Here is a 112797-nt window from a genome sequence, read left to right on the forward strand (position 1 = left end):
CCCGCGACAACACGGTCGCCTTCGCGCGGCTGCGATTGCAGCTGCCACAGAGCCCGATCCGGCATCACTTCGTCAAAAAGGTCAGGCACTACCCGGATGGAACCCTGGCGATCTTTCACGGGCCGCGCCGCATCGCTCGCTACAGCTCTGACGGCGCCGCAATCGAAGACACTTGCCCCATCAGGCAAGCCGCGTGAACCGCTTCGACGCCAAAACAGAAGCGGACAGATCATGTGCTACCAAACCGGACAACTTGATTAGCTACCGACAGAGGAAGTCGACAGAGGTGTCGACAGGGGAAGTCGACGCCATGCGCGTTTGCGTGCCGGGCCGATATCGGCGATGCCGCCAGCCCGAGATCGGACGGCTGCAATATTAGGCTTTGCTTGCTATAGTCACATGTCGGCGCCGCGCTGAGGTCGGCCCGGATGGAGACCATGACCATGACAGACGATCGCCAGGAGCGCATTCGCAGCCGCGCACATCATATCTGGCAGGAAGAAGGGCAACCGGCCGGACAGCATGAGCGCCATTGGCAACAGGCGACGGCCGACATCGACCAGGAGGATGCAGGGTCATCCGCGGTGAAGAAGCCAGCAAGAAAGGCGGCCGTCGCCGGCAAGGCAAAAACCGCGCCCAAAGAGGCCAAGACCGCCGCCAAGCCCGGCAAGCCAAAAAAGGCGGCTAAATAAGACCTGGCCATAGTGGAGCCGATGGCTCGTCGCTGGCCCTGCCGCAAGGTCAGGCGCTAAGGTTTCACGCGGCCGCCGCAACCGTCCGACCCAGCCCGCCATGCAGGTCGAGGCAGCGGGCGAACCACTGCGCCACGACATCGTGGTCGTCGAGCAATGGGTAGGGCGAGGCGATGCGTGCCCATTGCAGCGCGCCGAACACGATATAGTCGGCAAACAGGGGCGAATCTCCGCCTATGAATGGCTGATAGGCGAGCATCGAGCGCAGCGGCTCCAGGGAAGCCCTGAAATTGCCAAGCCCGGCATCCCGCGCGGCCATCACCTCTTCCAGGCTCTTGCCCAGGCGCTGCTCCCGGCTCTGGCGGAAATAGGCGGCGTTCTCCGTATCCTGCATGGCATAAAGGTCCATGATCGCGGCGGTGGTCACATAGGGATGGATGGTCAGTTGCGACCAGCGCTCGATGAAGCGCGCCATGGCCTTGCCGCCTTCGCCGCCAAACAGCGACGGCCGGTCCGGATAGGTTTCGTCGAGATAAAGCGCGATGGCGAAGGAATCCGCGACGACCGTCTCGCCGTCGCGGATCACCGGCACGAGTTTCGATGCGCCGCCCTCGACGCGGGGCACTTCGAGAAAACGCGTCGGCACCGCGCTGATCTCCAGCCCCTTATGCGCCAGCGCCATCGTCGCCTTCCAGCAATGCGGGCTGAACGGGCGGGTGGCGTCGCGTCCGACGAGATCATAAAGCAGAATGGTCATTGGCGGCGGCTTCCTTGCGGTTTAGGTATCCCGCAACGCCTCGACACAGGCCGGCGGGAGAAAAGATGAAACGGCACTTCATGATGTTTGCGGCCTATAATCAATGGGCCAATGGCCGCATCTACGATGCCGCCGCCGATCTCGACGAAGAGGAATTCAATCGCGACGTCGGCGCTTTCTTCGGCTCGATGAAGGGCACGCTCAACCATCTCCTGGCCGCCGATCGCATCTGGATGAAGCGCTTTACCGGCGAGGGCGATGCGCCGACGGCGCTGGACGCCATACTGTACCAGGCGTTGCCGGGCCTGCGCATGGCGCGCGAGGCGGAGGACCGGCGGATCGTCGACTGGGTTGGCGGTTTGAGCGACAAGGCGCTGTCGGGCCGCTTTATATACATGACGGTATCGGACATGCGCACCGTCTCGCAACGGCTGGCTCCGGCGCTCGACCACGTCTTCAACCACCAGACCCACCACCGCGGCCAGGCCCATATGATCCTGACGGTTCTGGGCCGCCCTTCCGTGCAGCTCGATCTGGCGCATTTCCAGCGCACCGAGGAAGGGCGCGCATACGCCTGATTTCGGCCGCCGGCTGCGATAGAGCAGTTTTCACCGTTTCACGGAAACTGCGAACTGAGGGCCGAAAGACGTTGGAGCGCGTTATGACCGACGGCGCGTGTTTTACAGATATTGGCCTTCCAACCGGGCCGCCCAAGTCTGCCGACCCGAAAAATTAGCTTTTCTAGTTTGCACGGAGCCGATTTCCCTAAAAAATATTTGACTGCAAGTCTTGATTCGTTTTGAGATTTGCTGGTCCGTTTGGGGGACGCGGTTAAATAAATGCATCGACGAAATTCTTCTCTGGGGTAGATGATTTTGTCGCAAATAGGGTGAAAGATTTGTCAAATATCGAGGATAAGACCGTTATCGAGCTGACCGCTGACATTGTCTCGGCCTATGTCGGCAACAACCCGCTGCCGGTTTCCGGCCTGCCTGACCTGATTGCCAGCGTCAGTGCCTCGGTGCGAAAGCTCGGAGGTGCCGTTGTCGCGGAAAGTCCAAGCCTGGTTCCTGCGGTGAACCCGAAGAAGTCGGTTTTTCCCGACTACATCGTCTGCCTGGAAGACGGCAAGAAGTTCAAGTCGCTCAAGCGGCACCTCAGGACGGACTATGGGCTGAGCCCGGATGAGTATCGCACCAAATGGGGCCTGCCGCCCGACTATCCGATGGTCGCTCCGAACTACTCAGCGACACGGTCAGCGCTGGCGAAGTCGACGGGACTTGGCCGCAAGCCGGCAGCGCCGGCCCCCGTGGCCAAGGCGACAAAGCGCGGCAAAGCCAGCGCCTGAGCGCGGCCGACCGCGGCCGGAAGCCTCTGAGCTGCGATGTTGACGGCGCCATTGCGCGCGCCGTTTTCACGCCTTGCGTGGCCAACCGGCCCGCAAGGTCTTGCGAAGCGCCGGTCTCCCGTGCAAAAGCGCGGCCATGCTTATCATCAACGACCTCTCGCTGCGCATGGCGGGGCGCTTGCTTCTCGACCATGCCTCGCTGACCTTGCCGGCCGGCACCAAGGCCGGACTTGTCGGCCGCAACGGTACCGGCAAGACCACGCTGTTCAAGGCCATAACAGGCGATTTCCCTTCCGAGACGGGCTCGATCAGCCTGCCGAAGAACACGCGGATCGGCCAGGTGGCGCAAGAAGCGCCCGGAACCGAGGAGCCGCTGATCGAGATCGTGCTCAAAGCCGACCTCGAGCGCACGGCGCTGCTCGAGGAGGAAAAGACGGCGACCGATCCGCACCGTATTGCCGACATCCATATGCGGCTGGCCGATATCGACGCGCATTCGGCCGAGTCGCGCGCCGCCACCATCCTGGCCGGTCTCGGCTTCGACGACGCCGCGCAGCGCCGCCCGGCCTCCTCGTTTTCCGGCGGCTGGCGCATGCGCGTGGCACTCGCTGCCGTGCTGTTTTCCGAACCCGATCTTCTGCTGCTCGACGAGCCGACCAATTATCTCGATCTCGAAGGCACGCTGTGGCTCGAGAACTATGTTTCCAAATATCCGCACACGGTGCTGCTGATCTCGCACGATCGCGACCTGCTTAACCGCGCCGTCAATTCGATCGTCCATCTCGACCAGAAGAAGCTGACCTTCTGGCGCGGCGGCTACGATCAGTTCGAACGCCAGTACACCGAGCAGAAAGAACAGCAGGAAAAGGGCCGTATCAAGCAGGAAGCCGCCCGCAAGCATATGGAATCCTTCGTCGAGCGTTTTCGCGCAAAGGCATCCAAGGCAAGACAGGCTCAGTCCCGCATCAAGGCGCTTGAAAAGATGAAGCCGATCACGGCCATCGTGAACGACACGGTGCGGCCATTTTCTTTCCCGGAGCCGGTGAAGACGGTGGCCTCGCCAATCGTCGCGCTGAACAATGTCAATGTCGGCTATACCCCCGGTGAGCCGATTCTGAAGAAAATGACCTTGCGCATCGATGCCGACGACCGAATCGCGCTGCTTGGCGCGAATGGCAACGGCAAATCGACCTTCGCCAAGCTTCTGTCCGGTCGCCTGAAGCAGGAGACCGGCACCATGACCGTGGCGCCCGGGCTGAAGGTGGCGATCTTTGCACAGCACCAGCTCGACGATCTCAGGCCTGAGGAAAACGCCTACGAGCATGTTCGCAGGCTGATGCCCGAAGCGCCGGAATCGAAAGTGCGCGGCCGTGTCGCCCAGTTTGGGCTCACCACCGAAAAGATGAACACGGCGGCGAAAGACCTGTCCGGCGGCGAGAAGGCGCGGCTGTTGATGGGGCTGTCGGCCTTCGAGGGGCCGAACCTGTTCATCCTTGACGAGCCGACCAATCATCTCGACATCGACAGCCGCGAATCCTTGATCCATGCGCTGAACGAGTTCCCCGGCGCCGTCATCCTAATCTCGCACGACCGCCATCTCCTGGAAGCGACGGCGGACCGGCTGTGGCTGGTCAAGGATGGCGCGGTCAATCCCTATGACGGCGACCTCGAAGATTACAAGACGCTGGTCACCGGCGTGTCCGGCGACCGGCGCGAGCGGCGCGAGGCGGAAAAAGCCTCGAAGGCCGACCGCCGCCGCGAGGCGGCCCAGCGCCGCGCCGCCTTTGAGCCGCTGGCCAAGGAAATTCGCGCCACCGAAGCGCTGATGGACCGCATCCGCAAGCGCATCGACGGCATCGAGGACGAACTGGCCAACCCAGCAATCTACGAAAAGGATCCCTCGACGGCGACAAGGCTGGCCAAGGAGCGATCGCAACTCGCCCAGACGCTCGCCGGCCACGAGGAAAAATGGCTGACCATGTCGGCCGAGTATGAGGAAGGCACGGCGGAGTAGTTACCCTCCCCCTTGTGGGGAGGGTCGATCCGCGAAGCGGAGCGGGGTGGGGGTCTGCGCCACAACCCACCCCGGCGCTACGCGCCGACCCTCTCCTTCAAGGGGACGGTCAGATCTGGCCCTACACGCCTTGCCCGAAACCCGCTAAACAAATCCCATGAACCAGCACGCCAGCCTTCGCATCGGCCATTCGGCCTGTCCGCATGATTGCCCGTCGACCTGCGCGCTCGAGGTCGAGTTGCTTGACGGCAACCGCATCGGCCGCGTCCATGGTGCCAAGTCCAACAGCTATACGGCCGGCGTCGTCTGCGCCAAGGTTGCTCGTTACGCCGACCGCGTCCACCATCCCGACCGCTTGCTGAAGCCGCTGGTGCGCAAAGGCGCCAAGGGCGAGGGCGCCTGGCAGGAAATAAGTTGGGAGGCGGCGCTGGACCTCGTCGCCGAAAAGTTCATCGCGGCCGAGGAAAAATACGGCTCGGAGACGGTCTGGCCCTATTTCTATGCCGGCACGATGGGGCTGGTGCAGCGCGACGGCATCGAGCGGCTGCGGCATGCGAAGAGATATTCGGGCTTCTTCGGCTCGATCTGCACCAACCTGGCCTGGACCGGCTGGATGATGGGGGCGGGCGCGCTGCGCGGTCCCGACCCGCGCGAAATGGCCAAGTCCGATTGCGTGGTGATCTGGGGCACCAATGCCGTGGTGACCCAAGTCAACGTCATGACCCACGCCATCAAGGCGCGCAAGGAGCGCGGTGCCAGGATCGTGGTCATCGACGTCTATGAGAACGCCACGATGAAGCAGGCCGACATGGGCCTTGTCCTGAAGCCTGGCACCGATGGCGCGCTGGCTTGCGCGGTCATGCATGTGCTGTTCAGGGAAGGCTTGGCCGACCGCGCCTATCTCGAGAAATACACCGATGACCCGAAAGGTCTGGAAGCGCATCTGCGCACGCGCTCACCCGAATGGGCGGCCGCGATCACTGGACTGACTGTGGCCGAGATCGAGAACTTTGCCCGTCTCGTCGGCATGACCAGGAAAACCTATTTCCGCCTCGGCTACGGCTTTGCCCGCCAGCGCAATGGCGCGGTCAACATGCATGCCGCCTCCTGCATCGCCGCGGTCACTGGCGCCTGGCAATATGAGGGTGGCGGCGCCTTCCACTCCAATTCCGGCATCTTCAAGCTCAACCAAGAGGTGCTGGAGGGCACGCGCATGCGCGATCCCTCGATCCGCTATCTCGATCATTCGCGCATCGGCCCGGTGCTGACGGGGGCGCCGGATGCGCTCTATGGCGGGCCGCCGGTGACGGCGCTGCTCATCCAGAACACCAACCCGGCCAATGTCGCGCCCGAGCAGCGACTGGTGAAGCAGGGTTTCTTGCGTGAGGATCTGTTCACCTGCGTGCACGAGCAGTTCATGACCGACACGGCCAAGCTCGCCGACGTCGTGCTGCCGGCAACGATGTTCGTCGAGCATGACGACATCTACAAGGGCGGCGGCAACCAGCACATCACGCTCGGCCCGAAGCTGATCGAGCCGCCGGAAGGGCCGCGCACCAACCATTTCGTCATCGAGCAATTGGCTGAGCGCCTCGGAGTCGCCGACAGGCCGGGCTTCGGCCTCACCGAACAGCAGCATATCGACATCATCCTGGGCAAGCGCGGGTTGGGCAGCTTTGCCAGCCTGAAGGAGCAGAAATGGGTCGACCTGCAGCCGGATTTCGAAACCGCGCATTTCACCAAGGGCTTCGGCCATGCGGACGGCAAATTCCGCTTCCGCGCCGATTGGACCGGACAAGCCGCCCCCAATAGGCCGCCGAAAAGCATGGGCCTGTTCGGCCCGGTGGAGCAGTTGCCGCAATTTCCTGATCATGTCGACCTGATCGAGGTTGCCGACGAGGCGCATCCGTTCCGGCTGGCTACGTCGCCGGCACGCAACTTCCTCAACTCGACCTTTTCCGAAACGCCGGTGTCGAAGGCCAAGGAAGGCCGGCCGGAATTGCTCTTGCATCCCGACGATGCCGCCGCACACGGTTTGGCAGAGGGCGATCGTGTCGAACTCGGCAATGCGCGCGGCGAGGTGGTGCTGCATGCGAGGCTGTTCGACGGCATCAACCGCGGCGTGGTGATCGCCGAAGGCATCTGGCCGAACAGCGCGCATGAGCGCGGCGAGGGCATCAACGTGCTGACTGGCGCCGACGCGCCCGCACCCTATGGCGGCGCGGCATTCCACGACAACAAGGTGTGGCTGCGCAAGGCAAGCTGAGCGGCCTCAGCTCATACCGGCAGGGTTTCGGCCGTCCTTTTTCTGTTCTGCCGGAGACGAATGTCGTCGGCGATCGCCTGGGCTTCGATTCCGATTTCGCGCAGCAGGCCGGTGACCGAATTGTGGAAGCCGACGAGATAAAGACCGAGTTCCGAAGCGCGCGCATTGACGCCGCTGGCGCCAGGCTCGACGCCGGGCTGGAGGAATTTGGCATAGGCTGGGCGGTAGCCGGTGGCGAAGATGATCGCGTCGAAGTCGCTGTGACGACCATCGACGAAACGGGCGCCGCCCTCTGATATCTCGGCAATGTCGGGCGCGACCTTGATCGCGCCTTCGCGGATCTTGCCGATGGTGCCGACATCGATCACCGGGATGCGCGACGCCAGGGATATCTGCTCCAGCAATCCCTGCTTGGGCCGTTTGAGCCCATATTTCTCCAGCCTGCCCAACACCAGATCGAGGATGATAGGGAATACGGCGTCATTGACGCGTCGCGGCCCCAGGCGCGTCGCCATGCTGACGACCTGGATGGGCACCCCGAGCAGTTCGCGCGGCACGATATGGACGCCGCCGCGCACGGAGATCGTCGGATGCGCGCCGCCTTCCGCCAGGTCGAGCGCGATCTCGGCGCCGGTGTTGCCCATGCCGATGACCAGCACCGACTGGCCGGCAAACGGCGTGTTGTTGCGGTAATCCGCGCTGTGCAGACTTTTGCCCTTGAAACTGCCGGCGCCGGCGAATGCCGGCATCAGCGGCTCGGCATTGTATCCCGAGGCAATCACCACATGGGAAGCGCGCACGGTGCCTGATGTCGCTTCGACGCCCCAGCTTCTGCCCTGTCGGCCGATCGCCCGCACCGCTTCTCCAAAGCGGGGCCGCAGATCGAAGCGTTGCGCATAGGCATCGAGGTATTCGACGAACAGATCACGTGGCACATAGCGCGGATAATGCCTGGGGAAGGGCACGAAGGGCAGGGATGAATAGCGCTTGGTCGTGTGCAGGTGGACGCGCTCGTAGTGGCGCCGCCAGGCGGGAGCGGGCTGCTGCTCTTTTTCAAGCAAGATGAAGTCGACCCCGGCCTGCCGCAGGCACGCGGCAACGGCCAGGCCCGCCGGCCCGGCACCGATAATCGCAACCGGGGTGGTGTCGTGCAAGCGCGCCTCCCGCCGCTAATTCGCGATGCGGAGAATGGCGAAAGCATGCCAGACATGCAACCTGATCGCTCATCCCGGCAGCGGCACCGTCAGGCCGACCTTGACGCGGTCCATGGCCACGAAGGTGCGGAATTTGCGGACATTGTTGCTGTTGAAGAACAGGCGCCGCGTCAGCGCCTCATAGGCGCTCATGTCGGCCACCGTGATGGCCAGGATGAAGTCGGCCTCGCCTGTCACATAGTAGCACTGCTGGACTTCCGGCGCCGCCAGGAATTGCCGCTTGGCCGCGTCGATCAGTTCGGTGCGTTCGCTTTCGAGTTCGACCTCGACGAAGATGGTGATGGGCTGGCCGACCGCCGCCGGTTCGATGACCGCGACATTGGCCGCGATGACGCCGGTCTGTTGCATGCGCTTGATACGGCGCTGCACCGCCGGCGCCGACAGGTTCACGGCCTCGCCGATCAGTCGCTGCGGCGTCGTGTTGTCCTTCTGCAGCACGGCGAGAATGGCGAGGTCGAAACTGTCGAGCGAGGCTGGCAAAGCGGGCAATGGCATGTCCTGAAGAAACAAACTTGCATTTCGGCACCTTGAATACAGCGCTTTTTGCGCCTGCCTTGCAATATAGTCTCGTCGTCAGCCAAGGAGGCCTTGATGTTCCTGCTCAACCGCAATGCCTTGCACGGCAGCCCACTCGATCCGGTCGACGCCGAAACGCTCGGGGTTGCGGGGGCCGACGCGGCCGAGCGTTTCCTGTCCCATCGCGACAATCATCAGGAGACGCCGCTGCATGCGCTGCCGGCGCTGGCCTCCGAACTGGGCATTGGCGCCATCCACCTCAAGGATGAGGGTTTTCGCCTCGGCCTCGGTAGCTTCAAGGCGCTTGGGGGCGCTTATGCCGTCGTTCATCTGGTGCTGGAGGAAGCCGGCCGCCGGCTTGGCAGGCCGCTCGGCATCGCCGATCTCGATCAGCCCGATGTCAGGGCGGTCGCCGCTACCATGACGATGGCTTGCGCGACCGACGGCAATCACGGCCGCTCGGTGGCACAGGGCGCGCGGCTTGTCGGCGCGAGGGCGGCGATCTTCGTCCATGCCGGCGTCAGCGACGAGCGCATCACGGCTATCGCCCGCTACGGCGCCGAGATGATCCGCGTCGACGGCAACTACGATGATTCGGTCAGGCAAGCCGCACGCGTCGCGGCGGACAAGGGCTGGACCGTCGTGTCCGATACGTCGTGGCCGGGCTATGAGCGCATTCCAGGCCTCGTCATGCAAGGCTACACCGCGATCATGCGCGAGGCGCTGCGCCAGCTCGGCGAACCGCCCACCCACGTCTTCGTCCAGGCCGGGGTCGGCGGCATTGCCGCTGCCGTGGCTGGCCATCTCGCCATCGTGCTCGGTGATGCCAGGCCGGTCTTCACCGTGGTCGAGCCCGCACGTGCCGCTTGTATCTTGGGCGCCGCCAGGGCTGGCCATCCTGTCAAGATCGCGCATGGCGAAGCGACTGTCATGGCGATGCTCGAATGCTACGAGGCGTCGCCTGTCGCCTGGCGCGTGCTGGCGCGTGCCGCCGATGCCTTCATGACCGTCGACGAGGAGGATGCGGTCGCTGTGATGCGGAGGCTTGCGCGGCCGGCCGGCGGCGATCCGGCCATCGTTGCCGGCGAAAGCGGCGGGGTCGGCCTGGCCGGACTGATCCGGGCGCTGGCCGACAACAAGGCCGAACTCGGCCTCGACCGGCTCTCGCGGGTGCTGGTCGTCAACACCGAAGGCGCAACCGATCCCAGGCGTTATGCCGAACTCGTCGGCGTGGCCGCCGCGGACGTGCTTGCGGGCAAGGTACTTTCTGGAGCAACGCCATGATCTCGGTCGACGCGCGGCGGCTGCTTGGCCGTATTCGGGACCTCGGCGCCATCGGCCGCGACGGCGAGGGCCGGCTGGTGCGGCTTGCCGCCTCGGACGCCGACCGGCAGGGCCGCGACCGCTTCGTCGGCTGGTTGCGCGAGGCGGGGCTCGAAGTCGCCATCGACCGCATGGGCAATATCTTCGGCATCTGGCGGACGCCTGGGAATGCCGGGCAGGCGCCGATCCTGATAGGCTCGCATATCGATACGGTCATAGATGCCGGCATTTATGACGGCTGCTACGGCGTGCTGGCTGGGCTGGAGGCAATCGAGACACTGAAGGCGTCAGGCTTTGTCCTGTCGCGCCCGTTGGCCGTCGCCGCCTTCACCAATGAGGAAGGCGTGCGCTATTCCCCCGACATGATGGGCTCGCTGGTTCATGCCGGCGGTGTTGCGATCGACGAGGCGCTGGCGGCCGTGGGGACCGACGGCAGCGTGCTCGGGCAGGAACTGGCGCGCATCGGCTATGCCGGCGACGAGCAGCCGGGCTTCCTCAAGCCGCATACCTATCTCGAACTGCATATCGAGCAGGGCCCGGTGCTGGAGCGCGAAGGCGTGCCGATCGGCGCGGTGGAAAACCTGCAAGGCATCTCCTGGCAGCGCATCACCATCGACGGGGTCGCCAACCATGCCGGCACCACGCCGATGTCGATGCGCAGCGACGCCGGCCATGCGGCCGCCCGTGTCGTCGCCTTCCTGCACGATCGTGCCAAGGCTTCGAACACGCCGACCGTCGCCACCGTCGGCACGATGCGTTTCGAGCCCAACGCCATCAACGTCATTCCCTCGCGAGCGGTCTTCACCATCGACCTGCGCGATCCTTTCGAGCACCGGTTGCAGGCGGAGGAAGCAGCACTCGCCGCTCACCTCGAAGAACTCGCCGCCGCCGAAGGCGTGACGATCTCGGTCGAGCGGCTGGCGCGCTTCGAGCCGGTGATCTTCGACAGCCGCATCGTGGAGCTGATCGAGGCCGCTGCCATCAGTCGCGGGCTGGTTTCGAAGCGCATGACGTCCGGCGCCGGCCATGATGCGCAGATGATGGCGCGTATCGCACCTGCCGCGATGATCTTCGTGCCGAGCGCCGGCGGCATCAGCCATAATCCGCGCGAATACACCGAGGATACCGAGCTCGTCGCCGGCGCCAACATTCTGCTCGATGTCGTCACCCGACTTGCAACCTAGTTTGAGAGGGGCGGAGAAATGGCCAAAATCGATCTCGATGCCTTGAAGCAGGAGATGACCGGCTGGCGGCGCGATCTGCATGCCCATCCGGAATTCGGGTTCGAGGAAAAGCGCACCGCGGCCTTCGTCGCTGCCAAACTGCGCGAATTCGGCCTCGACGATGTGACCGAGGGCGTCGGCGGCACCGGCGTCGTCGGCACGCTGAAGCGCGGCAGCGGCAACAGGGCGATCGCGCTCAGGGCCGATATGGATGCCCTGCGCATCACCGAGCAATCGGCTGTGGCCTATGGCTCGCAAAATCCCGGAATCATGCACGCCTGCGGCCATGACGGCCACACCACCATGCTGCTCGGCGCGGCGAAGCTGCTGGCCGGGGAGGGCGGGTTCAACGGCACGGTGCGCTTCATCTTTCAGCCGGCCGAGGAGTGGGGCAGGGGCGCGCTGGCCATGCTCGACGATGGGTTGATGCGCCGCTTTCCCTTCGATGAGATTTTCGGCCTGCACAATCTGCCCGGATTGCCGATTGGCCATTTCGAAACCCGCCCCGGCCCGATGATGTCGGCCGAGGATATCTTCGAGATCGTTCTGAGAGGCCTCGGCGGCCACGCTGCCGGGCCGCAGGACGGCCGGGAGACACTGGTCGCCGCTTGCGCGCTGGTCACCAATCTGCAAACCATCGTCTCGCGCCGGCTGAGCCCGGCCGACATATCGGTGGTCTCGGTAACCGAGCTGATCACCGACGGCACCCGCAACGCGCTGCCCGGCCTTGCCCGTATCCTGGGAGACGCCCGCAGCTTTCGCCCCGAGGTCAGCGCCGAGATCGAGAAGCAGATGCGCACCATCGCCGCCGGCACCGCCGCCGCCTACAACGTCACCGCCGAGGTCGCCTACAGCAGGGAATTCGTGCCGCTGCACAACGACGCCGAATTGGTCGACGAGGCCTTTGCAGCCGCCGGAAACGTGTTCGCGCCCGAAGGCGTCGCCGTCGCCCGCGAGCCGATGACCGGCTCTGAGGATTTTGCCCGTTTCCTCGCTCACGTGCCCGGTTGCTTCGTCTTCCTCGGCAATGGCGACACGGCGCCGCTGCACAATCCGAGCTACGACTTCAACGATGACGGCCTGCTGTTCGGCACGAATTTCCATGCCGCGGTCGTCAGACGGCGATTGGGAGCATGAACGGCGCGGTCGTTCCGGAATTTGGCGGGAAGCCAAAGGGGTGGAATCCCCATGACGCTACGGCAAGACTCAGCTAACATCCATATTGCGGCGGACCTGATATCCGCCTGGCCGGCGCTATCAGGCACCTCCCAAGCGGCGCCGGCCGTCCTTTCCAGGCTGTGCTTTGTGCTGTCCCGCCGTGGTCCGCGGCGTTGCTGCACGCATGTCAACTCATTTGCCGGTCTTATCGGCTACAGGATTGCCGTCGGCGTGCGGGTTTTCCGCTGCCGGAGCCTTGGTTGGCGGGACGTTGTTGTCGCAGGCCGACACGGCCAGAACGATCAGCAGAAGGCCTAGGGAGAGCTTCTTCATCGCTACCTCCTCTCGTCTGACAACGAGACGACTTCCGTTTGGTTGCGACGATCAAGCCGAGGAACAAAAGCTCATGTCTCCGGTTGGATCAGGCAAAGGAGGACTGCTGGATGATCCGTCTGCTCTTGGCCTGCACCATCGCCTTCGTCACTTACCGCCTCGCGCGCAAGCTGATCGAGGACGTACCCGACACCGTAGATCCCCTGTTGCTGCCAGTCCCGAAGAATGATCGGGAGACATTGCGCAGGCAGTCGGCAGCGATGGGTGTCGATCCGGAACGCTGACCTGTCGACCCTGAGCTCGCCGCGCCGCTTCCTTGTTGCGAACAAAGCGGAAACGATGCTTGATGGGCGATGAACCTTGCCGCTCATGATTCGACATTTCGGGAACCGACCGACCAGCCTGCTTATCTCGCAAGGCTGAACGATGCCCAACGCCAGGCTGTCGAGCATGGCGACGGCAGGATCGCCGGACCGCTGCTGGTCATTGCCGGCGCCGGCTCGGGCAAGACCAACACGCTGGCGCATCGCGTAGCCCATCTCATCGTCAAGGGCGCTGATCCGCGCCGCATCCTGCTGATGACGTTTTCACGCCGCGCCGCCTCCGAAATGGCCCGGCGCGTCGAGCGCATCGCCGGCGAGGTGCTCGGCCGTGACGCCTCGATCGTCACTGACGCGCTGACCTGGGCCGGCACCTTCCATGGCATCGGTGCACGGCTGCTGCGCGATTACGCGCAGGAGATCGGCCTCGATCCGGCGTTCACCATCCACGATCGCGAGGATTCGGCCGACCTGATGAACCTGGTGCGCCACGAACTCGGCTTCTCGAAGACGGAAGCGCGCTTTCCCACCAAGGGCACCTGCCTTGCCATCTATTCGCGCGCCGTCAACGCGCAGGCGCCGCTCGGCGAGGTGCTGGGCTCCGCCTTTCCATGGTGCGCCGGATGGGCCGAACAGCTGAAGCAGCTGTTCGCCGGCTATGTCGAGGCCAAGCAGGCGCAGAACGTGCTCGATTACGATGACCTGCTGCTCTACTGGGCACAGATGACCGCGGAACCGGAAATTGCGACGCATCTGGGCGGGCGTTTCGACCATGTGCTGGTCGACGAATACCAGGATACCAACCGGCTGCAGGCCTCGATCCTCATGGCGCTCAAACCCGATGGCGCCGGGCTGACGGTGGTCGGCGACGATGCGCAATCGATCTATTCGTTCCGCGCCGCCGAGGTGCGCAATATCCTGGACTTCCCAAACCAATTCGCGCAGGCCGCCGATGTGGTGATGCTGGAGCGCAACTACCGCTCGACCGAAACCATTTTGGCCGCCGCCAATGCGGTGATCGGCGAGGCCTCGGAACGCTTCACCAAAAACCTGTGGTCGGAACGCAAATCCGCCGCCAAGCCGAGGCTGGTGACTGTACGCGACGAGGTCGAACAGGCCAATTTCGTCTGCGAGGCCATCCTGGCCGAGCGCGAGGCCGGCACGGCACTGAAATCGCAGGCGGTGCTGTTTCGCGCCTCGCACCACAGCGGGCCTCTGGAAATCGAGCTGACGCGGCGCAACATTCCCTTCGTCAAGTTCGGTGGGCTGAAATTCCTCGATGCCGCTCACGTCAAGGATGTGCTGGCGGTGCTGCGCTTTGCCGAAAACCCGCGCGACCGCGTCGCCGGATTTCGCGTGCTGCAGCTTTTGCCGGGCATCGGCCCCTCGGCCGCGGCGCAAGTCGTGGAGACGATGACATCGGCGCTGGACGAGGCGATGGGCCTTGCCGGCTGGCGGCCGCCGCAGCGCGCGGCGGATGACTGGCCGGGCTTCGTCTCGCTCTACTCCGGCCTGCGTGCCGGCGCCAAATGGCCGGCCGATCTCGAACAGGTCAGGCTCTGGTACGAGCCGCATCTCGAGCGCATCCACGAGGACGCAACCACGCGCCGGGCCGACCTTCTGCAGCTCGAGCAGATCGGATCCGGCTACGCTTCGCGCGAACGGTTCCTGACCGAGCTGACGCTCGATCCGCCGGACGCGACCAGCGACCAGGCCGGGCCGCCGCACCGCGACGAGGATTATTTGATCCTGTCGACCATCCACTCGGCCAAGGGCCAGGAGTGGAAGAACGTGTTTGTGCTCAACACCGTCGATGGCTGCATTCCGGCCGATCTCGGCGTTGGTACCAGGGAAGATATCGAGGAGGAGCGCCGGCTGCTTTACGTGGCGATGACAAGGGCCAAGGACAGCCTCAACCTGGTCATGCCGCAGCGCTTCTTTGCGCATGGCCAGGCGGCGCGCGGCGACCGCCATGTCTATGCCTCGCGCACGCGCTTCATCCCGGCCTCCCTCCTTGCGGCATTCGAACAGACGGTATGGCCGGCAGCGCAAGCAGCGCCGGGCAGGGCGCCCCGGCCGGAGATACGCGTCGACATTGGCGCGCGCATGCGCGGCATGTGGAAATAGTCGCGGCGATGGCGCCAGTCAGGATCGCAATTGCCGGTGCGCTCGGCCGCATGGGGCGCCAGATGGCGGACGCCGTGCAGGCCGACTCGCGGCTGGCGCTTACTGCCCGCTTTCATCGACCGGGCGTCGTCGGCGATGGCCTGGTCAGTCGCGACGAGGCGCTCGACCTGGCCGATGTGGTCGTCGATTTCACCACGCCGGCGGCATCGGCCGATCTGGCGAGAGCCTGCGCCGGCCGTCGCGGGCCTGCCATGGTCATTGGCTCGACCGGTTTCGATGACGCTGAATTGGCAGCCATCGCCGATGCCGCGAAAACCGTTGTCATCGTACGCTCCGGGAGCTTTTCGCTTGGGCTCAACATGCTGGTCGGATTGGTCGAGCAGGCGGCGAGAGCGCTCGGTCCCGCGGACTGGGATGCAGAGATTTTAGAGGCGCATCACCGCCACAAGATCGATGCGCCATCGGGCACCGCCCTGATGCTCGGCCAAGCCATTGCCGACGGACGCGGCGTCGAACTCAATGCGATGGCGAGGCGTGTTCGCGACGGTGTCACCGGTGCGCGGCCTGCCGGCGAGATCGGCTTCGCGATGCTGCGCGGCGGCAGTATCGTCGGCGAGCACAGCGTCAGCTTCTGCACCGGGGGCGAGATCGTCACCCTGTCGCATGCGGCCGAGGACCGCGTCATGTTTGCCCGCGGCGCCATCGCCGCAGCCCTCTGGGTGACCGGGCGACCGCCCGGTCAATACGGTATGCGCGACGTCCTTGGCTTTGGCGCTTCTTGACGGGCCAGAACCCGCCGCTTTCCATTTCTCCAGTCGTCAAAATGACTGAAAGCTTGAGCCTGCCGGGACCGGAGGCGAAGCCTCCGCGTGGAGAATGCGGCGCGCCTCTTGGCGCGTCCTTCAGCCCGTTTGCAAGCGACAATGTCGACCCAGCCGCAAGCAAACGCCCAGATGCGGCCACTCGCGCGGGCCTTACGTAGATAAAACCGAACCGTTCGGTTCGATTTATGTTGACGGACCGTACATCAAACGGTGAACGTACGCTCTGCGCAAACGGGTGGGCTCAATGGAGTTTTCTCAATAAGCCATTGGTTCAACAAGATAAAATTGTGGCAGCCAGCGATGTCGTTTCAATTTCAAGGGTCGTCCCACAGCTTTTCCGGCACATTTTCGTGACTGGAAACGACAACACCGCAGACCCATCTCGGGGTGGTCCGAGCGACGCGAAATCCTCCCAAGGGCACGCCACTAGACGGACAGAACAAACATACTGGAGTAACCAAAATGACCAAGATCGCTCTTACCGCCGCCGCCATCCTCGTTGCCACGGGCACCGCTTTCGCCGGCAGCGACAATTATGGTTCGGCCAACGCCAATCAGCCCGCCGCCGCTGTCGACCATTCCGTCACCGCTTCGACCTCGAAGACGAACGGAACCGTCCAGGCCCCGGCTTCGCAGGGCGCCGACCGCAACCTTTTCGGCCGCTAATCGCGAGTGCCGACATCAACCACCTTGAACTCAGGAGTAAAGAAATGACCAAGATCGCTCTTACCGCCGCCGCCATTCTCATTGCCACGGGCAGCGCCTTTGCCGGCAGCGACAATTATGGTTCCAACAATGTCAACCAGCCGGTTGCCAACCAGTCGACCTCCAACATCGACACCACGCATACCGGCTCGATCACCAAGTCCATAAAGGCGCAGGGCGACGCGAACGCCAACGTGCCGGCTCAGTCTGGCCAGGGCATCTGGGGCCGTTGATTCTGTAAGTCTTCGACCACAAAGAGCGGTGGGCCTGGCCCGCCGCTCTTGTTTTTTGCGCATGACCAATCCTCCAAGCTCGGCAGAAAACAATCCGAGCCCAGGAATAAAACAGGAGTGCCTGGGGTCTTGTCCTTAGCGGAACCGTCCTCCCAAGACGCCGCCTAACGGATGAATCCAGGAGATTGAAATGAACAAGATCGCCCTCGCCACCGCCGCCATCCTCGTTGCGACCGGCAGCGCCTTTGCCGGCAGCGACCATTATGGCTCCGACAATGCCAACCAGCCCGTCGCCCCGATGGCGGGCGTGGACCACCTTGTCACCGGCGCGCTCAAGGATACGGGCATGGCCGGCCACGAGACAGGCGATGCCAAGACGAAGCCCACTACCGACTGGCCCGAACCCGGCCAAGGCATCTGGGGCAATTAACGTCCCGGACACGCAGTGGCCTTGGCTGCCAGCTTACCCCCGGATTTCTAGCGCAGATCCTTCAGACGCAGGCAATGCGTCAGCCGCGCGGACGACAGGTTGGACCAGTCGCCCTGGAAAACGAGGCGCGCAAAGGCTGCCGTTGGAAATTTTCCTTCGAGCCTCCTGCGCGCCTTGGCCTCTGACCCTGGCCCGGCAAGCTGTTTCGCCAGATATTGCAGACCGGGATTGTGGCCGACCACCAGCAAGCTGTCGTTCGACGGATCGGCTTGACGAATCTGGCTCAGAATATCCGTCGCCGAGGCTTCATAAAGCGCCTCGGAGAACGCGACTCGTGGATGCGCTGGCAACTCCGCGTCCACCAGCCGCCAGGTCTCGCGGGTGCGCAGCGCCGGCGATACCAGCGCCTGGTCCGGCAGCCACCCGCGCGTCGCGAGTTCGCGCCCTATCAATTGGGCCGCCTTCAATCCGCGTTCGGCGAGCGGCCGGTCGAAATCGGGGAGGTTGGGATCGTCCCAACTCGACTTGGCGTGGCGCAGCACAAACAACTGTTTCACGATACTCCCGGTCGAATGGCGGATGCAGATGGAGGCAGGACAGCTGCTGGTTCAGGCAATTTGCTTTTCGGCGGCCTCGCGCAAGACTTCTTCTCCCCACTGGTTCAGGCTCTTGCCTGCGACTTCCGCTGCCATTGCGACTTTTGAATGAACCGAGGGGTCAACGCGCAACATGAGATTGCCGGAATAAGGTCTTTGCGGCGACTTACCGATTTTCGCGCAAGTTTCGACATAGTCGTCCACGGCTTCATGGAAGGCGGCTTTTAGCCCCGCGACAGTTTCTGAATGGAAGGATACGCCGTCTCGAATACCGGCAATACGGCCGAAGAAAATCTCGTCATCGTCATCATAATCAACACGGGCCGAATAGCCCTTGTAGGTCATCGCATTCATGGCTTCACTCCGATCCTCAACAAGAATTGGCGAGCATCCCGTACTTGATATCGCTTTGCTTCCTTTGAAGGGTGTGGCCGGTGGAACGTCTCGACTTCGCTCTTAAAGACAAAACGCACGCGTGAGCCGCTTCCTTCGATCACCTGGCAACCAACGGCGACCAGCAAGGTTTCGACGGCAATCCATTCGATACTGCCCGAAACTGGATCGGTGAATATCGCTTTGAGCACGCGCCTATGCTTGCTGTTCATGCAAGCATGAGATAGGCGGGTGCGCCAAAGTTTGCAATCAAATTATGACTGCAAAAATGCCTACGGCGTGATCCGCGCCAATTGCTCGAAATCGATTTCCTCGCGCAGCGGGCTCGGTGCAATGATCATCGAGGTTGCATTGTCGGCATCGTCGGCGAAGCGGGCAAACACGGTGCGGCCCTTTTCCATCCGGGCCTTGCCCTCGGCGACCAGCCCCAGCGCCAGCGGATAGAGCTGGTGTTCCACCTTCAGCACTCGTGCGGCAAGTGTGTCGGCATTGTCGCCGACCATTACCGGCACCGCCGCCTGTGCGATGATCGGGCCGTCATCCATCTCGGACGTGACGAAATGCACCGTGCAGCCATGGATACGCATACCCGCCACCAGCGCGCGCGCATGCGTATCGAGCCCCTTGAAGGCCGGCAGCAGAGCGGGGTGGATGTTGATCATACGACCCTGCCATTTCTGGACGAGGCCGGTGGTCAAAATGCGCATGTAGCCGGCCAGTGCCACGATCTCGGCATTGAAGGCCGTGAGCGCCGCATCGATCGCGGCGTCATGGGCCTGCTTGCTGGCATGGTCGGCCCGGGAAATCACCTGGGTGGCGATGCCGCGCGCCCTCGCCATGCCGAGCCCGGCGGCATCCGCCTTGTCGGAGATGACGCCGACGATTTCGGCGGGGAAAGCCGGGTCGCTGGCGGCGGCGATCAGCGCCGTCATGTTGGAACCGCGCCCCGAGATCAGAACGACAGTGCGTTTCTTCTGCGCACTCATAGACCGATCGAACCCCGATAGATGACGCCGGCGTCGCGGCGCGGCACGATCCGGCCGATCGGCGTCACCGTCTCGCCGGCTTCCTGCAAGACGGCAGCGACCTGCGCCGCCTGGCCGGACGCCACCGCCAGGATCATGCCGATGCCGCAGTTGAAGGTGCGCATCATCTCTTCGGGCGCCACACCGCCGGTTTTGGCCAGCCATGAGAACACAGGCGGCACGTCGATGGCGTCGAGATCGAGCTCGGCCGAGAACTCCTTCGGCAGAACGCGCGGAATGTTTTCGGGGAAGCCGCCGCCGGTGATATGGGCCAGCGCCTTGATGCCGTGCGTGTTGCGGATCGCCTTCAGGATCGATTTCACATAGATCCGGGTCGGCTCGAGCAGCGCCTCGGCCAATGTGGCCTCGTCATTGAAGGGAGCCGGATCGGTCCATGCCAGGCCGCTGGTCGCAACGATGCGGCGCACCAGCGAAAAGCCGTTCGAATGCAGGCCCGACGAACCCAGCCCCAGCAGCACGTCGCCCTCGACGATGTCGTCGGTGGGCAGAAGCTGGCCGCGCTCGGCCGCGCCCACGGCAAAACCGGCAAGGTCATAGTCCTTGCCGTGATACATGCCCGGCATTTCCGCCGTCTCGCCGCCGATCAGCGCGCAGCCGGCCTGCCGGCAGCCCGCGGCGATGCCGCCGACGATCGCCGCACCCTGGTCCGGATCGAGCTTGCCAGTGGCGAAATAGTCGAGGAAGAACAGCGGTTCGGCACCCTGCACGACGATGTCGTTGACGCACATGGCGACGAGGTCGATGCCGATCGTGTCGTGCTTGCCGGCGTCGATGGCGATCTTCAGCTTGGTGCCGACGCCGTCATTTGCCGCGACCAGCACCGGGTCGGTAAAGCCGGCGGCCTTGAGGTCGAACAAGCCGCCGAAACCGCCGATCTCGCCATCGGCGCCCGGCCGGCGCGTCGCCTTGACCAGCGGTTTGATCTTCTCGACCATGAGATTGCCGGCATCGATGTCGACGCCAGCCTCGGCATAGGTGAGCCCGTTCTTACGCTTGACTGTATCGCGCTTCATATCTGGCTTGTCGCTGTTTCCTTTGCGGCTCTTCGCATGAACGGTTTCGGTCCGCAAGGAAAACGGCGCTGAAACTGCCGCTCCCCACCAGGGGAAGCTCGGCAGCTTCTCTCTTGCGTCCATCCCCCATCTCCATCATCTATCGTTCAGACCGAAGCGACGGGACATGCGCTTGACCATCCCCAACCTGATCACAATCATGCGCCTTGTCCTGGTGCCTGCCGTGGTGCTGGCCATGCTCCAGGCGCGCTGGGATTGGGCCTTTGCCGGGTTCCTCGTTGCCGGCATCTCGGACGGCGTCGACGGCTTCATCGCCCGCCGGTTCAACCAGCATTCCAAGCTCGGCGCCTATCTCGATCCGGTGGCCGACAAGCTGCTCCTGGTTTCCGTGTTCGTCGTCCTGGGCTTCATCGGGCAATTGCCGCTGTGGCTGGTCGTCACCATGGTGTCGCGCGACGCGCTGATCATTTGCGCGGTGCTGTTGTCCACCGTGATGGCCCATCCCGTCGAGATGAAGCCGCTCCTCGTCTCCAAGGTCAACACCGCCATCCAGATTGTACTGGCGGCGCTGGTACTGGGTGAGCTTGCTTTTTCGATCCATCTCGATCCACTTCGTCCCGCCCTCATAATGCTGTCCGGGGTCTTGACCGTGGCTTCGGCCGCAGCCTATCTCGTGGCTTGGCTGAGGCATATGAGCGGCTATGGCGAAGGCTCCACCCCGGGCACCTGACAAAGAAGCTGCGGCGAGCGCGCCGGCGGCAGCCGGGGATGATCCATCCGCCGGATTCCGCCGGCAGATCTTCTTCTGGCTTGCCGGCGTCGCCGCGCTCGCGCTTTTCCTCTATGTTTTCAGCGCCATCCTCTTGCCCTTCGTGGCCGGCATGGTGCTCGCCTATTTCCTCGATCCCGTGGCCGACCGGCTGCAGCGACTCGGCCTCAGCCGTTTCATGGCAACGGTGGTCATCCTCATCACCTTCCTTGTCGTGCTGGTGCTGGCCTTTGTCATCCTCATCCCGGTGCTGGCGACGCAGATGGCCGATTTTGCCGGCAAATTGCCTGAGTACCTGACGCGGCTGCAGAGCCTGATCACCTCGTTCGATCCAAAATGGCTGGAACAGAAATTCGGCGTCAACGCCAATGGCCTGCGCGACGGATTGAATTCACTGCTGACATCCGGCTTCGGTCTGCTGACAACCGTGTTCACCTCGATATGGAGTTCGGGCGTGGCGCTGGTCTCGGTGATCAGCCTGTTCGTGGTGACGCCGGTGGTCGCCTTCTACATGCTGCTCGACTGGGACCGCATGGTGGCGGTGATCGACAGCTGGGTGCCGCGGGACAATGTCGCCACGGTGCGCGCCATCGCCAGGGACATCAACACGGCAACGGCCGGCTTCGTGCGGGGGCAGGGCACGCTGTGCCTGGTGCTGGGCGCCATGTATGCCACCGGCCTGACGCTGACCGGTCTCAATTTCGGCATCCTCATCGGCCTGTTCGCCGGGCTGATCTCCTTCATCCCCTATGTCGGTTCGCTGACCGGGCTGGTGCTGGCCGTCGGCGTTGCCTTCGTCCAGTTCTGGCCGGACTGGACCATGGTCGTCGCGGTCGCGGTGGTGTTCTTCATCGGCCAGTTCATCGAGGGCAATATCTTGCAGCCGCGGCTGGTCGGCAAAAGCGTCGGCTTGCATCCGGTGTGGCTGATGTTCGCACTGTTCGCCTTCGGCGCGCTGTTTGGCTTCGTCGGCCTGCTGATTGCGGTGCCTGCATCGGCCGCGGTCGCGGTGCTGGTGCGCTTTGCCATTGCGCGTTATCTGGAATCGCCGCTCTACAAGGGTCACGGCAAGGCCGTGCCGCCATTGCCGGCCGATCGTCGCAAAGGCATCAATCCATGATCCGGCCTGGCCGGGTCGCGCGGCTGAGCCTGGCATGAGCGACCAGAGGGCCGACCCGCCGCGCCAGCTGCCGCTCGATCTCGGCCATGGCACCGGCTATTCGCGAGACGAACTCGTCGTCTCCGGCACCAACAACCAGGCAGTGGCACTGGTCGACCGCTGGCCGGACTGGCCCTCGCCGGTGGTCGTGCTCGCCGGTCCGGCCGGTTCCGGCAAGACCCATCTGGCCTCGATCTGGCGGGCACGGGCGGATGCCGTTCAGGTCGACGCGCACCGCGTTGGCGACAGCATTGTAAATCTCGGTGCCCGGCCGGCGCTGATCGACGACGTCGATACCGGCACAGTCGACCAGCAGGGGCTGTTTCATCTGATCAATGCGGTACGCGGCAGCGGCTCGCATTTGCTTTTGACGGCGCGCCGCTTTCCCTCGGCCTGGGGCGTCACGCTGCCGGATCTGGCGTCGCGGCTGAAGGCTGCGGCAACCGTCGAGATCCACGAACCCGACGATCTCCTGCTGGCAGGTGTCATCACCAAGCTGTTCGCCGACCGACAGGTCGAGGTCGAGCCGCATGTCGTGCAATATCTGGTGCGCCGCATCGAGCGCTCCCTGGCGACGGCCATGCGCGTGGTGGAGCGGCTGGACCGCGCCGCGCTCGAACGCAAGACGCCGATCACCCGGGCGCTGGCGGCTGAAACCGTCAGCGCCATGGACGAGGGGCAGGGCGAGTTCGAGGTTTAGGGCGCGATTGTCGGCCGGCCAGCAAATGGTGGTTCCATGTCCCTTTAACCGTCCCATTTCGGGAAACAAAGCTGGCACCGATCTTGCGATACAAGCTTGCCGGCTGACCCCGGTCCTGATTGCGTTCCAAATCAGGTTGTAGGCTCGCCGGGAGTGGGGCGGTTGGGGTTCTCGCCCGGCGAGCTTACCTTCATGTGACTTCAGTCACCCTCACTATTGCTGCGCGTTCGGCTTGCCCGCGCAATGCCAAGCTAGGTGAGAGAAGAACGGGTATTCGTCAATTGACGGATACCCAAAATGGCGACGAGGCCACCGAGTCGCTGAAATGCCGGCGCTCGGTGAACTCCGTGGCTAAGGCGAACGAGCCATATGCCCGCTGCTTGACGTTGATCTCGTCAGTTGGCCTTCTTCGCCTTGTTCACATAGTCGTTCGTGTACGTCTGCGTGATATCGATCTTGGCGTTGGCCACATCGGGCGAACCGAGAGAGAAAACGTCGAGCACGGCCTGCGCGCCTTTTGGATCCATGAGCCCGGTGGTCGAATACATGGGGATCGCATTTTTCAACGCGGCCAGATAGGCGTCCTTGTCGCTGCCGATCAGATTGTCGGGGATCTGGGCCATGATCTCTTCGGCGCTGTGGGAGTGAATGTAATCCAGCGTGGCAAGCATGGCATTGGTCAATCCCTGCGTTGCTTGGGGATGCGCGGCCATCCATTCCGGCCGGGTGTAAAGCGCTCCGCCGGGATAGTCGCCTCCGAATACCGCCTCGGTATCCTTCTGGGTGCGCGTGTCCGCCAGGATGGTCAGGTCCTTATGCCTGGCCTGAAGCACGGTGACGGCCGGATCGAGCGTCACCACGGCGTCGATCTGCCCTTGCTCCATGGCGGCGACGGCGGTAGCGCCCAGCCCAACGCCGATCACGGCGGCGGATGTCGGGTCGATGCCGTTCTTCTGCAGAAGGAACTTCAGGAAGAAGTCGGTCGAGGAACCGGGAGCGGTCACGCCGACCTTTTTGCCAGCAAGGTCCTTCACTGACTTGATCTTGCCGGTCTGGCCCGGCGCCACCGCCAGGACCAGTCCCGGGAACTGGTCGTAAACGACGAAGGATTGCAGGCGCTGGTTCTTGGCGGCCAATTTCACCGTGTGATCGAAATAGCCGGACACCACATCCGCGCTGCCGCCCAATACTGCGGTCAGCGATTGAGAACCGCCCTTGAAATCGACGAGGTCTGCATCGATACCGGCTTTTTCGTAAGCGCCGATCTGTTTGGCGAGCACGGTCGGCATGTAGCAGAGGCATGATGCTCCGCCGATCGAAATGGTGACCTTTTCGGCGGCCCCCGCGTCTGTGGCCGCCGCGAGCAATACGACGGCGGCGGCCGCCAGTTTCGAAATGATCCTCATGATCTCCTCCTTGAGCGGAATTGGGGCCTATCGGCTGGTTTCGAGAATTCAGGCCGCCAGACAAGCAACCTTTTTTCGACCAGCGTGACGATCCAGTCGATCAAGAGCACAAAAGCGGCGAGGACGAACATTCCGGCAAAGACGCCCGCCACGTCGAACACGCCTTCGGCCTGCTGTATCAGATAGCCTAGTCCCCCGGCCGCACCGAGATATTCGCCGACCACGGCGCCGACCACGGCAAATCCGACGGAGATATGGAGCGATGAAAACACCCAGGACAATGCCGATGGCATATAGACGTGGCGCAGCAATTGCCGTTCGTTCATGCCGAGCATTCGGGCATTGGCCAGCACTGTCGTGTTCACCTCCCTCACGCCCTGGTAGACATTGAAGAAGACGATGAAGAAAACCAGCGTCACGCCCAAGGCAACCTTGGACCAGATGCCGAGGCCAAACCAAAGCGTGAAGATCGGCGCCAACACGACGCGGGGAAGCGCATTGGCCGCCTTTACATAGGGATCGAAGACGGCCGCAAGTCTTGGCTTGCGGGCAAACCAGAAGCCGATCGCGATCGCTGCCAGCGAGCCGATGGCGAAGGCCAGCATGGACTCCCACAGCGTGATCCACAGATGATGCCAGATCGTCCCGGTGGCAAACCACTTCCATATCTGGCCTGCCACCGCCAACGGGGTCGAGAAGAAGAAGGAAATATTGTTCGGATCGCCGATCAGGTGCGTCGTCGACGCTGCCTGCCAGAGCGCGATGACGATGACGGCCACGGTTAGCTGTGCGAAAAGCAGCGTCGTCCTTTTCATCGGATCGCTCCTTCTTCAATCTCGCCGTAAGCCTTGAGCACTTCCTTCTTCAGCATGTGCCAGATGTCGCGATGCAATTCCTGGAAGCGCGGTTCCAGCCTGATTTCCGAAATATCGCGTGGACGCGCCAGCGGGATTGGAAAGTCGCCGATGATGCGTGCCGAGGGACCGGCTGACATCACCACCACGCGATCAGCCAGCGCGATCGCTTCTTCGAGGTCGTGGGTGACGAACATCACCGCCTTGCGGTCGTCCGACCACAGCTTGAGCAAAAGGCCGCCCATGATCAGCCGCGTCTGTGCGTCGAGCGGTCCGAAGGGTTCGTCCATGAGGATGATCTTGGGGTCGCGGATCAGCACCTGCGCAAGAGCAACGCGCTTTTTCTGGCCGCCTGAAAGCATGTGAGGGTAGCGCTCGCAGAAAGCAGCCAGGCCGACGCGTCCGAGCCATGCTCGCGCGCGTTCCTTTGCTTCGGAAGAGGGCACGCCTGCCACTTCCAGCCCGATGGCCACATTGTCCAGAGCGGTCTTCCAGGGCATCAATGCATCCTGCTGGAAGAGGTAGCCAGCCTGTCTGTTGAGACCGCGAAGCGGGGCGCCGAACACACGGACGCTGCCTGCCGAAGGCTCGAGAAGCCCTGCGCCGGCATTCAGCAGCGTTGACTTGCCGCAGCCCGTCGGCCCAATGATCGCCACGAATTCCTGGTCGCCGACTTTCAGATCGGCGCGGGCGACCGCCTGGAAGCTACGCCCGGCCGCCAATGCGAAATCTATGGTCACTCCATCGAGATCGACCGCGATCCCGGTTCCGGCTGGCGGCTGTCTGAATTTTGTCTCCGTGCCGCCCGTGGCGGTTTCCGTCGTCATGCTGAATGCCGCCCTGCGCCGAGACGGGTGGGTGTCCAACTGTCGCTCATGGTTCCTCCGTGAGGCTTTAGCGGAGACCGTCGATGTCCGATGGGCATCTGTTGCCCCGCACCGTGTCGTGTTCCGGCTCACAATAGTCGATGCGGTGGAGCAGGCAACTTTGCCGTCCGCGGCTTTTTGTTGCGACCGTGACATGCAGCAGCAAAGACCACTGGGCGCGCGCGGAGATTGCCGACAGCCCCATTCTGCACCCGACACATTGCCATTCGCAGGCGCCAACGGCCCTCGATTGCCTGTTCTGTGAAAGGTGGTCGGAGTGGAGAGATTCGAACTCCCGACCCTCTGGTCCCAAACCAGATGCGCTACCAGGCTGCGCTACACTCCGAACGGTCTGTTGCCTATTCATTTCAGTGTTGCATGGCAAGTGCGAAAAACCGGCAAGTGCAAAAACCTTGCCGCCGTCAGCATTGCGCAGTAATGACGGGCGAAGAGGCGGCCAGGCTGCCTTGCACAGCAATGAGGTGGTCATGTCCGCGCGCATTTTCAGTCCAGCCAAAACCGCGATGCAGTCCGGCACGGCCAAGACCGGCCATTGGGTGCTGGAATTCGATCCCGAGATGCGCAAGAAAATCGACCCGCTGATGGGCTACACCACTTCCGGCGACATGAGGAGCCAGATCAAGCTGACCTTCGACACGCGTGAAGAGGCCGTGGCCTATGCCGAGAAGGAAGGGCTCGCCTACCGCGTCGAGGAGCCGAAAGAGCCCAAGCGCCGCCAGATTTCCTATGCGGAAAATTTCCGCTATGACCGCAGGACGCCCTGGACGCATTGACCGGCAAAGCCCGGGCGGGCGCCAGCGCAGACATCTTACCGGCTCCGAGCCGGCCAGCGGTCCCGTAGCTCAGCTGGATAGAGCACCGGCCTTCTAAGCCGATGGTCACAGGTTCGAATCCTGTCGGGATCGCCAATCTTTTCAATGGCTTAACCTTTAGCGCAATACCCAATTTTTAGCCCGTTTACAGAGCCGTTTACAGATTTGTTCCTCATGGGTTCTTTCCCATGCGGTCAATAACTGCATCTGAGAGACCCTGATCTGTCGCCAGATAGTGCTTTTCGAGCACCGATTTGATCTCGGCCATCGAGTGCCCGGAGATACGCGCAATGTCCTCGATGCTGGAGCCTTCTCTGGCTCGATCGCAGATGAAGGTGCCGCGCAGATCGTGATATGTGACACCTTCGATCTTGATCGCTTCGGAGCCTATTGCCTTGCCCCACGACGTCTTGAAACCATCCTTGGTCCACGGACGCCCGCGAGAGTTGAGGCAGACCCTCATCTTGTCCTTAGGCAGGGGATCCAGTAGGGCCTTGAGGCGGGCGTTGGCCAGAACCTTGAGCTTCTTCCCAGTCTTTGACTGCTGGAACATCAGATATTTGCCATCCCACTGCTTCCAGGTCATGGCAAGGATATCGCCCTGACGCTGTCCGGTGGCCAGCGCGATCTCGAAGGGCAAAAGCAGATGCGCCTCCAATTTCTCGCGCACGATTGCGATCTGTTCGGTCGACCAAAGGAATTCTTTTCTGGATCCCTCGTAGAGCCGGGTGATGCCGGTGCAGGGATTTTTGTCGATCAGCTCGTCGGCGATCGCGTAAGAGAACACCTTTGAGAGGGAAAAAAGAAGCTTGTCCGCCTTACGTGGATTGGCAGAGAAGCTGCGGTGCCACCGCCTGATTTCGGCCTTCATGCCCTTCCCTTGTGTCAGCTCGACCGGCAGTCTGGGCCACTCTTTCTGGATCAGCTTGAAGGCATAGAGGTGGTCTGTCTGGGTGGTTTCGGCAAGTGCTAGGAAATCGCGATTGCGAGCACGCTCTGGTCCGGTGAAATACTCGATCAAGGTCTCGATCGTGTCGACCTTCCTGTTCGCAGCCTTCTCTCCCGCCCTTAGTCGTACGTGCTCGGCGACGAATGCCTCGGTATGAGGTTTTGCCGTCATTTGCGGGCCGCCACGCCAAGCGTAGTGATAGACCCTGACCGAACCATCTGCCAGGCGCCGCTTGACCTTGTGGATCCCTTTAATCTTGATGATCACGAGTCCTATCCCTCCAGTTCGTTGTGCTCATCCGAAGAACCAAGGCTTCGAGGGGGCTTTCGCTGGCCCCCGTATCGCTTTAGGGGATAAATCGGAAAACTTCGTCCCCGATGCTGACGACAACGATTGCCTAGTCCTGCTCCCAGCGCGCGTGAGATTCTGGGCTCGTCTTTGGAAGATAGCAAGGGAGCGGTTCATTACGCACGCGCATTCGTCGCAGGGATGACGGCGTCCATGACGTCCTTGATGACATCCTCGCCGAAGCCGACGATGCCCATCATAACAACGGGTTAGTAGATTTCGATCCGTGGAGCACGTCCCGTCACCGCGGGTCGGATGGGGCCGCTTTTTGCAATCGCTCACCTGGACACTGCCTATTCGTTGTCAGCCCCATGCCGCCTGGCGGCAACGCGCCTTGCTGCCGACTTTCAGCGCAAGACAATGAGCGCCCCGGTTTTGGGCCGTCTGCTGACGTCCGCTATCGGTGGTATTTTGCAGGAGCTGCCGTTCCGCGCGATCCACAGTCGGTCGTTCAGCGCGGATGGAAGGTTAATGTGAAAGCGGCCGTTCGTTCAGCGTCAGTGCTCGGATCAAATTTGATCGTTGCAAGACGGTCGGCTTCCGCGAACAAGATTGCAAAGGGAGCACACCACCACATTGCGTTCCTCTAGTCTCTCCAATGTTCCTAGTGAGAATCGCCAGCGATCAGCAGTCAGGCAGAAGTGTCGCCCCGATCTCACGAGCTAAATTGTACGGTTCACGATAGGATAGTGACCGCGTTCAGCCATCCCCCATGCGCAAAGGGTCGCTCTCCACCCGCAACTCACCCGAGCTCAAAAGGCTTCGAGCGTGGCGGTATAGTTCGGATCGGCGCTACACAACTTGTTCAATTGGCGAAGCCGATCTCTAACCGTTCGTAATTGGAGTCCCGTTTTTTCGCAACTCGAACGCATGACAGAAAGTCAGGTCCATACCTTTTGCAATCCATTGTCGCCGCAACTGGATCGTTGGTGACCAGGTTACATAGATTGCGTTTATCTTGCCCCAAAAACATCAATGACCATTCTACTGCCGTCCTCTGCTATCGCACAATTGAAATTCGGGGCGCCAACCGTTGTCGACTCGCCGGAGTTGCAAGATCGTTCGGGGCTACCGGTTCTCACGCCCGACTGATCCTGGTGAGAGATCGGAATCGATAAAGACATTTTTCGCCCCGAACGGGCGAGGATCTCGCCAACGTCGTTTCCGATCACCTTCCATTGGTCTGCGTCCCACTTCTGATCGCCTATATCTGTAGCGATTCTAGCAACCGAGCGTTTGATATTCTCACTCTGAAGCTGGCTCTCGATAGGATATGCCGCTTGAATGGTTTCTCGATCTGTAAGCGATATCCGAGTTGGTTGCGAAATAAAACACCTCGACTTCCTTCCTTTCTTGAACATCCACGCTGGCAATGCATAGTGCATAATAGATTTCCGGTCGTACGGGGTTGTCCTTAATCGTGGTGACGCGACCATTTCTTTGAAATTAAATAAAATTTCGTCTTCGCTCCATCCCCATTCTTTTTCTATCTTGGGAATAGCGACGTCCCAAGCGAATTCGTCGTCACAATGGGCCTCTGGACTCTGATGCTCATGCTCCAAGCCCAACGCATGGCCTACCTCGTGAAGGATCGTTTCCTCAAGCCAAGCCTTGTTGAGTGAGCTGAATGCCGCTCCGTCGGTCTGAATGTTGAGTGAAGCTGTCTTCACGACGTCTGGAAGTAGGCTGTCCGTGCCAATGAATGACCAACTTCCCTCTTGTTTAAACGAGATTCGGATGTCTTCTTCCGAGGTACCCGTGCAAGCATTAAAGCCGGGTGGATCGCCAAAATTGATGCGGATAGACGTACCATCCAGCCATTCATTCGCAGTTTTTACAAAGAATTTCTTCAATGACTTGCCGCCATCCAGAAAGCACGCTGAAATATTATTCTTCGTATCCCATAGTTTCATGCTGTCGTAGACCCCTTTTATTTGGGGAGTAGCGTCTCCGAACGCCTCTGTTAGTCCAGCAAGTTCTGCTGCGTCTCGCCTCGTCACCGGATCCAGAGGACCTAATGTGTGTGCGAAAACGCTGCCCCAGTAACACGACAGGGTAATTGCCATCCCCACCGAGGCAACTAACCTTCTCACTGCACGGAAATCGGATGCTCTTTCCATTGCTTCCTCCCGACAGGTCCCATCAGTTATTAAACATCGCCGGTGTTGACAGCGAATTGAATGGCCTAACTAACCGCGCATTATGGGCCTGCTCGAACGCTCGGAAATGTCGGCAACTTACGCGGCAAATCGGATAAACATCGCGAGTCGCGCCTCCGCTTTTTCGAGCGAACTGGTGTTCGACCCCGCCCTCTTGCCTATTCTGACGTTCGTCTTGCTACCACGCAAGCTAACATTTGCCAGAGTCATTGTTTCGGCCCAATTGGCTATGCATCTACGCCCATAGGTGAGTAATGAGCCGTTTCGAGGTGTCAATGTGCCTACCGACGCTGAGCGCATAAGTAGTGGCCGAATTCCAGAACCGGGGCTTACCGATTCCTCGGAAGCATCGCGATGGCTCAAGTACAGAGCCTTCATCAGCTACTCCTCTTCAGATCGGGGGGCTGCAGAGAAACTGCAGAAGGCGCTGGAGTCATACAAAATTCCCAAACCGCTTCGCCGGTCTGGGAAGTATCTCAACGGACGGGTATCCCCGATCTTCAGGGACCTCTCCGACCTGAACGCGTCCACCGACCTTGGGAAAACCATCCGCGACGCACTAGACAATTCCGAATATCTAATCGTTCTGTGCAGTCCGTCGGCAGCCGCTTCGCAATGGGTGGAAAGGGAGATTTCCTTCTTTAGAGGGCTCGGCCGGCCCGGCAATATTATCGCGGTGATTGTGAGCGGTGTCCCCGCTGCCCACGATCCGTTGCATGAGCCGTTGGGCGCGTTTCCAAGGGGACTGGTCAGTCTTCGGGATGACGACGGCTCTCTCGTGGAGCCCTTGGCCGCCGACATTCGGGAACAAACCGGGGACCATCGCGGCGGTGACGGATTCAACTTGGCCAAGTTGAAGATTGTCGCGACCATGCTCGGTGTTTCGCTGGCCGAACTCACGCAGAGGCAGGCCGAAGCAGACCGGCGGCAGCGCCGCGTTGCACAGATCGTTGCTGCCGGAATGCTTTTCCTCGCCGTTCTCGCGAGCGGAGCAGCGTGGATCGCCTGGAACCAAAGCCTAAAGGCCGAACAACGTCTCCAACTCGCTGTGGAGACTGCGGCACGACAATTGGGCGCCACGGCAAAGTATCGAGACCGCTATGGCGTCCCCACGGCCGTGATCCAGGAGTTGCTGAAATCCGCCGAACGAGACTTCGCTGGGTTGATCTCCGGCGATGAGACGTCACCGATGCTTGTACTTCAACGGGCACGCCTGAATCTCGAATTCTCTGAACTGTACAATCTTGTTGGGGACGATGAGCATTCCCAGCAGAAACGGATCTCCCTCATTGCGAACTCGGCTGCAGATCTGGATTGGCTGGAACAAAGGTCTCCATCCGTCCCGGAACGGATTGGACTGGCTTCAGCCCCGGATCCAGCCGCTATCGCGATGATGCGACTGAAATTGTACGATGCTCAGGCGCAAGAGAGGAGCTACGTGGGGAAGTTCAAGGAAGCTATTGCATCGGCGCAATCGAGAATTGCGCTATCGGAACGATGGCTGTCAAAGACGGGCGAGTTGCGCTGGCAGCGGGAACTGGCTCAAGGACATTGTCGGATAGGGTCGTTCAACTACCAAAGCGGGAATCTCTCGGCGTCTGCCGCAGAGTACCAAAAATGCCTCGGGACAACGCGATCGCTGATCGAAAAGAGAAAAGATAGTTCTGATCGTGGCGACCTGATGACCGCACTTTCCGAACTGGCGACGACGCTCGTCGAAATGGACCGCCGTTCGGAGGCGCTGGTTGTGCAAAGGGAGGCAGCTGACACGGTCAAGCTCCTCGTTTCGGCGGAAAAGGGAAATACCGAATACGATCGCACAGAGCTGATCACGCTGACGAGGCTGGGAGATATGGTCCTGTCGGTAGACATGAACGTTGGCGAGTCGCTGAAGCTTTACGAAGAGGCACTGCCCATTTCCGACAAACTCACCAGATCGGATTCCTCGAGGTTGGATTGGCAGAGGGACCGCTCCATCTTGCTGGAAAGACTGGCCAGCGCACATTTGCGAGAGGCAGACGGCGCAGATGTGACGGCGTCGCTTGAAAGTTTGCATAAGTCAGACCTGAACCTCCAAGACGCGCTGCTGATCGTCAACCGGCTTTTAAACAACGACCCGCTCAACCGGGAGTGGCTGCGGGACCAAAGCGTCATCGAGGAAAGGATAGGCCAGGTAGCATTTGCTATCTTCAAGCGGGGTGGCGACACGCTGAAATTGGAGGATTCGGAGCGTTGGTACGACAAAGCGATTGGCGACCGGCGCGCTATCCTCAAGGAAGATCCTGGGAGTTCAATTTACAAACTCGACCTGGCGGTCGGCTTGATACAACTCGGCGAAGTCGCGATCCAGATGCCCGGTCGGATCGACGAGGCGGAGAACTCGCTCAAGGAAGCTTTGGACCTCCTCAAAGATTTAGTAAAGGCCAAGGACGCGTTGACGATCTGGCGCCGAGAGATAGCGAATGCGCACTATGCGCTCGCGAACCTGTACCAAAGGCGGGGTAGCGCCAGTGAGGCTCGCTCGGAGATTCAATCTGCATTGGAGGTCATTCGTGACCTGCGGAAATTGTACCCCGACCTCGCCCAGTACAAGCAGGACGAAGCTGACCTCATCGCCAAGAAAGAGGAACTCGCCAAGCTGCAGCAATGAGGCATTTCAACTGGATCGGGGACGTCAGAACGCGACCCTTAGTCCTGCGGTAACCCCGATATCGTCTATCAGATCGTTCGCCAGGAACGCGCGTCCGTCGATATAGGCAACCCCTCCGTGAAAGATTTCGGCGGCCACTCCACCACGCAACTCGAAAAAGTTCCGGTCGGGTGGATTTGTCTTGAAACTGAAAATAAAGGGGTCAGGCCGGCCGTCCTCGACGAAACTCGCCCTGATCGCGCGTTGGTCATTCGCGAATTCATGGATATAATCCAGTTGCGCGAATGGAACCACCGTCATGCCATCAAAGAGCAAGGGGGTCGACACAGCAAGGCCGATGCGTGTCTGGATGGATGTGATGTCCTGGTCTTCATAGCGAAGGCTGGCGCCTGTGGGTACCCACAAGGTTCCATGTTCTTCCGTTTCCGAATACCCATCAATGCTTTTCCAAAAGGCATCGAATGCCAGCCGGGGACCGACGATCAGCCCATTGTATTCCCAATCATATCCCGCCTTCACATCTGCGGACAATCCATAGACGTGGGGACTGCCGCTGATGATGCCAGCAGTTGTATTTTGCTGTAGAGTTGTATGTCCGGCGACGCCTACATCTATGTTGCAAAGGCTATTACTATAATTTGCACGCATTTTACTCGCGCCGAGTTCCGCCACCAGGAAACCATTTCCTCTCAACTTGGTTTGATAAAATATCGAGCCGCCGAACTCATCCGAGTCGATTGTACCGTCGCTCGGCACGCCGCAGAGATCCTTAAAATCCCCCTTAAGCACCAAGGTGGAGGGGGGATCTTCAGGGTCGTCGAGAAAGTCGGGCACTTCGATGGCTACATTTTTGGGCCCTACAATAACGCCTTGCCCAGTTGAATAGGTTCCCTTGAACCCGACGATGCCGTCATCTGAGATGTTCCATTGTGCGCCGAATTGCGCGGTGAAGATATCGATCTTCCGCGACGGCTCATAGATAGTGGATGATTGACGATAGTTCTCATATTCAAATTGACCAAACACACTGAAGCCGTCGAAGGGGATCAGCGTGTTCACATCCAGAACGCCATGGTTATTCTGGAGGCTGAAGGAGGCATTGGCGGACGGAGGTAGGCTTACTTGATAAAAGTAGTTCGAAAGCGTCTCGCTTTCACTATCCTTGCAGTCTGGATTCTTGGAGGGATCGCATGGCTCTGCCCGGCGGGGGTTGAGGTCGAATTGTGACACCGTTCTGGTTGACTGGAGCGACGACATGCCACCGCCTAAGGCCGATCCACCGGACAACTGGCTGTTCTCTGTATTGGGGGAACAATGTCGAGATAGATTCGGTCCGATTAGTCCTTGATGGCTAATAAAAACGGAGTCATCCCCCAACCTGGTCCGGTCGCCGGCGCTGCCGTTGCCCCCGAGCGGATCGACGAAACCGAAAGTCGTGAGATCCTTCTCCTCTTGGTTGGCAAATTTACAATCTGTATTTCTGCCGCCGTTCCCAAGGAGGTAGTCCAGCGCGCCGCTGTAAGTCTCGAAATTGTGCTGAATTGGCGGCTGGACGACCTGAGCACTCGCGCCGCTGGCCATCAGAAGCCATGCGCACTGGACCGCAATCGCCTGCGTAAATCGCATCAATGACTCCCCAAGTGGCTTTTTTAGCCTGACTTTAGTTTCTGCTCCTTTAGTACGCGCTTACGTGACGACAGTTGCATATTTTGAGCGGATCACAAGGTGCAACGTGTGTCCACTTTCCATTTTTAGATAAGGATGCAGAAAAACCACAGTCGTTGATCGTTCTCGTCACGTACTAGGCTCCTCTCGAAAGACACTGAATTTACTGTCAGAGGCATTGAGTTCGAAGCCGGATTGCCATGTTACTATGTGGACCAACGCATTAGCTGGGCTCAGAAAGCCTCCAACTTCGGGGGGCTTCCATCGCTCGTGGCAGACTGTCGCGACCAATTCTCCTGGATTTTCCTGAATGCATTGTTGCGGCCAAGGCGTCGAGCCGGGTCCGCTTGCGTTGTTGGCTGCGGACGTTCGGAGCGGGCGAAGGGGAGCGTTGCGAAGCCAGCAGCAGCACCTCTCCAGACAGGCAGCGCTTTGCGCAACGCTGCGCAATGTCCGAGACGGCTTCGACGCATGTTCCCTCACCAGCCGACGGCAATGGCGCCGTGGCTGGTAGCAAAGAGAGGAACTGGAAAATGATTACCACCCTTGCAAAGATCGCCTTCACCCGTACTGCGTCGGCCCTGGTCGTCGCGGCGAGCTTATTCTCCGCCGGAACGGCTTCGGCCCACCAACGCTGGGTCGACATCAGCAACGTCGGATCGAGCGAGATAGTTGGTGTTTACATCTCGAACATCGACAAGCAGAACTGGGGGCGCAACCTTCTCGGATCCTATTCCATCGACGTTGGCTACGAGATGACCGTCGATCCGCGCCGGCCGGAGGGCTACTGTCGATTCGATGTACTGATGGAGTTCGCCGACGGTTCGCAAACCATCGCTTGGGACCAGAACCTCTGCGAGCTCACCGACGTCGTCGTCAGCGAATCCGGGTACTACACGATCTGACCGGAAACCTTTGTCCTACAGGCCGTTCGGATCGAGTCCGAACGGCCGGACTGATCAGGACTATACCTTCGCGCTCCAACCCGTCGCCGGTTGACCGGCGACGGGTTTCTTGTGCGAGACCACATAAAACTACTTCGCATTCATCGTAGCGTCGATCCAATCCTTGAACGAGGAAACTCTCGCGTAGATGCCGGGAAACACCGGGTGGCCGCATTGATAGCCCCAACTGACTACGCCGAGTTCAATATAGCCTTTTCCATTGGGTGCTGCGGCGAAGAGCGGGCCTCCACTGTCGCCATAGCAGGAATCACGACCGGTGCCGGGCACGCCGGCGCAGAGTTCGGTGTCGCTTACGGCAAAGTTCGGATTTTCGAGCAGCGCGTAGTTCGCCTTGCACTTGTCGTGATCAATAATATCGATCTCAACCTGGCGTAACTCATTAGGGATCTTGACGTTCTCGGCCGACAACACTTGCCGGAGGTTTTCGGGATTGGCTTGATTGTAAAGCGCCAGGATCGTCGGATCGAGCTTGTTGTCAAAAGTAGCACCCCAGCCGGTCACCATCACCTTGGCGCTAGTCTTGTCGAGCAGTGCGTCTGTTTTCGCGTCGGCGACCCCGATGGTTTCGATATCGTTTATGGGTTCGGCGAGGCGGATCAGTGCGACATCATTCTTGGTGGGATTACGCGTGTAGTCCGGATGCACGATCAACTCCACCGCTGCCATTCTCTTTAGCTTGGCCAGTTCGGAGCTTCCGTAGCCGATAGCCAGCGTCCGCTTGCCCTTGACACAGTGCGCCGCCGTTAGCACCCAGTCAGCAGCGACGAGGGCGCCTCCGCAATAGCCGCTCCCGTCATTGACGTTATTCAGGATGCGCACCTGCCAAGGCCAGTCGCCAACCTTTGCGGTCTCACCACCCTTGATAAAGTCGTCGCTATATTTCGGGGTATCTTCCTGGCAAAGCGCCTGGCCAGCCGATACCAGCGTCAGCATGCAAATAGCAACCCATCGCGTGACGTACGCATTTTCCATGGTAGTCTAACCTCACTCCAGGGAACTCGTTCAGTCGGCCAGCACGCGACGCGCGGAACTCCAGCGCAGGCGCCCGTTCAGTGCATCCATCACATTACCAGCTTTGGCTAAAATACGATAACTTTGTCGGCATGGCGACCATCGAAGAAAAACTCGACGTACTGGAGAAGGGCATCTCCGACAATGTTGAACCACGCAGCCTTTCCAGGCTGCTGGACGATCTCGAACTGGGCTTGGCTCCTGAACCGTCGCAGGTCGTTCGTTACCTGCTTGTCCAGGCCGCAGTCCACAATCGTCTCGGCTCCGGCGAAACTGCCCTCGTATCGCTGCTCGAGGCCAGGCGTCTCGGCATAGATGATCGACTCGCTCCCTTCAGGCCGGCAATCTCGCGCCTCTTCGCTACAGTTTATTCTTGGCGCGGACGAGGCGAAATGGCGGCCTTCGAGCTGCTGCGCGCAATGGCCGAGGCGTCCGGCGACGGCGGTGAGATCGCGAGAACCTTCGCCGAAACTGGCCGGCTGAACAAGGAACTCGGACGTTTTGACGCCTCGGTGCTGCAGTTCGATGCCGCCCTGGAATCGGATCAGCTTACCGAGACGGAACGCGCTCGCGCCATGCTCGGAAAAATGCAGGTGCTGGGGGCTCTGTCGCGACATGCAGAATGTCTCGCTCTCGGCGCCGAGGCAGCGCAACTGATCGCCATGCAGAACGCTCGCCTGCGCCTCCTGCATGGGCTGGAAGTCAGCCGTTCGGCCGCGGCCTTGGGACAATTCGACCGTGCCCGCAGAGTGCTCGAAGAATCCAAACGCTTCCTGCCCGAGGAGACGTCAAGCTGGTCCTGGATCGACTGGACTGAGGCGGGCATCGACATCGAGACCCGCTCACAGACGGCGGCCGATGAGGAGAAGCTGCGGTCAATCATAGAACGCTTCAATGAGGATGGCCTCCCGATCCGTGAGGCTTCAGCCCGGCTGTTGCTAGCCGAGGCGGCGCGCCGCAACGGAAATCTTGAAACGGCCATGGAGGAGGCGAGCATAGCCCTCAGGATCGCAACTGCGCAGGGCAACAAATCGCTGACCGAGCGGGCTCGCGGCGCGATGCTGTCCTGTGACAGAGCGCGAAACTCATCCCAAACCGAAACGCTTGGGTCGCCTATACTGCCCGAGCGCTATCTCCTATGCGAAGTGCTCGGTCGTGGTGGCTACGGTGTTGTGCGCCGAGCTTATGATCTGGAAACCGGGGCGGAACGCGCCATTAAAATGGTCGACTTCTCATCGATCAGTGACGTCGAGAAACGACAAATGATGGTGCGCGATGCTCAGGCCGAAGTCGAAGCAGCACGCCGCGTCCGCCATCCCGGATTAGTCGTGATCTACAACGCCTTTATCGAGGACTCGGTCGTCGTCATCGTGCAGGATTTAGTCAGAGGCATGAACCTGAGGCCATTAATGGGCGAGAACCTTAGCCGTGTCACTGTGCTCGACCTATTCACGCGCATTGCTCACGCGCTCGCGGCTTTGCATGCGGCGGGTATCGTCCATCGCGACCTGAAGCCAGAAAACATAGTCGTCGACGAACGGGGCAACCCGGTTATCATCGATTTCGGGCTCGCCGCATTTGAAAACGATGAAAGTGTGGAAGGGCGGGCGAGGGGTACGCACTCATATACGGCGCCAGAAGTCGCTGGCGGCCGCGCTGGCGCTGCCAATCCAAAGCAGGACATCTATTCGTTCGGGGTCATGCTTGCCGAATTCCTGCCGGCACGCCCGGTGGGCGTTTTTAGCTGGTTGAGCCCGGACCCAGTCGCACGGCTAGTTCGCGGGATGACTGCAGCCGATCCGGCCCGTCGCCCCTATTCGATGCATGCCATCGCCGCGACACTAGATCGCGAACTTCGCGCAGCCTCCGCGTGATCCGCCTTGTAGAGTGTGAGCCGGTAGTCTCGGTTCTGTGCAGTATTGGAAAAGACGATCACCTTCGCCTCTTCAGTTCTATCGGCGGTAAATACAAAACCGGGCCAACGTCCGGTCTTATCGCAATCGGGGTGCCCTGGTCGCCGCAAAATCACCTGCATCGGCTCAACACCGTCGATGTAGGCAAACACCGCATAGCTCTGGCCCTCTTCGAGGTCGATCGAGGTCTGGTCGGCTGGGAGATTAGCCGATAGCGCCTTCGAGAATTTGGCATCGATCGAAAGCAGGCTGTTCAGTTTGCCGGCGGCCTCGGCTAGGAATTGGGTGGTCACATAGCTCTCATGATCGGCGAATTTCTTGGCTTCTTCGTCCCAGAATTTCTTTTCTGCCGTCATATCGAACGTACCCCCAGGGAGCATGTCGCGAACGAGGTCGGCACGCTGTGCATAGTTGACTAGCGCTGCGCTGGGATAATTCTTGTTCACACTGTCACTGCTAGCGTCGGCAATGATGCTTCCAGAACTCACGACCGCCACCACGTTCCCGTCGCGATCGACGACCGGCCCGCCGGAAGCGCCGCCTGTGATGGGGATCGAGTTATGGATGAGTTGGGCGTGCGAGATATCCGTGTCGGAGGCAAACATGAAGAAATTGGTGAGCGAACTGATCGCGCCGAAATGCAACTCCGGCGTCGGCTCGCGTTGGGCCGTTTCGTTGCCGGCGATGTCACGAAGCAAGTAGCCAGCAAATGCCACCTCGTCGCCCTCCCTGAGTTCCGTCAGCGTTGCCGGCGTGGCAAGATCGAGAACGGTGGCGGGATCGACGGGCGCGTCGAGCCGAAGCAGTGCGACGTCATACGCGCCAGGGCGCGTCGCCGCTTGGAATTCGCCGTTCAAACCGACATTGCCCAGCGCGCCGAGATGTTTCGGGAAGGCGGCGTAGGCCGGATGAGCCTGCCAACTGTTTGCACAGTAGGTCCTAGGCGTATCGCCAGGGCTGCGCACGCACAGCCTTTCGCCCGCTTTCAGTGTATCCATCAGGCGGCCAACGTGCGCGTTGGTCACCAACGTCGCCGGTTCCACTGGCCACGCTGTGGCGAATCCTTCCTCCGCTCTGCCATCGCAGACGCCGTTAGCATTCGCTTTGCATTTGATGACGATATATGCCGCCTTCTTCAGCTTATTGATCGTCGCCGCAGGAAACCGTCCGCTGACCTCGTGAGACGCGCGTTCACGTTCGGCCAGCTTGTCCTGCATCTCCGCTAGCAGACCCATCTGCTCGCGATAGTGCAGGTACTGTAAGCCATATGTCCCTACCACCGCGAGAAGCAGCGTCACGAAGCCAGCGGTCGCCCAACGCATGTGCTTGCGAGAAACCTCACGCCACCCACTAACGATCTCCTGAGTACGCGTGCGGAGGGTATCTGTCGCACTGCCGGCTGGCTGCGTAATGATATCGAAGCGTAGTCTTGGCCCGTCCCGACTCCCAAGCGTGAGCGTGTCCCCGGAACAGATCGATGTCGCCGTTTCGACAGGCCTGCCGTTAATCTCGACATATTTATGGCCCTGCCGCACGGCAATCCAGTCGCCGCTAGCCTGCCGCTCAAGAACCAGATGCGTTCTAGATACCCGCCGATCGTCAAGCGGCCATACGAAATCAGCCCATCCCACGCCGCGACCAATCTTGAGGGTATCGATGCCCGCAGGATAAATGCGCGCGGCGCCGCCCGCATCAAGCACCGTCAGGCGGAGGCCGACTTCCCGAGCCCCTGTCCAGCGGGAACGCGGCCGCTCTTTACCCGAACCGCGCAGCGACCTCATTTAAAAATGGCCCCAATCTGACCAACCTGAACACAGTTGAATCGACAAATATGCCCATTTGACGGTCGCGTCGCCGTCACGATTCCCGAACCTTGTAGATCTGCCTGGCGCCACGCAGCACCCGTTCCTGCCCGTCTTCGTTCGGCTCGACCGAAACATTGACCACCGAATAGCGGCCGGGATCCCCACCGCTCGCCACTTCGCGCATGACGAAAGCACTTGTGGCAAAGACGTTACCGATGGCGACGGCGGTTAGGTCGGCGGCGGCGTCAAGCTTCAGTATGTCGTCAAGGCTCGGCGTTCCATCCCTGCCGCGGATTGGGCCAAAATCACATATGATTCGCGCCGAAGAGTCTGCCGCGGCGGCCAACGCTGCCAGGTGCGAGGCGATGAAATGCGCCTCCTCAAATCCCGACGGCATGTAATGTCCTGCGATCCGGCGATCTTTTAGCGCCCGGATGCTAAAGCCCGTTTCGTCAAGCAGCCGTCGAATCTCGGCATTGTCCTGTTGGGAGCGCGCAAAGGCGAAAACCATCGGTGCGAAAGGGTCAGCGCCACGCGGGTCCGCGGGCGTATCCTTGCGCCGCAAACGGGCATCAATGACATCCGCGTTAAAGCCTCGCGCCACGAACTCGGCCAGCGCGTTCTTGGCACCGGCTTTGCTCACCACGGCTTGCGGATGGATAACAGCGAGCATACACGGTCGGGTCATCAAAGCGGCTGCCGCGAAAATCGTTTCACCGGCTAGATGCCTATTGGTGCTAAGATAGTGGTAATCGATCTCAGCTTTTCGTATCTCGTGTCTCCAGAGTTCCGTCACGGTAGCGGCCTGATCGAGGCAGGCAAAATATCGCGCGACCCAGTCCGTCTCAATGTCAGCGCCGTTTCCGACTGCCACCGACAGGTCACAGAAGCGGGCGACAGTGAAGGGCAATGTAACATTTAGTGGAATGCCGGCTTTTAGTACCAATTCGGCAAAGATGATATCGGCCCCGCACCCAAGCGACATATACACGGCCGGAATCTTGCGGCCCTCGAGCCATCCGCTCACTTCGATTGCCAGCAGACGCTCCGCTTCTGTCAACTCCTCCGGCGTGCCATCGCTTGACTTCATGACATGGCCGCTAAAAAAGACGGGATCTCCAATATTGAGGGTGGCGAGTTCGGCCGACGTGTCTGGCCCACCAGCAGCGGAAATCAGGGCGAGCTGGTGACGCGTTGAGGTCGTCTTGGCAAGATCAGCGTCAACGGCGGCGGCAGCAGCGATGAAATGGCCGATTGCCAACTGTCGCTCGCCGAGTACCAGACTTGCTTCGCCCAGCGACGCTAATGCCCAGTACTTTCCCCGCTCACGCGCGGCGAGCCGGCTCGCAGCGAGCGCTAAGGCCTGCCCCTCATCCTCCTGGCCGCCGAGCATGGACAAAGTCGCAGCATTCACGGCGCAATAGTGATTGGGGCTCGCCTCATGGACCTCACGATAAAGGCGCGCCGCCTCCAGTGCCTGATGACGCAGCTGCGGCGATCCCGGCTGGTGAGCACCTATCATTTCCTTACTCAACCGAGCATGCAAACCGCCAATGTCAATGGCAAGCATAGGCAGCCGCGCCGCGAGGAGGGTGTCCAACGCCTGCTCGGCGACTTCGTCGTAACCCGGGAAGTCACCGTTCCGCAGCGAGAGGGATTGCCTCCAAGCGGTCCGCAATCTGTCTTTGAGATCACCCATGGAACTCGTCCAGGCGAACATCGGCGCTGCGAGGATATCCTTCGCCTGCTTGTTTGCGCCGAGCCTCACACTTATTAGCGCAAGCTGGTAGGCGACTACCGGATTATCCGAAAAGACGCTGAGAACGTCCGCGGCGGTTTGACTTGCTTTGGCCAGCAGGCCCCGGGCGGTCTGGTCTTCAATATTTTCGATGACCGCACGCAGGTTCTGGGCGAGATTGGGTGGGCTGAGACCTGCGATCCGCTCAACACGCGCAACATCCGGAAGCGTAATTGGCACGGTGTCCAGCAGTCCGCGAGCCGACCAGTCGGAGAAACGCAGTGACAGCAGCCGACGCGAAATGCCGAGACTGTCAGCAAGATCCTGCTGGGTCAGCCGATGGTCAAATATGCCCTTATTGCCGGCGATATGTCCAAAATCATCGATCTGGGACAGAAGGCTGGCAGCGAAGCGCACCTCAGGATGCATGGCTTTGCGCTCTGCGTGAACGGATGCGATTTCGGTCAGCCGTTGGGCAGCATGCCGTATGATCCGACGACGGAAATCGGCTTCCGTTTGGGCGATGCCTGCAAGCACGGCCGCCGGAATGGCAAGCACGGCAGCATTGCGCAGGATCCGAGCCGAGCAGATGCGTGGCGGCAGCCTTTCCGAAAGCCCTCCGAGCAGGAACTCTACGTCTCCCGCGATCTCGCCTTCGGTCAACCGAAAGCCCACTGGCGATTGCGGGGTGACCGGCGCGCCAAAGCCAACTTGCAAGACCGGACCTTCGCGGCTAGAGGCTGTCGGCACAATCAGGAAAAGACCTGACGCTAGGTCGCCATACCGGAACAGATGGCCATCGACAGCCGGCTCGATCCGGTGGAACTCCGCCGCCTCAGCGATTGCCTGCCACTGAGTCCGCGCAAGCATCCGAAACACCGGAGAGCCGGCGATGATAGACAATTTGTCCACTGCCGCGTTTCCCACTTGCCGGCAGCCTAGCGCATTGAGCTTTAACTGCAATGAGCGACTATCTGTTGTGTCAAGTTGCATGGGCGAATTCAATGCGCGCATCGCGTGCTTTTGCATTGAGGATGACGAGGAGTTTGCGTTCCAGCGCCATGAATGACCATCTTTTCCTTTCCAGCCTTATGCAACCTTTCGGCGAAAGCGCCCAGATGAGTATGTCCAGAAATCGACCCTTTCGCAGTCATCAGCTCCGGTTGTAAGGCGATGTCTCGTCTGCGCGTCTCATCGGAGCGAGCAGCGAACGTCGTGTTCGGCCAGAGCGATTGTCAGTCTTCGCCGCAATGGTCAAAGCGGACGGTTACTGAATATCGCCCTATACCAGGAGCATCTGAGCGATGATGAGGCAATTGAAGCCGACCATGATAACGCCGACGATCTTGTTTCCGCTGTCGGAAATAGCCTCGGTTTAATTGTATGCGATGGTCGTACGGCACATTTAGGATCTATGAAAGCAGAGTGAGGACCAGGAACGAGAGCGTCACGCTGGTGACCGTTGGACCTTAGGTTCCCTTTCGCCGATGTTTTGAGAAGAAGTCAGAATAGCATTTAGAAAGTTGGAACCAAGGTTGGAAACGAGTTCAACTTTTCCAACTTTCGCAGTCGATCATCCCGAAGATATTTTTCGGATTTCACTGTCGTGTGACCACCTAAAAAGGGAGCAAGGATTGTTCCTTGCCCCCTTTCTTTGGATCCACTCAGCCTTCCGATGGTAGTCGGGTGCAGGATGCAGTGCGGTCAGTCCTTCGGATGCGGACGAGGGACTGACGAACGTACCGGTGAGCAGCGTGACGAGATCTATATTCGTTGATACCCTGCCGGACGTTGGCGTCCTCGTTGGCGCAGCGCAGGTCGATACGACACCAAGTAGATACATCTCATGGCACGGCTAAAATTTCGGATCGAAGCTTTACAAAATCGAACAGGTCGTTGCGGGTCACGTCTAAATCGACGTGCTGGCCACAACCTTTCCAGGCGATCCGTGATTGGCGAAGCGGTCGGTAGAATGGCGGGTTCGTTAGCCTCGAGGCTGATATTAAGCCAGATCCTGGCCCTCGGTCGACCTGCCGGTTGGTTGCCGAAGGTCAAGTAGAAAAGGGACCGGGGCTGGCAAGCAGCGGATCCGGCGTCTAAGAATTGGTAACGTCCAAGGATTCTCACGGTTGTTTATTACTCCCATTGCTTCATAGGTGATGGTCGTTGGTTGCTCTCGGCGTTTGACCGATCCGCGAGCCAAAGAAAGCGATGGGGATTAGTTGCCAATCAGATCACGGCCCTCACAGACGGACCATCGTGCTTTTTCTAGACCCGTTGAACAACGGGTGACCTCGAACCAGAACCGCAGCAGGCCACTGGGCTGTGCTGCCATGAGAGTAGTTCAAACGGCGCTGTCGTCCTGCCCAAGATCGCCAAGAGGACGACAGGCGGATCCGATTAGGCTTTAGGAGTAGTTTCGGTGGATGGATATTCCGGTTGGGCTCTGTTCGGCTGAGAATTGAAGCTAACTTCCACCGACTGTGCATCTCGTTGAAGGCGCCGAGCTGATGGCACAACTCGCCGCTGTGAGGCCTCATCGCTGATGACCAACACGGAGGCAGGCCGGATGCGCAATGCCTTACTGAACCAAGAGGGTGAGCGCCTAGGACTATACCTCGATAGCAGCAACCTCCCTGTCGGTCCAACTTGGCACCTGTGCAACGCCCACAGACGAAGGTCCGGACCGGGCCGGACGTGTCCGATTTCATCGTGCGCATAGAATCCTCGGCGGATCTCTCGACGCTGGACTATCTACGGAAAATAGAGTCCGAGAAGGGAGCTATCTACCCTCTACTGTGTCCTAAAAATCGGCGGCAATGCCTTGCTGATGTGTTTCGTTTGTTTTGGTGGCTCACGGTCTCGCCGAAAGGATGGCTCGACGCGAATAACGAACACCAGAACTGTAGCCGTGATCGTGCCTCATCTTGATCCAAGTTGCCCAAAGGCGCGAAGCGCCGGAACCATGGAGAAGAACCGAACCCTGGAACCAGGAAGAAGACGGGGGAGGGTGTGATCGTGTGGCCGGAGACACCCGGGGGGGTAGTTTGAACCAGGGAATGGCCCCCGGTGTGAATACTGCAATGAGACGTCACTATCAAAAATCCCCTACTGCAAAAAAAATATAATATTTTCCCGATAACCCGAGGCCATAATCCAGATAATGATTATCTAGATAATGCTGCTGGATAACTTTGATTATGTATCAGATAATAGCTTCGCCCGTCCGTCGTTTCCCTATCCTTATTCTTCTCCTAAGGGGAACGGCAGTTGCGGGTAAACGGAAGCTGATTGGCGTGGCGATAGGGCCGACGCGATCGATCCGTCAGCCCCTCCAGGCCGCTATCGTTGGTAGCGCGCGAGGATCTTGTAGCCGGTCTTGCGCGAGATATCGAACTCTCGGCAAAGCACGGCCATCTTCTCACCGTCCAGCAGCCGGGCGACGAACTTCAGCCGCTCTTCCATGACGTTACACTCCTTCCAAGGCACCTTGCTCTCCTTGCAAAGGGCCGAAAGTGTAACCCATCTATCCGGAATGAACTGTCACCCATCTCTCGGGAAGGGCATCAACGGCTTAGCTGCTCTGGACGTGAGAAATTTCAACGCGGGCAGGAATCCGGTCGGAACTTTTCATCCCTTCTCGTCTTCACGAATGCGCTTGCCGGCGCGACGGCGGCACGCCGCCGCCGCGGCGCCCTTTCCGTATTATTTCGTGACCTTGTCGCGCGGGAACCTTCGTAACGATCATGCGTTCGGGGCCTTGTATTCGCGGTCCCTCATAAAAGTAAGCATTCGGGCTGCGAATGGCGGGCAAAACAAGCATGGGTTGGGGAAGGAGAAAACCGCGTCATGTCGAAACGTGAAATTGGAACGTCGCCCGCCTTGGGGCGACGTATCGCCGAGCTCAAAGCCAAGATGCAAACCGCCCGGATTTCCGACCATGAGCTGAAGACCTTCCACAAGGTTGCCGCCATCATGGGAGCGGGCGAAGGCTCTCTAGGCCTGGATGCCGACGATCTGATCGCGGCATCCTTTGTTGCAGAGACGCTGGGCGAATCGGCGCCCAACGGCTGACGGCAGGACCCTCCTGTCGTAGGTCCGGATCGATGATCCGGACAAATCTTCGAGACGCAGGCCGGAGGCGGCCGCCGGTCCGGCGGCCGTAACCCTGCAACCTCTGCCGTCGAATTGGAGGGAAAGTCTTATCGTTTTGTTTGCGTTGGCGCGTCATAGTAGACGCGGCTAACGGAGTTGAAGAGATGAAGCTCGACCTGTCGCCGACGAGTTGGGGCAGGGTGATCGCCGTCACCGCCGCCGGCACGGCGTTCTTCATTGGCGTGGCGTTTTTCGTCGATTCGTTCAATTTCCCGTATCTTTCCCCCGAAGCTGTGTGGCGGGCTCAGCTGACCGACATTCTGTTGCCCCTGGTGCTGGGTGGATCGTTTCTCTTCTTCCTGATGTGGAAGATACGCCAGTTGGCCATTGCCCAGCGCGATCTCACCGTCGTTGCCGCCACCGACAGCCTGACGGCGGTGCTCAACCGCGGCGCTTTCTCCATGCTGGTCGAAGCCTATCTCGAACAGGTCCGCAAACAGGCGTCGGCCAATTCCGGTGCACTGCTGATCATCGACGCCGATCACTTCAAATCGATCAATGACCGGCTTGGGCATGACTGCGGCGACCAGGCGCTCAAACTGATCGCGCAGACGATCAAGGATCAGCTCCGCGGCACCGACATCGTCGGCCGCATCGGCGGCGAGGAATTCGGCGTGTTTCTTCCCGGTGTCGATCCCTCGCAATCCTGGCTGGTTGCCGAAAGCATCCGCCGGCGAATTCGTGAGGTGGAATTTTCGCCGGGCGGCCGGTCCTGTCCGCTTTCCGTCAGCATTGGCGGTACTGCCTTTAACGGGCCGACTACCTATGAGGAGATATTCTCGGCAGCCGACAGGCGGCTCTATGCAGCCAAATCGAATGGACGCGACCAGGTCAGTTTCGATCCGATGGTTTCTCAGCAAACGCCGCCAGCCGCGACAATCACGGTTCATTGAGGCGGATCCGGCCAGCCACCGGCGCCGGGGGCGCGTCGCTGGGGATTTCTGCAGCCATCACGCAGAAGGTATTTTCGCTTTGCGCGCCGCCCGCTAAAGGTGGTGGCCACAGCTCCGGCCGGGGCTGAATGCATCGGGCAGGGCCTTCTTCGCATGACATTGATGGGCGCGGCGGCACTGCTGATCCTGGTCCTGACCTATGCCGGCGTCGCCGTCGGCCGCATACCAGGCCTGCGCCTCGATCGGGCGGGGATCGCACTGCTCGGCGGGGCCGCGATGATCGCCATCGGGGCGATCAGCCTGGAGGATGCCTACCGCGCCATCAATTTCGACACCATCACGCTTTTGCTCGGCATGATGATCGTAGTGGCGCATCTGAAGGTCTCGGGCGCCTTTCGCGGCCTCGGTGCCATCGCGATCGAGCATGCGCATGCGCCGTTCATGCTTTTGGTTATGGTGACCCTGCTGACCGGCCTGCTGTCGGCCTTCCTGGTCAATGACGCCATCTGTCTTGTCATGGCGCCGATCGTCGTTCACGTCACCCGCGCCATCAAACGCAATCCGGTTCCTTACCTCATCGCGACCGCCACCGCGTCAAATTGCGGCAGTGTCGCCACCATCACCGGCAATCCGCAAAACATGGTCATCGGTGCGCTGTCGGGCATCTCCTATCCGGCCTTTTCAGCGGCTCTGGCTCCGGTTGCCCTGTTCGGTCTCGTCGCGGTCATCGCCATTGTTCGCGTCGTTTACCGCACCGAATTCGCGCGCAACGGCGAATTGACGCCGCAGGTCTCGCGCGGCCGCATGCATCGCCGCCAAGTGCTGAAAGCGGTGGTGGTTTGCATCGGACTGGCCGTGGCCTTCTTCGCCGGTGTGCCTGTCGCCAAGGCGGCGCTCATCGGCGGCGCCATCCTCCTGCTCACCCGCGCCATCAAACCAGAGCGCATCTATCGCGAAATCGACGGGCCATTGCTGTTCATGTTCGCCGGCCTGTTCATCGTGGTTGCCGGCGCCGAACGAACGCTGCTGACACCGGACATCGTCGCATCGGCCAAGAACGTCGGGCTGGACGACGTCTGGCGCCTGTCGGGCTTCACCGCCTTGCTCTCCAACATAATGAGCAACGTGCCGGCCGTGCTGGCGCTGCGGCCCTTCATCCCCGGCCTGGAAAACCCCGAGCGCGCCTGGCTGGTCGTCGCCATGAGCTCGACGCTGGCCGGCAATTTCACGCTCCTGGGTTCCGTCGCCAATCTGATCGTTGCCGAGCAGGCGCGCGCCGCCGGCACGTCGCTGTCGTTCGGCGCTTTCTTCAAAGTCGGCCTGCCATTGACGCTGCTGACGCTGGCGGTCGGCACGGCATGGCTGGCGCTCTGATCCCTGGCGCGACTGTTCCGTGCTCAATTGCTGCGGAGTGACGGGTGCTCCGGAGTGGCGGGTGCTCCGGAGTGGCGGGGCTTGGTATTTGCGGCCAAGTCCCGCCACCGGCCCAGATTTTCAGGGCGCCACTACCAATCGGCCTTTCATGTTGGGATGGAAGCGGCAGAAATAATCAACCGCTCCCGCCGTCTTGAGGGTCAGTTTTCCCTTCGCCTTCGGCGGGATCATCACCTCCCAGCTGCCCTTCACCGTGGCCGTGTGGGCGAATGCGTCCTTGTTCACCCACTCGATCGTGTCGCCGACCCTGGCCTCGACGCTTGCGGGCGAGAAGACGAGCTTGTCGATCGTCACCTCGATCGTCGCTGCCGGCGCCGGGCCGGCGGCAAGCACCAGCGCCAGCCAGGCAAGGAGCGGTCGGATCAGCACGGCCGCTTTCATTTCAACATGCCGGCGACATGTTCGGCATGCTGCTCATGCCCCTGGAAGATCTTGAGGCCGGTTTCGAGCAGGCTCTTCAGCTCGGCATTGCTGGCCGACGGAATGAGCAGGGTTTCGAGCGCTCCATTGACCTGCTTGTGGTAGGCCACCTCGTTTTCGACATAGGCCTTGTCGAAGGCAGCCCCTTTCAGCTTGGCGAGCTTGGCATGTTCCTCTTTCGCCGCCTTGGTCAGCGCCTGGCTGGTGGCATTGTCTTCCGGCTTCACCTTGAGCTTCTTGAGCAGGTCGAGCGCCTGCTTGTTCACCGCTTCGTGGTCGCGCTCCATGTCCTTGGCGAAATCGACGACTTCCTTGTTCTTGGATTTCTTGATTGCCTGCTTGGCCGCCTCGATGTCGATCATGTCGGCTGTGTAGGCGATGTGGGCGATCTGCGGGTCGGTCGGCTTGTCGGCAGCTTGCGCGAATGGGGCAGCGCCAAGCAGCAAGAGGGCGGCAAGCGCTGCGGTGTGTCTGATAAGCATGGCATCTCCTTCCGCCCGACAGCCTGGGCAGCGGGCTTCATCTGGGTTGACATTCATTGGATGAGGATGGCGCGGAAACGTTCCCGACAAATCGGCGAAAGATCTGGCTTTGAAGATCACCCCTCGAATCCGAGCCGCTTCATCACGGCCTGCGTCAGCCGTTCGCAGCGCCGGCCGGCGAAGGGGAAGGCGTCGAGCAGCACCGGCCCGATCTCGTCGTCCAGCGCCTTGCGCAGCAAAGCGCGGGCGCGGTGCAGTCTCGTCTTGACGGTCTCGGGCCGCACGCCGAGCAGGTCGGCGGTCTCCTCGATGCTCAGGCCCTCGATGACGCGGGCCACGAAAACCGCGCGATAGGCGTCGGGCAGGCTGTCGGTCGCCCGCTCGACAAGCCCGAGGATCTGCCGCTGCGCCATCGTCCGCTCCGGATCGTCGCTTGGGTTGAGGGGAAACCGGATGATCTGCGCTTCCGGGTTTTCAGGCATGGCCACGGTTCGCCGTCCTTTGCGAAGCCGCCCGAGCGCCTCGTTGATGACGATGCGCGACAGCCAGGTGGAAAGCGAAGCATCGCCGCGATAGGTGCCGAGATTGGTAAAGGCCCTGACATAGGCCTCCTGCACGATGTCCTCGGCCTCGCTGTCGTTGCGCACCATGCCGCGCGCCAGTCGGTAGAGCCGCTGGTTGTTCAGCTTCATGATCTTGCGAAAGGCATCGCTGTCGCGGGCAAGCGCGCGGGCTACGAGCCGGAGCTCGTCCGTCGCTGTTGATGTTGCCGTCAGCGCAGGCATGTGTCCTCCATCGATCCTTGCACGAAAGATTGGATGCAGGTTTCGAAAAAAGGTTCCCGAAAAATCACGCCAGGCGATCCGCCTGGCTGCCTATGCTAGCACTTTGGCCGGCTCCCTGCCGGTGTTTTGCATCCGCGCCGTCGCGGCCAGCAGATCGGTTTGCGTGATCAGCCCGAGGATGTGGTTTTTATCGTCGACGATGATGACGGCGTGACTGCGCCCGTCGGTCAGCACTGGCAGCAGCGCCATGGCGTTCGAGCCGGCAGTTGCGGTTGCCGCCGGCGAGATCACGGTTCCGACCGTGCCGGCCGCCAGCGTCAGTTCCCGCAAGCCCACGGTTCCGGCCAGCCTTGCCTCGGCATCCACCACCGGCAAGGTTCGTATGTTGTGGTCAAGCAGCAATTGGCGCGCAGCGGCGGCTGGCGTGTGCTCGTCCACCGAGATGACGTCGCGCGACATGATGTCTTGGCACCGCAACGTCGCATGCTCGCGCACCATGGCCTGCAATTCGACCTGCCGCAGCAGCCGGTCGAGATCGCCCCGATCGATGTCGAAGGTCTCGTCGAGCGCTCCAAGCGCGGCGTCGATGTCCTCGGAGCGAAAACCGACACGCAATTGCGCCGGCGGATCGATGGTGCCGTGACTGTTTACCGGCGCCGGGGCCGGCACGTGCGGGTAGTTGCGCCGGGCCAGCTTGTGGAAGCCGTAGCCAAGCGCCACCAGCAGCATCGAATTGACCGCCACCGGCACGAAAGGAAAAAGGAAGCCGGCGCTGATCACGGCTGGGCCGCCGAACACCGCGGTCAATGCCGCCGCACCCCCGGGTGGATGCAGGCAGCGCGTGAACGACATTGCGGCAATCGCCAGCGCTACCGCAATACCGGTGGCGAGCACCGGCTGGTGCACGAATTGCACCACGATCACGCCGACAAGCGCCGAGATCGTGTTGCCGCCGATGATCGACCAGGGCTGCGCCAGCGGGCTGGCGGGCACCGCGAACAACAGCACCGCCGATGCTCCCATTGGCGCCACCAGCAGCGGCACATGTGGCCCGCTACCCAGTGTGAGTCCGCTGATCGCGCCAGTCAGCGCAATGCCGATCATCGCACCGACGCAGGCGATGATGCGTTCGCGCAGCGTCGCGCCGGCAAGAATGGGAACAAAGAGGCGGAACGCCATGGGCAGGCTCTTGGTGCGGTGGCTGGGGAATGATTTCCGCTGCCGCAATGAAGCGGAAGCCGGCAATTTGGAAGTCAAACAAATCCGCAAAACTGCGGATGGGGAGAATAATATTGCCGACATGGCCGGACCGGGGCGCCGCGTGCGGCCCCCGTTTGCTCAATCGCGTCAAGGCCTTGTGGGCGCTGCTGGTATCGGTCCGAGAGGTCGCGTCAGGCCGCTGCGGCGGCGGTGAGCCCGCGAAGAATATCGGTCATGAGGTCCTCGACATCCTCGAGGCCGATCTGGAGACGAATCAACGGCCCTTCATAGGGGCCCTTGGCAACGACGCGGTCGCCGAGCCAGACCGGCACGGCAAGGCTCTCGTAACCGCCCCAGGAATAGCCGAGACCAAAGATCCGCAATGCGTCGAGGAACGCGTGCTGCTGTTTCTGGCCGCCGCCGGCAAGCACGATGGAGAAGATGCCGCTGGAGCCGGAAAAGTCACGCTTCCACAGCGCGTGGTCGGGATGACTGGGAAGGCCGGGGTGGAGCACGCGCGCCACGCCCTTCTGGCCCTCCAGCCATGCCGCGATGGCGAGCGCGCTGCGCTGATGGTGATCGAGGCGCACCCCCATGGTGCGCAAGCCGCGCAGCACCTGGTAGACGTCGTCGGGTCCGGCGCAGCAGCCAAGCGTGCAGAAGCTTTCATACAGCTGTTTCCAGCAGGCCTCGGTGGCCGACACCGTACCCAGCAGCACGTCCGAATGACCGGCGGGATATTTCGTCGCCGCATGGATCGAGATGTCGACGCCATGGTCGAGCGGACGGAAATAAAGCGGCGTCGCCCAGGTATTGTCCATCATGACGATGGCACCGGCGGCGTGCGCGGCCTTCGCGATGGCTGGTATGTCCTGCACCTCGAACGTGTTTGAGGCCGGCGATTCCGTGAACACCACCTTGGTGTTCGGCTTGATCAAGGCGGCGATGCCCGCGCCGATGCCGGGAGCATAATACTCGACCTCGACGCCGAGCCGCTTCAGCATCGTGTCGGCGAAGTTGCGCGTCGGATGATAGACGCTGTCGACGATCAGCAGGTGGTCGCCCGCCGAAACGAAGGCAAGCAGCGGCACCGTCACCGCCGCCAGGCCCGACGGGACCACGATCGTGCCGGCCGACCCCTCCAGCGCGTCTATGGCCTGGGCCAAGGCGTCGGTGGTCGGTGTGCCGCGCGTGCCGTAGGTGTATTTCTGGTCCCGTCCAGCCATCGAGGCGGCATTGCGGAACAGCACCGTGGAGGCGTGCACGACAGGCGGATTGACGAAGCCGAAATAGTCGTGCGGGTTGTTGCCCGAATGGGCAAGCCGCGTGTTGATGCCCATTTTGCCAGTCACCGGCTCGTTGCCGTCTTTTGCCATTCGTCGTCGCCTTTTTTGGTAAGCCGCTAGCCATAGTGCGGCGACATGGACCGCGCAACAGCCGGCTTTCGCCAGGACCCCGACTTCGAATGTGCCAATTGCCGGAGCCGCCGCAGGCCGACTGCAAGCGTAATGGCGCGGCCAGAAAGCCCGCCGCCGGCAGCGGCATGCGTCGCCTGATAGCGCAAAGCGTACCTCACCATGACCCAGATCCAGCCAGAGGGCGCAGACATCGGCACGCAACCGGCCGGCAGAGCACAGTAACGCAGAGTAATCGGGCGGATGGATTTTTTGCGGACAGAGCGCAGCCTGGCGTAGGGCGAGCTTCGCCGGCTTTATTCGCGCTTCTGACTAAATTGCGGGCGCGTTTGTCTGCTATTCAGGCAATTGCGGCAAACGATTTTCAAACCCATCTGAATTCGGTCATTTTCCTTGACCTCACAGGAATTATCGCCTTCGATGCTGTTCGTGAATGGGAGGCGGCGCGTCGACTGCGATGCGGAGTTCCGGAAATGGGCCGGAACGAAAAGCTGCGTTCACGCGGGAAAAAAAGATCAGGTTTGCCTGAAAACAGAAAAGGGTCTGTGGGTCATGAAACACATTGCAATCGGCATCCTTGGAGCCGCCGCGCTTGGAGCCGTGGCTTCAACGGCTTCAGCCACCACGCTCGACACGGTCAAGCAGAAGGGCTTCATCCAGTGCGGCGTCTCGACGGGTCTGGCCGGCTTCTCCGCGCCGGACGACAAGGGTGACTGGCAAGGCATCGATGCCGATTTCTGCCGCGCCGTGGCGGCCGCCGTCTTCGGTGACGGCTCCAAGGTCAAGTTCACGCCGCTCAGCGCCAAGGAGCGCTTCACCGCGCTGCAGTCGGGCGAGATCGACATCCTGTCGCGCAACACCACCTGGACCATTAACCGCGACACGGCACTTGGCCTGAACTTCATCGGCACCACCTACTATGACGGCCAGGGCTTCATGATCAACGCCAAGAAGCTGCCGGGCGTCAATTCGGCGCTTCAGCTGTCCGGCGCCGCCGTCTGCGTGCAGAGCGGCACCACCACCGAGCTCAACCTCGCCGACTACTTCAAGGCGAACAAGATGGAGTACAATCCGGTCGTTTTCGAGAAGCTCGAAGAGGTCAACGCAGCCTATGACGCCGGCCGCTGCGACGTCTACACCACAGACCAGTCCGGCCTTTACGGCATCCGCCTGACGCTGGGTGCGCCGGCCGATCACGTCGTGCTGCCGGAGATCATCTCCAAGGAGCCGCTCGGACCGGCAGTGCGCCAGGGCGACGACCAGTGGTACCATATCGTCAAGTGGACCTATTTCGCGCTGCTCGACGCCGAGGAACTCGGCATCACCAAGGCCAATGTCGACGAGATGAAGAACTCGGCCAGCCCTGAGATCAAGCGCGTGCTCGGCCAGGAAGCCGACACCAAGATCGGCACCGATCTCGGCGTCTCCAACGACTGGGTCGTCAACATCGTCAAGGCGGTCGGCAATTACGGCGAAATGTTCGATCGCAATGTCGGCTCGGGCAGCCCGCTGAAGATCGCCCGCGGCATCAACGCGCTGTGGACCAAGGGCGGCCTGCAATACGCTCCGCCGATCCGCTGATCGAAATGTGATCCGGAAGGCAGAACCATCTGCCTTCCGGTTTCTCTTTCACAGGGGACGGTGATATGGCATCGCAGGAAGTCCTTCGCGAGGACACAAGTCGCGGCTCCTTTATCAACGACCCGAAAGTCCGCAGTCTCTTCTTCCAGACACTGGTCGTCGTCGTTCTGTTCGGCTCTGTCTGGTGGATCGTGCAGAACGTCATCGACAATCTGCAGCGTCTTCACATCGCCTCTGGTTTCGGCTTTCTCAGGGGCCGCGCCGGATTCGACATCTCGGACACGCCGATCGCCTACACGTCGGATTCGACCTATGGTCGCGCCATCATTGTCGGCCTGATCAACACCATCATCGTCGCCGTGGCCGGCATCGTCACCGCGACCATTATCGGTTTCGTCATCGGCATCGGCCGGCTGTCGCAGAATTGGCTGATCCGCAAGATCTGCACGGTCTATGTCGAGATCTTCCGCAACATCCCGCCGCTGCTGGTCATCTTCTTCTGGTATTCGGGCGTGCTGGCCGTGTTGCCGCCGCCGCGCGAGAGCTATAACCTGCCTTTCGGTTCCTTCCTCAACCAGCGCGGTTTCTATTTCCCGCGCGCCGTCTGGGGCGAGGGCTCATGGCTGATCTTCGTGGCGCTCATCGTGGGTATCGCCATGGCCTGGTTCGTCGCCCGCAAGGCGCGCCAGCGGCAGATGGCGACGGGTCAGCAGTTTCCCGTGTTCTGGACGTCCGTCGCGCTGATCGTCGGCCTGCCGCTGCTCGCCTATGCGCTGAGCGGCTTTCCGCTGAGCTTCGATTTTCCGAAACAATCGACCTTCAACCTGACCGGCGGCTTCCAGGTCAAGCCGGAGTTCCTGTCGCTCTATCTGGCGCTGTCCTGCTACACGGCGGCCTTCATCGCCGAGATCGTGCGGGCCGGCATCAGGGGTGTCAGCAAGGGCCAGACCGAGGCCGCCGCCGCACTTGGCCTGCGCTCGGGATCGATCCTGCGGCTGGTCGTGGTGCCGCAGGCCATGCGCATCGTCATCCCGCCGTTGACCAGCCAGTATCTCAACCTGACCAAGAACTCCTCGCTGGCCATCGCCATCGGCTATCCGGACCTGACGGCGACCGCCGGCACGGTGCTCAACCAGACCGGCCAGGCGGTCGAGGGCGTGCTGATCATGATGATCGCCTATCTCATACTCAGCCTGGTGACCTCGGCCGTGATGAACGTGGTCAATGCCAGAATGGCGTTGGTGGAAAGGTAGGGCCATGCAGGAACACGACATGTCCTGGGTGCGCACCGAAATGGCCCTGGCGGAGGCGGCGCCGATCAGCGAGCGTGGCCTGTATGCCTGGGTCCGCAAGAACCTCGTCGGTTCGGTCGGCGACACCATCCTCACCATACTCGGCATCATCATCGTCGCCTGGGTCCTGCCGCAGGTCATCAACTGGGCCTTCATCAATGCCCAGTGGACCGGGCCGGACCGGACCGTCTGCGCGACCGTGGCGCAGGGCGGCATCCAGCCCGATGGCTGGAGCGGAGCCTGCTGGGCCTTCGTCAACGCCAAGTTCGGCCAGTTCATGTTCGGCACCTATCCGGTCGAGGAGCGCTGGCGGCCGATCCTGGTCGCCATGCTGTTCGCGGCGCTGCTGGTGCCGATGCTGATCCCCAGCGTGCCGCGCAAGGGCCTGAACGCCATCCTGCTTTTCCTGGTGCTGCCGATCGTCGCCTTCTTTCTTCTGGTGGGCGGCGTGTTCGGTCTGCCGCATGTCGAGACGTCGCGGTGGGGCGGACTGCTGATCACGCTCAGCCTCTCCTTCGTCGGCATCGCCGTGTCGCTGCCGCTGGGCACCGTGCTGGCGCTCGGCCGGCGCTCCAAGATGCCGATCGTCAAGATGCTGTGCATCGTCTTCATCGAAGCCGTGCGCGGCATCCCGCTGATCACAGTGCTGTTCTTCGTCAGCGTCATGCTGCCGCTTTTCCTGCCGGCCGGCGTCACCTTCGACAAATACCTGAGGGCGCTGATCGGCGTGTCGCTGTTTGCCGCCGCCTATATGGCGGAAGTGGTGCGCGGCGGCCTGCAGGCGATCCCCAAGGGCCAATACGAGGGCGCCGATTCGCTCGGCCTCGGCTATTGGCAGAAGATGGGACTGATCGTGCTGCCGCAGGCGCTGAAGCTGGTCATTCCCGGCATCGTCAACACGTTCATCGGCATGTTCAAGGACACCAGCCTGGTCCTCATCATTTCGATGTTCGACCTGCTCGGCGTCGTCAAGCAGAACTTCTCGGACGCCAACTGGGCGACGCCGCAGACCGCGAAATCCGGTCTCGTGTTCGCCGCCTTCGTGTTTTGGCTGTTCTGCTTCGGCATGTCGCGCTATTCAATGTATACGGAACGCCGGCTCGACACCGGTTACAAACGATAAAAAGGGGATTGGTTCATGGCCACCGAAAACGCCGTCAGCGCGGAAGAGATCAAGGTCAATGCCGCGAAGATGCACATCTCGACCACCGATGTCGCCATCGACATCATCGCCATGCACAAATGGTATGGCGAGTTCCATGTGCTGAAGGACATCAACCTCAAGGTGATGCGCGGCGAGCGCATCGTCATCTGCGGCCCGTCCGGCTCCGGCAAGTCCACCATGATCCGCTGCATCAACCGGCTCGAAGAACACCAGAAGGGCAAGATCTTCGTCGACGGCAAGGAATTGACCAACGATCTCAAGAAGATCGACGAGGTGCGCCGAGAGGTCGGCATGGTGTTCCAGCACTTCAACCTGTTCCCCCACCTGACCATCCTGGAGAACTGCACGCTGGCGCCGATCTGGGTCCGCAAGACCCCGAAGAAACAGGCCGAGGAGATGGCCATGCATTTCCTCAAGCGCGTCAAGATCCCCGAGCAGGCCAACAAATATCCGGGCCAGCTCTCCGGCGGTCAGCAGCAGCGCGTGGCGATCGCCCGTTCGCTGTGCATGAACCCGCGCATCATGCTGTTCGATGAGCCGACCTCGGCACTCGACCCGGAAATGATCAAGGAAGTGCTGGAGACCATGGTTAGCCTTGCCGAGGAAGGCATGACCATGCTGTGCGTCACCCACGAGATGGGCTTTGCGCGGAAAGTCGCCAACCGGGTGATCTTCATGGATCAGGGCCAGATCGTCGAGCAGAACACGCCGGCTGAGTTCTTCGATCACCCGCGCCACGAGCGCACGAAGCTGTTCCTGTCGCAGATATTGCACTGAGCGCTGCTTCGTCGAAATGGAAGGAGCCCGGCCGCGCCACGGTCGGGCTTTTTCACATTTGGCCGATCGGATCGTTTCGATTGAAACGTGATGGAATCGCAAGAACTATGCCCGGATGAGAAAACGCCTTCGTTTCCTGGCCGTGCTGGTGGCCGCGGTGGTGCTGGTCGCGGCACTCGGCACACTGGTGCCGCGACCACTCTGGCCGGCTGCCGCGGCCGGCGAGGGCGCCAGGCACATTCTGGTGCTGAGCAATCCGATCCACACCGACATCGCCATTCCCGTCGATGATGGCGTGCGCCGGCGCTTTCGCTTCCTCGCCGCTGCCGGCCAGCCTTCCGACGCGCCCGAGGTGCGCTACATCGTCTTCGGCTGGGGCGGCCGCGCCTTCTACCTGGAGACGCCGACTTGGTCGCAGCTGAAGGCGATGCCCGTATTCAAGGCCCTGACGCTTGACGCTTCAGTGATGCATGTCGAGGTCGCCGGCAATATCTCCGGACCCGATGTCGCCGGCTTCGACATCCCGGAAGACCGCTTTGCCGCGTTGCTCGACTTCATCGATGCGAGTTTTCAGCAAGGACCAGGCGGGCCGATCGTCATCGCAGGGGCCGCCTATTCCGATTTCGACCGCTTCTATGAGGCGAACGGCCATTTCAATGCGCTGGCCGGCTGCAACACCTGGACCGCGGCCGCCTTGCGAACCGCCGGCCTGCGCACCGGTTGGTGGAACCCGTTGCCGGTCTCGCTCGGGTGGTCGTTGAGGCTGTATAATTGGTAGGTCGCGCAGATAACGCCAACGCCTCGTTCGAGTTCTAGGCCCGCCACCCATAAAGCCAGTCCAAATCCGCGGCGAGCTTCTCCGGCGCCCGCATTTTCAGGAAAAGGTTGCGCGCCAACGCCACCGGACCCCAGGCATGCCAGGCAAGGCGGTTGAGGGCGCCGCGACGTGCCACTCTCACGACGCGCGGCCGGCGCAGGCCTTCCCAGATTTGAAGACTTCCGGCGAGATCGGCAGGGGAGGCGGCCATGACGTCGGCAAGCGTGGCGGCATCCTCGATGGCCATCGCGGCGCCCTGTGCCGCGAACGGCGTCATGGCATGCGCCGCGTCGCCGACCAGTGCGATGCGGCCCGACCTTACCCATGGCGGCTTCTGATCGACCGTATGGACCGGCCAGGCCGCCCAAGGGCCGGCCAACTCCGCAAGCCTTGCCAGCGCCGGCGCGGTGCGGCGCATGGCGCCGGCCAGGATTGCGGGATCGGCATGGCCGGACCAGCCTTCGGCGATACGCTCGCCCCTGGTGAAAGCGACGAGATTGATGGCGCTGCCCTTGCTGACGGGATAGGCGACCATGTGAAAGCCGGGATGCAGGAAGGTGGTGACGCAGTCCGGCGCACCGATCTCTGCAAAAGCTTGCCCGGCAGGACTGTCTGCGCTGACGGTTGCCCGCCAGGCCAGTTCGCCCGAGAAGTGGCTTTTCGCAGGGCTGGTTCTTGCTGGGTCGGCAAGTCCGCGGACCGACGACCAGACGCCATCGGCGCCGACCAGAAGGAAACCTTCCGCCGCGACGGGCCTGCCACCCACATCGGCTGCCGCGGTGATGCCTGAACTGCTGATCGTGACGCTGTCAAGGCGCGCGCCGGTGGTGAGATGAACATCGGGCATGGCAGCCACGCGCGCCATCAGCGCGTTTTGCAGGTCCGCTCGATGCGCCACGAGGTAGGGCGCACCCCAGCGCGCCTCGCCTGCTCGTCCAAGAGGCACGCGCGCCAGTTCGCCCAAGGTTGCCGCATCCTTCAGCACCACGGCTTCCGGCCTGACGGCATTGGGAAGAAGTGCGTCGAGTACGCCGAGCTCACGCAGGATGCGTGTCGCGTTGGGCGAAAGCTGGATGCCGGCGCCCGCCGCTTCGAGGCGCTGCGCCTGTTCGAAGATCCGTACGGGATAGCCGCGCTCGGCGAAAGCCAGTGCCGCGGTCAGCCCGGCAATACCCGCCCCGGCGATGATGACTTGCCGGGACTGTGCGTCTGCCATTGGCCCGGCCCGCTGGAGGTCAGGCGGCCTGATCGATGTAGAGGCAGCCGGCCGGCAGCGTTTCCATCGCCGTCAGCTTCGGCGAATAGCGGTAGAGCGTCGAGCAGTAGGGGCAGACCTTCTCATTGTCGTCGCCCATGTCGAGAAACACATGCGGATGGTCGAAAGGCGGGTTGGCGCCGGTGCACATGAATTCCTTGACTCCGATATCGATCGCCGGATGGCCCGCATCGTTCTGGAAATGGGGAATGGAACCGCCTGCCATCGTCGTCTCCTTTAGCGCAGTCTGCTCAGCGTTTGGATCATAACCGGTCTGTTTGCAAGTTCGATGAAATGAAACTGTCGCAAAAGCCTGTCAGAGGATAAGTTAAGCCGGTTAACCGGCTGGAGCATCGCAGCCAGGCGCAACAGCCTGGGCGCCGCCCGAAAAAGCGGCGAAGCAACCAGACGTGGGAAGAGCAGGAACCATGAACGAACTGAAGCCGGTCCAGAGCGAGTTCATCAATGCGGAAGCGGCAAGCCCGGAAGGCAATCCGGATCGTTTCGTCAATCGCGAGTTCTCCTGGTTGCAGTTCAACCGCCGCGTGCTCGAGGAATCGCAGAACACAAACCATCCGCTGCTGGAGAGGGTACGTTTCCTGTCGATCTCCGCGGCCAATCTCGATGAGTTTTTCATGGTGCGCGTCGCCGGCCTGGCTGGCCAGGTTCGCGAAGGCATCGTGTTGAGAAGTCCGGACGGGCGTACCCCCGAACAGCAGCTCGAACAGCTGCTGCGTGAGGTCGAACGGTTGCAGGAAGACCAGCAGAAGAGCCTTTCGGCGCTGACCGTGCTGCTCAACAAGGAAGGCATCGAGAGCATCACCCGCGACGCGCTGACCAAGGACGAGAAGGCCTGGCTGGAGGAGCACTTCCAGGACCAGGTGTTTCCTGTTCTCACGCCATTGTCGATCGACCCGGCGCACCCATTCCCGTTCATCCCCAATCTCGGCTTCTCTATGGCGCTGCAGCTTCGCCATCGCAAGAACGGCGAGGAGATGAGCGCGCTCTTGCGCCTGCCGGTGGCGCTGAAGCGCTTCATCCGCCTGCCGGACCGCAAGCACCATGTCCGCTTCATCCCGCTGGAAGAGGCGGTCGGCCTTTACATCGGCAAGTTGTTCCCGGGTTACGAGGTCAAGGGCTCCGGCACGTTCCGCATCATTCGCGACAGCGACATCGAGGTCGAGGAGGAATCGGAAGATCTCGTGCGCCTGTTCGAGACCGCGCTAAAGCGCCGCCGCCGCGGCTCCGTCATTCGCATCGAGTTCGACATGCTCATGCCGGCCGAACTGCGCGAATTCGTCGCCGGCGAACTCGGCGTTTCGTCGAGCCGCATCAGCGTCCTGACCGGCCCGCTGGCGCTCAGCCAGATTTCTGAGATCGTCGCCGTTGCCCGCGACGACCTCAAATTCACGCCCTACAATCCGCGTTTCCCCGAGCGCATCCGCGAGCATGGCGGCGATTGCTTCGCCGCTATCCGCGAGAAGGACATCATCGTCCACCACCCCTACGAATCCTTCGACGTCGTGGTGCAGTTCCTGCGCCAGGCGATGGCCGACCCGGAAGTGGTGGCGATCAAGCAGACGCTTTACCGAACCTCCAACGACAGCCCGATCGTGCGTGCGCTGGTCGACGCCGCCGAGGCCGGCAAGTCGGTGACGGCACTGGTCGAGCTCAAGGCTCGCTTCGACGAGGAGGCCAACATCCGCTGGGCGCGCGACCTCGAGCGCGCCGGCGTCCAGGTCGTGTTCGGCTTCCTCGAGCTCAAGACCCACGCCAAGATGTCGCTGGTGGTGCGGCGCGAGGACGGCAAGCTGCGCAATTATGTGCATCTGGGCACCGGCAATTACCATCCGGTGACCGCGCGCATCTACACCGACCTGTCCTTCTTCACCACCGATGCAACGATCGCACGCGATGTCGCCCAGCTTTTCAACTTCATCACCGGCTATGCCGAGCCGACCGCCGAAATGCGGCTGGCGATCTCGCCCTTCACGCTGAGGAACCGTATCCTGCAGCACATTTCCGATGAGGTCGCCCACGCACTCGAGGGACGGCCGGCACGCATCTGGATGAAGATGAACGCCCTTGTCGATCCGATCATCATCGACGCGCTCTACGACGCCAGCCGAGCGGGCGTCGAGATCGACCTCGTCGTGCGCGGCATATGCTGCCTGCGGCCGCAGGTGCCGGGCCTGTCGGAAAACATCAGGGTCAAGTCGATCGTCGGCCGTTTCCTCGAGCACAGCCGCATCTATTGCTTCGGCAATGGCCACGGCCTGCCGTCGGACGAGGCGGTGGTCTACATCTCCTCGGCCGACCTCATGCCGCGCAATCTCGACCGTCGCGTCGAGACCATGGTGCCGATCACCAACCCAACTGTGCATGAACAGGTGCTGGGCCAGATCATGCTCGGCAACATCATGGACAATCAGCAAAGTTTCGACGTATTGGCTGATGGAACCTCCCGGCGCGTCGTGCTCGAGGAGGGCGAGGAGCCGTTCAACGCACAGGAATATTTCATGACCAATCCGAGCCTGTCGGGACGGGGTGATGCGCTGAAATCGCATGCGCCGAAGCGGATCGCGCAATTCAAGCGCCGCAAGAAGAACGCCGCCGCCTGATGCTGTCCGATTCCCAGGGCCGGCTGCAGGATCGCCGACCGCTGTCCATCATCGACATCGGCTCGAATTCGATCCGCCTTGTCGTCTATGAGGGGCTGGCGCGCTCGCCGACCATGCTGTTCAACGAAAAGATGCTGGCGGGCCTCGGCCGCGGCATTGTGTCGACGGGGAAGCTCGACCCCGAGGGCGTGACACGGTCAATGGAGGAGTTCCGCCGCTTCCGCGCGCTCTCCGACCAGGCCGGCGCCGAGCACATGTACGTGCTGGCGACCGCGGCCGCCCGCGAGGCCGTCAACGGCCCCGATTTCATCCACCGCGCCGAAGACGTGCTCAAGACCGAGATCCGCGTGATCAGCGGCCGCGAGGAAGCCTACTATTCCGCGCTCGGCGTCATCTGCGGCTTTCATCCGGCCAACGGTATCGCGGGTGACCTCGGCGGCGGCAGCCTTGAACTGGTCGACGTCAATGGCGAAGCGATCGGCGACGGCATAACGTTGCCGCTGGGCGGCCTGCGCCTCCAGGATATGGCCAAGAACTCCCTCACGCAGGCAGCGAAAATCGTGCGCGACGAGCTGGGGCGGGCGAAGCTGCTGAAAGGCGGGCAAGGCAGGCCTTTCTATGCCGTCGGCGGCACCTGGCGAAATCTCGCCCGGCTGCACATGGAGATGACCAACTATCCGCTTGGCGTCATGCACCACTACGAGATCGGCGTCGAAAGTGCCGCCAATTTCCTGCGGCAAGTGGCCAAAGGCGAGATCGAGAAGATCAAAGGCATCGAGGGCGTTTCGAAGAACCGCCGCTCGCTGCTGCCTTACGGTGCCATCGTGCTGCAGGAGATCATGGCGGCGATGCAGCCGTCGAAGATCATCGTCTCGGCGCTCGGCGTGCGCGAAGGCTTCCTCTATTCCCTGCTCGACCAGGCCGAGCAGAAGGCCGATCCCCTGATCTCGGCATCGGAGGAACTCGCCCGGCTGCGCTCGCGCTCGGTCACCCATGCGCATGAACTCGTCGACTGGACGGCCAAGACCTTTGCCGCTTTCGGCATCGACGAGACCGAGGACGAGGCGCGCTACCGCCACGCCGCGGCATTGCTGGCCGACATCGGTTGGCGCGCGCATCCCGAATATCGCGGCAAGCAATCGCTCAACATCATCGCCCACGCCTCCTTTTTCGGCGTGGACCACCCTGGCCGCGCCTACCTGGCGATGGCCAACGCCTATCGGCACGACGGCATCTTCAACGAAGCCATCGCGCCCGAAATCAAGGCGCTGGCGACACCGCGCTATCTGGAGCGAGCGCGGGTGCTGGCGGCATCGATGCGCGTCGTCTACCTGCTGACCGCCTCGATGCCCGGCGTCATGCCGAGACTGAAATGGGAGCAGCGCGGCAATGGCGTGCTGGCGCTGGTCTTGCCGGCATCGCTGGCAGATCTCTATGGCGAGCGCCCGGCCGGGCGCCTGGCGCAACTGGCGCGAATTACCGGCCGCCGCCTGGTACTGGCGGTCGAAGGTGGGCCGAGCGTTTCGGTGAAATAGGTACGGCCTACCAGAGCGTGAGTTATCTGATCCACGCCGATATTGACCAACTCAATCGCGCCACTTGTTCAGCGGCTTCGTGTTTGAAGACCGGCTTCCCCCACTCCGTCTTGGCTTCGCCAAGCCACCTCTCGCCCGTCGATCGGGGGAGAGGTGTCGAGCGCAGCTCGACGGAGTGGGGGTCGACTTGACACGGGCGTTGGCTTGGCTCGGGCATTGAGAGTCCAACCCGGGGCATTTGTCTGGTTGGTTCCGGGCCTGCCCTTGGATTTAGGCGATATCAAACAGCAGCCCGCCCGTCGACCGACCAGGCGCCGGCGCCGGCCATGGCGAGCGCCAGAAAGCCGCCCGATATCGCGATGTCCTTCATCAGCATCTGCTGGTGCAAGAAGGCAAGCGTCGCATCATCGGCGCCCTGGCCGTAATGGCCGATGAAGCCGGCAACGATGCAGAAGGCGGCCAAAAGCAGAGCCACGATCCTGGTCTGGAAGCCGATGAGTATCAGCAGTCCGGCGATCAGCTCGAACAGGCCCGTGCCCCACGCGGCGAGCCCCGGGAGCGGCAGGCCAAGGCCGGCGAAATAGCCCGATGTGCCGGCAATGTCGGCGAGCGCATGGAAGCCTGACGGTACGAACAGCGCGGCAAGCAGCAGCCGCGAAGCCAGAAGCAGTGCGTTGCGAGGCATGGTCACCTCCGTTGTCGGTTGGCCGGTTTGGGCCTTTACCCACCCGGACCGATCGATCCTACCACCAATGCCCCGGCAAATCCGGGCGCTGAATTGAGGCTTCTGGACCGACAACGAAACAGTGGCGCGGAAAATTCCGCGCCACTGCTGTCAAAGACGGGGGAGGGAAGTTCAGCCGCGCTTGGCGTCGACCGAATAGGCGCCGGCGCCTGAGGAAGCCAGCACGAGGAAGCCGCCGGTGATCGCCAGGTTCTTCATGAAGTTGATCATCTGCATCTGGTCGGCCCAGCCGGTGTGGGCGACCAGGGCCGTGGCGACGGTGAAGATCGCCAGCACCCAGGCGGCAATCCGGGTCTGGAAGCCGACGAGAATGGCCAGACCGCCGAGCAGTTCGATGAGGCCGACGACGATGGCCGTCACGGTCGGCAAGGGCAGGCCGAGGCCGCCGAAATAGGCCGCGGTGCCGGAAAGGGCGCTGAGCTTGCCGAAACCGGAAAGCAGGAAAATGACCGCAAGCAGGATGCGGCCGAGCAGGATGGTGACAGAACTGTTGGACGCGGTGCCGGTGCCGGCGAAGGACGTGTTGGTGGACATGGTGGCTCTCCGAATGGGGTTGATCACCCGTCAGATAGACCATGCTGACTGTTCACCAAAGCCGCCTGTCTGGCGACACATTGTTCACAGGACATACGTTTCCGTGAACCGGTGAAAGACGGAAATTCGTGTCGCTCGATGCGGTGGCGGGAGGATATTCTCCCGCCGAAAAATGCTTTTATCCCGGATGGGTCATATCTTCGGGCCGCACGAGCCGGTCGTAGTCGGCTTCGCTGACCAACCCGGTGGCCAGCGCTTCCTCGCGCAGCGTGGTGCCGTTCTTGTGCGCGGTCTTGGCGATCTTGGCGGCGCTGTCGTAGCCGATGGTGGGCGCAAGCGCCGTCACCAGCATCAGCGAGCGGTCGAGGGCCGCCTTGATGTTGTCTTCGCGCGCCTCGATGCCGACGACGCAATTGTCGGTGAAGGAGACCGAAGCGTCGGCGAGCAACTGCACCGACTGCAGGAAGTTGTAGGCCATCAGCGGGTTATAAACGTTGAGCTCGAAATGGCCCTGGCTGCCGGCGAAGGTGAGGGCTGCATTGTTACCGAACACCTGCACGCAGACCTGGGTCATCGCTTCGCACTGCGTCGGGTTGACCTTGCCCGGCATGATCGAGGAACCCGGCTCATTTTCCGGCAACGACAATTCGCCAAGGCCGGAACGCGGGCCGGAACCGAGGAAGCGGATGTCGTTGGCGATCTTGAACAGCGCTGCGGCAGCGGCGTTGATGGCGCCATGTGAGAACACCATGGAATCATGGGCTGCCAGCGCCTCGAACTTGTTCGGGGCAGTGACGAAGGCGATGCCGGTGATGGCGGCGATGCGGTCGGCCACCCGCTCGGCGAAGCCGACGGGCGCGTTGAGGCCGGTGCCGACGGCGGTGCCGCCCTGCGCCAGTTCCTGCAGGCCGGGCAACGTCAGCTCGATGCGCTTGATCGACGAAGCGACCTGCGCGGCGTAGCCCGAGAATTCCTGGCCCAGCGTAAGCGGGGTGGCGTCCTGCGTGTGGGTGCGGCCGATCTTGATGATATGGTTGAACTCCCTGCTCTTGGCGGCGAGCGCCTTGTGCAGGTGCTTCAGCGCCGGCAACAGGTCATGCACGATGCGCTCGGCGCAGGCGATGTGCATGGCGGTCGGGTAGGTGTCGTTCGACGACTGGCTCATATTGACGTGGTCGTTCGGGTGCACCGGCTTCTTGGAGCCCATGACGCCGCCCAGCATCTCGATCGCCCGGTTGGAGATCACCTCGTTGGCGTTCATGTTGGATTGCGTACCCGAGCCGGTCTGCCAGACCACCAGCGGGAAATGGTCGTTGAGCTTGCCGTCGATGACTTCTTGAGAGGCTTCGACGATCGCCTTGCCGATCGCCGGATCGAGCCGCTTCAGCTCCATATTGGCTTCCGCCGCCGCCCGCTTGACGATGCCGAGCGCGCGCACGACGGATGCCGGCTGCTTTTCCCAACCGATCTTGAAATTGCCGAGCGAACGCTGCGCCTGCGCGCCCCAATAGCGGTCGGCGGCGACCTCGATGGCACCGAACGTATCGGTTTCGGTTCTGGTCTTGGCAGCGCTCACGGCAAGTCTCCGGTCTGTCGATTTGGGCAACGGCGTATCGCGTTGCACAAAACGCATCAAGCGGAGATTGCGGGCGGTGAAGATGCAAATCGGTTGAAGACGGAGCCAATCTCCCCGCTCGTGGGGAGATGCCCGGCAGGGCGGCGGGGGCGCGAAGGAACGCTATCTGTCGTCATTCAACTGCGTTCAGGTTAGAACAAGCGCGGAAGTGCAATCGAATGAGAGATCGGCGGGACAGCGCCCCCCTCTGGCCTGCCGGCCATCTCCCCCACGAGGGGGGAGATCGGCTGTCCACTCACTCCGCCGTATACCCGCCGTCCACCGCAAAGACGCCGCCCCGCCTCTGATCAGACGCCGTCTCCGGGCGGACTGGAGATCAGCAACAAAGCCGCGAGCGCGATGTCGCCGACAGGCGCACGGTTTCGGTTGGTCTGGCCAGGTCATGTCGGACGGCGTGCGAGAAGGCCTGCCATGCAGGCGAGGCGGCAAGCGCGGTTTCATGCTGGGCGTGCGCTTCTTCGCCATCAAAACCCATCACACTGATGAAAACATTCTCACTCGCTCGCACCGGCAGGCGTGGAAAGCTGTTTTCCGCGTGCTCCGTGACGAAAGCGGCGAGCAGCCGCGCACCGGGTGACGCCGTCATCGGCGCGACTTCGGCCTCGAAGCGGCTGGCGAACGCGGCCTCTGCGCCCGGCCGCAAATGATAAATCCGAATCACGACCATGCCTGACAGCGGCGTGCTTCTGCCTGGCTTTTCGTCGGCAGCCAAGCCCGCGCGTAATGCGCCGGAGAGATCGAAGCCAGCGCCGGGCCACGCAGGTTTGAGCAGCAGCACATCGTCGGAATCGATCATCGTGGCGTTGGCGGCATTGCGGTGCGCTGCCCATACCGGACCGTCATAGAAGGCGCTCAGGGCGCCTTTGCGCACCTCCATGTCCTCGAAGCCGCGCAGCCAGACGAACATGTCGGGGCGATCGAGATCCCGGAATTGGCCGATGATGGTCATCCCGGCCTCTTCCTGGCCTTCGATCAGCTTGCCGTCAAAGAGGTCGATAAGGGTATCGCGTTTGCCGGGTTTCAGCGTGTACTGCCGCAGTTCGACGACCGGGGAGGCGAGCGCTGCTGTCTCCGATGTGGCACTCAGGGGCAGGCTCATAAGCTCGTCTCCAAAAACAGGGTGATCATCCTGTTTTATAAAACAGACCGGTTGTCCTGTTTTGTCAATCTGCTAGCTTCTTTTTCTTCCCTCCTGGAGGGGCACGGTGGAGATTCCCGATGACAGGGCATGCCCAGAAGCGCGCCAATGATCCCGAAGGCATGCGCAACAGAGTGCTCGATGCCGCGCAGGAGTCCTTTCAGGTACGCGGCTATCACGCGTCCAGCCTCGGCGATCTGATGGCGGCGGCGGGTGTCAGCGGCGGCGCGTTGCATCATCATTTCCGGACCAAGAAAGCGTTGGCGCTGGCGGTGATCGAAGAGCGTGTGGCCGCGGCGGTCGAAGAGACATGGATGGCGCCTTTGCGGGCGGCCGCTTCGGCGCGCGAAGGCGTGCGTGCAGCCTTCGAAGCCGTGGCGGCGGAACTTGAGCAACAAGGCTTCGTGCGCGGCTGTCCCCTCAACAACCTTGCACATGAACTGTCGCTCGCCGATGCCGAATTGCGCGCCGCCCTTGCCGGCATTTTTGCCGGCTGGCGCCAGGCGATCGCCGACAAGGTCCGGGCTGATCAGCAGGCGGGCAGGGAGCAGGACACCGACCCGCAGCGTTTCGCCGCCCTGGCCGTCGCGGCCTATTCCGGCGCGATGTCGATGGCCAAGACGGCGCAGGATGCCGGCATGTTGCGCGATTGCCTGGCGGGGCTGGAGCAGAATGTCGCCCAAGCTTCGCCCATGGCCGCAACGAGGCGGCGTCGCAGGATATTGCTGCCACCGGGAAACCTTTGATGCCGAGGACGGGAACGATCCCTACAACTCAGTTCCGTTCTGGGGGAGGGCAGCCGTGGACCGGGCGCTGAACTTTACTGCTGACCGGTGTCCGTGCTGAACTTCAACCCATGATGAAGCGCTTCTCACCAAAATCGGTATCACGACGCCGTTTTCTGGCGCGGGCCGCCGGTCTTGCCACGGCCCTTGCGCTTCCACGCCCGGCGCTCGGCCAGACCGGGCAGCGCATTCAGCCTGTCGACGCCACCTTCCTGTTCATCGCCGATGTCCATGCCTGCCGCATGGCCAGCGGCTTGAGTCCCAATTGCCAGCAGGAAGGCAAGACCGACGCTGCCTTGCTGCGCAATGTGGCGGCTCTGAACGGCATTGGCGACAAGACATGGCCCGTCGAGATCGGCGGCGTCCCGACGGGCCTACGCTCCGCCGGCAGCCGAATCGGCACGCCGCTCGGCCTCGTCATCGGCGGCGACATGACCGACGATGGCGGTGGTCAGATCACCCAGCCGAGTGAAGGCACGCAATTGCTGCAATTCAGCCAGCGTTACCAGCAAGGCATGGGGCCTGACCGCGTGCATGTTCCAGTCTATGTCGGGCTCGGCAATCATGACCTCGACCAAAACGGCCCGCGGCATCACGTTGACTGGTACCGGCGCGAAATGCGCGACTATGTCGAAGTCAATCACCGTGCCGGCGTGTTCTTCAAGCCACCGGTTCCAGCCACCGACTACGATGTCGAGACCGACTGCTATGCGTGGGACTGGGGCGGGCTGCATCTCGTCCAGACCCACCGTTTCGCTGGCGACACCGGCCATGGCGCGGACAGCAGCCTGCCCTGGCTGAAGCAGGATCTGGCGACCTATGCGGCGGACGGCCGCCCGGTCATCCTGTTTCAGCATTATGGCTGGGATAATTTTTCGACTGAGCGATGGGATCCCGCCAAAAAGGCGTTCGACGACGACGGCAAGGGGCCGCCGCATTGGTGGAGCGATGCGGACCGTCAGGCACTGCTTGCGGCCCTGAAAGGCTACAACGTGATTGCCATCTTCCATGGCCATCAGCACGAGGTGCCGATGATCTATCAGCGCGACGGCCTTGATCTCTTCAAGCCAAAGGCGGCCTATATGGGCGGGTTCGCACTGGCGCGGGTCACCAATGATGGCATGGATGTCGTGCTGGGCGAAGCCAGCGACGATCACGGCGGGGTCACATTCACCAACGCCTTCAGCAAACCGTTCCAGACGTGAAAGCCCGCGGCGGCCTTTTCGTCCCGGACGCTGACTGACGTCGACCTGGCAGTGCGCTCGGGCCTCGGCCTCCGCTACGAGATGCCGCCGATGATGACCGCCGCGATGTAGGGGCCGAAAGAAAACGCCCCTCGCACCTTTTATCGTGCGGGGGGCGTCTTTGCCGTTCGCTTTTCCTTCGATTGCTCTCGTGAATTGCTGACGACAACCATGAAACGTGCTTCGACCGAAATGGCTCCCGGCGCGTCCAGATTTTTTTAGGGCCGCTTTGTTCAGTGCCCGATTGGCGTGAACCGTCGCGGCGGGTGAGCCAAGAATTGACATGGCCGTTTAAATAGCTTACAAGACCTTTGTCGATATTTGTTGACTGACTTTTGTTATCCGCGCTTTGCAGCGCGCCTTTGACGAACTTCCCACATCAAAAATCGAGACAAACGACGTTGTGCATCCGCATGACGGCGAACGAGTATTTGCCATGGAAAGGGTTCGTCATGAGCACCGGCACAGTTAAATGGTTCAACGCCACCAAAGGTTTTGGTTTTATTCAGCCTGACGACGGCTCTGCCGACGTTTTCGTCCACATCTCGGCCGTAGAGCGCGCCGGCATGCGTGACATCGTCGAGGGCCAGAAGCTCGGCTACGAGATGGTCCGCGACAACAAGTCCGGCAAGATGTCGGCCGACCAGTTGAAGGCGGCCTGAAAAAGGATTCAGCCTTCCCGGTGACCACGGATGTACTGGCACTGGTGAATGGCGAATTCGGGCGCATGGCGGCGGAAACCTGAGTTTTCGCACGCTGCGTGCCGGAGCGTCCTGTGCATCCACTGGATGCGCGACGCTCTCATGGAAGGTCAGGCGGTGCCTGGCCTTTTTCACTTTGTGGGTCTCGCCGCCGAAAATGCGCTGCGCGTCGGCCTGAACGTGCTAAGGGACGCTCCAGCAAGTTGAATCCGCCGCCCCAATGCTTTTGTGCGTGGGTCCTGACTGAAGACCGGTCTTGCCCTATCGGCACGAGACTCCTGACAGGAGAAAGATTTTGACCGCCAATTCGAAAACAGCTGCTGATCAGGCAGTGCCCTTGTTCAGCAAGACGCAAACCCAGTCGATGTCGCTCAACCGCATCATTTCCGAACGCGATGCCCTTACCCAGGCGCGTGAAGCCAAGACCGCGCGTTTGCGCGAACTGCGCCTGGAAAAAGAGGCAGATGAAATGGCTGCGGCGGCCGCACAGGCGGCGTTGCCGAAACGGGCCGGAAGACGCTGATGGCGACGAAGCGTGTGCCGGCGACACCAATCGCCGCTGATGCGACCATCGCCGATATGGTCGAAACATTGGACAAGCCAGTCGAATATGTCCGGCGTGTGCTGGAAAAACTCGAACGCTGCAAGCGCGTCCATGGCGATGCACAGGTGCGCGTCGGCGTGCGGGGCCGCGCCGAGTGCCCGAACTATTTGATCGAATATGTCCGCCAAGACGCCAAGACCCGCGAGCCGGTGACCCATCAGGACGCCGCCTACAGCGGCAGCACGCATCGCGAACTGGCGCCGCATCACATCGCGGAGGCGAGGAACTGGTCGCCTGAGGAAATGAACATAACGGCGGTTTCGGCCCTGATCGGCCGTTTGCGCAGTCCGCGCGCACCATCGCGCTTCGCCGACGAGGACTGAGATGGCCATAAAATTCTCCGCCAAGGACCAACCGCCGGCGCCCGCCGCCGCTGCAAAGCCGGTCAAGCCGGCTGCCGCGCCGAAGGCCGATGCAGCTGCCGAGGCCGCGACCGATCTATTCAAGTCGCCGGCCGAGGCGCCGTCGCGCAAGGCAGGCAAGAAGAAATAGCGCCTTGCCGCAAGACGACGACCGCAATCCTGCTGCGCAGGGGCTGTTCAACCCGGTGGCCGCAGCCAGCCTTTCATCGTCGCAACGAGGCACCGTCCCGGCATTTGATTGCCAGAGCTGCGGCGCCTGTTGCTCCTACTCGGCCGAGTGGCCGCGCTTTTCCACCGAGGACGACGCGCACCTCGACCGTATCCCGGACAAGTATGTCGCGACCGATCTGTCGGGTATGCGTTGCGAGGGCCCGCGCTGTTCGGCCCTCTGTGGCGAAGTGGGCAAGGCAACCGCTTGCGGCATCTACGAGCTGCGCCCGGATGTCTGCCGCGCCTGCATGCCCGGCGACGAGGATTGCCTGATGGCGCGTCGGGCGCACGGGCTGCCTGTCCTCTGATCTGACGGCGCCGCGGCTTGTGCGCGGGGATTTCGCTGCTACGCTGCCCGCCGGGCAGCACAGCGGAGGACCAAATCGTGAGCATCGAATTCTTGTTGACGTCGCTGATCGTGGTGGCTTCGCCCGGCACCGGCGTCCTCTACACGCTGAGCGCCGGGCTTTCCCGCGGCGCCCGCGCCTCAATCGTCGCCGCTTTCGGCTGCACGCTCGGCATCATCCCGCATATGGCTGCCGCCATCACCGGCCTCGCCGCGCTCCTGCACACCAGCGCGGTCGCCTTCGAGACGCTGAAATATCTGGGCGTCGCCTACCTCCTTTACATGGCCTGGAACACGCTGAAGGAGAGGGGTGGTCTGAACGTCGAGGACAATGTCGCGCCGCGCTCCACCGGCAAGGTGATTGCGAGAGGCATCCTCGTCAATGTGCTCAACCCGAAGCTGTCGATCTTCTTCTTTGCCTTCCTGCCGCAGTTCGTCAGCACGACCGAGCCGCACGCGCTGTCGAAGATGCTGGAACTGAGCAGCGTCTTCATGCTTTTGACCTTCGTCATCTTCGTCGGCTATGGCATCTTCGCCGCCTCGATCCGCAGCCATGTCGCGTCGCGGCCGAGGGTGCTGACCTGGATGCGCCGCACGTTCGCCGGCGCTTTCGTCATGCTCGGCGCCAAGCTTGCGCTGGCGGACAGGTAGAATTCGTTCGCCTCGCCTTGGCACGAAATCGATGCCGAACAATGAGAAGGCGAGCCTTGGCCCGCCTTCTTTTGTTCTTCAACTCCGGACTAGCCGGCAATCATTTGTTCGCGCCGCCGAGCGCCTTCAATTTTTCGCAGAACGGGGCATACGGCTTGCTCATCGCCGCATCCTGACATTCCTTCATCATCATGGCTTGGTCGTCCTTGGACATTTTTGCCCAGGCGGCTTTCATCTCGGCGTCGGATTTCATCGTCTTCATGCTCGCATCGGTGAAGAACGGTTCCATCATCTTGGGCGAGTCGAGCGCTCCGGCAAGTGCCGTGCCGCTGAGAACGGTCAACGCGAGTGCTCCAAAGCAGGCGGTTCTGATGTTCATGACATTAGTCCTCCCTATGGTCTTTCTCGATCGTCGAATGGCGGTCGGACTCTATTCCTAGCACAAACCGATGTGTATTAGGAGTAACTCATATGGTGAAGCCGGCCTATCCCTTGACGTAGCCCATCGCCTCGACGATCCGCCCGCCCTCGACGCGCATCAGATTGACGCCGCGCAGCGAATTGCCGTCCGCCATCCAGTAGCGCCAGCGGATCGTCGCCCGCTCGCCGGCGACGAAGGTCTCCTCGATGTCGAAGCGCGTGCCGGGCTGGGTCGCGATCGCCGTCCATAGCCCGACGCAGGCCGCCTTGCCGGCATGGCGCGCACCGTCCGGTGCCGGCACGGTGTTTTCAATCACGCAGTCCTCGCCCACCAACTCGGCAAGCGCCGACGGATCGTGCAACTGGAACACATCGTTGAAGCGCCGCATGATCTCGGCTGTCCGCCGCGACTCTGGATGACCGTCCATGATGCTGCTCATCTCGTACTTCTCCTGATTCATTGTTGCGCGGCGGTACCCACGAGGGTCGCCTTGAGGTTGATCTGGGCCACGCCGGCCAGCGCGCGCGAAACGAGACAGCTCGCCTTGGCGGACTGGGCAAGGCGCTCGAACTGGTCTTCGGCGAGCCCCGTGACCTCCACCGCCGTTTCAAGGTCGATGCGGGTGATGGTCGGCCCGGCCTCGGTCGCTCCGAGGTGCACCCTGGCGATGGTGCGGATGTCCCGGGGAACATGACCTCCCTGGCCAAGGATGAAGGTCAGCGCCATCGAGAAACAGCCGGCATGCGCGGCCGCGATCAGTTCTTCCGGGTTGGTGCCGGGGCCGTTCTCGAAACGCGACGGAAAGGAATAGGCGCCTTCGAACACACCGCTGCCGAGCCGCAGCCGGCCTGAACCTTCCCTCAGCGTGCCTTGCCACTCGGCCGAAGCTTCACGAATTGTCATTGCTGTTCTCCCTTCTGGTTCGATCGATATGAAAGATCAGGCTCCGTCGATGACGACCTTCCCGAAGACGTCGCCCTGCTGGAAATAGCGGTAGGCGTCGCGGGCCTCGGCGAAGGGGAAGACCTTGTCGATGACCGGTCTCAACCGGTGCGCCGAGACGGCGTTGAGCATCGTTTCGAGGTTTGCGCGGCTGCCGACGAACAGACGGCCGATTGTGACGAGGCTGCGCTGATAGACGGCGCCGGGGATCTGCACCGTTGCGCCCTTCGCATCCTGAATGGTGAGCAGCACGATGCGCCCATAAAGCGCGCTGGCGATCAGCGACTGCGCGAAGGTCGGCGGGCCGCCGGTTTCGACGGTAAGGTCGATACCGCCGGTTTCGCCACGCACCATCGCCCCCCATTCCGGCATGTCGGTCGAGGAGACGACGAGGTCGGCCCCCATCGCCCGCAGCTTGCCGACCTTCTCGGCGCGAGAGGTGACGGCGACGACGCGGCAGCCGAGCAGCTTGGCGAACTGCAACGCGAACAGCGAGACGCCGCCCGAGCCTATGACTAGAACCCATTGGCCGGGCTTGGGAATCTCCGCCCCGGTCAGTGCGTTCCAGGCTGTCAGGCCGGCGCAGCTCAGCGTTGCCGCCTCGCGCCAGTCGAGATGCTCGGGAACTCGCACCGCCCATTGCTCGTCAAGCACGGCGTACTCGCCGAGCATGCCATCCAGCGTGCAGCCGAGCTGGTCGATCAGTCCGGCATTGATGCGGCCATCGATCCAGCGGGCGAAATAGCTGCCGGTGACACGGTCGCCGACGGCAAAGCGTGTGACATCATCGCCGATGGCGACGACCTCGCCGGCGCCGTCGCTGAGCGGAACGATCCCGCGGCGCGGTGTCAGGGGGTAGGTGCCATTGAGGATCATCGTATCGCGTCGGTTGAGCGAGGTGGCGCGCACCCGCACCACGATCTCCTGGGGACTTGGCTCCGGTCGCACCTCTTCCCGCATCACCAGACATTCGGTTCCGCCCAAACCCTCAAGACGATAGCTGCGCATTTCGGCTCTCGATTATATAGACTGATCTACATATTATGTAGACCAGTTGTCATATTTCTGGCAAGGCTTATAAGGATCTCTCCTGACAGAGGTTGACATGGCGAACGATACGAGAGCCCGCATACTCGAAACGACCGGATTGCTGCTCAGGCGGCGCGGCTATCACGGCACTTCGCTCAATGACATACTGAGCGCCAGCGGCGCCCCGCGCGGCTCGCTCTATTTCCACTTTCCCGGTGGCAAGGATCAGCTGGTCGTCGAAGTGACGCGCGCCAGCGTGGCCGAGGTGACTGAGAGGCTTGGCGCCGAGCTGGCGGCGGAAAGCGATCCGGCGGTTGCCGTTCACCACATTTACCAGTCGGTCGCTCGCATGCTGGAGGACAACGAATTCTCGCTCGGCTGCCCGATCGCGCCGGTCGTGCTCGATGCGCCGAACGACGTGCCGGACTTGGAGGAAATCTGCCGCTCCGCTTTCGAGCAGTGGATCGGCCTGCTGCGCCAGGCGTTTGTCAGGGCAGGGGTGGTCGAGCGCCGCGCACGGGCGCTGGCGCTGTTGGTCGAGTCCTCGCTGGAAGGCCTGATGGTGATTGCCCGCGCCACCCGCGATCGCTCATCGATCAACGTCGTGGCCGATGAGGTGGCTACCCTGATCGAGCAGGCAGTCCTCGCCGGCAAGGCGACGCGGCAAGCGGAGAGCACTGCTGTCTGACGCTGGTTCCAACCGACTACGCTGAAGCAAGGCCTGAATGTGCAAAGAAAAGGGCGGCATCGCTGCCGCCCTTTCCACATGCATAAAGCAGATGGCTGGATTAGAAGTCCATGCCGCCCATACCGCCCATGCCGCCGCCGCCCATGCCGCCAGGCATGCCGCCGCCAGCCGACTCCTTCTTCGGAGCCTCCGCGATCATGGCTTCGGTGGTGACCAGCAGGCCGGCGACCGAGGCCGCGTCCTGGAGAGCCGTACGCACGACCTTGACCGGATCGACGATACCCATGGCGATCATGTCGCCATATTCGCCGGTCTGGGCGTTGTAGCCGAAGGTCGCGCCCTTGTTCTCGAGGATCTTGCCAGCAACGATCGATGCTTCCGCACCGGCGTTGGCAGCGATCTGACGGGCCGGAGCCTGCAGCGCGCGGCGCACGATGTTGATGCCGGCGGCCTGGTCGGAGTTGACGCCGGTGGCCTTGAGGTTGCCCGAAGCGCGCAGCAGGGCCACGCCACCGCCGGCAACGATGCCTTCTTCCACGGCCGCGCGGGTCGCGTTGAGGGCGTCATCGACGCGGTCCTTCTTTTCCTTCACTTCCACTTCGGTCGCACCGCCGACGCGGATCACGGCAACACCGCCGGCGAGCTTGGCCAGGCGTTCCTGCAGCTTCTCCTTGTCGTAGTCCGAGGTGGTCTCCTCGATCTGCTGCTTGATCTGGGCAACGCGGCCCTGGATCTCGGCCTTCTTGCCGGCGCCGTCGACGATGGTGGTGTTCTCCTTCGAGATCGACACCTTCTTGGCGCGGCCGAGCATGTTGAGGCCGACATTCTCGAGCTTGATGCCGAGGTCTTCGGAGATGACCTGGCCACCGGTGAGGATGGCGATGTCTTCCAGCATGGCCTTGCGGCGGTCACCGAAGCCCGGAGCCTTGACGGCGGCGATCTTCAGGCCACCGCGCAGCTTGTTGACGACCAGCGTGGCCAGGGCCTCGCCTTCGACGTCTTCCGAGATGATGAGCAGCGGCTTGGAGGTCTGCACGACCGCTTCCAGGACCGGCAGCATGGCCTGCAGGTTGGAGAGCTTCTTCTCGTGGAGCAGGATGTAGGCGTCCTCGAGATCGGCAACCATCTTATCGGGGTTGGTGACGAAGTAGGGCGAGAGATAGCCGCGGTCGAACTGCATGCCTTCGACGACTTCCAGCTCGGTCTCGGCGGTCTTGGCTTCCTCGACGGTGATGACGCCTTCGTTGCCGACCTTCTGCATCGCTTCCGCGATCATCTTGCCGACCGACTCGTCGCCATTGGCCGAGATGGTGCCGACCTGGGCGACTTCCTCGGAGGTCTTGATCTTCTTGGCGGCCTTGCCGAGAGCTGCGACCACTTCGGTCACGGCCAGGTCGATGCCGCGCTTCAGGTCCATCGGGTTCATGCCGGCGGCAACCGCCTTGTGGCCTTCCTGGACGATCGATTGCGCCAGAACGGTCGCGGTCGTGGTGCCGTCGCCGGCGATGTCGTTGGTCTTCGAAGCGACTTCGCGGACCATCTGCGCGCCCATGTTCTCGAACTTGTCCTCAAGTTCGATTTCCTTGGCGACGGTGACGCCGTCCTTGGTGATGCGCGGTGCGCCGAACGACTTGTCGATGACGACGTTGCGGCCCTTGGGGCCGAGCGTGACCTTCACCGCGTCGGCGAGGATGTTGACGCCGCGCAGCATGCGCTCACGGGCGTCGCGGGAGAATTTTACGTCTTTGGCAGCCATGTTCAACTCCTGGCAGGGGCTCGGATCGAGCCCGAAGATTTAAGATTCAGTTGATGGGAAGGCCGATATTCAGCCGATGATGCCCATAATGTCGGATTCCTTCATGATCAGAAGGTCTTCGCCATTGAGCTTGACTTCGGTGCCCGACCACTTGCCGAACAGGATGCGGTCGCCAGCCTTGACGTCCAGGGGCACGAGCTTGCCAGCTTCGTCGCGGGCGCCGGAGCCGACGGCGATGATCTCGCCTTCCTGCGGCTTTTCCTTCGCCGTGTCGGGGATGATGATCCCGCCGGCGGTCTTGGATTCGGATTCGACCCGGCGTACGACCACGCGGTCATGAAGCGGGCGGAACTTCGACTTTGCCATGTTTTCTTCCTCGATGAGAACGGTGAGAAACAGTTCCTCCGTCCGGCGAAGCCGGACAATCTACAAAGCCCGGCGGTACCGGACCTGTGGTTAGCACTCACCCAGGGCGAGTGCTAACGTGGCGGTGAAATAGGCTGCTGGCTGGCGAGAGTCAAGGCGCGCGCGAGCGGGCAGCGGCGCGAAATTTTGTTTTCCGCGAAAGCCCGCTCGCAGAACGTGCCAGTTGCCGCTGGCCTTTCATGCGAAATGCGCCGGTTCCTCCCGCAATCGACGGCGAAACAAGGCGCGGAGGGGTGCTCCGCCGCTACCGGTCAGAGATCCTGCCGCCCGATACTTCGATACGCAAGACGTGTCGATGTCACGGGAGAGGGGCGCGAAAGCCGCCGCCGAAAACTACAGAAACAATCTCAGCTGCGTATGGATGATGGACCTGTAGTCGTCGATCGTGCGGCGGCCTTCCTTCTCGTCCTGCGTCAGCGCTAGCCGCACGACGCCGCCGGCAAGCTGGAAGATCAGGAACACCACGCGCGCGAAGTCTTCGCGCCGGTCGGGCCGCAGCATCGGAGCGACGTGGTCGCAGAACATCTTGGCCTGGTGCCTTGTCTCAGCAATGTCGAGGTTCTGCAGCGCCTTGTCAGCCTGTATCGCGTTCTGCAGATCCTGGATGGCCGGGTCGTCGGCCACGCGCCGGTAATAGTCCTCGATCATGCGGTCCGCGGCAGCCGTCACGTCCTCAAGCCCACTTATTTCGGCGATGATCTCGCCGAAGCGTGCGCGGCTTTCCTCCGAGAAGCGCTCATAGAGCATCGCCAGGATCGCCGATTTGTTGGGGAAATAATGGTAGACGGTGGCGATCGGTCCGCCCGCCAGTGCGCCCACTTCCTTCATCGTCACCGCGTCGATGCCTTTTTCGCCGATCAGCCGCATGGTCGTCGAAAGGATCGCGTCGATGCGTTCGCGGCTCCGCTCCTGCTTGGGCCTGCGCCTCGGCGCCGTCGCCATCCGCCTTGCTTCCGCCATGCGCCCAATCTCTCGCGAGAGCTTCAAAATTCCCGGTTGACAAGAAACATGATCAAGTATCAGTTTCGTAATGCTGACAAGTTGTCAGCTTTTTTATCGCACTGCAAGGACGTTGGGAGGCGCCTCGTGACTGCGACGCAAGCCGTACAAGCGGAAAATGGCGATTGGCTGGTCGGCAACCCGACCGGCGTCGAGCTCGGCTCCGCATTATGGATCGGCTCGGTCGGGCTGCTGATCCTCGGGCTTCAGCCCGTGCTGCTTGGCGCGCTCTACACCGAGGGCCATGTCAGCGGCGATGAACTGGCGCTGGTCGCCACGGCGGAGATGATCGCGATCGCCATCGGTTCAGCCGTGGTGGCGATGCTGCTTTCCGCGCGCAACATGCGCTGGAAAAGCGCCGTCCTTTTGATCCTGCTGGCCCTGGCGAATGTATGGACCGCCCATGCCGCAAGCGCCAATGCGTTGATCGCCGCCCGCGCCATCGCCGGGCTGGCTGAAGGTGGTCTGGTCGCGATCGCCACCGAACTGATCGCCCGTTCGCGCCGGGCGGAGCGCATCGGCGGCTATTTCGTGACGCTGCAGACCCTGGCGCAATGTGCGCTCGCTCTGCTTTTGGCACTCTATGTCATTCCCAAGGCGGGGTCGTCCGGCGGCTTCATCGTGCTTGCCGTCGTCTGCGTCGTTTCGCTGGCGGCCGCTTTCACCGTACCCGGTGACTACGCCGACCTGCCGAAAGAGGAGAACCTGGCCAATGTGCTGACGGTTCCGTCGATCACCGCGCTATTGTCGGTCTTCTGCTACTTCATGTTCTTCGGCGCGATCTGGGCCTTCCTGGAACCGCTCGGTGCGCAATATGGGATTGATAGCTGGACCGTCGGTCTGATCGTCTCGGCCAGCCTGGCGACGCAGGTCCTGGGCGCGATGACGGCGACCGTGTTCGAGGCGCGCATCGATTACCGCATTGCCATTACGGCCATCGGTGCCGTCGCGCTGGTCTCCTCCCTTGTTCTTGCCAGCGCACCTGGCCTGACGACATTCTGGATCGCCGCCTTGGTCATGGGCTTCATCCTGTTGTTCATCGTACCCTATCAGATCCGGCTGGCGATCACGGCCGACGAGACGCGTACCGCCGTGCTGCTGGTGCCGGCCGCACAGCTCTTCGGCTTGGCGATCGGGCCGGTGGCGGCGTCGCTGCTCATCAATGGCAAGGATTTCCGGCCCGTGCCGGAATTCGCCGCGGCAAGCGCGTTTGCCAGCGTGGCCCTGCTTGGCCTGTTCGTGGCCACTATGCGCCGTCGGCGCGTCTGACGGGACGGCTGGATGTCGACGATCACCGCGCGGAACTGGAGCAACTGGTCGGGCTTCGTGCGCGCCGAGCCGAAGCTGATCGCCACTCCAACCGACGCCGGCGAGCTTGCCGATCTGGTGCGCACGGCACCTGGGCCGCTGCGCGTGGCGGGTGCTGGCCACTCCTTCACGCCGCTGGTGGCATCGCAAGGCTCGATCGTTTCCCTGGAGAAGATCGAGGGGCTGGTCTCGCACGATGTACAAAGCCATCGCGCGCGGGTGCGGGCAGGGACGCGGCTCGGCCCGCTGATGCACATACTGCAAGGCCTGGGCCAGGGCCTGCCCAATATGGGCGACATCGACCGTCAGGCGATCGGCGGCGCGCTGGGCACCGCCACCCATGGTTCCGGGCTGACGCTGGGCGCTTACCACACCCGGTTGGAGACGGTGCAGATCGTGGACGGGCGGGGCGAGTTGCGCGAATTCGATCGGACCCGCGACCAGGACATGATCCATGCGATGGGCGTTGCGCTCTGCGCCTTCGGCATCTTGACCGAAGTCACGCTGAACAACATCGCGACCTACCGGCTGCGCCGCCGCAAATGGGTGCTGCCGATCGCCGACATGCTGCGCGATTTCGAGACGATGATGGCCGCGCACCGGTCGGCCGAATTCTACTACATCCCGTTTTCCGGCTACGCGCAGTTCATCGCCAGCGATCTCAGCGACGCGAACCCGACCACCAGGCCTACCGAGCACGACGAGGCCGGCCTGGCGACGCTACGCAAGCTGAGCAGGGCGCTGCGCCGGCTGCCATGGCTGCGCCGCTCCTTGATCCGCGGCGCCGTGAAGAAAGTGCCGGCCGAGGATTATGTGCAGGACTGGCTCAACGTCTATGCCAGCGACCGGCAGACCAAGTTCAATGAGATGGAGTATCATCTGCCCTTCGAGGAGGGGCCGAAGGTGATCACGCAGATCATCGAGCTGACCGAGAAGCACTTTCCGGAAGTTTATTTTCCGATGGAGGTGCGCTCGGTGGCACCCGACATGTTCTGGCTTTCGCCCTTCTACAAGCGTCTGACCTGCTCGATCGCCATTCACCACGATGCCGCCAACGACCCTGAGCCCTTCATGCGGGCGGCCGAGCCGATCTTTCGCAGGCATGGCGGCCGGCCGCATTGGGGCAAGATGCACAGCCTGAAGGCGGCGGATTTCAAAAAGCTCTATCCGCGCTGGGATGATGCGATGGCTGTTCGGCGAGACATCGATCCCGAGAACCGTTTCGTCTCGCCCTACATGGCCGGCCTGTTCGGCATCGGCCAATGAGCGGCTATTTCACCACGCTGTCGGATGCGTTGAGGGCGGCCGGCGTCTTTCAGCCTTGTCTCGTGCTCGACCGCGACCGGCTGGACCGCAACATCGACCTGGTGAAGCAGAGACTGGCGCCCGGCCTTGCCGTGCGGCTGGTCGACAAGTCGCTTGCTTGCCTGCCGCTGCTTTCGCATATCGCCGGGGCGCTCGGCACCCATCGCTTCATGACGTTTCATCCGCCGATCACAAGCGCGGTGCTCGACGCTTTTCCCGATGCCGACATGCTCTACGGCAAGCCGATGCCGGTCGGCGCGGCAAAGCAGGCGATTTCAAGCAGTACCGCCGACTGGTCGCGTATCTGCTGGCTGATCGACAGCGAGGAGAGACTGGCGGAATACGGCGCTCTGGCCGCCGAACTCGACGTCGGGTTGCGCATCGCTTTCGAGGTCGATGTCGGGCTGCATCGGGGCGGGTTCGCGGAACCGCGCGCGCTGTCGAAGGCATTGAACGCGCTGCCCGCCCGGCTGCGCTGCGAAGGCGTCATGGCCTACGAGGCGCACGCGCCGCACATTCCCGGTCTGTTCGGCGGTCCCCAAAAGGCGCTGGCAGAGGCGTCGCAGCGGGCCGCGGCATTCATCGCGGCTCTCGGCGAGGACCAGCGCCGAACACTGAACATCGGCGGCTCGAAGACGGCACTGCTTCACCATGGCGGCATGGCCAACGAAGTGTCGATCGGGTCGGCCTTCGTGCTGCCCGGGGATTTCGACACGCCCGGCCTCGACGGCTTCCAGTCCGCGGCCTTCATCGCCACGCCGATCCTCAAGGTGGTCGAGCCGATGCTGCCAGGCCCGCCGGCGGTCACCCGCCTGCTGCAGACGGTCGGCCGGTTTCCGCGCAAGGGTTGCTATCTCTATGGCGGCAAATGGATGGCCGAACCGGTGTTTCCCGAAGGCATGGAGACCAATGGCCTGCTTGGCCTTTCCTCGAACCAGCAATTCATGGGCCTGCCCGGCGATGCCACCACCAGGTCAGGCGACTACGCCTTCCTGCGTCCGACGCAAAGCGAGGCGGTGCTGCAGCAGTTCGGATCGATCGCGGTTTTTTCGGGCGACAGGCTCGTGGACCGCTGGCCCGCGCTGCCAATGGGGTAGGCATGGTGCCTCGTTACGATGAGTCCAAACCAGACGCTTCGATGTAACAGACCGACCGTCAACCCAAAGCCACGATGCGCCGGCGACCAGCAGCCGCATGCTTGGAACAGTCAGCGAGCCTATCCGCCTCCAGACGGGGTCATCGTTGACCGGCCTTCTCGGCGAGATATCGAGTAGCCAACGCGATTGAATTGGGGATAGGTGTCGATCCTCTATAGTTGGCAATTTGGCGCCTGGAGATTTCCAACTGGAGCGCCATCCCCTCAAGCGAGAATTTCAGCAGATCGTCCATGATATGGCGGAATTCCCGGTTCTCCATACCAATTGAGGGCAGGGTATCGATCCATTCGGCTGTCAACTCGACTCCCCCGTCCCACTCGATTGCATTGCCGTCTTCGTTAACCCGCATGGTTCCAAACAGCTCGTCATTGTCGCGAAGCGGAATGAAGTGTCGATGGCTATTCAATACTGGATTCAGGTCAACCGTATTGGAGCGGCCGTCTCGCCAGGTGATGCGCACGCGGCGGCCATCAATCATGGTGACCGAGGCGATCCTGGGGAGCGGATTGCCGACTGTTACGATGTCGTCAACCATTGAGGCGGGTCCATTCATTGCGCAACTCCTCTTCATGCGAGTTAGCCCAAGCGATTACGGCATCGAGGTCTTTGCGATGCATTTGGCCACGCAACACGTTCCATGAGCCAATCCTGATCAGGACTTCATACTCACCCTTCAACGCGTGAAAGTGAGGCGGGTTATGGTCATCCGCAAAGACCTGAATCTTGATGCCGTCGAGAACCTTCAAAGTGGGCATGTGGCTGTTCCATCGCGCCAAATTTAATGCAGAGGGTGCACTAAATCAAGCGAAAGTGCACTGGGTGCACCCAAAGCGTCGCATTTCATCAGTTTGATCGATATTGCGCGTGACGTAAATCGACGACCCCGGCCCTGCGTTCTCGTCCGCGCGGCCGCCGTTGTAGCTACCGGATTGAGCTCGGACGGTCGCGCCGAACGGCCGGCCTTGGGTAGCGTTTCAGCGGTAGCGCGCCTGGTTCCAGCGGTGGCCAAGCAGCGACAGGATGATGATCAGCCCGTTGAAGAACTGCACATAGAAGCCGCTGAGGCCGGCAGCGACGACGCCGGTCTGGATGAACGCCACCGTCAGCGCGCCGATGGCGCCGCCAAACACGGTACCGATGCCGCCCCAGGTCGGCGTGCCGCCGACGAACACCGAAGCCAGCACCGGCAACAGATAGCCGTCGCCGGCGGTTGGCCACCAGGTGAAGTTGATCATCGTCGAGAAGGTGCCGCCGATCGCGGCCCCGATGCCGACGAAGACGAACACCTTGACCTTCACCCGCTTGACGTCGATGCCCATCTGCTGGGCGCTGTCGGGATTGTCGCCGACCACCTTCACCTGCGCGCCGAAGCGGTGGCGGTTGTAGAGCAGCGCGGCGAACACGACGAAGGCGAGCGCCCACAGGATCTGTACCGGAATCCCGTAAACTTGGCTGGAGAAGATCATATAGGTCCAGCTTTGCCCGAGCGTCGGCAGCGCGGTCGACTTGCCTTCGTTGATGATCTGGATCAGCCCGCGCAGCAGGAAGTTCATGCCGAGCGTGGCGATCAGCGACGACAGGCTGCCATAGACGACCAGCACGCCGACCAGGAAGCCGAGCAGCATGCCGGTGGCGAGTGCTGCGACGATGCCGAGGAAGGGATCGTAGCCGGCCTGAACGCCCAGCGCGAAAACCCAGGAGGCAAAACCCATCGTCGCCGGAAACGACAGGTCGATTTCGCCGGCGGTAACGACAAAGACCAGCGGCACGACCACGAACAGCGCCACCGGCAGCGTGGTCAGCACCGAGCTGTAGAGGAACCAGGTGGTGAACACCGTCGGATTGGCGATGGTGAAGGCGACCATCATCACCACGAAAACGCCGAGCGTGCCCAGCGCCGCGCGATTGTCGAGAACGAAGCCGCGCAGCAAATGATCCGACGGGTGCTTCCACGCCGCTTCGCCCATTTCGGCATGGGGCGAGGGAGCCTGGCGATTGGGCTCGGCGATGTTGCTCATGGCCTTGTGTCCTCCGCGCGCTGGGCTTCGCCCAAGCCGGGCAGTCCGCCGGGATGCGCGAGGTCTTCCATGAAATTGACGAGCGTGTCGGCCGACTTGATGTCGCGCTTGTCGGCCTGCAGCGCCACAGTGCCACGATCGAGCACGACGAAACGGTCGGCGATGTCGAAGACATGGTGGATGTTGTGGCCGATGAACAGGATCGAGCGCCCGCTCGCCCGCACCTGGCGCACGAAGTGGAAGACCTTGGCGGTTTCGGTCAGCGACAGAGCCGTTGTCGGCTCGTCGAGGATGATCAGGTCGGCCTGCTTGTAGATGGCGCGCGCGATCGCCACGCCCTGGCGCTCGCCGCCGGAAAGCTGGCCGACGACGGACTGCGGCGTGAACACTTTCGAAGTGAAGCCGATCTCGCGCATAAGCCGGCTCGCCTCCCTGATTTCGGTGCCGACTTTCAGCCAGCCGAGGAAGCCGGTGAGTTCGCGCCCCATGAAGATATTGCGCACGATGGTCTGCTGCACTGCCAGCGCACGGTCCTGGAAAACGGTCTCGATGCCGGCGTCGCGCGAGCGCGCGGCGTTCCAGCCGGTGACCGGCTTGCCGCGAACGAGGATCTCGCCACTGGTGGGCTTGACCGCGCCGGCGAGGATCTTGATCAGCGTCGACTTGCCGGCGCCATTGTCGCCGATCAGCCCGACCACCTCGCCGCGGTCGACGCTGAGATTGACCCCGCCAAGCGCATAGACCTGGCCGTAGGATTTCGTGATGTCGCGCAGTTCGATGATGCGTTCGGCCATCGGGTCCTCGCTTGCTTGTCGCATGCCGGCTCTCGCCGGCGGTCCCGCCGGCCGGGCCTGAGCCCCCGGCCGGCGGCTTGGGAGGTCAGCGCAGTGCTTGCTTGGCCAGTTCGGCGACGATCTTGTAATTCTCAGGCGTGACGAAGCCGGCGCCGGTATCGACATTCATCGGTGCCAGCCCCAGCACCACTTGCTGGCAGAGGCTGAGGATCGGCAGATAGCCCTGCATGAACGGCTGCTGGTCGGCGGTCAGTTGCACCCAGCCGCCCTTGAAGGCCTCGACGATCTGCGGGCTGGTGTCGAAGCCGAAATTGAAGATGTCGCCCGGCTTCCGGCCCGCCGCCGTCATATAGGTCTGGACGTTGCCGAGCATCTGTCCGCCGGGGTAGCCAACGGCCTTCACGCCGGGATTGTTGAGCAAGGCGGCGGTGATCACCGGGATCGCCAGATTCGGATCGGCCGCCCATTCGGTGGCGGAATTGATTTGAACGACATCGATGCCGGCCTCTTTCAAGGCGGAGACGGTCCCACGCTCGCGGGCGCCGCGGCTCTCATTCTCGAACGGGCCGATCATGATCGCCTTGTCACCGGCCTTGAGCTTGGCCAGCTTGAAGGCTTCCGCGCCGAGCGCGCGGCCCTGCTGTTCCTGCTGCGCGCCGACATAGCCCCCGCCGAAGGCCGCCACCACCGTCGGCACCGGCACGTTCTGGTACATCATCTTGATGCCGTCCTTATGCGCTTGTTCGGCCAGCGGCATGATGGCGGCGTCGCCGGGATGGCCCATCATGGCAATGCCGTTGGGCTTGACGGCGACCGCCTCGCGCAGCTGCTGGACCATTTTTTCGATGTCCCAGCCTGAGAAGATGTAATCCACTTTCGGTCCGAGATCGGCCGCAGCCTGCTTGGCGCCATTGTAGACAATGGTGCCGAAAGCGTCGCCCTCGGCGCCGCCGACGAAGAAACGGATGTGGACGTCCTTGCACCATTGCGCGTCGAGCGCCTGTGCCGGCAAGGTGGAGATGGCGGCGGCGAGCGCCGTGGCGGTCGCCACCACGGTCGTGCGCAGAAGTGTCGTTCTCTTGGCGATGCTCATGCACGTTCCTCCCTTTTGTCCTCGCGAGCGAGGGTTTCGACATCTGCTTCGGCAATCCCGTCCGGCTCCTCCCGCCGGCCAATCCTCACGTCGGGTTCGGCAGGTAGCTCAGGCCCCCTCTGCATTGCTGGAGGTATTCCAGCGCGCGGACCTGGCCTGTCATTTCAAGATCGTCGCGATAGACCGGGTCGTGCCAACCTTCGATATCGATGGCGCCCCTGTATCCGGCCAGCCGCAATTCGCTGATCACCCGCGTCCAGTCGCTGTCGCCGAAGCCGGGCGTGCGCATCTGCACGAAAGGCAGGCGGCCGAAGACGCCGTGCTCGCGAATGACATCCCAGCGCACCGTCGCGTCCTTGCCGTGGACATGGAAGATGCGATGCGCCCATTTGCGGATCTGCGGGATCGGGTCGATCAGATAGACCAACTGATGGCAGGGCTCCCATTCCAGACCCAGATTCTCATCCGGCAATTCGTTGAACATCAGTTCCCAGGCGTCCGGATTATGGGCGATGTTCCAGTCGCCGGCGGCCCAGTTGCCATCCATGGCGCAATTCTCGAAGGCGATGCGCACGCCCTTGTCGGCCGCGCGTTTGGCCAATTCGCCCCAGACTTCGCGGTAGCGCGGCAGGCTGTCGGTCAGCGGCTTGCCGCGGATGCGGCCGGTAAAACCGCTGACCAGATTGGTGCCGAACAGATGCGCGCTGTCGATCACCGTTTCCCAGGCCTTGAGCACGCCGCGGTCGGTGTCGCCGCTCTCGAGTGGATTGCCGAACACGCCGATCGAGCTGACGCTGACATCGGCATCGCCGATCGCGTCGCGGATCTCGCCGGCGAGCCGCCCCAGGTCCTTGCCGCCCAGCGTCTGCCAGAAGAAGGGCTGGACGCTCTCGAAACCGAGCGGCAGGATCTGCCTGACATAGGCGGCCGGGTCTTCGAGATTGGCCCGCACCATGGTGCCGATCCTGATGTCGAGAAGCGGGTTCGGCATGGTCATCCTTCCTGCCTGGGGATTTCGATCCGGCGCCCGGTCTCGGCGCTTTCGATCGCCGCGAAAACCATGGCCAGGCTCTTGATATTGTCGGCGCCGCGCGTCTCCGGCTCGGTGCCGGTTTCCACGGCGCGGACGAAATCTTCCATGACGCCGAGATGCCCGCCGATGCGGTCGGCAGGGTCGAGCGGCGGCACCGCTACCGGCACGACCTTGTCGAGCAGGCCTTCGCGTTCCGGCAGCACGGCTTCGGCCTTCAACTCGTCATGACCATCCCAGGTCAGGCTGCCGCGTTCGCCGACGATGCGCCAACTGCCTTCCCAACTGGTGCGGAAACCGTCGGCGCACCAACTGCCGCGATAGGTGAACATCTTGCCCTGGCCGAGCTCGAAGGTGGCGCTTGCCGACGATCCCTGCCGGTACCAGGAATTGGCCGGCTCCCATTCCCGGCAATACACTTCGGTCGGCTCGCCATCGACCATGTAGCGGGCGGCGTCGAACGTATGGATCGCCATGTCGAGCAGCAGCACGTGGCGCATGTCTTCGCGGAAACCGCCGAAATGCGGTGCCACGAAAAAATCGGCATGGATGCTGGTCGCAGCGCCGATGGCGCCGGAGCCGAGAAAGCGCCGGATGCGCCGGACGTTGGCGACGTAGCGGCGGTTCTGCACCACGGCATGGACGCGTCGGGCGCGCCGGGCAGCGTCGATGATGGCGCGCGCATTGTCCGGGCTGTCGGCCAGCGGCTTTTCCGTCAACAGGTGACAGCCATGGGCAAAGGCCGAATTCGCCACCGCGCCGCGGGCGGCGGGCACGACCACGTCGAACACCGCATCGGGTCGGGTCTGGCCCAGAATGGCGTCGAGATCGGTCCCGATCGCGACCCCTGCGAGGTCGTATTCGCGGGCCCGCTGGCGCGCCCTGTCGGCGTCGAGGTCGACGAGACCGACGATCCTGACGGCAGGGGATTGGCTGATGGCCTCGAGCCAGGTTTTGCTCATGGCTCCGCACCCGACCAGGACGACGTGCATCATCCAGCGCTCCTCCGGCCAACCCCTCCTGGCTGGCACCCACGGCAGTCCGTAAATGACTTCCGTAAACGTTTACGATGACACACCCGATGGCATATATTGTCAATCGGATTTGTACCGTCGGCTCTGAAACGCCTTGGCCGCACGACCGGCTGGTGCTAGCCAGAAGCAGGAGGGGGAGGTCTTGGCGTCCAGCATTCACGATCTTGCGCGGCACCTGAACATTTCGATCGGTACAGTCTCGCGCGCGCTTAACGGGCGCGCCGACGTGAACGCCGAGACACGCCAGCGCGTGCTCGAGGCGGCCCGGAAGCTCAATTATTCACCGAACCACTCGGGCAGGAACCTACGCCGCGGCACCACCCATGCCGTGGCTTTCATGCTGCAGCCGCATCCGGGCGACCAGCAGTATGGCGAGCCGTTCTTCATTCCGTTCCTCACCGGACTGCAAGCGACATTGGCCGAGTGCGGGCTGGACCTGATCATCGTCATGGGCGCGCCGGCGGATTATCAACAGGAGCGGCTGCGCCGCGTCGTCGAGACGCGTCGTGCCGATGCCGTCGTACTGGCCTGGACGCGGCGCGAGGACGATCGCATCGACTATCTGAGCAAGGCCGGCTTTCCCTTCGCGACGCTCGGCCGAAGCCGGTCCGGCGACGACAGCTATCCCTCTCTGGATCTGGATTTCGAGAAGGCGGGCGCCGATGCGGTCGACCGGCTGGTTGCGCGTGGCCACCGCCGCATCGCCGCCATCCGGCCGTCGCTTGACCTGAATTTCGGTTATCTGTTTCTGGAGGGTTATTGCAAGGCGCTGCGGCGGCACGGCATCGAAGTCGATCCCGGCCTGATTGTGGACGGTTTTATCAACGAAGCCGGTGGCTACGCGGTGACACCGCAAGTCATGCGGTCGAAGGATCCGCCGACCGCGATTATCTTCAACAACGACTCGATGGCGCTCGGCGGCTGCAAAGCGCTCGCCGAAATGGGGATCAAGCCCGGGCAGGATGTCGCGGTGATCGTCATCGTCGACACGCCGCTCTGCCGTTATTTCTCGCCGGCGCTGACCGGCTTTCGTCCGAGCCTTGACCCGATGGGGCGGCGGCTCGGCGAAATCCTGCTCGCCTCGCTCCCGGCTTTCGCCGGCGCGAAAGGGCCAGAGATCATTCGCGAGGTCTGGCCGCTGGAACTGGTGGCGCGCGATAGCGATTGACCACACGTTTGTATTGTTATAACAGAACATACATCGACCTTGCCTTGACGCTGCCTGCATCCTAGGCTGCGACTCGTGATGGTCCCCGCGCCGCAAGGCGAGGGGTGAAAAGGGAACATGGTGAGGCCCGATTTTCGGGTCGAAGCCATGGCTGCCCCCGCAACTGTAAGCGGCGAGCAAAATCCGAGAAGCCACTGGCCGGCAAGGCTGGGAAGGCAGGATGGCGCAACGACCCGCGAGCCAGGAGACCTGCCATCTGCATGAGTTGACCGGACGGGGTGTGCCGGGAGGAGACGCAGGTTTCGGTCTTGTCGACCGGTTCAAGCCAGCTTCCTTCCGTCGCCATTTTGAAAGTGACGGAAGTTGGACGGCTCCATCGATCGCGTACATCGCATTGCCATGCATCGCATCGTCGTGTGCACGCTTTGCCGCGATATCGCCACCGAGGTGAATTCAGGCCAGCGTCCGGCAGGACTGGCAAGCAAGACGCTGGCCCGTATTCCGGCAGGCCCTGCAAGGAATTGCCCATGACCGCGCCGCTTCTCGATGCCCGCGACCTGGCCGCAGCGGCGGATGGCCTGCATCTGGTGTATCCGGTCAGCCTTTCGGTGGCGGCGGGCGACCGTCTCGCCATCATCGGTCCCAACGGCGCCGGCAAGACGACATTGCTGCGCATGCTATCGGGCATGCTGAGGCCGAGTTCGGGCGAAGTGAAGCTAACCGGGCGCTTGCTGGACAGGATTTCGACCGCCGAGCGGGCGCTGCACATCGCCGTCGTCGGCCAGACCGATCAACCGGATCCACGGCTGGCGGTGATCGACTATGTCGAGCTCGGCCGGGTTCCGCATACCGGCCGCAGGCACAGGAGCGAGGAACGCGACATTGTCGTCGAGGCTCTGCGCCGGACCGGGCTGTTGCCGCTGCTTGGCCGCACCATCGGCTCGCTGTCGGGCGGCGAGCGCCAGCGCGCCCAGCTTGCCCGCGCCATCGCGCAGGAGCCGAAGATCCTGTTCCTCGACGAGCCGACCAACCATCTCGACCCGCGGGCGCGCAGCGAGTTGCTCGAACTGGTTGCAGGCCTCGGCATGACCGTGATCGCGGTGCTGCACGATCTGGCGCTGGTGACGCCTTTCGCCACCAGGGTCGCGGTGATGAGCCATGGCCGGTTGCATGTGCTGGCGCCGCCACGCGAAGCACTCACTCAGCAGCTGATCCGCGAGATCTTCGGTGTCGAGGTCTTTAGGTTGCGCCACCCGACGGAGGACCGCGAGCTGACGGTGTTCGAGGTTCCGAACCGTGCCGCGCCATCTTCGTGAGCGCAGATCCAATTCCCGTGCAACGAAGGAGCAACATCCGTGAAACGCCTTGCCGTATCTCTTGCCTTCTCCCTGCTGGCCTCTACGGCCTTCGCCTTTCCGGTGACGGTCGACAGCTGCGGCAAGTCGCTGACCTTCGACGCGCCTCCAAAGCGCGCTGTCATTCACGATCTCAACATGGCCGAGATGGCCTTCGCCCTGAAGCTGCAGCCGTCGATCGTCGGCCTGACCGGCATCACCGGATGGTACAAGGTCGGCCCCGAATTCAAGGCCGAGCAAGGCTCGATCCCGGAACTGGCGCCCAAATATCCGACGCTGGAAAACCTGGTCGCTGTCGAGCCCGACTTCTTCTTCGCCGGCTGGTATTACGGCATGAAGCCGGGCGGCGAGGTGACGCCCGATACGCTGGCGCCACACGGCATCAAGACCCTGGTGCTGACGGAAAGCTGCGTCCATCTCGACAAGAACCGGCCTGCCGCTTCGATGGACCTGCTCTATGGCGATGTCGAGAAGCTGGGCAAGATCTTCGGCAAGGAGGCCGAAGCGGATAAGCTCGTCTCCGGCTGGAAGGCGCAGCTCGCCGAAATCGCCGCAAAGGTCGGCGACCGCAGGGGAACGCGCGTCTTCCTCTATGATTCCGGCGAGGACAAGCCGTTCACATCAGGCAAGTTCGCCATTCCCAACGCCATGATTTCCGCGGCCGGCGGCGACAACATCATGGCCGACATGGACACCAGCTGGGGCAACACGGATTGGGAGACGGTGGCCTCGCGCAATCCGCAATTCCTCATCCTGCTCGACTATCAGGATGGCGGCGGCTACCGGAAGCTGCTCGATTTCCTGAAAGCGCATCCGGCAATGAAGGAGATAGACGCGGTCAAGAACGAACGCTTCGTGGCGCTTCGCTATGCCGAACTGACACCCGGACCGGCCAACATCGAAGCGATCGGCAAGATCGCCAGGGCGATGCATCCGGAAGCATTTTAACCGGGAAGATGACTTTGCGGCACAAGGCATTCGTATTGGCCATGATGGCGGCCGCGTCGGCTATGGCCGCGCTCGCGCTGCTATCGATCGCCTATGGTTCGACGATGATCCCGCTGGGCGACGTCGTTGCAGCACTTGGCCATGCGATCGGATTGAAGGGGCATGACGTGTCCGGCCCGGTCGGCAGGATCGTCGTCGACCTCAGATTGCCGCGCACCATCCTGGCCATCTGTCTCGGCGGCGGCCTGGGCGTGGTCGGCGCGCTGTTGCAGACGGTGACGCGCAACGATCTTGCCGATCCGTTCCTGTTCGGTCTCTCGTCGGGAGCCGCCGCCGGCGCTGTCTCCGTCATCACCGTCTTCGGCGACAGTTTCGGGATCTGGACGCTACCGATCGCCGCGTTCACCGGCGGTATTCTGGCGGCTTGCGTTGTGCTTTTGCTGGTTGCGCGGGTGAGGGGACAAGGCCCCGAACGGCTGATCCTCGCCGGACTTGCGGTCTCCTTCATGTTCACCGCATTGACCAATTACCTGGTCTTTGCCGGTGACCAGCGCGCCGCCCATTCGGTGCTGTTCTGGACGATGGGCGGGCTCGGCCTGGCGCGGTGGGACAATATCTGGCTAGGTGCGCTTGGGGCCGGCACGATTGCGGCGTACGGGCTGTGGAATCATCGCCGGCTGGACGCTTTCCTGGCCGGCGAAAATGCCGCCGAAAGTCTTGGCGTGCCGGTGGCGCGAATGCGACGGACGACGTTTCTGGTCGCCGCGTTTTCGACCGCGATCCTGGTTTCGGTCGCCGGCGTCATCGGCTTCGTCGGCCTCATGATCCCGCATCTGTCGCGGCCGCTGGCTGGTCCGCTGCATCTGCGCCTGATCGTAAGTTGCGCGCTGTTCGGGGCGGTCCTGTTGCTGGCAAGCGACCTTCTGGCACGCACATTGCTGCCGCCGCAGGAACTGCCGATCGGCATCATCACCAGCTCGCTCGGCGCCTTCTTCGTTGTCACCATGCTGATCCGTAACCGCTTGTGATGGGTGTAGCGGCAGCCGAAAATCATCGGACGCAGCCATGATTGTGCTGCACGGCTGCCATGCACGTTTGCTGGCTTCTGGAACAATGCCGGACTTGAATGATAAGCACGCTTATTATATATGCCACTCATGGTTTCCGAAGGCGTAGACAGATTGGGATTTTTGATCCACGACGTGCAGCGGCTGATGCGAAAGCGCTTCGAAGCGCGCGCCAGCGGCCTTGGCCTGTCCTCGGCGCAATGGCGCCTGATGGTTCGCGTCGCCAAGGAAGCGGGCGTTTCGCAGGCGCGGCTTGCTGAACTGCTTGAAATCGAGCCGATCAGCGTCTCGCGGCTGGTTGACCGGATGGAGGAGGGCGGCTGGATCGAGCGCCGCTCCGACGCCGCCGACCGCCGCGTGCGCATGATCTTCCCAACTCCCAAGGCAAGTGCCGCGTATGCGGAGGTCAAGAGCCTCGCCGGCGAAGTCTATGAGGAGTCGCTGACCGGCGTTTCGCCGGACGATCGCCGCGTCCTGATCAGGGCATTGGATGCGATGGCACAGAATCTCGCGGATGGCGATTCACCGTCCTGCGACAAGGTCAAGAATACGGAAGGCGCAGCAGCATGAACGCGGTAGCCAAGGTCGACGAAAACGCCGCCAAAGTGGAAATGGAAGCGCCGCAGCAGCCGGCCGCGGCCCCTGTTACAATGACACCTCCGGCAGAGCCGGCGCCGGTGCCAAAGAAGAAGCGCCGTCTCGGCCGCTTCTTGTTGATGTTCGCACTGCCGGCGGCGTTGGTCATTGGTGGCGGCTATGTCTGGGTCACTGGAGGGCGCTACCAGGAGACGGAGAACGCCAACCTGCAGCAGGCCAAGGTATCGATCGCCTCGGACACGGCGGGCCGCATCGTTCAGGTTGCGATCTCGGACAATCAGAGGGTGAAGCAAGGCGATCTTCTCTTCGCCATTGACCCCGAGCCTTACCGAATCGCACTTGCGCAGGCCGACGCGGCGGTGGCCGCCGCGCGGCTCAACGTCGAACAGCTGCGCGCCGCCTACAGCCAGGCCATGGCGCAGGAGAAATCCGCCAGCAGCGAAGTTGCCTATGCCCAGTCGCAATACGACCGTGCCGCCGATCTCGCCCAGAAAGGCATCAACGCCAAGTCTTCGCTCGATGAGGCCAGGAACGATCTCGATAAGGCAAAGCAGCAGCTTGCCGTCGCCCAACAGGGCATCGTCAGCGCCAAGGCGGCGCTGGGCGGCAATCCCGATATCGAGACCGACAAACATCCGACCGTGATGTCGGCGCTCGCAGCGCGCGACAAGGCTGCCTACGACCTGGCGCAGACCACCGTGAAGGCGCCTGCCGATGGCGTCGTCTACCAGGCCGCGTCCTTCAAGGTCGGCCAGTATGTCGGCTCCGGCACGCCGCTGTTCTCGCTGGTCGAGACCGGCGATACCTGGATCGACGCCAATTTCAAGGAAACACAGCTGACCAATATGAAGCCGGGCCAGAAGGCAGAAATCGTGGTCGACACCTATCCGGGCAGGACCTTCGAAGCGACCGTCAAGGCTATCGGCGCCGGCACCGGAGCGGACTTCTCGCTTCTGCCCGCCCAGAACGCTACCGGCAACTGGGTCAAGGTCACCCAGCGCATTCCGGTCCGCCTGGAGCTGAGCGATCCCGACGCCAAGATGATGCTGCGCACAGGCATGAGCGCGGCCGTTACCGTCGACACGGGCGTGGCGCGCGGCCTGCCTGGCATTTTCGGCCACGCCACGGCTGGCGAGGTCGCGAAGTAAATCAGCGGAAGCCCGCGGGGATCATGCGGGTGGACGCACTGAGCAGGGGGATTGGTCTGATGGGAGGAGTTAAAGGGTCAGCCTTCGGGGCAAACCGCATCGCGGCTTGATCGAAAGCTGAAATCTTCGACACGGACCCGTCGGTCCTCATGTTTCCGGGCGGCAGGCATCCGCTCAATCGAGACTTTCGGTCGATGTAACCCCCACATCGATAATCGCGTCCCACCGCGATGAGGGTCTCTCAACGGAAGGCTTTGCCGCCCGGAAACCCTGTGTACACGTTTTTGTTACCGGCTGGAAGTTCCGCATCATGAGCACGCCAGAACCTTTCAAAGAAGTGCCGCATCGTGGCCTGATCACGGTTGCGCTCATGCTGGCGACGATCATGCAGGCGCTCGACACCACGATCGCCAACGTCGCGCTGCCGACCATGACCGGCGATCTCGGCGCCTCGCCCGACAACATCAACTGGGTGCTGACCTCCTACATCGTGGCGGCGGCGATCATGACGCCGGTCACCGGCTGGCTTGCGGACCGTTTCGGCCGCAAGGAACTGTTCCTGACGGCGGTGGTCGGCTTCACCATCTTCTCGATGCTGTGCGGCCTGGCCTGGAGCCTTGAAACCATTGTGTTGTTCCGGCTCATGCAAGGCGTGTTCGGCGCCGCGATCGTGCCCCTGTCGCAGACCTTCCTGCTCGACATCAACCCGAAGGAACGCCACGGCCAGGCAATGGCCATCTGGGGCGCCGGCATCATGCTGGGGCCGATTCTGGGTCCGACGCTTGGTGGCTGGCTGACCGAGAATTTCAGCTGGCGCTGGGTGTTCTTCATCAACCTGCCGGTCGGCATCGTCGCCTTCCTTGGCATGGCCGCTTATCTGCCGGCCATTGCGCGGCGGGTGCGAAGCTTCGACTTCTTCGGCTTTGCCATGATATCGCTCGGCGTCGGCGCGCTGCAGTTGCTGCTCGATCGTGGTGGCGAGGTCGACTGGTTCTCGTCGGTCGAGATCTGGATCGAGCTTGGCCTTTCGATAACCGGCTTCTGGGTGTTCATCATCCACACGATGACCGCGGAGCATCCCTTCATCGACCCCAAGATCTTCCTCGACCGCAATTTCGTGACCGGGCTGGCGTTCATCTTCGTCATGGGCGTGCTCATCCTGGCGAGCATGTCGCTGCTGCCGCCGATGCTGTCGACCATCTTCGGCTATCCGACCATCACCATCGGCATCGTGATCGGGCCGCGCGGCGTGGGGACGATGATCTCGATGCTCGTCGTCGGCCGGCTCATGAGCAAGGTCGACGCCAGAATCCTCGTCGTCATCGGCTTCCTCCTGACCGCGCAGTCGCTCTACACGATGGCCGGCTTCTCGCCCCAGATGGACAACTGGCTGATCATCACTTCCGGCATCATCCAGGGCCTGGGAATGGGAATGGTATTCGTGCCGCTGTCGACGGTGGCCTTCGCCACGCTTGACGTGCGCTTCCGCACCGATGCCACGGCTTTGTTCAGCCTTGTGCGCAACCTCGGCTCGTCCATCGGCGTATCGGTCGTGACGGTGCTCATGGTGCGCAATACACAGATAAATCACGCCGAGCTTTCCACCTTTATCAATCCGTTCAACCCCAATCTGTGGGCGGTTTCGCCGGCGGCGGCCGGCGGCGACCAGATGGCATTGTCCCAGGTCGACAGGATGGTGAACATCCAGGCGATGATGATCTCTTACGTCAACGACTTCAAAATCCTGATGATAATGACGCTGGCCGCCATTCCGTTCGTGATCCTGCTGCGCAAGCCGAAGACGGCGCCGGCTGGCGGCGCGCCGGCGGCACATATGGATTGATATTCGCCGACGGCTGTCCGCTGCCGGCGATGCCGCTGCCGGCGATGGCTTTGCTACCTTCCGAGCACCAGGGCCCAGTAGCGGAGGCCGGGGTCGCGGCCGTCGCGGACATAGGCAAGCCCGAAACGACTGAAGTCCGGGTCGAGTATGTTGCGCCGGTGGCCGGTCGAATGCATCCAGATATCGAACAGTTTCTGCTGGTCGAAGCGGCCTTCGGCGATGTTCTCGGCCGCAGCGCCGTGCACACCATTGTCCTTCATGCGCGAGGCGAAATCCTTGCCCCAGCCGGTGGTGTGACTCATGCGCGTCCGCGACGCCATGTAGCCGGCCTGCTGCAACGCCGCCTGTTCGAGCTGGGTGTCCGCGGTCAGCGGAGTCCGCCCGGCCGCAGCGCGCAAGTTGGCCAGGGTGGCCGTGGCGGAGGAAGAGACACCTGCGCCCTCACCGGTGGGCACGGAAACGGTGGTGCAGGCGGCAAGCCCGGCAATGGCCGCAAGGCCGATCAGCAAGGAGCGCCTTGTCCGGCGCGGTTCTGGAGGGAGGTCGATGACAGTGTTCATTCCTGCCTGCATAGTCGCGATCATGGCTTTTGACGGGCAAGCCGAAAAAACTGTCGAGGAAATTGATGCCTTGGCCTTCGCTGATCGCACCGCGTAGTCTTCAAACGTTGCGTTTGGCCATCCAGCTTCGAATGGCCCATCATCCGAGAAATCCGATGCCCAAGATCGCCTGGCTTCTGCCGGGCAGCGATGACAATCCCGTGATGGCCTGTCCGGAACCATCGAATTGGCGACAGCCCCTGGCAAATCGGGTATGCTGTTACATCTACTAATGGCAGCTACGGGCGGCCATCACGGTGGTGACCGCCCCCGACAACGGGAGGAAGCTTATGGCCAGCTTTCATGTCATGGCGGACGCGCGTGGTATGCATGTGCAGCCCACGGTGCGCCACATCACCACATCGGACCTCTGGGATGCGCTGCGGCTCGGTGCCGAGGATTTCTGGGCAAAACCGTCTCACTACGTTTTCCTGTGCCTGATCTATCCCATCGTCGGCCTGATCCTGACGCAGTGGACGTCTGGCTCCAACGCCATTCAGCTCGTCTATCCCTTGATGTCGGGTTTCGCCCTTGTCGGCCCTTTCGCCGCGCTCGGCCTCTACGAGATCAGCCGCCGGCGCGAGCTCGGCATGAACACCAACTGGCGACATGCCCTCGATGTCCGCCACTCGCCGGCGGTGCCTTCGATCGCGGTCATCGGCATCATGCTGTTCGTGCTGTTCCTGTTGTGGCTGTTCACCGCGCAGTCGATCTACACCAGCCTGTTCGGCGACCAGCCGCCGGCTTCGATCGGCGCCTTTGTCCGCGACGTGCTGACGACCAGCAAGGGCTGGACGTTGATCCTTCTCGGCAACGCCGCCGGCTTCGTTTTCGCCGTGATCGTGTTGGCCACCACTGTCGTCGCCTTCCCGCTGCTGCTCGACCGTGACGTCGGCGCCGTTTCGGCCATAGAAACCTCGGCGCGGGCGGTGATGGCAAATCCGCTGCAGATGGCTCTTTGGGGCCTGACGGTCGCGGTGCTGCTGGTGATCGGTTCGATCCCGCTGTTTGCCGGGCTCGCGGTCGTTATGCCTATCCTTGGCCATGCCACCTGGCACCTCTACCGCAAGGTGGTGGAACCGGAGCGGACCCAGCAGACAAGGCGGCCGATGTAGACCAACGCCGGGACCGCCGCCCTCAGCGCTGTGCGTCGGTCGCCATCTTCAGCGCCAGCGCCGTCAGCACCCCTCCCATCATCCAGCGCTGGATGACCAGCCACAAAGGCCGCCCGGCGAGAAACGCGGCGATCGAGCCGGCCGTCACCGCGATGATGGCATTCACGGTCAGGCTGATCGAAATCTGCGTCGCGCCGAGCACAAGAAGCTGAGACAGGACATGGCCTTTGCCAATGCTGATGAATTGCGGCAGCAGCGACAAATAGAGCACCGCCACCTTCGGATTGAGCAGATTGGTCATCAGGCCCATGGCGAACAGCTTGCGCGGCCCGTCTTTCGGCAGGTCGCGCACCTGGAATGGCGAGCGTCCGCCCGGCTTCACGGCCTGCCAGGCCAGCCACAGGAGATAGAGCACGCCGGCAAAGCGCAGCGCGTCATAGGCGAAGGGTACGGCCAGCAGCAGCGCCGTGATGCCGAATGCCGCCGACAGCACATAGAAGAGAAAACCTACGGCGACCCCGCCAAGCGAGATCAGGCCGGCCTTCGGCCCTTGCGACAGGGAGCGCGAGATCAGGTAGATCATGTTTGGACCCGGCGTCAGCACCATGCCCAGGCAGACCAGCGCGAAGGCGAGGTGGTTGGCGGTATCGGGCATTGTTCGTCCCCAGGCGTGCCGCGATGGATGCGATCCAGCGTGCGGCATTATGTGCCTGTTGCGGCAGGCGCCCACAAGGGCTTGGCGGCGTCAGGCGTTGCGCCAGAGTCCAGTTAACCGACCACGCGCAGGTTCGACAATTCGTTGCCGATTTCCTTGAAATCGTTCGACAGGCTGGCGCCCGTCGCATTCCAGAACAGCTTGGCGGGTTTGCTCGGATCCGCCGAGTCCTTGCGGAAGCGCGAGTCCGACGAGCATGATTTCAGCGCATCGATGGCGTTCTTGTCGGTGGTCTTGGTCGTGGACAGGTCGAGAGCCACCGTCATCACCATGATGTCGGCCGCCTTGGCGTTGTTGCAAAGCGTCGTCATCTGCTCGTTGAGCGCGCTGGTGTAATTGCCGTTCGAATAGTCGAACTGGCCGATGGCGCTGGATGTACCCATGAACAGGCGCCCGACCGAGGTGCCGGCATAGCCGGGCTTGAGATAGCCGTAGGACGCGTAGGTCGACTTCGAATCGGCGGGGTCGGAATAACTGAGCGAGGAAGGTGTGTAATAGGTGTTGGCGCCGTCGGTCAGCACGATCACCACCTTGTCGTTGCCTTTTTCTGTTTCCGGGCGCCCCTGCGTGAACGGCTCGCCGCTCGAGACCACCCGCCAGCCCCAGCCCATGCCCTCGGGAACATTGGTGCCGCCATCCGGCTGCATCAGGTCGATCGCGGCTTTGATCGTAGCGAGCCCATCGGCGACGCTGACGTCGGTCAGCGGCGTGATCGGGTTGGTAGTGCAACTGTAGTTCGGGCCGTTGCCTGCGGGCAATACCGGTGCATCGATCGGCCGCGGCTGGAAATACTTGGTCATGTTGCGCAGCCGGGCTTGGCCGCTGCTGCTCGAAGGATCGTCGTTCCACCAGCTGTTGATGGCGCCGTAGGTCTTTGGCGCGGCTTCGTTGGGATCCTGCGTGATCTTCCAGTGATTGCCGGGTTCATCCGGGGCGAACATCGGCACGAACATCGTCGCCGGATCGCCCACGCCTATTCCGGTGTTGGCCGAGCCGCCGGACGGCGGGGCGTCGTTGACATTGTAGGGGTAGGGCCGGGCTTCGACACAGCCTTGCCAACTGGCGAATGGGCCGTAGGAATCGACATAGTCGTATGCGTCGTAACTGCGCTTGCAGGTATTGTTCCAGTTGTATTCAGCACAAACAACGTGCTTGCTGTTTTTAACACGCTCATGGCTGGTGACGACCTTCATGTCGCGGTAGAGCGAAAACCGGGTCAGCATCTGGCCTTCCTCGTCGCCCCAGCCGGTGCCGCGTTTGTACCAGATGCCGTTGGTCTGCTGGGCGTATTTGTTGGCGGCGTTCAGCGTCGACCAGTCGAAATTCTCGTTCGACACCGGTGACAGGCCCTCGGTGTCCATCCAGGATGCATTGCCGTTGCCAGGACCGACATTGACCGAGGCGGCAAAGGGTACGAGGCCGAACTGCACCGGCTTGTCGACCTGCTTGATCATCGCGGCCTGCTGGGCAAGCGTGTCGACCAACTGCTTCGCCGCGGTCTTGAGGAGATCGATGCGCTTCTGCCCCGAGCCGGTTCCGGGCGTGACCATCGATCCGGAATTGTCGAGCACCAGCGCCACTTCGAGCGTGTTCTTCAGCCGCACCTCCGAGCACGCGGTGAAGCCGATATTGGTGGCGCCGGTGCCGCCGAGCAGTATCTTCGCCGTTGGCAGGAAGTAAGGATTATAGGTCAAGGTGCCGCAAAGCTTCATTGTTCCGCCGCCAGCGGCGTTGCTGGGCAAAGTGAGGTTGAGCGTCGTGTTGGCGGCATCGACATCGTTCAGATTGGCGTTGAAGAAGTCGAGCGCATAGGCCCTCAGCTGGTCGTCGGTGGCGCCTTCCGTCAGGCGGCGTGCCGTGGCGAAGTTGGCGGCGTCGAGCGCGTTCAACACCGTCTGCTTTTCGCGGTTCATTTCCGTGAAGTCGACCGCGAGCGCCAGCCCGCCCATCAGCGGGACCATCGCGAAGGCTGTCATGAGAGCATAGTTGCCGCGCCTGTCGCGGCGGAATTGACGCCAGATTTCACGCATGTCTTGCAGCGGCCCCCGCCGGCGGATTCTCGATCGACGCCAGCTTTCCACAAAACGCTGAAGGACGGGTTTGGGAAACCGCTCGATTGCTGGCCCAGCGCTTCATCAACCGCTAACCAATCTGGAAGTTGCGGCCCCGTGCCGTCCAAACAGGCGCCCCGCCGGATGCAGGGCGTCGACGTGGAATTCGTCGGATCAGCTGACGATGCGCAGGTTGGACAGCTCGTTGCCGATCGCCTTGAAATCGTCGGACAGCGTTGCGCCCGTCGAATTCCAGAACAGCTTCATCGGCTTGCTCGGATCGGTCTTGTCCTTGCTGAAGCGGGAATCCGAAGAACAGGCCTTCAGCGCATCCATCTGCGTTTTCTCCGCTGTCTTGGTGGCGTCCAGATCAAGCGCGATGGTCATGACCATGACCCCGGCGGCCTTGGCGTTGTTACACAGGGCGGTGAAATGCTCGTTCATCGCTTTGGTGTAGTTGGCGTTGGAATAATCGTCCTTCGCGACATTGGCGCTGGTCCCCAAGAACATGCGGCCATAGCTGTAGCCGTTGCTGTAGGGGACGACGTAACCGAGAGCCGAATAGATCGCCTTGCTGCCAGCCAGGTCGTTACCGCCAGAACTCCAATTGGTTCCAGAGTAGGTCTGCGCCGTCACCGAGGTCGGCGTATAGTAGGTGTTGGCGCCGTCGGTCAGCACGATCAGTACCTTGTCGTTGCCTCTTTCCGTTTCGGGCCGGCCCTCGGTGAAGGGTGCCGTGCTGGAAAGGGTCCGCCAGCCCCAGGCCATGCCTTCCGGCACGTTGGTGGCGCCGTCGTCGGCCATGGCATCGATGGCGTTTTTGATCAAAGTTGCGCCGGCTGTCGTGGAAACATCGGTTAGTGGCGTGATTGCCGTCGTGCTGCAGCTTGTATTCGGCCCGGCGTCCATGCCGTAGGCCGGCGTGACCTTGTTCACCCAGTCGAAATATTTTGGCATGTAGCGCTGGCGTGCGGCGTCGGACGCGCCTGAACTCACTGGGGCGTCGACATCCCAATTGTTATTGGCTGGCCTTGAAGAGCTATCGACGCGGTCGGTTTCGTCGGGCGCGAACATCGGCACGAAAAGCGTTGCAGGCAGTGTTGTCGATGCAGCTGTGTCCTGGATATTGTATGGATATGGGCGCGACTCGACGCAGCCACCCCAACTCGCGACCGGCGCATAGGTGAAGGTCGCGTTCGATGCACAAGTACCGTCCCAATTCTTGAGACTGCACGCTGAAATGCGTTTCATCTGTTTGTAGATCGAGAACCGGGTCAGCGGCTGGTCTTTCTGGCTCGCGTCCCAGCCGGTGCCTTTCGCGTACCAGATGCCGGCAATCTTCTGCGCGTATTTGGTGGACGAAAAGGACGAACTCATGGTCGTCCAGTCGAAATTCTCATGATGGATAGGCGATATGCCGGTCGTGTCCATCCACGCCGCCGAAGCGTTGCCCGCACCGACATTCACCGAGGCGGCAAAGGGAACGAGGCTGAACTGGACCGGCTTGGTGACCTGTCTCATCTGCTGGGCCTGGCCGGCCAACTGGTCGACCAACTGCTTGGCGGCGCTCTTGAGAAGGTCGAACCGCACCTTGTTCGAGCCTTTGCCGAGCTCCTTCATTGAACCGGAATTATCAAGCACCAGCGACACTTCCAGCGTGTTCTTCAGGCGCACTTCGGAGCAGGTGCTGAAGCCGATATCGGTGCTGCCGGCGCTGCCGCCCAGCAGTAGTTTAGCCGTCGGCTCGAAATAGGGCTTGTAGACCAAGGTCGCGCAGAGCTTCAGCGTCCCGCCGCCTGTGTTGTTGTTGGGCAGCGTCACGGCCAGCGTGGTGTTGGCCGGATCGATATGCGCGAGATTGGCTTCGAAGAAATTCTTGGCATAGGCCACGGCGTCGGCGTCGCTCGCGCCGGCAACGATCTGCTGGGCCGTGGCGAAGCCGGCCGCGTCCAAGGCGTTCAAGGCGTTTTGCCTTTGGCCCACCATTTCCGTATAGTCGACGGCGATCGCCACGGCGCCCATCAGCGGCACCATGGCGAGCACGGTCATCAGCGCATAATTGCCACGCCGGTCGCGTCCGAATCTTCGGATCATTGTCACAGCTGCCCCGCCAAATCGATAGTCAGTGGGGACGGTGTCATAAATCGTTAAATTTCAGGTTTCTGGAATATATCCAAGGTCAGGCTGCATTTTCAAAGCTCGTTAACCAACCAGTGAACGGTGGTGGATGCCGGTACAGGCGGGCGAAAGCTGGTGACAGGCTGGGCCGGTTCGGATAATTCCAACCGGCTGCGGCGAACCGTCGGCTGCGGCACCGCAACGATCATGACTGAAGGATACGGCATGGCGGCCTCGCCTGACATCATCGGTTCGCTCGAAGACGTGTCGAAGAACTATTCGGCCATTCTCTGCGATGTCTGGGGCGTGGTGCACAATGGCGAAAGGCATTTTCCCGCGGCTGCGTCGGCGCTGGCGGCAGCACGTACGACCGGCGTTCCCGTCGTCCTGATCACCAATTCGCCGCGCCGCAGCGCCGACGTCGTGGCCCAGATGAACGTCATCGGCGTTCCCCCATCGGCCTACGACCGCGTGGTCACCTCGGGCGACGTGACCCGCGACCTGATCGTGGAAGGCCCGCGAAAGATCTTCCATGTCGGCGCCGAGCGAGACTTGACCCTCTATGACGGGCTCGACGTCGATCTCGTCGAGGAGTTCGAGGCATCCGGCGTCGTCTGCACCGGCCTGTTCGATGACGAAGTGGAGAAGCCCGAAGATTATGCGGGGCTGCTGCGGCGGCTGCGCGCCAGGAACCTGCCTTTCATCTGCGCCAATCCGGATATCATGGTCGAGCGCGGCGAACGCATCATCTGGTGCGCCGGCGCTCTGGCGCGCGACTACGCACAGCTCGGCGGCCGCACGCTGATCGCCGGAAAACCTTATGCGCCGGTCTATGATGTGGCGATGAAGGAGGTGGCGGAGATCCTTGGCCGGCCGGTCGAGCGCCGCCAGGTGCTGGCCATCGGCGACGGCATGCTGACCGATATCAAGGGCGCGGCCGACAACGGTTTCGACGTTCTCTATGTCTCAGGCGGCATTCATGCCCGCGACTATGGCGATGCATCGCAACCGGATCCCGCAAGGCTCGCCGCGTTTCTTGACAGGCACGGCTATCATCCAGTGGCCGTCATTCCCAGGCTGCGGTAGATGGCGATGGACGCTTTCCAGCACCTTTCGGCAACCGCTCCGCTGCCCGCCGATTTGCGCGGCGGCGTTGTCGCGATCGGCAATTTCGACGGTGTCCATCGCGGTCATCAGGCGGTGCTCGAACGGGCATTGGCGGAGGCGCGGCGGCGTGGCGTGCCGGCGCTGGTGCTGACTTTCGAACCGCACCCGCGAAAGATATTCAGGCCCGAGATACCGCTGTTCGTGCTGACGCCGCCGCCGATGAAGGCGCGGCTCCTGTCGCTGCTGGGCTTTGCCGCGCTCGTCGAACAGCCTTTCACGCGCGACTTCGCCTCGCTATCGGCGGAAGCCTTCGTGACCGACGTGCTCGAGAGAACGCTTGGCATCACCCATGCCGTGACCGGCTTCGATTTCCATTTCGGCAAGGACCGCCAGGGCGGGCCGGCCTATCTGATGGCGGCTGGCGAGCGCCATGGCTTCGGCGTCACGCTGGTCGATGCATTTCGGGACGAAAGCGCCGAGGTGGTTTCATCGAGCCGCATCCGCGCCTTGCTTTGCGAAGGCGCGGTGGCCGAGGCCGCCGGCCTGCTCGGCTATCGCTTCACGGTGGAGAGCGAAGTCGTGGGCGGCCAGAAACTGGGGCGAACGCTCGGCTTTCCGACCGCCAACATGAGGCTTCCCGCCGAGGCCACCCTCAGGGAAGGCATCTATGCCGTTCGCTTTCGCCGCGCCGACGGAAGGCTGCATGATGGCGTTGCCAGCTTTGGCCGCCGTCCGACCGTCGACGATGATGGCGCGCCGCTTCTGGAAACCTTCGTCTTCGATTTTTCCGGTGACCTCTATGGCGAGATCTGCCAGGTGTCGTTCTTCGGTTACCTGCGCAGCGAGTTCAAGTTCGACGGGCTTGATGCGCTGGTCGCGCAGATGAAGCGCGACGAGGCCGAGGCGAGAGCACTGCTGGCCGGCGTCAAGCCACTTTCGCAACTCGACGCGGCCATGGCTTTTTGAAGCATGGTCCGGTTTTCGGGTTAGATCATGCTCGAATCAGACGTTACTTTTTCAGCGCCAGACCGACGGCGATGAAGGTCCAGCCCTGGAAGATCAGGTCGATTGCCAGGAACAGGCCGAGCACCCATACGCTGTTGACCGGCCAGCCCATGGCTATGATCAATCCTGCGATCGCGCTGATGGCGCCGGCCGCGACGATCCAGCCCCAGCCGCGCTCAGGCCGGTGGCTGTAGCCGACCCAAGCGCGCAGCACGCCGGAAGCGACGAGCGCGACGGCCAGCAGGAAGGTCAGCACCGCCGAGGCCAGCAGCGGGTTGTCGAAGGCGAAAAAGCCCGCGACCGCGTAGAGCAATCCGCTGAGCAGCCAGTAGAAGAAGCGGCCCCACGTCTTGACCCCGAAGGCATGCATGATCTCGATGATGCCGGCCACCAGCATCAGCCACCCCACGACATAGACGGAAGCCACCGTGGCAATGAAGAGGTTGCCGAACGCAATGCCGCCGAGGATCAGCAGCAACACGCCCAGGCCAACAAACCACCCCCACTTTGCTCGCGTCTGTCCGATCGCGTTCTTCAGTGCATCGCCGTGCAAGGTCATGTCGCCACCTCCATCGAGGACCGCCAGCAGGGAATGAAGTTACCCTTGGTGCCGACCCGCGTCCAGCCGACGGCGGCCGGATGGTGAGCAATGCGAGCCGGACGTCTCGACCTTAAATCAAATTTTACCAAAGCCTCTTCAAAGCTGTGACCGAAAGACAGTCGTATCGTGTTAATGGGGTAGTCATGAGTCCGGTCGGGAAAATTTCTGCAGCCTTGGCTACCGTCATGCTGGCTACCTCGGGTGCGGCCGATGCCGGCGAGGGCGCCTTCGGCTGGCTGTCCGGCGATTGGTATCTGACGGTCGGCGCCACCGGCATGGTGGCGCCTAATTTCGAGGGCGGCAAGAAGTACCTGCTCAGCGCCTCGCCGATCATCTCCTTGGGCAAGGCTGGCCCGGCGGCCCGCTTCACCTCACGCAACGACAACATTTCGCTGGCGCTGGTCGATGACGGCGGCGTTCGCGCCGGCCTGACCGGCAAGTTCCTGTTCTCGCGCGACGATGGCGATGCCGACGAGTTGAAGGGCCTCGATCCGGTCCGCTGGGGCGGCGAGGTGGGCGGCTTCTTCGAATTCTATCCGACGGACTGGATACGTGCGCGTGCCGAGCTGCGGCACGGCATCCGCGCCCATAACGGCTTCGTCGCCGACATCGCCGCCGACGCCTTCTACGATGTGACGCCAACCGTCAGGATCTCTGGCGGGCCGCGCGTCTCGTTCGCCTCCGCCAAATATTTCGACGCCTATTACGGCGTCGACGCGCAGGAAGCCGTGGCCTCGGGGTTGAACCAGTATAATCCCGGCGGCGGCCTGAAATCGGTCGGCCTTGGCGGTGCGGTGACGTGGAAGGTGACCGACCCGATGACCGCCAGCCTGTTCGGGGAATATTCACGCCTCGAAGGCCCGGCCGCCGATTCCAGCCTGGTCAAGGAGCGCGGCGACCGCAACCAGTTCATGATCGGCGTATCGACGACCTATCGCTTCGATTTCAAGATGTAGCCGGTACCGGCCTTATTCCAGCAATCGCGTATCGATCTGATGACTTGTGGTGCCGACGATGGCGATGCCTTCGCGTTCCAGCAAGGCGGGATTGAGAATATAGTTTCTGGCGAAGGGAACGATCACGCAAGGAACTTCCATGACTGGATGGCTGGCGGCACTGACAAAATCGCTGCCAATCTCGCGTGTCTTGGCCGGATTGTCTTTCCAGCCCTCGGGCAAATCGGGGACGGCAATGGAGACGCCGTCAGGCACTTCGATTTCCAGGAGCTGGAACGTGGGCGGCAAATCTTCCACGTCGACATGAACGAGAATTTCAAGAAGCGCCGTGGCGGGATGATCCGCGCAGTACACAATGGCGGTGCCCTTGATGTTCCAACGGCCGGAGCTGAGCATGCCGCCCCGGCCGGACAGGTCGGCGAAGTTGGAGATACGCCATAGACGCATCGTCAGGCGAAAATGCCATAATCGATGCGATGCAGTTCCTCTTCCACCAGGGAAGCACCGGTTTCCGACTGCAGGAGCGTGATAGGCGCTTCGTTGAGCACCCGGCTGCGTTTGCGCAACCAACGTTGCGCTTTTTCGTGGTCTCCGAAAACACGATCCGCCATTGTGGAAATGCGCTCGATGCGCATGACGCGATCGGACTCGGCAATACTCAGTTTCTCATTGCGTTCTTTCCTGCGCGCCAAAGTGCGCCGCGATCCTACGATCTTGTAGATTTCGTCATTGCTGAACCCACGGTGGCGGAGTTCTTCCACCTTGGTGAAGCTGACCAGGAATTGCCCCGTTGCGGCATCCCGGACCAAGCCATCCTGCGCACGCTCGACCTTCTCCTTACGGGCGGCCCGTCTGGCAGCCGGCACGTGGACCTTGCGATGCGGATTGGACATGACGCGCCTCCGGTGCCATTTGCCCAAACATATATGCGCAATTGGCACAAGCGGCAAGGCGAGTGCCTTGGAGTTCGGGCTTTCCAAGCTGGCCCACCTCGTTTAAAAGCGCGGCCATGACAGTGGTCTCGCGTTCCGTCGCGATTACGATACGAATTACCAGCCCGGTGTTCCGGACGGCCTGAGAGCTGTCGGAGCCGCCGGGAATCTTGCGCGCGACCCCTCGCGCTTTTTCCAGATCATGATAGTTCAGGCCCGAGCTCCCTTGCCGCCGGGCAATCCACAATGGCAGACCAATGACCGATACAGCTGAAACGATCGACTATTCCAAGACGCTTTACCTGCCGCAGACGGATTTCCCGATGCGTGCCGGTTTGCCCGAGAAGGAGCCGGTGCTGGTCAAGCGCTGGCAGGAGATGGATCTCTACCGCAAGCTGCGCGAGGCCTCCGCCGGTCGCCCGAAATACGTGCTGCATGACGGCCCGCCTTATGCCAACGGCAACATCCATATCGGCCATGCGCTGAACAAGATCCTCAAGGACGTCATCAACCGCTCCTTCCAGATGCGCGGCCGCGACGCCAATTACGTGCCCGGCTGGGACTGCCACGGCCTGCCGATCGAATGGAAGATCGAGGAGCAGTACCGCGCCAAGGGCAAGAACAAGGATGAGGTGCCGGTCAACGAGTTCCGCAAGGAATGCCGGGATTTCGCCGCTCACTGGATCGGCGTTCAGGGGGCGGAATTCCAGCGCCTTGGCGTCATCGGCGACTTCAAGAATCCGTATACGACCATGGCCTTCCACGCCGAGGCGCGTATCGCCGGCGAACTGTTGAAATTCGCCATGTCGGGCCAGCTCTATCGCGGCTCCAAGCCGGTGATGTGGAGTGTCGTCGAGCGCACCGCGCTCGCCGAGGCCGAGATCGAATACCAGGATTATGAGTCGGATACGATCTGGGCGAAGTTCCCGGTCGCCAGTCTGGTGCGCCCCGTGGCTGACGGAGAGGCCGCACTGACCGAGGGCGCTCTCGATCTGCTGCAGGCCCACGTCGTCATCTGGACAACGACGCCTTGGACGATCCCCGGCAACCGTGCCGTCAACTATTCGCCGCGCATCGACTACGGTCTCTACGAGGTCACGGCAGCCGAGAACGCCTTCGGCCCGCAGCCGGGCGAAAAGCTGATCTTTGCCGATACGCTGGCCGAAGAGGCTTCGGTCAAGGCCAAAGTCACCTTGAATCGTCTTCGCAGCGTGTCGGCGCAAGAGCTTGGAAGTCTTACGCTTTCGCATCCCTTCAAGGGTCTTGGGGGCGGTTACGAGTTTCCGGTGCCCATGCTTGCCGGCGACCATGTCACCGATGATGCGGGCACCGGGTTCGTTCACACGGCGCCAGGCCATGGTCGCGAGGATTTCGACGCCTGGATGGAGGCGGCCCCGGATCTGCGTGCGCGCGGCGTCGACACCGCGATCCCGTTCACCGTCGACGATGCCGGCTTTTTCACCAAGGACGCGCCGGGCTTCGGTCCGGACCGTGAGGGTGGCGCGGCGCGCGTCCTTGACGACAACGGCAAGAAGGGCAATGCCAACCAAGCGGTCATCGATGAGCTGATCAAGCGCAACGCGTTGTTCGCGCGCGGTCGGCTGAAACACTCCTATCCGCATTCCTGGCGGTCGAAGAAACCGGTCATCTTCCGCAACACGCCGCAATGGTTCGTTTACATGGACAAGGACCTCGGCGACGGCACGACGCTGCGCAGCCGTGCGCTGAAGGCGATCGACGACACCCGTTTCGTGCCAGGGGCGGGGCAGAACCGCATTCGCGCCATGATCGAGGAACGGCCCGACTGGGTGCTGTCGCGCCAGCGCGCCTGGGGCGTGCCGATCGCGGTCTTCGCCGACGCCGACGGCAATGTGCTCCAGGACGAGGCGGTCAACCAGCGCATCATGGACGCTTTCGAGAAAGAAGGCGCCGATGCCTGGTTCGACGCCGGTGCCAAGGAACGTTTCCTCGGCAATCACGATGCCTCCAGATGGAAGCAGGTCACGGATATCCTCGACGTCTGGTTCGATTCAGGCTCGACCCACGTTTTCACGCTGGAGGATCGTCCCGATCTCAAATGGCCGGCCGACGTCTATCTCGAAGGCTCCGACCAGCATCGCGGCTGGTTCCACTCCTCACTGCTCGAAAGCTGCGGCACCAGGGGCAGGGCGCCCTACGATACCGTCGTCACGCATGGCTTCACCATGGACGAGGACGGCCGCAAGATGTCGAAGTCGCTCGGCAACACCGTCGTCCCGCAGGACGTGATCAAGCAGTCCGGCGCTGATATCCTGCGGCTCTGGGTGGTGACGACCGACTATTGGGAAGACCAACGGCTCGGCAAGAACGTGCTGCAGACCAACATCGACGCCTACCGCAAGCTGCGCAACACCATCCGCTGGATGCTGGGCACGCTCGCCCATGATGATGGCGAGGAGGTGCCGCTGGAAGGGATGCCGGAGCTGGAACGGCTGATGCTGCATCGCCTCGCCGAACTCGATGAGGTGGTGCGCCAGGGCTACGATGCCTTCGAGTTCAAGCGCATCACCCGTGCGCTCCTCGATTTCATGGTGGTCGAGTTGTCGGCCTTCTATTTCGATATTCGCAAGGACGCGCTCTACTGCGATGCGCCGTCGAGCGCGAAGCGCAAGGCCTCGGTGCAGGTGGTGCGCCACCTTTTCGACTGCCTGGTGAGATGGCTGGCGCCGATGCTGCCCTTCACCATGGAAGAGGCCTGGCTCGACCGCCATCCCGATGCCGTCTCGGTGCATCTCGATCAGTTCCCGGCGATCCCGGAAAACTGGAAGAACGAGGCGCTGGCGGAGAAATGGCGTAAGGTGCGGCAGGTGCGCCGCGTCGTCACCGGTGCGCTGGAAATCGCGCGTGCCCAGAAGGTGATCGGCTCGTCGCTGGAAGCGGTTCCCGTCGTCACCATCGACGATGCGGCGCTCGAGGCGGCGATATCGGATGTCGACATGGCCGAAATGGCGATCACCAGCGATCTCATCATCGCCCATGGCGAGGTGCAACAAGGCGCCTTCACGCTCGAAGACGTCAAGGGCGTCGCCGTGGTGATCGAAAAAGCCGAGGACCGCGGCCTGGTCAAATGCGCGCGGTCGTGGCGTTACACCGCCGATGTCGGGCAGGACGCTGCGTTTCCCGATGTCTCGGCGCGCGACGCCGCCGTGCTGCATGAGCTAAAGGCGCTCGGCCGGCTTTGAAGGCCAGGCATATCGGTGCACAAATGCCACGCCGGGCGGCGCAAATCCGTCCGTGCGTTGCCCTTAACGAGTGGTTGAGGTAAACACGCGAAACTCCGGAAGACAAATTGTCGCCGGATTTTCGTCGCAAGTGCTTGGACGATGGGGACCGGACTTGGGGCCGGCGGCGATCGAGAGGCTGTCTAGAGTGGGACTTTTTGGCATGACCGAGAGATTTAACGCGCGCCTCGCGCTGTTGGCGCCGCTTGTCGCATCGGGGCTCGCTCTGTCCGGCTGTGTCGGTTCTCCGACCTACGGCACGGACAAGACCGCCGGCGAACAATTGGCCGGCGATCTCACCGGCGCTTTTTCGTTCGCCCCCAAGCGCAAGGAACACATCGATTACAAGCCGCGTCCCACCCTGGTGAAGCCGGCGCCTGGTCAGAAGGAAGCGCTGCCGGCGCCACAGGATAGCATCGAGACCGCAAGCGCCGAATGGCCCGAATCGCCCGAGCAGCGCCGTGCCCGCCTGCGCGCCGACGCCACCGCACACCAGGATGATCCGTCCTACCAGTCGCAGATCGTCGACGACGTGCAGACGGATCCCGCCTCGGTGAAGAAGGCGATGGAAGAATCTGGCTCGAGTCACCCGCCGCGTTGGACGCCTGCCGATTCCGACAAGGGCCGCGCCGCCGATATCCAGCGCCGCCTTGCCGAAAGCAAGCAGGGCGATCCGAATACCCGCAAATATCTGAGCGAACCGCCCCTTGCCTATCGCGTCGCATCCGGCACGGCGCCGCAAAACGAACTCGGCGAAGACGAGTACAAAAAGGAACGCCGCCTGAAGAGAGAGGCGGAAGGCAAGAAGGGTGGCTGGTTCGACTGGCTGCCGTCCCTGTAAAAAGCGGGGCGCATTTGCTTTGCTGACGGGTATCGCATCCCGTTCAGTCGCGGCGTTCCCGAAAGAAATCCTTCAGCAGCAGGGCCGATTCGGCGTCCGCGATGCCCGCATAGATGTCGGGCGTGTGATGGCAGGTCGGCGAAGCGAAGAAGCGCACGCCGTTGACCACCGCGCCGCCCTTTTCGTCCGCGGCGCCAAAGTAGAGCCGGCGCAACCTGGCGAAGGAGATGGCGCCGGCGCACATGGCGCAAGGCTCCAGCGTCACAT

Annotated in this window: 108 protein-coding genes, 2 tRNA genes, 1 pseudogene and 1 riboswitch (1 of these 112 only partly in view); of the genes and pseudogenes, 58 read left to right on the plus strand and 53 right to left on the minus strand. The window is 62.1% G+C overall.

The genetic code is table 11. From position 1 onward, the window contains the following. A partial coding sequence (locus tag FJ951_RS28630; protein ID WP_210239745.1) for a hypothetical protein occupies positions 1-197 on the plus strand: 197 nt, incomplete at its 5' end. Positions 198-443: 246 nt separating this feature from the next. After that, a complete protein-coding gene (locus tag FJ951_RS14195; RefSeq protein ID WP_226880360.1) occupies positions 444-692 on the plus strand; it encodes a DUF2934 domain-containing protein in 249 nt (82 codons plus the stop codon). A 64-nt stretch (positions 693-756) separates the two neighbouring features. Here FJ951_RS14195 and FJ951_RS14200 read toward each other — a convergent pair whose 3' ends face one another. After that, positions 757-1449, minus strand: coding sequence for a glutathione S-transferase family protein (locus tag FJ951_RS14200; RefSeq protein ID WP_140515470.1), 693 nt, complete (start codon positions 1447-1449; stop codon positions 757-759). A gap of 65 nt (positions 1450-1514) precedes the next feature. Between FJ951_RS14200 and FJ951_RS14205 the strand changes: the two genes are divergently transcribed. The 4 genes from FJ951_RS14205 to FJ951_RS14220 all read left to right on the plus strand — a co-directional run bounded on the left by FJ951_RS14205 (position 1515) and on the right by FJ951_RS14220 (position 7077). Further along, complete coding sequence (locus tag FJ951_RS14205; protein ID WP_140494383.1) at positions 1515-2027, plus strand: DinB family protein; 513 nt, start codon at positions 1515-1517, stop codon at positions 2025-2027. A 320-nt stretch (positions 2028-2347) separates the two neighbouring features. Continuing rightward, positions 2348-2797: a MucR family transcriptional regulator gene (locus FJ951_RS14210; RefSeq protein WP_140494381.1), complete on the plus strand. Its 450-nt coding sequence runs from the start codon at positions 2348-2350 to the stop codon at positions 2795-2797. 136 nt (positions 2798-2933) lie between these two features. Further along, positions 2934-4811 (plus strand): ABC-F family ATP-binding cassette domain-containing protein, encoded by a 1878-nt coding sequence (locus tag FJ951_RS14215; protein ID WP_140494379.1) that lies wholly within the window; start codon positions 2934-2936, stop codon positions 4809-4811. A gap of 157 nt (positions 4812-4968) precedes the next feature. Beyond that, positions 4969-7077: a molybdopterin oxidoreductase family protein gene (locus FJ951_RS14220; protein WP_140515471.1), complete on the plus strand. Its 2109-nt coding sequence runs from the start codon at positions 4969-4971 to the stop codon at positions 7075-7077. Positions 7078-7088: 11 nt separating this feature from the next. Here FJ951_RS14220 and FJ951_RS14225 read toward each other — a convergent pair whose 3' ends face one another. Both FJ951_RS14225 and FJ951_RS14230 read right to left on the minus strand, forming a co-directional pair. After that, positions 7089-8231, minus strand: a complete 1143-nt coding sequence (locus tag FJ951_RS14225; RefSeq protein WP_140515472.1) for an NAD(P)/FAD-dependent oxidoreductase — start codon at positions 8229-8231, stop codon at positions 7089-7091. Between the two features lie 69 nt (positions 8232-8300). Beyond that, positions 8301-8786, minus strand: a complete 486-nt coding sequence (locus FJ951_RS14230) for an Lrp/AsnC family transcriptional regulator (RefSeq protein WP_181165174.1) — start codon at positions 8784-8786, stop codon at positions 8301-8303. Positions 8787-8882: 96 nt separating this feature from the next. Here FJ951_RS14230 and FJ951_RS14235 point away from each other — a divergent pair, with 96 nt between their 5' ends. From FJ951_RS14235 to FJ951_RS14245, 3 genes are read left to right on the plus strand one after another with little or no spacing between them, the layout of a single operon-like run. Beyond that, positions 8883-10091 (plus strand): diaminopropionate ammonia-lyase, encoded by a 1209-nt coding sequence (locus tag FJ951_RS14235; RefSeq protein WP_140515473.1) that lies wholly within the window; start codon positions 8883-8885, stop codon positions 10089-10091. After that, positions 10088-11314 (plus strand): Zn-dependent hydrolase, encoded by a 1227-nt coding sequence (locus FJ951_RS14240; protein WP_140515474.1) that lies wholly within the window; start codon positions 10088-10090, stop codon positions 11312-11314. Before FJ951_RS14235 ends, FJ951_RS14240 begins: the two co-directional genes overlap by 4 nt. 18 nt (positions 11315-11332) lie before the next feature. After that, positions 11333-12490, plus strand: coding sequence for a M20 aminoacylase family protein (locus tag FJ951_RS14245; protein ID WP_140515475.1), 1158 nt, complete (start codon positions 11333-11335; stop codon positions 12488-12490). 213 nt (positions 12491-12703) lie between these two features. On the opposite strand, the gene FJ951_RS28445 is transcribed toward FJ951_RS14245, so the two are convergent. Next, positions 12704-12844: a hypothetical protein gene (locus FJ951_RS28445; protein ID WP_181165131.1), complete on the minus strand. Its 141-nt coding sequence runs from the start codon at positions 12842-12844 to the stop codon at positions 12704-12706. Between the two features lie 110 nt (positions 12845-12954). On the opposite strand from FJ951_RS28445, the gene FJ951_RS28450 reads away from it, so the two are divergent. The 6 genes from FJ951_RS28450 to FJ951_RS14270 all read left to right on the plus strand — a co-directional run bounded on the left by FJ951_RS28450 (position 12955) and on the right by FJ951_RS14270 (position 17483). After that, positions 12955-13128, plus strand: a complete 174-nt coding sequence (locus FJ951_RS28450) for a hypothetical protein (RefSeq protein ID WP_181165130.1) — start codon at positions 12955-12957, stop codon at positions 13126-13128. A 69-nt stretch (positions 13129-13197) separates the two neighbouring features. Next, positions 13198-15291, plus strand: coding sequence for an ATP-dependent helicase (locus FJ951_RS14250; protein ID WP_140494365.1), 2094 nt, complete (start codon positions 13198-13200; stop codon positions 15289-15291). 8 nt (positions 15292-15299) lie between these two features. Beyond that, positions 15300-16073 (plus strand): 4-hydroxy-tetrahydrodipicolinate reductase, encoded by a 774-nt coding sequence (gene dapB / locus FJ951_RS14255; RefSeq protein WP_140515476.1) that lies wholly within the window; start codon positions 15300-15302, stop codon positions 16071-16073. A gap of 504 nt (positions 16074-16577) precedes the next feature. Beyond that, entirely contained in the window at positions 16578-16781 is a 204-nt protein-coding gene (locus FJ951_RS14260; RefSeq protein WP_140515477.1) for a DUF680 domain-containing protein, read from the plus strand. Positions 16782-16825: 44 nt separating this feature from the next. Beyond that, a complete protein-coding gene (locus tag FJ951_RS14265; protein WP_140494359.1) occupies positions 16826-17053 on the plus strand; it encodes a DUF680 domain-containing protein in 228 nt (75 codons plus the stop codon). 190 nt (positions 17054-17243) lie between these two features. Further along, positions 17244-17483, plus strand: a complete 240-nt coding sequence (locus FJ951_RS14270) for a DUF680 domain-containing protein (protein ID WP_140494357.1) — start codon at positions 17244-17246, stop codon at positions 17481-17483. 47 nt (positions 17484-17530) lie between these two features. Here the strand turns inward: FJ951_RS14270 and FJ951_RS14275 are convergent, their stop codons facing one another. The 5 genes from FJ951_RS14275 to purM all read right to left on the minus strand — a co-directional run bounded on the left by FJ951_RS14275 (position 17531) and on the right by purM (position 20531). Further along, positions 17531-18040, minus strand: coding sequence for a histidine phosphatase family protein (locus FJ951_RS14275; protein WP_140515478.1), 510 nt, complete (start codon positions 18038-18040; stop codon positions 17531-17533). Between the two features lie 51 nt (positions 18041-18091). Beyond that, complete coding sequence (locus FJ951_RS14280; RefSeq protein WP_140515479.1) at positions 18092-18433, minus strand: type II toxin-antitoxin system HicB family antitoxin; 342 nt, start codon at positions 18431-18433, stop codon at positions 18092-18094. After that, complete coding sequence (locus tag FJ951_RS14285; RefSeq protein WP_246671726.1) at positions 18430-18663, minus strand: type II toxin-antitoxin system HicA family toxin; 234 nt, start codon at positions 18661-18663, stop codon at positions 18430-18432. The genes FJ951_RS14280 and FJ951_RS14285 overlap by 4 nt, the downstream gene beginning before the upstream one ends. A gap of 81 nt (positions 18664-18744) precedes the next feature. Further along, entirely contained in the window at positions 18745-19458 is a 714-nt protein-coding gene (purN, locus tag FJ951_RS14290; protein WP_140515481.1) for a phosphoribosylglycinamide formyltransferase, read from the minus strand. Then, positions 19455-20531 carry a phosphoribosylformylglycinamidine cyclo-ligase gene (gene purM / locus FJ951_RS14295; RefSeq protein ID WP_140494348.1) on the minus strand — a complete coding sequence of 359 codons (1077 nt, stop codon included), beginning with the start codon at positions 20529-20531 and terminating at the stop codon, positions 19455-19457. Before purM ends, purN begins: the two co-directional genes overlap by 4 nt. A 172-nt stretch (positions 20532-20703) precedes the next feature. Between purM and FJ951_RS14300 the strand changes: the two genes are divergently transcribed. From FJ951_RS14300 to hdaA, 3 genes are read left to right on the plus strand one after another with little or no spacing between them, the layout of a single operon-like run. Then, the gene (locus FJ951_RS14300) at positions 20704-21261 is read left to right on the plus strand and encodes a CDP-alcohol phosphatidyltransferase family protein (protein WP_140495033.1); all 558 of its coding nucleotides are present in this window, start codon (positions 20704-20706) and stop codon (positions 21259-21261) included. Beyond that, positions 21233-22420 (plus strand): AI-2E family transporter, encoded by a 1188-nt coding sequence (locus tag FJ951_RS14305; RefSeq protein WP_140494346.1) that lies wholly within the window; start codon positions 21233-21235, stop codon positions 22418-22420. Before FJ951_RS14300 ends, FJ951_RS14305 begins: the two co-directional genes overlap by 29 nt. Before the next feature lie 34 nt (positions 22421-22454). Then, the gene (hdaA, locus tag FJ951_RS14310) at positions 22455-23159 is read left to right on the plus strand and encodes a DnaA regulatory inactivator HdaA (RefSeq protein ID WP_140515482.1); all 705 of its coding nucleotides are present in this window, start codon (positions 22455-22457) and stop codon (positions 23157-23159) included. A gap of 395 nt (positions 23160-23554) precedes the next feature. Here the strand turns inward: hdaA and FJ951_RS14315 are convergent, their stop codons facing one another. The 4 genes from FJ951_RS14315 to FJ951_RS14330 form a co-directional block, all read right to left on the minus strand. After that, a complete protein-coding gene (locus FJ951_RS14315; protein ID WP_140515483.1) occupies positions 23555-24565 on the minus strand; it encodes an ABC transporter substrate-binding protein in 1011 nt (336 codons plus the stop codon). Beyond that, positions 24562-25380 carry an ABC transporter permease gene (locus tag FJ951_RS14320; RefSeq protein ID WP_140515484.1) on the minus strand — a complete coding sequence of 273 codons (819 nt, stop codon included), beginning with the start codon at positions 25378-25380 and terminating at the stop codon, positions 24562-24564. Before FJ951_RS14320 ends, FJ951_RS14315 begins: the two co-directional genes overlap by 4 nt. Then, positions 25377-26246 carry an ABC transporter ATP-binding protein gene (locus tag FJ951_RS14325; protein ID WP_140494340.1) on the minus strand — a complete coding sequence of 290 codons (870 nt, stop codon included), beginning with the start codon at positions 26244-26246 and terminating at the stop codon, positions 25377-25379. The genes FJ951_RS14320 and FJ951_RS14325 overlap by 4 nt, the downstream gene beginning before the upstream one ends. Before the next feature lie 308 nt (positions 26247-26554). Then, positions 26555-26631 (minus strand) — tRNA-Pro (locus FJ951_RS14330). Positions 26632-26773: 142 nt separating this feature from the next. On the opposite strand from FJ951_RS14330, the gene FJ951_RS14335 reads away from it, so the two are divergent. Both FJ951_RS14335 and FJ951_RS14340 read left to right on the plus strand, forming a co-directional pair. Next, positions 26774-27079, plus strand: coding sequence for an ETC complex I subunit (locus FJ951_RS14335; RefSeq protein ID WP_140494338.1), 306 nt, complete (start codon positions 26774-26776; stop codon positions 27077-27079). Between the two features lie 58 nt (positions 27080-27137). Beyond that, positions 27138-27214, plus strand: a tRNA-Arg gene (locus tag FJ951_RS14340). Between the two features lie 76 nt (positions 27215-27290). Here the strand turns inward: FJ951_RS14340 and FJ951_RS14345 are convergent. Next, the gene (locus tag FJ951_RS14345; RefSeq protein ID WP_140515485.1) at positions 27291-28334 is read right to left on the minus strand and encodes a tyrosine-type recombinase/integrase; all 1044 of its coding nucleotides are present in this window, start codon (positions 28332-28334) and stop codon (positions 27291-27293) included. 1034 nt (positions 28335-29368) lie between these two features. After that, complete coding sequence (locus FJ951_RS14350; protein WP_140515486.1) at positions 29369-30535, minus strand: M12 family metallopeptidase; 1167 nt, start codon at positions 30533-30535, stop codon at positions 29369-29371. A gap of 316 nt (positions 30536-30851) precedes the next feature. Between FJ951_RS14350 and FJ951_RS14355 the strand changes: the two genes are divergently transcribed. Then, positions 30852-33224: a toll/interleukin-1 receptor domain-containing protein gene (locus FJ951_RS14355; RefSeq protein WP_181172236.1), complete on the plus strand. Its 2373-nt coding sequence runs from the start codon at positions 30852-30854 to the stop codon at positions 33222-33224. 24 nt (positions 33225-33248) lie between these two features. Here FJ951_RS14355 and FJ951_RS14360 read toward each other — a convergent pair whose 3' ends face one another. After that, the gene (locus FJ951_RS14360; protein ID WP_140515488.1) at positions 33249-34850 is read right to left on the minus strand and encodes an autotransporter outer membrane beta-barrel domain-containing protein; all 1602 of its coding nucleotides are present in this window, start codon (positions 34848-34850) and stop codon (positions 33249-33251) included. Positions 34851-35422: 572 nt separating this feature from the next. On the opposite strand from FJ951_RS14360, the gene FJ951_RS14365 reads away from it, so the two are divergent. Beyond that, positions 35423-35794 carry a hypothetical protein gene (locus tag FJ951_RS14365; RefSeq protein WP_140515489.1) on the plus strand — a complete coding sequence of 124 codons (372 nt, stop codon included), beginning with the start codon at positions 35423-35425 and terminating at the stop codon, positions 35792-35794. A gap of 129 nt (positions 35795-35923) precedes the next feature. Here FJ951_RS14365 and FJ951_RS14370 read toward each other — a convergent pair whose 3' ends face one another. Beyond that, on the minus strand, positions 35924-36787 hold the full coding sequence (locus FJ951_RS14370) for a serine protease (RefSeq protein WP_181172237.1): 864 nt from the start codon (positions 36785-36787) through the stop codon (positions 35924-35926). A gap of 170 nt (positions 36788-36957) precedes the next feature. On the opposite strand from FJ951_RS14370, the gene FJ951_RS14375 reads away from it, so the two are divergent. Continuing rightward, complete coding sequence (locus FJ951_RS14375) at positions 36958-38739, plus strand: serine/threonine-protein kinase (protein ID WP_140515491.1); 1782 nt, start codon at positions 36958-36960, stop codon at positions 38737-38739. Here FJ951_RS14375 and FJ951_RS14380 read toward each other — a convergent pair. The 3 genes and pseudogenes from FJ951_RS14380 to FJ951_RS29095 all read right to left on the minus strand — a co-directional run. Next, positions 38679-40559, minus strand: a complete 1881-nt coding sequence (locus FJ951_RS14380) for a trypsin-like peptidase domain-containing protein (RefSeq protein WP_140515492.1) — start codon at positions 40557-40559, stop codon at positions 38679-38681. The genes FJ951_RS14375 and FJ951_RS14380 overlap by 61 nt on opposite strands. Before the next feature lie 76 nt (positions 40560-40635). Then, entirely contained in the window at positions 40636-43233 is a 2598-nt protein-coding gene (locus tag FJ951_RS14385) for a Crp/Fnr family transcriptional regulator (protein ID WP_181172238.1), read from the minus strand. A gap of 2366 nt (positions 43234-45599) precedes the next feature. Beyond that, positions 45600-45786, minus strand: a pseudogene (locus tag FJ951_RS29095) (helix-turn-helix domain-containing protein); the annotation flags it as partial. Positions 45787-46170: 384 nt separating this feature from the next. Here FJ951_RS29095 and FJ951_RS14400 point away from each other — a divergent pair. The 3 genes from FJ951_RS14400 to FJ951_RS14410 all read left to right on the plus strand — a co-directional run bounded on the left by FJ951_RS14400 (position 46171) and on the right by FJ951_RS14410 (position 48743). Continuing rightward, positions 46171-46395, plus strand: coding sequence for a hypothetical protein (locus tag FJ951_RS14400; protein ID WP_140494336.1), 225 nt, complete (start codon positions 46171-46173; stop codon positions 46393-46395). 185 nt (positions 46396-46580) lie between these two features. Continuing rightward, complete coding sequence (locus FJ951_RS14405; protein WP_140494334.1) at positions 46581-47369, plus strand: GGDEF domain-containing protein; 789 nt, start codon at positions 46581-46583, stop codon at positions 47367-47369. Positions 47370-47522: 153 nt separating this feature from the next. Next, on the plus strand, positions 47523-48743 hold the full coding sequence (locus FJ951_RS14410) for an anion transporter (protein WP_140515495.1): 1221 nt from the start codon (positions 47523-47525) through the stop codon (positions 48741-48743). Between the two features lie 120 nt (positions 48744-48863). Here the strand turns inward: FJ951_RS14410 and FJ951_RS14415 are convergent, their stop codons facing one another. The 5 genes from FJ951_RS14415 to FJ951_RS14435 form a co-directional block, all read right to left on the minus strand. After that, on the minus strand, positions 48864-49184 hold the full coding sequence (locus FJ951_RS14415; protein ID WP_140515497.1) for a cupredoxin family copper-binding protein: 321 nt from the start codon (positions 49182-49184) through the stop codon (positions 48864-48866). After that, complete coding sequence (locus FJ951_RS14420) at positions 49181-49705, minus strand: DUF4142 domain-containing protein (RefSeq protein ID WP_140515499.1); 525 nt, start codon at positions 49703-49705, stop codon at positions 49181-49183. Before FJ951_RS14420 ends, FJ951_RS14415 begins: the two co-directional genes overlap by 4 nt. A gap of 116 nt (positions 49706-49821) precedes the next feature. Further along, a complete protein-coding gene (locus FJ951_RS14425; protein ID WP_140515501.1) occupies positions 49822-50490 on the minus strand; it encodes an RNA polymerase sigma factor in 669 nt (222 codons plus the stop codon). Between the two features lie 90 nt (positions 50491-50580). Next, the gene (locus FJ951_RS14430; RefSeq protein WP_140515503.1) at positions 50581-51669 is read right to left on the minus strand and encodes an HPP family protein; all 1089 of its coding nucleotides are present in this window, start codon (positions 51667-51669) and stop codon (positions 50581-50583) included. Between the two features lie 212 nt (positions 51670-51881). Further along, complete coding sequence (locus FJ951_RS14435; RefSeq protein WP_140515505.1) at positions 51882-53066, minus strand: cystathionine beta-lyase; 1185 nt, start codon at positions 53064-53066, stop codon at positions 51882-51884. Positions 53067-53657: 591 nt separating this feature from the next. On the opposite strand from FJ951_RS14435, the gene FJ951_RS14440 reads away from it, so the two are divergent. The 5 genes from FJ951_RS14440 to FJ951_RS14460 all read left to right on the plus strand — a co-directional run bounded on the left by FJ951_RS14440 (position 53658) and on the right by FJ951_RS14460 (position 58698). Beyond that, a complete protein-coding gene (locus FJ951_RS14440) occupies positions 53658-54686 on the plus strand; it encodes an amino acid ABC transporter substrate-binding protein (protein WP_140494320.1) in 1029 nt (342 codons plus the stop codon). Between the two features lie 65 nt (positions 54687-54751). Beyond that, a complete protein-coding gene (locus tag FJ951_RS14445) occupies positions 54752-55939 on the plus strand; it encodes an amino acid ABC transporter permease (RefSeq protein ID WP_140494318.1) in 1188 nt (395 codons plus the stop codon). A gap of 4 nt (positions 55940-55943) precedes the next feature. Next, complete coding sequence (locus tag FJ951_RS14450) at positions 55944-57101, plus strand: amino acid ABC transporter permease (RefSeq protein ID WP_140515507.1); 1158 nt, start codon at positions 55944-55946, stop codon at positions 57099-57101. A 15-nt stretch (positions 57102-57116) separates the two neighbouring features. Next, entirely contained in the window at positions 57117-57920 is an 804-nt protein-coding gene (locus FJ951_RS14455) for an amino acid ABC transporter ATP-binding protein (RefSeq protein ID WP_140494315.1), read from the plus strand. A gap of 115 nt (positions 57921-58035) precedes the next feature. Beyond that, positions 58036-58698, plus strand: a complete 663-nt coding sequence (locus FJ951_RS14460) for a TIGR02117 family protein (protein ID WP_140515509.1) — start codon at positions 58036-58038, stop codon at positions 58696-58698. Between the two features lie 34 nt (positions 58699-58732). Here the strand turns inward: FJ951_RS14460 and FJ951_RS14465 are convergent, their stop codons facing one another. Both FJ951_RS14465 and FJ951_RS14470 read right to left on the minus strand, forming a co-directional pair. After that, positions 58733-59953, minus strand: a complete 1221-nt coding sequence (locus tag FJ951_RS14465; protein ID WP_140515511.1) for an FAD-dependent monooxygenase — start codon at positions 59951-59953, stop codon at positions 58733-58735. Between the two features lie 19 nt (positions 59954-59972). Continuing rightward, a complete protein-coding gene (locus tag FJ951_RS14470) occupies positions 59973-60218 on the minus strand; it encodes a zinc-finger domain-containing protein (RefSeq protein ID WP_140494310.1) in 246 nt (81 codons plus the stop codon). Between the two features lie 202 nt (positions 60219-60420). Here FJ951_RS14470 and FJ951_RS14475 point away from each other — a divergent pair, with 202 nt between their 5' ends. Together FJ951_RS14475 and ppx are read left to right on the plus strand one after the other, a co-directional pair. Further along, positions 60421-62613, plus strand: coding sequence for an RNA degradosome polyphosphate kinase (locus tag FJ951_RS14475; RefSeq protein WP_140494308.1), 2193 nt, complete (start codon positions 60421-60423; stop codon positions 62611-62613). Then, entirely contained in the window at positions 62613-64148 is a 1536-nt protein-coding gene (gene ppx, locus FJ951_RS14480) for an exopolyphosphatase (RefSeq protein ID WP_140515513.1), read from the plus strand. The genes FJ951_RS14475 and ppx overlap by 1 nt, the downstream gene beginning before the upstream one ends. Before the next feature lie 280 nt (positions 64149-64428). Here ppx and FJ951_RS14490 read toward each other — a convergent pair whose 3' ends face one another. The 4 genes from FJ951_RS14490 to FJ951_RS14505 all read right to left on the minus strand — a co-directional run bounded on the left by FJ951_RS14490 (position 64429) and on the right by FJ951_RS14505 (position 68162). Next, positions 64429-64833, minus strand: coding sequence for a DoxX family protein (locus tag FJ951_RS14490; protein ID WP_140494304.1), 405 nt, complete (start codon positions 64831-64833; stop codon positions 64429-64431). 171 nt (positions 64834-65004) lie between these two features. Further along, positions 65005-65427, minus strand: coding sequence for a DoxX family protein (locus FJ951_RS14495; RefSeq protein WP_140494302.1), 423 nt, complete (start codon positions 65425-65427; stop codon positions 65005-65007). Between the two features lie 178 nt (positions 65428-65605). Next, positions 65606-67003: a class II fumarate hydratase gene (gene fumC / locus FJ951_RS14500; RefSeq protein ID WP_140515515.1), complete on the minus strand. Its 1398-nt coding sequence runs from the start codon at positions 67001-67003 to the stop codon at positions 65606-65608. 376 nt (positions 67004-67379) lie between these two features. Continuing rightward, on the minus strand, positions 67380-68162 hold the full coding sequence (locus FJ951_RS14505) for an NIPSNAP family protein (RefSeq protein WP_140515517.1): 783 nt from the start codon (positions 68160-68162) through the stop codon (positions 67380-67382). A 119-nt stretch (positions 68163-68281) separates the two neighbouring features. Between FJ951_RS14505 and FJ951_RS14510 the strand changes: the two genes are divergently transcribed. From FJ951_RS14510 to FJ951_RS14540, 8 genes are all read left to right on the plus strand, one after another. After that, positions 68282-68947: a TetR/AcrR family transcriptional regulator gene (locus FJ951_RS14510; protein WP_140515519.1), complete on the plus strand. Its 666-nt coding sequence runs from the start codon at positions 68282-68284 to the stop codon at positions 68945-68947. Positions 68948-69057: 110 nt separating this feature from the next. Next, positions 69058-70191, plus strand: a complete 1134-nt coding sequence (locus FJ951_RS14515; protein WP_140494294.1) for a metallophosphoesterase — start codon at positions 69058-69060, stop codon at positions 70189-70191. Between the two features lie 491 nt (positions 70192-70682). Continuing rightward, positions 70683-70892 (plus strand): cold-shock protein, encoded by a 210-nt coding sequence (locus FJ951_RS14520; RefSeq protein WP_010915421.1) that lies wholly within the window; start codon positions 70683-70685, stop codon positions 70890-70892. A gap of 334 nt (positions 70893-71226) precedes the next feature. Beyond that, positions 71227-71454 (plus strand): hypothetical protein, encoded by a 228-nt coding sequence (locus FJ951_RS14525; protein WP_140515521.1) that lies wholly within the window; start codon positions 71227-71229, stop codon positions 71452-71454. Continuing rightward, positions 71454-71858, plus strand: a complete 405-nt coding sequence (locus FJ951_RS14530; protein ID WP_140494290.1) for a hypothetical protein — start codon at positions 71454-71456, stop codon at positions 71856-71858. Before FJ951_RS14525 ends, FJ951_RS14530 begins: the two co-directional genes overlap by 1 nt. A 1-nt stretch (position 71859) precedes the next feature. Continuing rightward, a complete protein-coding gene (locus FJ951_RS28455; protein WP_181167560.1) occupies positions 71860-72027 on the plus strand; it encodes a hypothetical protein in 168 nt (55 codons plus the stop codon). Positions 72028-72031: 4 nt separating this feature from the next. Continuing rightward, positions 72032-72415, plus strand: coding sequence for a YkgJ family cysteine cluster protein (locus FJ951_RS14535; RefSeq protein WP_140515523.1), 384 nt, complete (start codon positions 72032-72034; stop codon positions 72413-72415). Between the two features lie 77 nt (positions 72416-72492). Then, positions 72493-73104 (plus strand): LysE family translocator, encoded by a 612-nt coding sequence (locus tag FJ951_RS14540; protein ID WP_140494286.1) that lies wholly within the window; start codon positions 72493-72495, stop codon positions 73102-73104. A 100-nt stretch (positions 73105-73204) separates the two neighbouring features. Here FJ951_RS14540 and FJ951_RS14545 read toward each other — a convergent pair whose 3' ends face one another. From FJ951_RS14545 to FJ951_RS14560, 4 genes are all read right to left on the minus strand, one after another. Beyond that, the gene (locus FJ951_RS14545; RefSeq protein WP_140494284.1) at positions 73205-73483 is read right to left on the minus strand and encodes a hypothetical protein; all 279 of its coding nucleotides are present in this window, start codon (positions 73481-73483) and stop codon (positions 73205-73207) included. A gap of 106 nt (positions 73484-73589) precedes the next feature. Then, positions 73590-73964, minus strand: coding sequence for a nuclear transport factor 2 family protein (locus FJ951_RS14550; RefSeq protein ID WP_140494282.1), 375 nt, complete (start codon positions 73962-73964; stop codon positions 73590-73592). A 17-nt stretch (positions 73965-73981) separates the two neighbouring features. Beyond that, positions 73982-74428 (minus strand): OsmC family protein, encoded by a 447-nt coding sequence (locus FJ951_RS14555; RefSeq protein WP_140494280.1) that lies wholly within the window; start codon positions 74426-74428, stop codon positions 73982-73984. Between the two features lie 36 nt (positions 74429-74464). Continuing rightward, complete coding sequence (locus tag FJ951_RS14560) at positions 74465-75475, minus strand: NAD(P)-dependent alcohol dehydrogenase (protein WP_140494278.1); 1011 nt, start codon at positions 75473-75475, stop codon at positions 74465-74467. 97 nt (positions 75476-75572) lie between these two features. On the opposite strand from FJ951_RS14560, the gene FJ951_RS14565 reads away from it, so the two are divergent. After that, complete coding sequence (locus tag FJ951_RS14565; RefSeq protein ID WP_140494276.1) at positions 75573-76184, plus strand: TetR/AcrR family transcriptional regulator; 612 nt, start codon at positions 75573-75575, stop codon at positions 76182-76184. A gap of 100 nt (positions 76185-76284) precedes the next feature. Here the strand turns inward: FJ951_RS14565 and groL are convergent, their stop codons facing one another. The 3 genes from groL to FJ951_RS14580 form a co-directional block, all read right to left on the minus strand. Continuing rightward, positions 76285-77940, minus strand: a complete 1656-nt coding sequence (gene groL, locus FJ951_RS14570; RefSeq protein ID WP_140494274.1) for a chaperonin GroEL — start codon at positions 77938-77940, stop codon at positions 76285-76287. A gap of 69 nt (positions 77941-78009) precedes the next feature. Beyond that, complete coding sequence (gene groES / locus FJ951_RS14575; RefSeq protein ID WP_006203049.1) at positions 78010-78306, minus strand: co-chaperone GroES; 297 nt, start codon at positions 78304-78306, stop codon at positions 78010-78012. A 393-nt stretch (positions 78307-78699) separates the two neighbouring features. Then, positions 78700-79326: a TetR/AcrR family transcriptional regulator gene (locus FJ951_RS14580; protein ID WP_181165128.1), complete on the minus strand. Its 627-nt coding sequence runs from the start codon at positions 79324-79326 to the stop codon at positions 78700-78702. Between the two features lie 126 nt (positions 79327-79452). Here FJ951_RS14580 and FJ951_RS14585 point away from each other — a divergent pair, with 126 nt between their 5' ends. From FJ951_RS14585 to FJ951_RS14595, 3 genes are read left to right on the plus strand one after another with little or no spacing between them, the layout of a single operon-like run. Beyond that, positions 79453-80634: an MFS transporter gene (locus FJ951_RS14585; protein ID WP_140515525.1), complete on the plus strand. Its 1182-nt coding sequence runs from the start codon at positions 79453-79455 to the stop codon at positions 80632-80634. Between the two features lie 12 nt (positions 80635-80646). Next, positions 80647-81939 (plus strand): D-arabinono-1,4-lactone oxidase, encoded by a 1293-nt coding sequence (locus tag FJ951_RS14590; RefSeq protein WP_140515527.1) that lies wholly within the window; start codon positions 80647-80649, stop codon positions 81937-81939. Next, positions 81936-83075, plus strand: coding sequence for an alanine racemase (locus tag FJ951_RS14595; RefSeq protein WP_140515529.1), 1140 nt, complete (start codon positions 81936-81938; stop codon positions 83073-83075). Before FJ951_RS14590 ends, FJ951_RS14595 begins: the two co-directional genes overlap by 4 nt. Before the next feature lie 139 nt (positions 83076-83214). Here the strand turns inward: FJ951_RS14595 and FJ951_RS14600 are convergent, their stop codons facing one another. The 7 genes from FJ951_RS14600 to FJ951_RS14630 all read right to left on the minus strand — a co-directional run bounded on the left by FJ951_RS14600 (position 83215) and on the right by FJ951_RS14630 (position 89065). Beyond that, a complete protein-coding gene (locus FJ951_RS14600; RefSeq protein WP_181167562.1) occupies positions 83215-83670 on the minus strand; it encodes a DUF2442 domain-containing protein in 456 nt (151 codons plus the stop codon). Continuing rightward, positions 83663-83890 carry a DUF4160 domain-containing protein gene (locus FJ951_RS14605; protein ID WP_140515532.1) on the minus strand — a complete coding sequence of 76 codons (228 nt, stop codon included), beginning with the start codon at positions 83888-83890 and terminating at the stop codon, positions 83663-83665. Before FJ951_RS14605 ends, FJ951_RS14600 begins: the two co-directional genes overlap by 8 nt. A 219-nt stretch (positions 83891-84109) precedes the next feature. After that, a complete protein-coding gene (locus FJ951_RS14610) occupies positions 84110-85153 on the minus strand; it encodes an ABC transporter permease (RefSeq protein ID WP_140515534.1) in 1044 nt (347 codons plus the stop codon). After that, positions 85150-85947 (minus strand): ATP-binding cassette domain-containing protein, encoded by a 798-nt coding sequence (locus FJ951_RS14615; protein WP_140515800.1) that lies wholly within the window; start codon positions 85945-85947, stop codon positions 85150-85152. Before FJ951_RS14615 ends, FJ951_RS14610 begins: the two co-directional genes overlap by 4 nt. Positions 85948-86032: 85 nt before the next feature. Continuing rightward, positions 86033-87040 (minus strand): substrate-binding domain-containing protein, encoded by a 1008-nt coding sequence (locus FJ951_RS14620; protein WP_140515536.1) that lies wholly within the window; start codon positions 87038-87040, stop codon positions 86033-86035. 85 nt (positions 87041-87125) lie between these two features. Next, positions 87126-88031, minus strand: coding sequence for a sugar phosphate isomerase/epimerase (locus tag FJ951_RS14625; protein ID WP_181172239.1), 906 nt, complete (start codon positions 88029-88031; stop codon positions 87126-87128). A 2-nt stretch (positions 88032-88033) separates the two neighbouring features. Further along, positions 88034-89065 carry a Gfo/Idh/MocA family oxidoreductase gene (locus FJ951_RS14630; protein WP_140515540.1) on the minus strand — a complete coding sequence of 344 codons (1032 nt, stop codon included), beginning with the start codon at positions 89063-89065 and terminating at the stop codon, positions 88034-88036. Between the two features lie 181 nt (positions 89066-89246). Here FJ951_RS14630 and FJ951_RS14635 point away from each other — a divergent pair, with 181 nt between their 5' ends. The 7 genes from FJ951_RS14635 to FJ951_RS14665 all read left to right on the plus strand — a co-directional run bounded on the left by FJ951_RS14635 (position 89247) and on the right by FJ951_RS14665 (position 97230). After that, on the plus strand, positions 89247-90272 hold the full coding sequence (locus tag FJ951_RS14635; RefSeq protein WP_140494255.1) for a LacI family DNA-binding transcriptional regulator: 1026 nt from the start codon (positions 89247-89249) through the stop codon (positions 90270-90272). A 62-nt stretch (positions 90273-90334) separates the two neighbouring features. After that, positions 90335-90544: riboswitch (cobalamin riboswitch) on the plus strand. Between the two features lie 255 nt (positions 90545-90799). Continuing rightward, on the plus strand, positions 90800-91588 hold the full coding sequence (locus FJ951_RS14640) for an ABC transporter ATP-binding protein (RefSeq protein ID WP_140515542.1): 789 nt from the start codon (positions 90800-90802) through the stop codon (positions 91586-91588). A gap of 39 nt (positions 91589-91627) precedes the next feature. Continuing rightward, positions 91628-92575, plus strand: coding sequence for an ABC transporter substrate-binding protein (locus FJ951_RS14645; protein WP_140494251.1), 948 nt, complete (start codon positions 91628-91630; stop codon positions 92573-92575). A gap of 8 nt (positions 92576-92583) precedes the next feature. Next, positions 92584-93603, plus strand: coding sequence for an iron ABC transporter permease (locus FJ951_RS14650; protein ID WP_181171752.1), 1020 nt, complete (start codon positions 92584-92586; stop codon positions 93601-93603). Between the two features lie 129 nt (positions 93604-93732). Further along, on the plus strand, positions 93733-94212 hold the full coding sequence (locus FJ951_RS14655; protein WP_140495025.1) for a MarR family winged helix-turn-helix transcriptional regulator: 480 nt from the start codon (positions 93733-93735) through the stop codon (positions 94210-94212). Then, positions 94209-95387 (plus strand): HlyD family secretion protein, encoded by a 1179-nt coding sequence (locus FJ951_RS14660; RefSeq protein ID WP_140494249.1) that lies wholly within the window; start codon positions 94209-94211, stop codon positions 95385-95387. Before FJ951_RS14655 ends, FJ951_RS14660 begins: the two co-directional genes overlap by 4 nt. Positions 95388-95697: 310 nt before the next feature. Continuing rightward, the gene (locus tag FJ951_RS14665; RefSeq protein ID WP_140494247.1) at positions 95698-97230 is read left to right on the plus strand and encodes a DHA2 family efflux MFS transporter permease subunit; all 1533 of its coding nucleotides are present in this window, start codon (positions 95698-95700) and stop codon (positions 97228-97230) included. A gap of 53 nt (positions 97231-97283) precedes the next feature. Here FJ951_RS14665 and FJ951_RS14670 read toward each other — a convergent pair whose 3' ends face one another. Then, entirely contained in the window at positions 97284-97790 is a 507-nt protein-coding gene (locus tag FJ951_RS14670; RefSeq protein ID WP_140515544.1) for a CAP domain-containing protein, read from the minus strand. Positions 97791-98119: 329 nt separating this feature from the next. Here FJ951_RS14670 and FJ951_RS14675 point away from each other — a divergent pair, with 329 nt between their 5' ends. After that, positions 98120-98944 (plus strand): DUF2189 domain-containing protein, encoded by an 825-nt coding sequence (locus tag FJ951_RS14675; protein WP_140515546.1) that lies wholly within the window; start codon positions 98120-98122, stop codon positions 98942-98944. Positions 98945-98966: 22 nt separating this feature from the next. Here the strand turns inward: FJ951_RS14675 and FJ951_RS14680 are convergent, their stop codons facing one another. From FJ951_RS14680 to FJ951_RS14690, 3 genes are all read right to left on the minus strand, one after another. Further along, a complete protein-coding gene (locus tag FJ951_RS14680) occupies positions 98967-99599 on the minus strand; it encodes a LysE family translocator (RefSeq protein WP_140494241.1) in 633 nt (210 codons plus the stop codon). A 113-nt stretch (positions 99600-99712) separates the two neighbouring features. Continuing rightward, the gene (locus tag FJ951_RS14685; protein ID WP_181172240.1) at positions 99713-101689 is read right to left on the minus strand and encodes a TadE/TadG family type IV pilus assembly protein; all 1977 of its coding nucleotides are present in this window, start codon (positions 101687-101689) and stop codon (positions 99713-99715) included. 195 nt (positions 101690-101884) lie between these two features. After that, positions 101885-103804 (minus strand): pilus assembly protein, encoded by a 1920-nt coding sequence (locus FJ951_RS14690; RefSeq protein ID WP_140494239.1) that lies wholly within the window; start codon positions 103802-103804, stop codon positions 101885-101887. A 249-nt stretch (positions 103805-104053) separates the two neighbouring features. On the opposite strand from FJ951_RS14690, the gene FJ951_RS14695 reads away from it, so the two are divergent. Continuing rightward, positions 104054-104914: a TIGR01459 family HAD-type hydrolase gene (locus FJ951_RS14695; RefSeq protein WP_140515804.1), complete on the plus strand. Its 861-nt coding sequence runs from the start codon at positions 104054-104056 to the stop codon at positions 104912-104914. 6 nt (positions 104915-104920) lie between these two features. Then, the gene (locus FJ951_RS14700) at positions 104921-105901 is read left to right on the plus strand and encodes a bifunctional riboflavin kinase/FAD synthetase (RefSeq protein ID WP_140515806.1); all 981 of its coding nucleotides are present in this window, start codon (positions 104921-104923) and stop codon (positions 105899-105901) included. Positions 105902-105944: 43 nt separating this feature from the next. Here the strand turns inward: FJ951_RS14700 and FJ951_RS14705 are convergent, their stop codons facing one another. Beyond that, positions 105945-106499 (minus strand): HdeD family acid-resistance protein, encoded by a 555-nt coding sequence (locus FJ951_RS14705; RefSeq protein ID WP_140494237.1) that lies wholly within the window; start codon positions 106497-106499, stop codon positions 105945-105947. Between the two features lie 227 nt (positions 106500-106726). Between FJ951_RS14705 and FJ951_RS14710 the strand changes: the two genes are divergently transcribed. Then, positions 106727-107497 carry a MipA/OmpV family protein gene (locus tag FJ951_RS14710; protein ID WP_224519163.1) on the plus strand — a complete coding sequence of 257 codons (771 nt, stop codon included), beginning with the start codon at positions 106727-106729 and terminating at the stop codon, positions 107495-107497. Between the two features lie 12 nt (positions 107498-107509). Here FJ951_RS14710 and FJ951_RS14715 read toward each other — a convergent pair whose 3' ends face one another. Then, complete coding sequence (locus tag FJ951_RS14715) at positions 107510-107944, minus strand: RES family NAD+ phosphorylase (protein ID WP_140494233.1); 435 nt, start codon at positions 107942-107944, stop codon at positions 107510-107512. A gap of 2 nt (positions 107945-107946) precedes the next feature. Continuing rightward, on the minus strand, positions 107947-108390 hold the full coding sequence (locus FJ951_RS14720) for an antitoxin Xre/MbcA/ParS toxin-binding domain-containing protein (protein WP_140494231.1): 444 nt from the start codon (positions 108388-108390) through the stop codon (positions 107947-107949). A 296-nt stretch (positions 108391-108686) separates the two neighbouring features. Between FJ951_RS14720 and ileS the strand changes: the two genes are divergently transcribed. Both ileS and FJ951_RS14730 read left to right on the plus strand, forming a co-directional pair. After that, positions 108687-111650: an isoleucine--tRNA ligase gene (gene ileS / locus FJ951_RS14725; protein ID WP_140515548.1), complete on the plus strand. Its 2964-nt coding sequence runs from the start codon at positions 108687-108689 to the stop codon at positions 111648-111650. Positions 111651-111852: 202 nt separating this feature from the next. Then, positions 111853-112530, plus strand: coding sequence for a hypothetical protein (locus FJ951_RS14730; RefSeq protein WP_140494227.1), 678 nt, complete (start codon positions 111853-111855; stop codon positions 112528-112530). Between the two features lie 43 nt (positions 112531-112573). Here FJ951_RS14730 and FJ951_RS14735 read toward each other — a convergent pair whose 3' ends face one another. Beyond that, on the minus strand, positions 112574-112797 hold the final stretch of the coding sequence (locus FJ951_RS14735; RefSeq protein WP_140515808.1) for a nucleoside deaminase. 226 nt of this gene lie beyond the right edge of the window; only the last 224 of its 450 coding nucleotides appear in the window; the start codon falls outside the window, past its right edge — the gene reads right to left on this strand; it ends in the stop codon at positions 112574-112576.

It is taken from the genome of Mesorhizobium sp. B2-2-3 (assembly GCF_006442405.1).
Classification (GTDB): domain Bacteria; phylum Pseudomonadota; class Alphaproteobacteria; order Rhizobiales; family Rhizobiaceae; genus Mesorhizobium.

Excerpts from the sequence above, each read along its gene's own strand:
- FJ951_RS14195 (WP_226880360.1), top strand. The coding sequence starts at position 444 with ATGACAGACGATCGCCAGGAGCGCATTCGCAGCCGCGCACATCATATC.
- FJ951_RS14200 (WP_140515470.1), bottom strand. The coding sequence starts at position 1,449 with ATGACCATTCTGCTTTATGATCTCGTCGGACGCGACGCCACCCGCCCG.
- FJ951_RS14205 (WP_140494383.1), top strand. The coding sequence starts at position 1,515 with ATGAAACGGCACTTCATGATGTTTGCGGCCTATAATCAATGGGCCAAT.
- FJ951_RS14215 (WP_140494379.1), top strand. The coding sequence starts at position 2,934 with ATGCTTATCATCAACGACCTCTCGCTGCGCATGGCGGGGCGCTTGCTT.
- FJ951_RS14220 (WP_140515471.1), top strand. The coding sequence starts at position 4,969 with ATGAACCAGCACGCCAGCCTTCGCATCGGCCATTCGGCCTGTCCGCAT.
- FJ951_RS14230 (WP_181165174.1), bottom strand. The coding sequence starts at position 8,786 with ATGCCATTGCCCGCTTTGCCAGCCTCGCTCGACAGTTTCGACCTCGCC.
- FJ951_RS14235 (WP_140515473.1), top strand. The coding sequence starts at position 8,883 with ATGTTCCTGCTCAACCGCAATGCCTTGCACGGCAGCCCACTCGATCCG.
- FJ951_RS14240 (WP_140515474.1), top strand. The coding sequence starts at position 10,088 with ATGATCTCGGTCGACGCGCGGCGGCTGCTTGGCCGTATTCGGGACCTC.
- FJ951_RS14245 (WP_140515475.1), top strand. The coding sequence starts at position 11,333 with ATGGCCAAAATCGATCTCGATGCCTTGAAGCAGGAGATGACCGGCTGG.
- FJ951_RS28445 (WP_181165131.1), bottom strand. The coding sequence starts at position 12,844 with ATGAAGAAGCTCTCCCTAGGCCTTCTGCTGATCGTTCTGGCCGTGTCG.
- FJ951_RS28450 (WP_181165130.1), top strand. The coding sequence starts at position 12,955 with ATGATCCGTCTGCTCTTGGCCTGCACCATCGCCTTCGTCACTTACCGC.
- FJ951_RS14250 (WP_140494365.1), top strand. The coding sequence starts at position 13,198 with ATGAACCTTGCCGCTCATGATTCGACATTTCGGGAACCGACCGACCAG.
- dapB (WP_140515476.1), top strand. The coding sequence starts at position 15,300 with ATGGCGCCAGTCAGGATCGCAATTGCCGGTGCGCTCGGCCGCATGGGG.
- FJ951_RS14260 (WP_140515477.1), top strand. The coding sequence starts at position 16,578 with ATGACCAAGATCGCTCTTACCGCCGCCGCCATCCTCGTTGCCACGGGC.
- FJ951_RS14265 (WP_140494359.1), top strand. The coding sequence starts at position 16,826 with ATGACCAAGATCGCTCTTACCGCCGCCGCCATTCTCATTGCCACGGGC.
- FJ951_RS14270 (WP_140494357.1), top strand. The coding sequence starts at position 17,244 with ATGAACAAGATCGCCCTCGCCACCGCCGCCATCCTCGTTGCGACCGGC.
- FJ951_RS14280 (WP_140515479.1), bottom strand. The coding sequence starts at position 18,433 with ATGAATGCGATGACCTACAAGGGCTATTCGGCCCGTGTTGATTATGAT.
- purN (WP_140515481.1), bottom strand. The coding sequence starts at position 19,458 with ATGAGTGCGCAGAAGAAACGCACTGTCGTTCTGATCTCGGGGCGCGGT.
- purM (WP_140494348.1), bottom strand. The coding sequence starts at position 20,531 with ATGAAGCGCGATACAGTCAAGCGTAAGAACGGGCTCACCTATGCCGAG.
- FJ951_RS14305 (WP_140494346.1), top strand. The coding sequence starts at position 21,233 with ATGGCGAAGGCTCCACCCCGGGCACCTGACAAAGAAGCTGCGGCGAGC.
- hdaA (WP_140515482.1), top strand. The coding sequence starts at position 22,455 with ATGAGCGACCAGAGGGCCGACCCGCCGCGCCAGCTGCCGCTCGATCTC.
- FJ951_RS14315 (WP_140515483.1), bottom strand. The coding sequence starts at position 24,565 with ATGAGGATCATTTCGAAACTGGCGGCCGCCGCCGTCGTATTGCTCGCG.
- FJ951_RS14320 (WP_140515484.1), bottom strand. The coding sequence starts at position 25,380 with ATGAAAAGGACGACGCTGCTTTTCGCACAGCTAACCGTGGCCGTCATC.
- FJ951_RS14325 (WP_140494340.1), bottom strand. The coding sequence starts at position 26,246 with ATGACGACGGAAACCGCCACGGGCGGCACGGAGACAAAATTCAGACAG.
- FJ951_RS14335 (WP_140494338.1), top strand. The coding sequence starts at position 26,774 with ATGTCCGCGCGCATTTTCAGTCCAGCCAAAACCGCGATGCAGTCCGGC.
- FJ951_RS14350 (WP_140515486.1), bottom strand. The coding sequence starts at position 30,535 with ATGGAAAGAGCATCCGATTTCCGTGCAGTGAGAAGGTTAGTTGCCTCG.
- FJ951_RS14360 (WP_140515488.1), bottom strand. The coding sequence starts at position 34,850 with ATGCGATTTACGCAGGCGATTGCGGTCCAGTGCGCATGGCTTCTGATG.
- FJ951_RS14365 (WP_140515489.1), top strand. The coding sequence starts at position 35,423 with ATGATTACCACCCTTGCAAAGATCGCCTTCACCCGTACTGCGTCGGCC.
- FJ951_RS14370 (WP_181172237.1), bottom strand. The coding sequence starts at position 36,787 with ATGCTGACGCTGGTATCGGCTGGCCAGGCGCTTTGCCAGGAAGATACC.
- FJ951_RS14375 (WP_140515491.1), top strand. The coding sequence starts at position 36,958 with ATGGCGACCATCGAAGAAAAACTCGACGTACTGGAGAAGGGCATCTCC.
- FJ951_RS14380 (WP_140515492.1), bottom strand. The coding sequence starts at position 40,559 with ATGAGGTCGCTGCGCGGTTCGGGTAAAGAGCGGCCGCGTTCCCGCTGG.
- FJ951_RS14400 (WP_140494336.1), top strand. The coding sequence starts at position 46,171 with ATGTCGAAACGTGAAATTGGAACGTCGCCCGCCTTGGGGCGACGTATC.
- FJ951_RS14405 (WP_140494334.1), top strand. The coding sequence starts at position 46,581 with ATGAAGCTCGACCTGTCGCCGACGAGTTGGGGCAGGGTGATCGCCGTC.
- FJ951_RS14410 (WP_140515495.1), top strand. The coding sequence starts at position 47,523 with ATGACATTGATGGGCGCGGCGGCACTGCTGATCCTGGTCCTGACCTAT.
- FJ951_RS14415 (WP_140515497.1), bottom strand. The coding sequence starts at position 49,184 with ATGAAAGCGGCCGTGCTGATCCGACCGCTCCTTGCCTGGCTGGCGCTG.
- FJ951_RS14420 (WP_140515499.1), bottom strand. The coding sequence starts at position 49,705 with ATGCTTATCAGACACACCGCAGCGCTTGCCGCCCTCTTGCTGCTTGGC.
- FJ951_RS14425 (WP_140515501.1), bottom strand. The coding sequence starts at position 50,490 with ATGCCTGCGCTGACGGCAACATCAACAGCGACGGACGAGCTCCGGCTC.
- FJ951_RS14430 (WP_140515503.1), bottom strand. The coding sequence starts at position 51,669 with ATGGCGTTCCGCCTCTTTGTTCCCATTCTTGCCGGCGCGACGCTGCGC.
- FJ951_RS14435 (WP_140515505.1), bottom strand. The coding sequence starts at position 53,066 with ATGGCAAAAGACGGCAACGAGCCGGTGACTGGCAAAATGGGCATCAAC.
- FJ951_RS14440 (WP_140494320.1), top strand. The coding sequence starts at position 53,658 with ATGAAACACATTGCAATCGGCATCCTTGGAGCCGCCGCGCTTGGAGCC.
- FJ951_RS14445 (WP_140494318.1), top strand. The coding sequence starts at position 54,752 with ATGGCATCGCAGGAAGTCCTTCGCGAGGACACAAGTCGCGGCTCCTTT.
- FJ951_RS14450 (WP_140515507.1), top strand. The coding sequence starts at position 55,944 with ATGCAGGAACACGACATGTCCTGGGTGCGCACCGAAATGGCCCTGGCG.
- FJ951_RS14455 (WP_140494315.1), top strand. The coding sequence starts at position 57,117 with ATGGCCACCGAAAACGCCGTCAGCGCGGAAGAGATCAAGGTCAATGCC.
- FJ951_RS14460 (WP_140515509.1), top strand. The coding sequence starts at position 58,036 with ATGAGAAAACGCCTTCGTTTCCTGGCCGTGCTGGTGGCCGCGGTGGTG.
- FJ951_RS14465 (WP_140515511.1), bottom strand. The coding sequence starts at position 59,953 with ATGGCAGACGCACAGTCCCGGCAAGTCATCATCGCCGGGGCGGGTATT.
- FJ951_RS14470 (WP_140494310.1), bottom strand. The coding sequence starts at position 60,218 with ATGGCAGGCGGTTCCATTCCCCATTTCCAGAACGATGCGGGCCATCCG.
- FJ951_RS14475 (WP_140494308.1), top strand. The coding sequence starts at position 60,421 with ATGAACGAACTGAAGCCGGTCCAGAGCGAGTTCATCAATGCGGAAGCG.
- ppx (WP_140515513.1), top strand. The coding sequence starts at position 62,613 with ATGCTGTCCGATTCCCAGGGCCGGCTGCAGGATCGCCGACCGCTGTCC.
- FJ951_RS14490 (WP_140494304.1), bottom strand. The coding sequence starts at position 64,833 with ATGCCTCGCAACGCACTGCTTCTGGCTTCGCGGCTGCTGCTTGCCGCG.
- FJ951_RS14495 (WP_140494302.1), bottom strand. The coding sequence starts at position 65,427 with ATGTCCACCAACACGTCCTTCGCCGGCACCGGCACCGCGTCCAACAGT.
- FJ951_RS14505 (WP_140515517.1), bottom strand. The coding sequence starts at position 68,162 with ATGAGCCTGCCCCTGAGTGCCACATCGGAGACAGCAGCGCTCGCCTCC.
- FJ951_RS14510 (WP_140515519.1), top strand. The coding sequence starts at position 68,282 with ATGACAGGGCATGCCCAGAAGCGCGCCAATGATCCCGAAGGCATGCGC.
- FJ951_RS14515 (WP_140494294.1), top strand. The coding sequence starts at position 69,058 with ATGATGAAGCGCTTCTCACCAAAATCGGTATCACGACGCCGTTTTCTG.
- FJ951_RS14520 (WP_010915421.1), top strand. The coding sequence starts at position 70,683 with ATGAGCACCGGCACAGTTAAATGGTTCAACGCCACCAAAGGTTTTGGT.
- FJ951_RS14530 (WP_140494290.1), top strand. The coding sequence starts at position 71,454 with ATGGCGACGAAGCGTGTGCCGGCGACACCAATCGCCGCTGATGCGACC.
- FJ951_RS28455 (WP_181167560.1), top strand. The coding sequence starts at position 71,860 with ATGGCCATAAAATTCTCCGCCAAGGACCAACCGCCGGCGCCCGCCGCC.
- FJ951_RS14545 (WP_140494284.1), bottom strand. The coding sequence starts at position 73,483 with ATGAACATCAGAACCGCCTGCTTTGGAGCACTCGCGTTGACCGTTCTC.
- FJ951_RS14550 (WP_140494282.1), bottom strand. The coding sequence starts at position 73,964 with ATGAGCAGCATCATGGACGGTCATCCAGAGTCGCGGCGGACAGCCGAG.
- FJ951_RS14555 (WP_140494280.1), bottom strand. The coding sequence starts at position 74,428 with ATGACAATTCGTGAAGCTTCGGCCGAGTGGCAAGGCACGCTGAGGGAA.
- FJ951_RS14560 (WP_140494278.1), bottom strand. The coding sequence starts at position 75,475 with ATGCGCAGCTATCGTCTTGAGGGTTTGGGCGGAACCGAATGTCTGGTG.
- FJ951_RS14565 (WP_140494276.1), top strand. The coding sequence starts at position 75,573 with ATGGCGAACGATACGAGAGCCCGCATACTCGAAACGACCGGATTGCTG.
- groL (WP_140494274.1), bottom strand. The coding sequence starts at position 77,940 with ATGGCTGCCAAAGACGTAAAATTCTCCCGCGACGCCCGTGAGCGCATG.
- groES (WP_006203049.1), bottom strand. The coding sequence starts at position 78,306 with ATGGCAAAGTCGAAGTTCCGCCCGCTTCATGACCGCGTGGTCGTACGC.
- FJ951_RS14580 (WP_181165128.1), bottom strand. The coding sequence starts at position 79,326 with ATGGCGGAAGCAAGGCGGATGGCGACGGCGCCGAGGCGCAGGCCCAAG.
- FJ951_RS14590 (WP_140515527.1), top strand. The coding sequence starts at position 80,647 with ATGTCGACGATCACCGCGCGGAACTGGAGCAACTGGTCGGGCTTCGTG.
- FJ951_RS14595 (WP_140515529.1), top strand. The coding sequence starts at position 81,936 with ATGAGCGGCTATTTCACCACGCTGTCGGATGCGTTGAGGGCGGCCGGC.
- FJ951_RS14600 (WP_181167562.1), bottom strand. The coding sequence starts at position 83,670 with ATGGTTGACGACATCGTAACAGTCGGCAATCCGCTCCCCAGGATCGCC.
- FJ951_RS14605 (WP_140515532.1), bottom strand. The coding sequence starts at position 83,890 with ATGCCCACTTTGAAGGTTCTCGACGGCATCAAGATTCAGGTCTTTGCG.
- FJ951_RS14610 (WP_140515534.1), bottom strand. The coding sequence starts at position 85,153 with ATGAGCAACATCGCCGAGCCCAATCGCCAGGCTCCCTCGCCCCATGCC.
- FJ951_RS14615 (WP_140515800.1), bottom strand. The coding sequence starts at position 85,947 with ATGGCCGAACGCATCATCGAACTGCGCGACATCACGAAATCCTACGGC.
- FJ951_RS14620 (WP_140515536.1), bottom strand. The coding sequence starts at position 87,040 with ATGAGCATCGCCAAGAGAACGACACTTCTGCGCACGACCGTGGTGGCG.
- FJ951_RS14625 (WP_181172239.1), bottom strand. The coding sequence starts at position 88,031 with ATGCCGAACCCGCTTCTCGACATCAGGATCGGCACCATGGTGCGGGCC.
- FJ951_RS14630 (WP_140515540.1), bottom strand. The coding sequence starts at position 89,065 with ATGATGCACGTCGTCCTGGTCGGGTGCGGAGCCATGAGCAAAACCTGG.
- FJ951_RS14640 (WP_140515542.1), top strand. The coding sequence starts at position 90,800 with ATGACCGCGCCGCTTCTCGATGCCCGCGACCTGGCCGCAGCGGCGGAT.
- FJ951_RS14650 (WP_181171752.1), top strand. The coding sequence starts at position 92,584 with ATGACTTTGCGGCACAAGGCATTCGTATTGGCCATGATGGCGGCCGCG.
- FJ951_RS14655 (WP_140495025.1), top strand. The coding sequence starts at position 93,733 with ATGGTTTCCGAAGGCGTAGACAGATTGGGATTTTTGATCCACGACGTG.
- FJ951_RS14660 (WP_140494249.1), top strand. The coding sequence starts at position 94,209 with ATGAACGCGGTAGCCAAGGTCGACGAAAACGCCGCCAAAGTGGAAATG.
- FJ951_RS14665 (WP_140494247.1), top strand. The coding sequence starts at position 95,698 with ATGAGCACGCCAGAACCTTTCAAAGAAGTGCCGCATCGTGGCCTGATC.
- FJ951_RS14670 (WP_140515544.1), bottom strand. The coding sequence starts at position 97,790 with ATGAACACTGTCATCGACCTCCCTCCAGAACCGCGCCGGACAAGGCGC.
- FJ951_RS14675 (WP_140515546.1), top strand. The coding sequence starts at position 98,120 with ATGGCCAGCTTTCATGTCATGGCGGACGCGCGTGGTATGCATGTGCAG.
- FJ951_RS14680 (WP_140494241.1), bottom strand. The coding sequence starts at position 99,599 with ATGCCCGATACCGCCAACCACCTCGCCTTCGCGCTGGTCTGCCTGGGC.
- FJ951_RS14685 (WP_181172240.1), bottom strand. The coding sequence starts at position 101,689 with ATGCGTGAAATCTGGCGTCAATTCCGCCGCGACAGGCGCGGCAACTAT.
- FJ951_RS14690 (WP_140494239.1), bottom strand. The coding sequence starts at position 103,804 with ATGATCCGAAGATTCGGACGCGACCGGCGTGGCAATTATGCGCTGATG.
- FJ951_RS14695 (WP_140515804.1), top strand. The coding sequence starts at position 104,054 with ATGGCGGCCTCGCCTGACATCATCGGTTCGCTCGAAGACGTGTCGAAG.
- FJ951_RS14700 (WP_140515806.1), top strand. The coding sequence starts at position 104,921 with ATGGACGCTTTCCAGCACCTTTCGGCAACCGCTCCGCTGCCCGCCGAT.
- FJ951_RS14705 (WP_140494237.1), bottom strand. The coding sequence starts at position 106,499 with ATGACCTTGCACGGCGATGCACTGAAGAACGCGATCGGACAGACGCGA.
- FJ951_RS14710 (WP_224519163.1), top strand. The coding sequence starts at position 106,727 with ATGCTGGCTACCTCGGGTGCGGCCGATGCCGGCGAGGGCGCCTTCGGC.
- FJ951_RS14715 (WP_140494233.1), bottom strand. The coding sequence starts at position 107,944 with ATGCGTCTATGGCGTATCTCCAACTTCGCCGACCTGTCCGGCCGGGGC.
- FJ951_RS14720 (WP_140494231.1), bottom strand. The coding sequence starts at position 108,390 with ATGTCCAATCCGCATCGCAAGGTCCACGTGCCGGCTGCCAGACGGGCC.
- ileS (WP_140515548.1), top strand. The coding sequence starts at position 108,687 with ATGACCGATACAGCTGAAACGATCGACTATTCCAAGACGCTTTACCTG.
- FJ951_RS14730 (WP_140494227.1), top strand. The coding sequence starts at position 111,853 with ATGACCGAGAGATTTAACGCGCGCCTCGCGCTGTTGGCGCCGCTTGTC.